General features: G+C 70.5%; 104 protein-coding genes, 3 tRNA genes and 1 pseudogene (2 of these 108 cut by a window edge). 48 read left to right on the top strand and 60 right to left on the bottom strand.

Features of this window, described 5'->3' with window-relative positions; genetic code table 11:
- The 5 genes in view from ACLQ28_RS05890 to ACLQ28_RS05870 are tightly spaced (at most 14 nt apart) and all read left to right on the top strand, a layout consistent with a single transcriptional unit that may run on beyond the window.
- Positions 1-151: the 3' portion of a hypothetical protein gene (locus ACLQ28_RS05890; protein WP_425685153.1), read on the top strand. The gene continues 56 nt to the left of window position 1, outside the view; 151 of the gene's 207 nt are visible here — the last part of the coding sequence; its start codon lies off the left edge, out of view; its stop codon occupies positions 149-151.
- Positions 152-159: 8 nt separating this feature from the next.
- Positions 160-603, top strand: a complete 444-nt coding sequence (locus tag ACLQ28_RS05885; protein ID WP_425685152.1) for a TadE family protein — start codon at positions 160-162, stop codon at positions 601-603.
- Complete coding sequence (locus ACLQ28_RS05880; protein ID WP_425685151.1) at positions 600-1,070, top strand: TadE/TadG family type IV pilus assembly protein; 471 nt, start codon at positions 600-602, stop codon at positions 1,068-1,070. Before ACLQ28_RS05885 ends, ACLQ28_RS05880 begins: the two co-directional genes overlap by 4 nt.
- Positions 1,067-1,531 (top strand): pilus assembly protein TadG-related protein, encoded by a 465-nt coding sequence (locus ACLQ28_RS05875; protein WP_425685150.1) that lies wholly within the window; start codon positions 1,067-1,069, stop codon positions 1,529-1,531. The genes ACLQ28_RS05880 and ACLQ28_RS05875 overlap by 4 nt, the downstream gene beginning before the upstream one ends.
- A 14-nt stretch (positions 1,532-1,545) precedes the next feature.
- Positions 1,546-2,907 (top strand): LysM peptidoglycan-binding domain-containing protein, encoded by a 1,362-nt coding sequence (locus ACLQ28_RS05870; RefSeq protein ID WP_425685149.1) that lies wholly within the window; start codon positions 1,546-1,548, stop codon positions 2,905-2,907.
- A gap of 261 nt (positions 2,908-3,168) precedes the next feature.
- Here ACLQ28_RS05870 and ACLQ28_RS05865 read toward each other — a convergent pair whose 3' ends face one another.
- Entirely contained in the window at positions 3,169-4,023 is an 855-nt protein-coding gene (locus ACLQ28_RS05865) for a Rieske 2Fe-2S domain-containing protein (RefSeq protein WP_425685148.1), read from the bottom strand.
- Positions 4,024-4,195: 172 nt separating this feature from the next.
- Here ACLQ28_RS05865 and ACLQ28_RS05860 point away from each other — a divergent pair.
- Positions 4,196-4,513: pseudogene (locus ACLQ28_RS05860) on the top strand (crotonase/enoyl-CoA hydratase family protein); the annotation flags it as partial.
- Position 4,514: 1 nt separating this feature from the next.
- Here the strand turns inward: ACLQ28_RS05860 and ACLQ28_RS05855 are convergent.
- The 10 genes from ACLQ28_RS05855 to ACLQ28_RS05810 all read right to left on the bottom strand — a co-directional run bounded on the left by ACLQ28_RS05855 (position 4,515) and on the right by ACLQ28_RS05810 (position 21,712).
- Complete coding sequence (locus ACLQ28_RS05855) at positions 4,515-8,216, bottom strand: discoidin domain-containing protein (protein ID WP_425685147.1); 3,702 nt, start codon at positions 8,214-8,216, stop codon at positions 4,515-4,517.
- A 138-nt stretch (positions 8,217-8,354) separates the two neighbouring features.
- Positions 8,355-11,267 carry a discoidin domain-containing protein gene (locus ACLQ28_RS05850; RefSeq protein ID WP_425685146.1) on the bottom strand — a complete coding sequence of 971 codons (2,913 nt, stop codon included), beginning with the start codon at positions 11,265-11,267 and terminating at the stop codon, positions 8,355-8,357.
- 138 nt (positions 11,268-11,405) lie between these two features.
- Positions 11,406-13,046, bottom strand: a complete 1,641-nt coding sequence (locus ACLQ28_RS05845; RefSeq protein WP_425685145.1) for a glycoside hydrolase family 13 protein — start codon at positions 13,044-13,046, stop codon at positions 11,406-11,408.
- 99 nt (positions 13,047-13,145) lie between these two features.
- Positions 13,146-14,033 (bottom strand): carbohydrate ABC transporter permease, encoded by an 888-nt coding sequence (locus ACLQ28_RS05840; RefSeq protein WP_425685144.1) that lies wholly within the window; start codon positions 14,031-14,033, stop codon positions 13,146-13,148.
- An 11-nt stretch (positions 14,034-14,044) separates the two neighbouring features.
- Positions 14,045-15,001 carry a carbohydrate ABC transporter permease gene (locus tag ACLQ28_RS05835; protein ID WP_425685143.1) on the bottom strand — a complete coding sequence of 319 codons (957 nt, stop codon included), beginning with the start codon at positions 14,999-15,001 and terminating at the stop codon, positions 14,045-14,047.
- 87 nt (positions 15,002-15,088) lie between these two features.
- Positions 15,089-16,468 carry an ABC transporter substrate-binding protein gene (locus tag ACLQ28_RS05830; protein WP_425685142.1) on the bottom strand — a complete coding sequence of 460 codons (1,380 nt, stop codon included), beginning with the start codon at positions 16,466-16,468 and terminating at the stop codon, positions 15,089-15,091.
- A 332-nt stretch (positions 16,469-16,800) separates the two neighbouring features.
- A complete protein-coding gene (locus ACLQ28_RS05825) occupies positions 16,801-17,805 on the bottom strand; it encodes a LacI family DNA-binding transcriptional regulator (RefSeq protein WP_425685141.1) in 1,005 nt (334 codons plus the stop codon).
- A 92-nt stretch (positions 17,806-17,897) separates the two neighbouring features.
- Entirely contained in the window at positions 17,898-19,373 is a 1,476-nt protein-coding gene (locus ACLQ28_RS05820) for a dihydrolipoyl dehydrogenase family protein (protein WP_425685140.1), read from the bottom strand.
- Between the two features lie 93 nt (positions 19,374-19,466).
- A complete protein-coding gene (locus ACLQ28_RS05815; protein ID WP_425685139.1) occupies positions 19,467-20,792 on the bottom strand; it encodes a cryptochrome/photolyase family protein in 1,326 nt (441 codons plus the stop codon).
- A complete protein-coding gene (locus ACLQ28_RS05810) occupies positions 20,789-21,712 on the bottom strand; it encodes a phytoene/squalene synthase family protein (protein WP_425685138.1) in 924 nt (307 codons plus the stop codon). Before ACLQ28_RS05810 ends, ACLQ28_RS05815 begins: the two co-directional genes overlap by 4 nt.
- A 64-nt stretch (positions 21,713-21,776) precedes the next feature.
- Between ACLQ28_RS05810 and ACLQ28_RS05805 the strand changes: the two genes are divergently transcribed.
- The 8 genes from ACLQ28_RS05805 to ACLQ28_RS05770 all read left to right on the top strand — a co-directional run bounded on the left by ACLQ28_RS05805 (position 21,777) and on the right by ACLQ28_RS05770 (position 27,363).
- Positions 21,777-22,919 (top strand): polyprenyl synthetase family protein, encoded by a 1,143-nt coding sequence (locus ACLQ28_RS05805; protein WP_425685137.1) that lies wholly within the window; start codon positions 21,777-21,779, stop codon positions 22,917-22,919.
- Positions 22,920-22,947: 28 nt separating this feature from the next.
- The gene (gene crtI, locus ACLQ28_RS05800) at positions 22,948-24,429 is read left to right on the top strand and encodes a phytoene desaturase family protein (RefSeq protein ID WP_425685136.1); all 1,482 of its coding nucleotides are present in this window, start codon (positions 22,948-22,950) and stop codon (positions 24,427-24,429) included.
- On the top strand, positions 24,426-25,010 hold the full coding sequence (idi, locus tag ACLQ28_RS05795) for an isopentenyl-diphosphate Delta-isomerase (protein WP_425685135.1): 585 nt from the start codon (positions 24,426-24,428) through the stop codon (positions 25,008-25,010). The genes crtI and idi overlap by 4 nt, the downstream gene beginning before the upstream one ends.
- A 17-nt stretch (positions 25,011-25,027) precedes the next feature.
- Entirely contained in the window at positions 25,028-25,957 is a 930-nt protein-coding gene (locus ACLQ28_RS05790) for a MerR family transcriptional regulator (RefSeq protein ID WP_425685134.1), read from the top strand.
- A gap of 89 nt (positions 25,958-26,046) precedes the next feature.
- Entirely contained in the window at positions 26,047-26,838 is a 792-nt protein-coding gene (locus ACLQ28_RS05785; RefSeq protein ID WP_425685133.1) for a polysaccharide deacetylase family protein, read from the top strand.
- Between the two features lie 153 nt (positions 26,839-26,991).
- Positions 26,992-27,064 (top strand) — tRNA-Glu (locus ACLQ28_RS05780).
- A gap of 52 nt (positions 27,065-27,116) precedes the next feature.
- Positions 27,117-27,190 (top strand) — tRNA-Asp (locus ACLQ28_RS05775).
- A 99-nt stretch (positions 27,191-27,289) separates the two neighbouring features.
- A tRNA-Phe gene (locus tag ACLQ28_RS05770) sits at positions 27,290-27,363 on the top strand.
- A 259-nt stretch (positions 27,364-27,622) separates the two neighbouring features.
- Here ACLQ28_RS05770 and ACLQ28_RS05765 read toward each other — a convergent pair.
- On the bottom strand, positions 27,623-28,720 hold the full coding sequence (locus ACLQ28_RS05765) for a hypothetical protein (RefSeq protein WP_425685132.1): 1,098 nt from the start codon (positions 28,718-28,720) through the stop codon (positions 27,623-27,625).
- A gap of 274 nt (positions 28,721-28,994) precedes the next feature.
- Here ACLQ28_RS05765 and ACLQ28_RS05760 point away from each other — a divergent pair, with 274 nt between their 5' ends.
- A complete protein-coding gene (locus tag ACLQ28_RS05760) occupies positions 28,995-29,519 on the top strand; it encodes an SRPBCC family protein (protein ID WP_425685131.1) in 525 nt (174 codons plus the stop codon).
- Positions 29,520-29,579: 60 nt separating this feature from the next.
- Here the strand turns inward: ACLQ28_RS05760 and ACLQ28_RS05755 are convergent, their stop codons facing one another.
- Positions 29,580-30,287, bottom strand: coding sequence for a DUF2786 domain-containing protein (locus tag ACLQ28_RS05755; RefSeq protein ID WP_425685130.1), 708 nt, complete (start codon positions 30,285-30,287; stop codon positions 29,580-29,582).
- Positions 30,288-30,415: 128 nt separating this feature from the next.
- On the opposite strand from ACLQ28_RS05755, the gene ACLQ28_RS05750 reads away from it, so the two are divergent.
- Positions 30,416-30,856, top strand: coding sequence for a hypothetical protein (locus ACLQ28_RS05750; protein WP_425685129.1), 441 nt, complete (start codon positions 30,416-30,418; stop codon positions 30,854-30,856).
- Between the two features lie 58 nt (positions 30,857-30,914).
- On the opposite strand, the gene ACLQ28_RS05745 is transcribed toward ACLQ28_RS05750, so the two are convergent.
- Complete coding sequence (locus ACLQ28_RS05745) at positions 30,915-31,304, bottom strand: hypothetical protein (RefSeq protein ID WP_425685128.1); 390 nt, start codon at positions 31,302-31,304, stop codon at positions 30,915-30,917.
- Positions 31,305-31,459: 155 nt separating this feature from the next.
- Here ACLQ28_RS05745 and ACLQ28_RS05740 point away from each other — a divergent pair, with 155 nt between their 5' ends.
- Complete coding sequence (locus tag ACLQ28_RS05740; protein WP_425685127.1) at positions 31,460-32,803, top strand: ABC transporter substrate-binding protein; 1,344 nt, start codon at positions 31,460-31,462, stop codon at positions 32,801-32,803.
- Between the two features lie 58 nt (positions 32,804-32,861).
- Here ACLQ28_RS05740 and ACLQ28_RS05735 read toward each other — a convergent pair whose 3' ends face one another.
- Together ACLQ28_RS05735 and ACLQ28_RS05730 are read right to left on the bottom strand one after the other, a co-directional pair.
- Entirely contained in the window at positions 32,862-33,614 is a 753-nt protein-coding gene (locus ACLQ28_RS05735; protein WP_425685126.1) for an enoyl-CoA hydratase/isomerase family protein, read from the bottom strand.
- The gene (locus ACLQ28_RS05730) at positions 33,611-34,468 is read right to left on the bottom strand and encodes a 3-hydroxyacyl-CoA dehydrogenase family protein (protein WP_425685125.1); all 858 of its coding nucleotides are present in this window, start codon (positions 34,466-34,468) and stop codon (positions 33,611-33,613) included. Before ACLQ28_RS05730 ends, ACLQ28_RS05735 begins: the two co-directional genes overlap by 4 nt.
- 177 nt (positions 34,469-34,645) lie before the next feature.
- Here ACLQ28_RS05730 and ACLQ28_RS05725 point away from each other — a divergent pair, with 177 nt between their 5' ends.
- Entirely contained in the window at positions 34,646-34,948 is a 303-nt protein-coding gene (locus ACLQ28_RS05725) for a hypothetical protein (RefSeq protein ID WP_425685124.1), read from the top strand.
- A gap of 49 nt (positions 34,949-34,997) precedes the next feature.
- Here ACLQ28_RS05725 and ACLQ28_RS05720 read toward each other — a convergent pair whose 3' ends face one another.
- Complete coding sequence (locus tag ACLQ28_RS05720) at positions 34,998-35,777, bottom strand: class I SAM-dependent methyltransferase (protein WP_425685123.1); 780 nt, start codon at positions 35,775-35,777, stop codon at positions 34,998-35,000.
- 53 nt (positions 35,778-35,830) lie between these two features.
- Between ACLQ28_RS05720 and ACLQ28_RS05715 the strand changes: the two genes are divergently transcribed.
- A complete protein-coding gene (locus tag ACLQ28_RS05715; RefSeq protein WP_425685122.1) occupies positions 35,831-36,220 on the top strand; it encodes a PPOX class F420-dependent oxidoreductase in 390 nt (129 codons plus the stop codon).
- 241 nt (positions 36,221-36,461) lie between these two features.
- Here the strand turns inward: ACLQ28_RS05715 and ACLQ28_RS05710 are convergent, their stop codons facing one another.
- Both ACLQ28_RS05710 and ACLQ28_RS05705 read right to left on the bottom strand, forming a co-directional pair.
- Positions 36,462-36,671 (bottom strand): BldC family transcriptional regulator, encoded by a 210-nt coding sequence (locus tag ACLQ28_RS05710; RefSeq protein WP_007073996.1) that lies wholly within the window; start codon positions 36,669-36,671, stop codon positions 36,462-36,464.
- Positions 36,672-36,921: 250 nt separating this feature from the next.
- Positions 36,922-37,761, bottom strand: a complete 840-nt coding sequence (locus ACLQ28_RS05705; protein ID WP_425685347.1) for a hypothetical protein — start codon at positions 37,759-37,761, stop codon at positions 36,922-36,924.
- Between the two features lie 192 nt (positions 37,762-37,953).
- On the opposite strand from ACLQ28_RS05705, the gene ACLQ28_RS05700 reads away from it, so the two are divergent.
- Positions 37,954-39,036, top strand: coding sequence for a Glu/Leu/Phe/Val family dehydrogenase (locus ACLQ28_RS05700; protein WP_425685121.1), 1,083 nt, complete (start codon positions 37,954-37,956; stop codon positions 39,034-39,036).
- Between the two features lie 298 nt (positions 39,037-39,334).
- Entirely contained in the window at positions 39,335-39,550 is a 216-nt protein-coding gene (locus ACLQ28_RS05695) for a DUF3073 domain-containing protein (protein ID WP_030332207.1), read from the top strand.
- Positions 39,551-39,687: 137 nt separating this feature from the next.
- Here ACLQ28_RS05695 and amcA read toward each other — a convergent pair whose 3' ends face one another.
- The 5 genes from amcA to ACLQ28_RS05670 all read right to left on the bottom strand — a co-directional run bounded on the left by amcA (position 39,688) and on the right by ACLQ28_RS05670 (position 44,386).
- Positions 39,688-39,915 (bottom strand): multiple cyclophane-containing RiPP AmcA, encoded by a 228-nt coding sequence (gene amcA / locus ACLQ28_RS05690; RefSeq protein WP_425685120.1) that lies wholly within the window; start codon positions 39,913-39,915, stop codon positions 39,688-39,690.
- The gene (gene amcB / locus ACLQ28_RS05685; protein ID WP_425685346.1) at positions 39,884-40,987 is read right to left on the bottom strand and encodes a cyclophane-forming radical SAM peptide maturase AmcB; all 1,104 of its coding nucleotides are present in this window, start codon (positions 40,985-40,987) and stop codon (positions 39,884-39,886) included. Before amcB ends, amcA begins: the two co-directional genes overlap by 32 nt.
- A 127-nt stretch (positions 40,988-41,114) precedes the next feature.
- Entirely contained in the window at positions 41,115-42,269 is a 1,155-nt protein-coding gene (gene purM / locus ACLQ28_RS05680) for a phosphoribosylformylglycinamidine cyclo-ligase (RefSeq protein ID WP_184180412.1), read from the bottom strand.
- A 57-nt stretch (positions 42,270-42,326) separates the two neighbouring features.
- Complete coding sequence (gene purF / locus ACLQ28_RS05675; RefSeq protein WP_425685119.1) at positions 42,327-43,865, bottom strand: amidophosphoribosyltransferase; 1,539 nt, start codon at positions 43,863-43,865, stop codon at positions 42,327-42,329.
- 167 nt (positions 43,866-44,032) lie between these two features.
- Entirely contained in the window at positions 44,033-44,386 is a 354-nt protein-coding gene (locus tag ACLQ28_RS05670; protein ID WP_425685118.1) for a sterol carrier family protein, read from the bottom strand.
- A 161-nt stretch (positions 44,387-44,547) separates the two neighbouring features.
- Between ACLQ28_RS05670 and ACLQ28_RS05665 the strand changes: the two genes are divergently transcribed.
- Positions 44,548-46,599, top strand: a complete 2,052-nt coding sequence (locus ACLQ28_RS05665; RefSeq protein ID WP_425685117.1) for a carboxypeptidase regulatory-like domain-containing protein — start codon at positions 44,548-44,550, stop codon at positions 46,597-46,599.
- A 137-nt stretch (positions 46,600-46,736) separates the two neighbouring features.
- Here the strand turns inward: ACLQ28_RS05665 and ACLQ28_RS05660 are convergent, their stop codons facing one another.
- The 4 genes from ACLQ28_RS05660 to purS are packed head-to-tail and all read right to left on the bottom strand — an operon-like array spanning position 46,737 to position 51,171.
- On the bottom strand, positions 46,737-47,492 hold the full coding sequence (locus ACLQ28_RS05660; protein ID WP_425685345.1) for a 2-phosphosulfolactate phosphatase: 756 nt from the start codon (positions 47,490-47,492) through the stop codon (positions 46,737-46,739).
- A gap of 4 nt (positions 47,493-47,496) precedes the next feature.
- Positions 47,497-50,169 carry a phosphoribosylformylglycinamidine synthase subunit PurL gene (gene purL / locus ACLQ28_RS05655; RefSeq protein ID WP_425685116.1) on the bottom strand — a complete coding sequence of 891 codons (2,673 nt, stop codon included), beginning with the start codon at positions 50,167-50,169 and terminating at the stop codon, positions 47,497-47,499.
- A gap of 58 nt (positions 50,170-50,227) precedes the next feature.
- Complete coding sequence (purQ, locus tag ACLQ28_RS05650; RefSeq protein ID WP_425685115.1) at positions 50,228-50,911, bottom strand: phosphoribosylformylglycinamidine synthase subunit PurQ; 684 nt, start codon at positions 50,909-50,911, stop codon at positions 50,228-50,230.
- The gene (gene purS, locus ACLQ28_RS05645; RefSeq protein ID WP_350854676.1) at positions 50,908-51,171 is read right to left on the bottom strand and encodes a phosphoribosylformylglycinamidine synthase subunit PurS; all 264 of its coding nucleotides are present in this window, start codon (positions 51,169-51,171) and stop codon (positions 50,908-50,910) included. The genes purQ and purS overlap by 4 nt, the downstream gene beginning before the upstream one ends.
- 357 nt (positions 51,172-51,528) lie before the next feature.
- Between purS and ACLQ28_RS05640 the strand changes: the two genes are divergently transcribed.
- Positions 51,529-52,212, top strand: coding sequence for a S1 family peptidase (locus ACLQ28_RS05640; RefSeq protein WP_425685114.1), 684 nt, complete (start codon positions 51,529-51,531; stop codon positions 52,210-52,212).
- Positions 52,213-52,236: 24 nt separating this feature from the next.
- Positions 52,237-52,800, top strand: coding sequence for a YbjQ family protein (locus ACLQ28_RS05635; protein ID WP_425685344.1), 564 nt, complete (start codon positions 52,237-52,239; stop codon positions 52,798-52,800).
- Positions 52,801-52,984: 184 nt separating this feature from the next.
- On the opposite strand, the gene purB is transcribed toward ACLQ28_RS05635, so the two are convergent.
- The 4 genes from purB to ACLQ28_RS05615 form a co-directional block, all read right to left on the bottom strand.
- Complete coding sequence (gene purB / locus ACLQ28_RS05630; RefSeq protein ID WP_425685113.1) at positions 52,985-54,409, bottom strand: adenylosuccinate lyase; 1,425 nt, start codon at positions 54,407-54,409, stop codon at positions 52,985-52,987.
- 61 nt (positions 54,410-54,470) lie between these two features.
- Entirely contained in the window at positions 54,471-56,846 is a 2,376-nt protein-coding gene (locus ACLQ28_RS05625) for a hypothetical protein (RefSeq protein ID WP_425685112.1), read from the bottom strand.
- Positions 56,839-57,861 (bottom strand): glycosyltransferase family 2 protein, encoded by a 1,023-nt coding sequence (locus ACLQ28_RS05620; protein WP_425685111.1) that lies wholly within the window; start codon positions 57,859-57,861, stop codon positions 56,839-56,841. Before ACLQ28_RS05620 ends, ACLQ28_RS05625 begins: the two co-directional genes overlap by 8 nt.
- Positions 57,862-58,020: 159 nt before the next feature.
- A complete protein-coding gene (locus ACLQ28_RS05615; protein ID WP_425685110.1) occupies positions 58,021-59,313 on the bottom strand; it encodes an acetyl-CoA C-acetyltransferase in 1,293 nt (430 codons plus the stop codon).
- A 55-nt stretch (positions 59,314-59,368) separates the two neighbouring features.
- Here ACLQ28_RS05615 and ACLQ28_RS05610 point away from each other — a divergent pair, with 55 nt between their 5' ends.
- From ACLQ28_RS05610 to ACLQ28_RS05585, 6 genes are all read left to right on the top strand, one after another.
- Complete coding sequence (locus ACLQ28_RS05610; RefSeq protein ID WP_425685109.1) at positions 59,369-60,763, top strand: 3-oxoacyl-ACP reductase; 1,395 nt, start codon at positions 59,369-59,371, stop codon at positions 60,761-60,763.
- Entirely contained in the window at positions 60,763-61,602 is an 840-nt protein-coding gene (locus ACLQ28_RS05605; protein WP_425685108.1) for a MaoC family dehydratase, read from the top strand. Before ACLQ28_RS05610 ends, ACLQ28_RS05605 begins: the two co-directional genes overlap by 1 nt.
- A gap of 79 nt (positions 61,603-61,681) precedes the next feature.
- Positions 61,682-62,437: an NUDIX hydrolase gene (locus tag ACLQ28_RS05600; protein ID WP_425685107.1), complete on the top strand. Its 756-nt coding sequence runs from the start codon at positions 61,682-61,684 to the stop codon at positions 62,435-62,437.
- A gap of 131 nt (positions 62,438-62,568) precedes the next feature.
- On the top strand, positions 62,569-63,522 hold the full coding sequence (locus tag ACLQ28_RS05595) for a hypothetical protein (protein ID WP_425685106.1): 954 nt from the start codon (positions 62,569-62,571) through the stop codon (positions 63,520-63,522).
- Positions 63,519-64,781 carry an adenylosuccinate synthetase gene (locus ACLQ28_RS05590; RefSeq protein WP_425685105.1) on the top strand — a complete coding sequence of 421 codons (1,263 nt, stop codon included), beginning with the start codon at positions 63,519-63,521 and terminating at the stop codon, positions 64,779-64,781. Before ACLQ28_RS05595 ends, ACLQ28_RS05590 begins: the two co-directional genes overlap by 4 nt.
- Before the next feature lie 222 nt (positions 64,782-65,003).
- A complete protein-coding gene (locus tag ACLQ28_RS05585; RefSeq protein ID WP_425685104.1) occupies positions 65,004-65,636 on the top strand; it encodes a DedA family protein in 633 nt (210 codons plus the stop codon).
- Positions 65,637-65,642: 6 nt separating this feature from the next.
- Here ACLQ28_RS05585 and ACLQ28_RS05580 read toward each other — a convergent pair whose 3' ends face one another.
- Both ACLQ28_RS05580 and ACLQ28_RS05575 read right to left on the bottom strand, forming a co-directional pair.
- Positions 65,643-66,284: a response regulator gene (locus tag ACLQ28_RS05580; protein ID WP_425685103.1), complete on the bottom strand. Its 642-nt coding sequence runs from the start codon at positions 66,282-66,284 to the stop codon at positions 65,643-65,645.
- Positions 66,281-67,441 carry a sensor histidine kinase gene (locus tag ACLQ28_RS05575; protein WP_425685102.1) on the bottom strand — a complete coding sequence of 387 codons (1,161 nt, stop codon included), beginning with the start codon at positions 67,439-67,441 and terminating at the stop codon, positions 66,281-66,283. Before ACLQ28_RS05575 ends, ACLQ28_RS05580 begins: the two co-directional genes overlap by 4 nt.
- A 170-nt stretch (positions 67,442-67,611) precedes the next feature.
- On the opposite strand from ACLQ28_RS05575, the gene ACLQ28_RS05570 reads away from it, so the two are divergent.
- Positions 67,612-68,280, top strand: a complete 669-nt coding sequence (locus ACLQ28_RS05570) for a DedA family protein (protein WP_425685101.1) — start codon at positions 67,612-67,614, stop codon at positions 68,278-68,280.
- On the opposite strand, the gene ACLQ28_RS05565 is transcribed toward ACLQ28_RS05570, so the two are convergent.
- A complete protein-coding gene (locus tag ACLQ28_RS05565) occupies positions 68,255-68,893 on the bottom strand; it encodes a TetR/AcrR family transcriptional regulator (RefSeq protein WP_425685100.1) in 639 nt (212 codons plus the stop codon). The genes ACLQ28_RS05570 and ACLQ28_RS05565 overlap by 26 nt on opposite strands.
- 67 nt (positions 68,894-68,960) lie before the next feature.
- Here ACLQ28_RS05565 and ACLQ28_RS05560 point away from each other — a divergent pair, with 67 nt between their 5' ends.
- The 6 genes from ACLQ28_RS05560 to ACLQ28_RS05535 all read left to right on the top strand — a co-directional run bounded on the left by ACLQ28_RS05560 (position 68,961) and on the right by ACLQ28_RS05535 (position 75,081).
- Complete coding sequence (locus tag ACLQ28_RS05560; RefSeq protein ID WP_425685099.1) at positions 68,961-69,413, top strand: SCP2 sterol-binding domain-containing protein; 453 nt, start codon at positions 68,961-68,963, stop codon at positions 69,411-69,413.
- A gap of 1 nt (position 69,414) precedes the next feature.
- Positions 69,415-70,626 carry an acyl-CoA dehydrogenase family protein gene (locus tag ACLQ28_RS05555; RefSeq protein ID WP_425685098.1) on the top strand — a complete coding sequence of 404 codons (1,212 nt, stop codon included), beginning with the start codon at positions 69,415-69,417 and terminating at the stop codon, positions 70,624-70,626.
- A 186-nt stretch (positions 70,627-70,812) separates the two neighbouring features.
- Positions 70,813-70,995 (top strand): hypothetical protein, encoded by a 183-nt coding sequence (locus ACLQ28_RS05550; protein WP_110562818.1) that lies wholly within the window; start codon positions 70,813-70,815, stop codon positions 70,993-70,995.
- Between the two features lie 143 nt (positions 70,996-71,138).
- Positions 71,139-72,362, top strand: a complete 1,224-nt coding sequence (locus ACLQ28_RS05545; protein WP_425685097.1) for a tetratricopeptide repeat protein — start codon at positions 71,139-71,141, stop codon at positions 72,360-72,362.
- A gap of 14 nt (positions 72,363-72,376) precedes the next feature.
- Positions 72,377-73,279, top strand: coding sequence for a JmjC domain-containing protein (locus ACLQ28_RS05540; protein ID WP_425685096.1), 903 nt, complete (start codon positions 72,377-72,379; stop codon positions 73,277-73,279).
- A 239-nt stretch (positions 73,280-73,518) separates the two neighbouring features.
- Positions 73,519-75,081, top strand: coding sequence for an AMP-binding protein (locus ACLQ28_RS05535; RefSeq protein WP_425685095.1), 1,563 nt, complete (start codon positions 73,519-73,521; stop codon positions 75,079-75,081).
- Between the two features lie 55 nt (positions 75,082-75,136).
- Here ACLQ28_RS05535 and ACLQ28_RS05530 read toward each other — a convergent pair whose 3' ends face one another.
- From ACLQ28_RS05530 to ACLQ28_RS05505, 6 genes are all read right to left on the bottom strand, one after another.
- Positions 75,137-76,333 (bottom strand): hypothetical protein, encoded by a 1,197-nt coding sequence (locus ACLQ28_RS05530; protein WP_425685094.1) that lies wholly within the window; start codon positions 76,331-76,333, stop codon positions 75,137-75,139.
- A gap of 2 nt (positions 76,334-76,335) precedes the next feature.
- Positions 76,336-76,920 (bottom strand): SigE family RNA polymerase sigma factor, encoded by a 585-nt coding sequence (locus ACLQ28_RS05525; protein ID WP_425685093.1) that lies wholly within the window; start codon positions 76,918-76,920, stop codon positions 76,336-76,338.
- Positions 76,921-77,227: 307 nt separating this feature from the next.
- Entirely contained in the window at positions 77,228-78,289 is a 1,062-nt protein-coding gene (locus tag ACLQ28_RS05520; protein ID WP_425685092.1) for an amidohydrolase family protein, read from the bottom strand.
- Between the two features lie 154 nt (positions 78,290-78,443).
- Positions 78,444-79,694 carry a phosphoribosylamine--glycine ligase gene (gene purD, locus ACLQ28_RS05515; RefSeq protein ID WP_425685091.1) on the bottom strand — a complete coding sequence of 417 codons (1,251 nt, stop codon included), beginning with the start codon at positions 79,692-79,694 and terminating at the stop codon, positions 78,444-78,446.
- Positions 79,695-79,779: 85 nt separating this feature from the next.
- The gene (locus ACLQ28_RS05510) at positions 79,780-80,715 is read right to left on the bottom strand and encodes a hypothetical protein (protein ID WP_425685090.1); all 936 of its coding nucleotides are present in this window, start codon (positions 80,713-80,715) and stop codon (positions 79,780-79,782) included.
- Positions 80,716-80,928: 213 nt separating this feature from the next.
- The gene (locus ACLQ28_RS05505; protein ID WP_425685089.1) at positions 80,929-82,218 is read right to left on the bottom strand and encodes an adenylosuccinate synthase; all 1,290 of its coding nucleotides are present in this window, start codon (positions 82,216-82,218) and stop codon (positions 80,929-80,931) included.
- Between the two features lie 124 nt (positions 82,219-82,342).
- On the opposite strand from ACLQ28_RS05505, the gene ACLQ28_RS05500 reads away from it, so the two are divergent.
- Positions 82,343-83,455 (top strand): hypothetical protein, encoded by a 1,113-nt coding sequence (locus tag ACLQ28_RS05500; protein WP_425685088.1) that lies wholly within the window; start codon positions 82,343-82,345, stop codon positions 83,453-83,455.
- Positions 83,456-83,553: 98 nt separating this feature from the next.
- Positions 83,554-85,857 carry a chromosome partitioning protein gene (locus ACLQ28_RS05495; protein ID WP_425685087.1) on the top strand — a complete coding sequence of 768 codons (2,304 nt, stop codon included), beginning with the start codon at positions 83,554-83,556 and terminating at the stop codon, positions 85,855-85,857.
- Positions 85,858-85,902: 45 nt separating this feature from the next.
- On the opposite strand, the gene ACLQ28_RS05490 is transcribed toward ACLQ28_RS05495, so the two are convergent.
- Positions 85,903-86,331, bottom strand: a complete 429-nt coding sequence (locus ACLQ28_RS05490; RefSeq protein ID WP_425685086.1) for a DUF3151 domain-containing protein — start codon at positions 86,329-86,331, stop codon at positions 85,903-85,905.
- Between the two features lie 249 nt (positions 86,332-86,580).
- On the opposite strand from ACLQ28_RS05490, the gene ACLQ28_RS05485 reads away from it, so the two are divergent.
- The gene (locus tag ACLQ28_RS05485; RefSeq protein WP_425685085.1) at positions 86,581-87,774 is read left to right on the top strand and encodes an LOG family protein; all 1,194 of its coding nucleotides are present in this window, start codon (positions 86,581-86,583) and stop codon (positions 87,772-87,774) included.
- Between the two features lie 52 nt (positions 87,775-87,826).
- Here the strand turns inward: ACLQ28_RS05485 and fbaA are convergent, their stop codons facing one another.
- Both fbaA and ACLQ28_RS05475 read right to left on the bottom strand, forming a co-directional pair.
- Positions 87,827-88,852, bottom strand: coding sequence for a class II fructose-bisphosphate aldolase (gene fbaA, locus ACLQ28_RS05480; protein WP_354992861.1), 1,026 nt, complete (start codon positions 88,850-88,852; stop codon positions 87,827-87,829).
- A 140-nt stretch (positions 88,853-88,992) separates the two neighbouring features.
- Positions 88,993-89,367 (bottom strand): phage holin family protein, encoded by a 375-nt coding sequence (locus tag ACLQ28_RS05475; protein ID WP_425685084.1) that lies wholly within the window; start codon positions 89,365-89,367, stop codon positions 88,993-88,995.
- A 124-nt stretch (positions 89,368-89,491) separates the two neighbouring features.
- Here ACLQ28_RS05475 and ACLQ28_RS05470 point away from each other — a divergent pair, with 124 nt between their 5' ends.
- Positions 89,492-89,704 carry a hypothetical protein gene (locus ACLQ28_RS05470; RefSeq protein WP_425685083.1) on the top strand — a complete coding sequence of 71 codons (213 nt, stop codon included), beginning with the start codon at positions 89,492-89,494 and terminating at the stop codon, positions 89,702-89,704.
- A 33-nt stretch (positions 89,705-89,737) separates the two neighbouring features.
- Here the strand turns inward: ACLQ28_RS05470 and ACLQ28_RS05465 are convergent, their stop codons facing one another.
- Positions 89,738-90,787 (bottom strand): LCP family protein, encoded by a 1,050-nt coding sequence (locus ACLQ28_RS05465; RefSeq protein ID WP_425685082.1) that lies wholly within the window; start codon positions 90,785-90,787, stop codon positions 89,738-89,740.
- 2 nt (positions 90,788-90,789) lie between these two features.
- Positions 90,790-91,269, bottom strand: a complete 480-nt coding sequence (locus ACLQ28_RS05460; protein WP_425685081.1) for a SigE family RNA polymerase sigma factor — start codon at positions 91,267-91,269, stop codon at positions 90,790-90,792.
- A gap of 182 nt (positions 91,270-91,451) precedes the next feature.
- On the opposite strand from ACLQ28_RS05460, the gene ACLQ28_RS05455 reads away from it, so the two are divergent.
- Entirely contained in the window at positions 91,452-93,080 is a 1,629-nt protein-coding gene (locus tag ACLQ28_RS05455) for an LPXTG cell wall anchor domain-containing protein (protein WP_425685080.1), read from the top strand.
- Positions 93,081-93,209: 129 nt separating this feature from the next.
- Entirely contained in the window at positions 93,210-94,031 is an 822-nt protein-coding gene (locus tag ACLQ28_RS05450; protein WP_425685079.1) for a DedA family protein, read from the top strand.
- A 168-nt stretch (positions 94,032-94,199) separates the two neighbouring features.
- Here ACLQ28_RS05450 and ACLQ28_RS05445 read toward each other — a convergent pair whose 3' ends face one another.
- From ACLQ28_RS05445 to ACLQ28_RS05405, 9 genes are all read right to left on the bottom strand, one after another.
- Positions 94,200-94,577 carry an ArsR/SmtB family transcription factor gene (locus ACLQ28_RS05445; RefSeq protein ID WP_030332125.1) on the bottom strand — a complete coding sequence of 126 codons (378 nt, stop codon included), beginning with the start codon at positions 94,575-94,577 and terminating at the stop codon, positions 94,200-94,202.
- A gap of 57 nt (positions 94,578-94,634) precedes the next feature.
- Entirely contained in the window at positions 94,635-95,174 is a 540-nt protein-coding gene (gene pyrE / locus ACLQ28_RS05440) for an orotate phosphoribosyltransferase (RefSeq protein ID WP_425685078.1), read from the bottom strand.
- A 169-nt stretch (positions 95,175-95,343) separates the two neighbouring features.
- The gene (locus ACLQ28_RS05435; RefSeq protein ID WP_425685077.1) at positions 95,344-96,153 is read right to left on the bottom strand and encodes an SDR family NAD(P)-dependent oxidoreductase; all 810 of its coding nucleotides are present in this window, start codon (positions 96,151-96,153) and stop codon (positions 95,344-95,346) included.
- Positions 96,154-96,164: 11 nt separating this feature from the next.
- Complete coding sequence (locus ACLQ28_RS05430; RefSeq protein ID WP_425685076.1) at positions 96,165-96,830, bottom strand: hypothetical protein; 666 nt, start codon at positions 96,828-96,830, stop codon at positions 96,165-96,167.
- A 72-nt stretch (positions 96,831-96,902) separates the two neighbouring features.
- Positions 96,903-97,697: a DUF3824 domain-containing protein gene (locus tag ACLQ28_RS05425; RefSeq protein ID WP_425685075.1), complete on the bottom strand. Its 795-nt coding sequence runs from the start codon at positions 97,695-97,697 to the stop codon at positions 96,903-96,905.
- 93 nt (positions 97,698-97,790) lie between these two features.
- Entirely contained in the window at positions 97,791-98,396 is a 606-nt protein-coding gene (locus ACLQ28_RS05420; protein WP_425685074.1) for a DUF4178 domain-containing protein, read from the bottom strand.
- Positions 98,397-98,566: 170 nt separating this feature from the next.
- A complete protein-coding gene (locus ACLQ28_RS05415; protein WP_425685073.1) occupies positions 98,567-98,947 on the bottom strand; it encodes a hypothetical protein in 381 nt (126 codons plus the stop codon).
- A gap of 181 nt (positions 98,948-99,128) precedes the next feature.
- Entirely contained in the window at positions 99,129-101,720 is a 2,592-nt protein-coding gene (gene clpB / locus ACLQ28_RS05410) for an ATP-dependent chaperone ClpB (RefSeq protein WP_425685072.1), read from the bottom strand.
- Positions 101,721-101,806: 86 nt separating this feature from the next.
- Positions 101,807-102,451, bottom strand: a complete 645-nt coding sequence (locus ACLQ28_RS05405; RefSeq protein ID WP_425685071.1) for a TetR/AcrR family transcriptional regulator — start codon at positions 102,449-102,451, stop codon at positions 101,807-101,809.
- A 219-nt stretch (positions 102,452-102,670) separates the two neighbouring features.
- Here ACLQ28_RS05405 and ACLQ28_RS05400 point away from each other — a divergent pair, with 219 nt between their 5' ends.
- The 3 genes from ACLQ28_RS05400 (at position 102,671) to ACLQ28_RS05390 (ending at position 104,954) form a co-directional block, all read left to right on the top strand.
- Positions 102,671-103,171: a cation:proton antiporter regulatory subunit gene (locus tag ACLQ28_RS05400; protein WP_124815967.1), complete on the top strand. Its 501-nt coding sequence runs from the start codon at positions 102,671-102,673 to the stop codon at positions 103,169-103,171.
- A gap of 5 nt (positions 103,172-103,176) precedes the next feature.
- Complete coding sequence (locus ACLQ28_RS05395) at positions 103,177-104,382, top strand: cation:proton antiporter (protein ID WP_425685070.1); 1,206 nt, start codon at positions 103,177-103,179, stop codon at positions 104,380-104,382.
- A gap of 140 nt (positions 104,383-104,522) precedes the next feature.
- The gene (locus ACLQ28_RS05390) at positions 104,523-104,954 is read left to right on the top strand and encodes a hypothetical protein (RefSeq protein WP_425685069.1); all 432 of its coding nucleotides are present in this window, start codon (positions 104,523-104,525) and stop codon (positions 104,952-104,954) included.
- A gap of 81 nt (positions 104,955-105,035) precedes the next feature.
- Here the strand turns inward: ACLQ28_RS05390 and ACLQ28_RS05385 are convergent, their stop codons facing one another.
- The 5 genes from ACLQ28_RS05385 to dnaK all read right to left on the bottom strand — a co-directional run bounded on the left by ACLQ28_RS05385 (position 105,036) and on the right by dnaK (position 109,784).
- Positions 105,036-105,230: a hypothetical protein gene (locus ACLQ28_RS05385; RefSeq protein ID WP_425685068.1), complete on the bottom strand. Its 195-nt coding sequence runs from the start codon at positions 105,228-105,230 to the stop codon at positions 105,036-105,038.
- 137 nt (positions 105,231-105,367) lie between these two features.
- Positions 105,368-105,808, bottom strand: coding sequence for a heat shock protein transcriptional repressor HspR (locus ACLQ28_RS05380; protein ID WP_030332087.1), 441 nt, complete (start codon positions 105,806-105,808; stop codon positions 105,368-105,370).
- 30 nt (positions 105,809-105,838) lie between these two features.
- On the bottom strand, positions 105,839-107,020 hold the full coding sequence (gene dnaJ / locus ACLQ28_RS05375) for a molecular chaperone DnaJ (protein ID WP_425685067.1): 1,182 nt from the start codon (positions 107,018-107,020) through the stop codon (positions 105,839-105,841).
- Between the two features lie 85 nt (positions 107,021-107,105).
- Positions 107,106-107,864, bottom strand: a complete 759-nt coding sequence (gene grpE, locus ACLQ28_RS05370; protein WP_425685066.1) for a nucleotide exchange factor GrpE — start codon at positions 107,862-107,864, stop codon at positions 107,106-107,108.
- A gap of 48 nt (positions 107,865-107,912) precedes the next feature.
- Positions 107,913-109,784 carry a molecular chaperone DnaK gene (dnaK, locus tag ACLQ28_RS05365; protein WP_425685065.1) on the bottom strand — a complete coding sequence of 624 codons (1,872 nt, stop codon included), beginning with the start codon at positions 109,782-109,784 and terminating at the stop codon, positions 107,913-107,915.
- Between the two features lie 220 nt (positions 109,785-110,004).
- Between dnaK and ACLQ28_RS05360 the strand changes: the two genes are divergently transcribed.
- Complete coding sequence (locus tag ACLQ28_RS05360; RefSeq protein ID WP_425685064.1) at positions 110,005-111,846, top strand: ABC transporter; 1,842 nt, start codon at positions 110,005-110,007, stop codon at positions 111,844-111,846.
- Positions 111,843-113,148: the 5' portion of a GTPase gene (locus tag ACLQ28_RS05355; protein ID WP_425685063.1), read on the top strand. It continues 380 nt past the right edge of the window; 1,306 of the gene's 1,686 nt are visible here — the first part of the coding sequence; the start codon lies at positions 111,843-111,845; its stop codon lies off the right edge, out of view. The genes ACLQ28_RS05360 and ACLQ28_RS05355 overlap by 4 nt, the downstream gene beginning before the upstream one ends.

Genomic DNA, 113,148 nt, shown 5'->3' with positions numbered 1-113,148 from the left:
CCGCGACGGTGAACGCGGCGACAGCCCGGTGCCCACCGCAGTGATCATCGCCGGTCTGGTTTTCGTTGCGGCCGCCGTCACCGCAGCGGCCCTGACCAAGGCCAACAACTGGATGACCGGCATCCCGAACCACACGAACCCGGGCCCGTAGTAGCCGGCATGGGCCGAGCCGCTTACCCGACGTGGCACCGGGCGGTCAGCGCCGCCCGGCGTCGCCTCGCGGCCAGCGATCGGGAGCGAGGCGCCAACCCGGTCGAGCTGGCCGTGATGATGCCGCTGATCCTGGTGCTGCTCTTCGCCTCCATCCAGGTCGCGGCCGTCTTCCTCGCCCGCTCGACCGCGTTGAACGCCGCGCAGAGCGGCGTCAATGCCCAGCGGCCGTACCAGGCGGGAGGCGGTGCCGGGGTGGACAGCGCCACCCGCTTCCTGAAGGCCTCCGGCGGCTGGCTGGTGGGCTGGGACAAGACCGGCCCGACCTGCGTGACCACCGAAACTGACGTGACCTGCACGGTGAGTGGGCGATCCGTGTCGGTGGTGCCGGGTGTGGACTTCGCGGTGCAGCAGACCGCCCACGGGACGGTGGAAAGGTTGACCCAGCCATGACCCGTACCACCGAGCGGGGCTCGGTCTCCATCGAGGTGGCGGTGCTCGCGCCCGCGTTCATCGCGCTGATGGTGCTGGCCGGCGTGGTCGGGCGCTCTGCGGTGGCGGCGGAGGCGATCGATGCCGCAGCGCACGACGCTGCCCGCGCGGCCTCGATCTCCCGGGAGTCGGGCGCTGCCCGGAGAGAGGCGTTGGAGGCCGCCCAGAATCAGTTGGACTGGCGTGGGTTGGCCTGCACCAACGACCTGGCCCCGGTGTTCAGCGGCTCGGTGGTCGGCGAGACTGACACCAGCTTCGACAACGCGTTCAAGAGCAAGGTCGGCGAGGACGCCACCGTGACGGTGGAGATCACCTGCCTGGTGTCGTTCAGGGACATCACGCTCGACATCCTGCCCGGGATGCCGAGCGAGAGGCAGATCAGCGCAAAATTCACCTCACCGCTGGACCGCTACCGGGGCCGGCAATGACCGCCACCACTCCGACTGCCCGGCACCCCGCCACCGGCGATCACGGCCGGGTGAGCATCTTCCTGGCGGTGGCGATGATCGGCGTACTGGCCATCGTTGGCCTCACCTTCGACGGCGCCGGGCAGCTACGCACCCTGCAACGCGCCGAAAATCTGGCCGCCGAGGCTGCCCGCGCCGGTGGTCAGGCCATCAACCGGGCCACCGCGATCGAGGGCGGACCAACGCGGATCGACCAGCCTCAGGCCCGCGTCGCGGTCGACAAATACCTGGACGTCGCCGCTGGCACTACCGGCCACAGCGTGAGTTTCCCCGAGGTCGCCGGGGAAACCCTGATCCGGGTCACCGTCACGATCACCTACAACCGCTCGATGCTCGGGCTGTTCTTCAGGGACAACACGGTCACCGTCACCGGCGAGGCGACCGCGCGAGCCATCATCGCCGTAGCACCAGCAGCACCGTAGGAGGGAAGGCAGCCATGCCCGTATCGGGTGGGTCCGTCGTACGGCGGATCGGACGGATCCTCACCGGCTTCGGCGCGCTGGCCGTGCTGTGCGCGCTGCTGGTCGGCGCGCCGATCGCGCTGCTGGCCTTCGCTGGCAATCCGCTGCCTGATCACCTGCCCACGATCAGCGAGGTGGGCACCACGCTGACCAGCCGGGACGACGGCCAACTCTTCCTGCGGGCACTGGCTGTGGCCGGCTGGTTCGGCTGGGCCACGTTCGCCTTCTCAGTCCTCGTCGAGTTGGGGGCACAGGGCCTGCGCCGGCCGGCGCCGAAGCTGCCCGGGATGAGCCGCCAACAGAAGGCCGCCGCCGCGCTGGTCGGCTCGGTCGCGCTGATCCTCGTCGCCAGCCCGGCCGCCGCCAGCGCCGCGGCGGTCTACGGCGCTCCGGCGTACGCGAATCCGAACGCACCGGTCGTCGCCACCCTGGCCGCGCCGACCCGCGTGAGCACGGCACCCGACACGGCGGCCCCGCTCGCCCGCAGCGGGCCAGTCGGCTTGGCCGGGACAGGGTTGGCCGAGACAGGGTTGGCCGCACCCGGTGGCTCAGCGGTGAACGACGAGGCCGCGCCGGTGTACCGGGTCGCGCGGGGTGACTATCTCGGCGAGGTGGCCGAGCGCTATCTCGACGAGTTCGGCGACTACCGTCAGCTCGCCAAGCTGAACCAGCTCGACGACCCGGACCGGATCCGCCCCGGGCAACTGCTCCGACTGCCCACGGAGGCTGCCGACCAGGGGGCCCGGCAACACGCCACAGGCCGGCTGGTCGGCAGGCCCGCCGCACCGAAGCCGCCGCCGCCCCGGCCGGCGCCCGAACGCGCCGCACCGGAGCGGGTGGACCCGACACCCCCCAGCGGTACGGAGTCAGCAGGCCAACCACCGGCGATGACTGTCGGCGCAGCCCGAGCCGGCACTGAGGACCGGGTCAACCGACCGCTGGCGGTCTCCGCCGTACTGGCAGTGGCGAGCATTGTCGGCGCCCAGATCGGCGCGGTACTGGGGCTGCGCCGCCGCCCCGCCACCGCCGGGGCGGGTCCCCGGTTGGCCACGCCCTCCCGCACGCCTCGGGGCGGTGCGGCTGGGAGCGGTGCTGCGTGGGCCGCCAGCCGGGCGGCCGCCGCCATCGAAGCACCAGCAACGCCCAACAACGGCACGGCGCACGGTGGCGGGATGACGCCGCCCGGCGGTGGCGGGATGACGCCCGCCGGGGCCTCGGGCTGGGGTGTTGACGACAGTTGGGCTGGCGACAGTGCCGAAGGCGGGCTGCTCGACGGCGGACACGGTCTGGATTCCGTACCGGACGGGCCTCCGGTCGGCCGACACCGACGCAGCTGATCCGTGCCGCCCGGCTCGATCTGCTCTCCGCCGTCTACGGCCGGACTCGACTGACCGCAGCGGCACCGGACGCGGCGGAAGCGATCCGAGGCGAGGTGTCCGGAGAGCGATATGACTCTGAGGTATAAATATGCCTCAGAGTCATATCGCTCATCAGCAACATCGCCTCCGAACGCCAGGCAATCGGCGTCAGGCGCAGGTCGCGACGCCGAAGGCACCCGGCGCGGGGGCCGCTTGAGCGCGGACGTCAGAGCGCGGACGTCAGGGCAGGCGGGTCTGGAGCACGCCGTTCTGGATCCGGGTGGGCAGGATCTGTTGGTCGTTGCCGGACGGCCCCTGCATGACCTCGCCGCCGTTGAGCCGGAACGCACTGCCGTGCCACGGGCAGACCACACAGGCATGCCCGTCGATCTCCTGCACCTCGCCCTCGCCGAGCGGCCCGCTCTGATGCGGACAACGCTCCAACATGACTGTGACTTCCTCGCCGTGCCGGTAGAGGATCACCGAGATGTCGTCGTCCACCTCTCGGGTGATCAGCGTGCGTTGCGGCAGCGTCGCCATGTCGGCGAGCGAGTGCCAGCCGTCGGTCATCCGATGCAGCTCGGAGACGCTCTGGTTGACCTGCGCCCCCTGCTTGTACGCGAGGTGACCCCCGATGTAGGCCCCGAGGCTCACGGTGGAGAGCCCGAGGAAGCCGAGGGCACGGCCGACGCTGTGCCGGCCGGACAGGCGAGCGGCCAACGAGCCGGCGTAGAGCCCGATGCCGACGGTGTTCGCGGCGGCGTGCACCAGGCCGACCCGGCGCTGGTCCCGGGCGAGTGCCGCCCAGTCGTTCAGCCCGGCGACCGCCGCCGGCAGCGCGCTCGCGGTGCCCAGACCGACAAGCATGGTGGCGGGTCGGCGTTGCCCGGGCATGAGGTCCAGCACGGCGGCGCTGATCCACGCGCCGACCGGCACCTGCACCATCGCCGGGTGCAGGGGATGCCCGAGGGTCACCCCGTGCAGCAGGTCTCGCAACCGCCGCGGACGCAGCGTACTCAGGACCACCCGCTGCAACCGGTCACCTGCCCGGTCCAGCCGGGATGCCTGCTCAACTTTCGTCAAAAGTGCTCGCACGAGGACCGACTTCCCGTCGAAAGCCGTCGCAAACCGGTCGGCGGTGACAAACCTGCCGCAGGGAGGGCATGCTGGGTTGATGGGTGTGCGGGTGGAGCGTGCTGGGCTGGTGACCACGGTTGTGCTGGACCGGCCGGCAGCTCGCAACGCCGTCGACGGGCCCACGGCCCGGGTGCCGGCGGATGAGGCGTACTCGATGGGGTTGGTCAATCGGTTGGTGCCGCCCGGCCAGGCGCGGGCCGCGGCCGAGGAGTTGGCGGCGGCGATCGCCCGGCACCCGCAGACCTGCCTGCGAAACGACCGGGCGGCGGTGCTGGCCGGCGGCGGACTGCCCGAGCCGGAGGCGCTGGCGACCGAGTTGGCGTACGGGATGAACTCCCTGGCCACGGACGCGCTCGCTGGCGCGGCCCGGTTCGCGGCGGGCGAGGGCCGACATGGCACGACGCCGCCGGGAGGGGTGAACCTCCCGGCGGCGTCCGGTGCTGGCTAGATCAGTTGCGGTTGATGGCGAAGGTCGACGTGGTGTTGCGGATGTCCACCTCGTTGTTTGTCAGTCGCAGGTTGTTGAAGGTGACCGAGCCGACCGCCGGGCCCTGACCTGGTTCCGGCATCTCGTTGGCCCAGACCGCGAAGCCGGACTTCGCGTCGAACGCGTCACCGCTCTTGCGGGCACCGCTGATCGAGATATTGGTGAAGACCGTGTCGGTGATCGGGTTCTCCGGCTGCGATCCGTTGTACTTGGTCTGGAACATGATTCCCGAGTACGTGGGATCGACGATGTCCACGTCGGACACCCGGATGCCGCGGAACTCCTTCGACGCGGAGAAGACCCAGATCGCAGGGAATGTCTGGGAGCCCCAGAAATGCCCGCCCGCCCTGATCAGCGAGATGTTCTGGAACTGGGTCGGCGGGCTGGCCCCGAACCCGATGAACGGGTAGCCGAAGTCCAGCGAGCTGATGGTGATCCCGGAGTACGTCAACATGTCCGCGATGTACAGGTTGCGGAAGATGTTGTTGTAACCGCCGTAGACCGCCAGCCCAGCTGCCCGCCAGGTCAGCGTGGCCGAGAGGTTCTCGAACACGTTGCCGTTGTTGGAGGTCGACGCACCCTGGTCGGTGGCGGAGAAGAGGGCGAACGCGTCATCGCCGTTCGACCTCCCCTCGGTGTTGGTGACCAGGTTGTTGGTGCTGCCGTTGGTGAGGTTCACACCGTCGGCGAAGGTGTTCCGGAAGCGGCTGTTGCGGATGGTCAACCCGCTGACGCTCACTCCCCAGTACGCACAGACGGTGTGCTCGACCCAGACGCTGTCCAGGGTCATGTTGTCGACGTCCTTCAGCTCACCCCAGACCTTGCCCGGCCCGTCGATGCGGTTCGTGTAGTTGCCGAAGAAGGCCAGGTGCGAGAAGGACGACCCGCTGGCCGAGGACTCCACCCGGAAGCCCGCGTCGGTGTTCTGTTGGCCGGTCGGCGTCTGGAAACGGGTGTACCACATGCCCGCGCCGACCACCGTGATCGGCTTGCCGTACACCTGGAACTTCTGCGCGGTCTCGTACGTGCCGGCCGGGAGGTAGACGCCGATCAGGTTTCCGGTGGTGTCCATCCGAACCGCGTCCAGCGCGTTCTGGACATCCTGGTGGCTGAAGCCGGACGGCACCCGGTAGCGGGACGGGTCCGGGTTGGCCCGAGGCGCGACCAACTCCAGGTTGATGAAGTCGATCGCGTACGTGGTGGTGTTGGCCGGGTCCTTCTGCAGCCGGATCTTGCTGCCGGCCGGGATTGTCGAGTTCAACATCACGTTGGCCTCGTCGTACAGGTGGCGAGGCGGGCCGGCGCTCGGCGAGTCACTCGGGCTGGCCTCCGCACCGTAGAGCCAGATGTGCTTGGAGGTCAGGTTGATCGGCTTGTGCAGGGTGCCGTTGACGTAGATGTTCAACGTCGAGTCGATGCCTCCGCCGCCCGACGAGTCGGGGATGGAGAAGCGGGTGACCAGGGTGTTGGTCGCCGCCCGGGTGGTCCACTCGACGTACGAGCCGGTGCTGTTCAAGGTCACCGCCCGACGTCCGGACGCCTCACCGCCGAGGTTGCCGATGTCCCGGTTCGGCCCGACCTGCCCAGCGCCGCCGCCGGTCGTGCCGTCCTCGGCCTCGTACATGTCGTAGCCGAGGTTGGCGCCGCGCCCCACGAAGAGCGGACGGTCACTTGTGTTGTTGGTCTGCTTGACCGGCAGCTCGTTGCCGTCGACGGCGAGCACCACCCGAACGGTGTACTTGCCGTTCGCGGCGGTCCAGGTGCCCAGGCTGATCGGGCCGACCGTCGCGCCAGCGTTGATCACGCCGGAGTACGAGCCGGTGAGCGTACGGACGACGGTGCCGGACTCGTTGAGCACGGTCAGGGTGATGCCGTGCGAGCCGGACGCGGACGCCTGGTTACCGGCGTTGCGGATCGACACGGAGAAGGTGACAGTGCTGCCGGGCGGCGGATTGCTCGGTGACCAGTCGACGGCGGAGGCGACCAGGTCGGAGCTGGCGATCGCACCGACCACAAGCGGGCTGGGGTTGGTGTAGCTGTTGTTGGTGTCGTCGGACTCGACGACGGTGTTCGACTCGTCGACCTTCGCGCTGAGCGGGTAGCTGCCCGAGTCACGGGTGCCGATGCTGGCGCTGACCGTCGTCGACGCACCGGCCGCGAGGCCACCGACCGAGGCGGTGCCGACCCGGGTGGAGCCCAGGTAGAAGTTGACGTTCGTCGCGCCGGAGGCGGCCGAGCCCGCGTTACGCACGGTCGCGGAAAGCGTGATGGTGCTGGTCTCCACGGGCGCCGACGGGCTGAACGACATGCCGGTCACGGTCAGGTCCGGGTTCGGTGCCGGGGTGCCGAAGACCTGGAACTCGGCCACCTGCCCGGCCGGGGCGCCGGTGTTGGAGGCGATCGAGAGCCGCACGTCGGCTGCGGCGCCGGAGACCGGGATGGTCACCGTGTTGCCGCTGCCCGGGTTGAAGCTGTAGTTCGCCGCGCCGACCAGCGTGGTGAAGGTCGACGAGCCCTGGTCCCGGCCGAGCACTGCGATGTTCTGCGTACGCGCACCCCAGGCCGAGTCCGGGTTCAGCTTCAGCACGACCTGGCTGAGGCTGGCGTTCGCGCCGAGCTGCACGGTCAACGTGCTCGGGTTGCCGTTGCCCTCCCAGTAGGTGGCCACGTTGTTGTCGTTGGCGTTGGTGGCCACGAACGTGTGTACGAACCCGGAGGCGCTGATCGGCTTGCCGATCGCCAGGTTGCTCCCGGTGGGCGGGTTGCCGGTGCCGGTCCGGGTCACGGTGTTGCTGTTCGCCGACTGGTTGCCGGCCGCGTCCTTGGCCCGGACGTAGTACGACACCGTGGCGCTGTCCGCCTGGCTGTCGGTGTAGGTGAGCGTGGAGCCGTTGACACTGCCGCGCAGCGCGCCGCCCGCGTACACGTCGTACCCGGTCACCCCGACGTTGTCGCTGGACGCCGACCAGGTGAGCCGGATCTGCCCGCTGGCCGGTTGGGTGTAGGCCAGGTTGCCGGGGACGCTGGGCGCCTGGGTGTCGGTGCTGCCCGTGGCGCCGTACACCTCGACCTCGGAGAACTGCGCCGCCGGCCAGCCGGTGTTGCCGGTGACCTGCACGCGGACGTAGCGGGTGCTGGCGGCGGTGAAGCTGACGGTGACGGTGTTGCCGCTGCTCGGGTTGAAGGTGTAGCCGGCGGACGCCTTCAGGGTGCTGAAAGACGAGCCATTGGTGGAGCCGAGCACCGACAGTGTCTGGGTGCGGGTCTGCCAGTCCGACGAGGGCGGCAGTTTGAGCACCACCCGGTCGACGCTGACCGTGGCGCCCAGGTCGGCCTGGATCCACTGCGGGAACGCGTTGTTGGCGCTCTCCCAGTAGGTCGACGCGTTGCCGTCGTTGGCGTTGCCCGCCACGTAGTTCTGGTTGTAGCTGCTGGCGGTCATCGTGGCGGAGAGCCCGGCGAGCATGGCCACGCGGGCAGCGGCCTTGGACGCGTCGACCGACGGTGCCGCGCTGGCCGCGGGGATGACGACCGGGGCGGTGGCGAGGAGCACTCCGGCGAGCGCGCCGGCGAGGAGCCGTGGGCCGCGCTTACGGGTGGTTCGGGGGACGGGGTTGGGCGCGCCGGTCGGCGGCGTGCCTCGTCTGGTGCCGTTGCTGGACATGGGGTCGCTACACCTCTTTCGGGGGTGGGTGCGGGTGCGTTGCCCGGCGACGGGTTCAGGGGTACGCCCGTCGTTCCGCGACAGGTGGGGGACGGTGCGGGTTGGTGCCCCCGCCCGGGGCGGGCGGGGGCACCCGATCTAGCTGGAATACACCTCGAACTCGCTGATCTGACCGGCCGGCCAGCCGGTGTTACCGGTGATGGTCAGCCGCAGATACCGCTGGCTGGTCGCCGTGAAGGTCACGGTGACCGTGTTGCCGCTGCCCGGATTGAAGGTGTAGCCGGCGTACGCCTTCAGGGTGGTGAACGTTGATCCGTTGGTGGACCCGAGCACTGAGAGCGTCTGCGTGCGCGTCTGCCAGGCCGATGATGGTGGGAGTTTCAGCACGATCCGGGACACCGTCCGGTTGGCGCCCAGGTCCACCGTCAGCGACTGCGGGAACGCGTTGTTGGCGCTCTCCCAGTACGTGTTCGGGTTGCCGTCCACCGTGTTGGGCGCGGCGTACACGTCGGAGTGGCTGGTCTCGGTGACGGACCGGCCGGCCGCCAGGTTGCCGCTGGGCGGGGGCGTGGTCGGCGGCGGGGTGGTCGGGGGTGGCGTGGTTGGCGGTGGGGTGGTCGGGGGTGGTGTGGTGGGCGATGGCGTGCTGGACGTGCTGCCGTACACCTCGACCTCGGACAGTTGGGCGGCCGGCCAGCCGGTGTTGCCGGCGACGGTGACCCGGAGGTAGCGGCGGTCACCGGAGGGCAGCCCGATCGACACGGCGTTGCCCGTGCCGGGGTCGAAGACCCGACCTGCGGACGCTGCCAGGGTGGCGTACGACGAACCGTCGGTGGAGCCGAGCACCGACAACGTCTGGGTACGCCGTTCCCAGCCGGCGGGCAGCTTGAGTACCACCCGGTCGACCGGCCGGGCCGAGCCCAGGTCGACGGTGAGCGACTGTGGGAAGGCGTTGTTGGCGCTCTCCCAGTAGCTGGCGGCGTTGCCATCCACCGCGTTGGACGACGTGTAGCTCTGGTTGGTGCTGGTCGCCGTCGTCGACCGGTTCAGCGCCAGGTTCCCGCTGCTCGGGGGCGGAGTTGTCGGGGGCGGCGTGGTGGGTGCCGGAGTGGTGGGTGCCGGGGTGGTCGGGGGCGGGGTGGTGGGTCCGCCGCCCCACTGCGGATTCGGCCACGGGCCGCAGTACGGGGTCGGGGTGTACCAGCCGGAGTTGCCGGAACCCTGGGTGATCTGGAAACCAGCACCGACGCAGTTGTGGATCGGGTTGCTCTGCGCGATGTTCGTGGCCCGCACGTTCGTGAACGAGACCTGGCTGTTCGCCTGCACCTGGAGCGCGTACGTGCCGGCGCCGTCGATCCGCACGTTGTTGAGGTTGATCCCGTTGGTCTGGCCCTCGATCCAGTGCAGCGCCGCGTACGAGCTGTCCAGAATGTCGGTGTCGGTGATGTTGATGGTGGGGTTCTGGAACGCCTCGTTCAGTGCCGAGAACCAGATCGCACCGACGCCGAAGTTCCAGTTGTAGTCCGAGTTGCCGTTGCGGATCAGCGTGTTCCGGGCGATCGTCCAGGTGCCCTGGACCCCGGTGGCGCCCTGCACACCCGGGTAGCGGTTCGCGACGTGGATGCCGCCGCCGTTGGTGAGCGAGTCGGCCGTCACGTTGTCGGTGATCTTGATGTCCCGGCCGCCGTAGCTGACCAGGTGGTTCGCCAGCAGGGTCACGCCGATGGTGTTGTAGGTGAAGGAGTTGTTGACGTTCGGCACGCTCTGCGCCCACATCGCCAACGCGTCGTCGCCGGTGTTGCGGACGAACGTGTTCGTCACCGTCGAGTTGGTCACGCCGGTGTGGAAGTTCACCCCGTCCGCGGTCTGGTCCAGGATTCGACTGTTGCGGATGGTGAAGTTGTCCATCGGGCCGTCCATCCACGCCCCGACCTTGGTGTTCTCCAGCCACAGGTTGTCGACCACCGAGTTGGTCATCGCCCCGCCCAGGGCGTTTACCTGGTCGTCGTCGACCCGTTCGCGGATGTCGCCGATGATGGCGAAGTCTCGCAGTGTGACGTTGCGGCTCGGCCCGTTCGCCTCGTGCGAGCGGACCGGCCCGGTGTAGCCGCCACCGGGGACGTACTTGCCGTAGATGCCGACGGACCTGTTCCGCTCGGTGGGGTGCCGGCCGCCGAGCACCGAATACCAGGGGCCGGCACCGCGCAGGGTCACCCCGTCGACCACCACGTGATCCCAGAGGGTGAAGGTGCCGGTCGGGATCCAGACCGCCCTGCCCTGGGCCTTTCCGGCGTCGACCGCCGCCTGGAACTTCGCCGTCGAGTCGGTCGCGCCGCTCGGGTCGGCGCCGAAATCGGTGACCACGTCGAGCACACCGCTGGGCTTGGTGATCGCCGGGGCGACCAGCTCGAAGTCGGCCAAGTCGATGGTGAACGTGGGCGACTGGGCGGTCGAGGAGACCTGGAACCGGATCTTCGTGCCAGCGGGCTGAGTGCCGCCGAACATCGCCCGGGTCTCGTCATAGAAGTGGTGCGGGTTGGTGTCGCCCGGGTTGTTGTTGAACGGATAGCCGCCGTAGTACCAGCCGTACTTCGACGTTACCGGGACCGACTTCAGCAGTGTCCCGTTGGCCCGCAGATCGATGGCGGCGTCCCGGCCGGTGCCCGTCGTGTTGTCCGGCAGGCTGTAGCGGAAGGTGACCGCGTTGGCCGGAGCGGTGAGAGTGAACTCGACGTACTCGCCGACGGCGTCGAGGGTGACCGCCTCCCGGCCGGACGCCTCGGACGGCAACGTGCCGTAGCGCCGGTCCGGGCCGATCTTCGTGCCGTTGTGGGCGGCCTCCTCCGCCTCCTGCTCGACGAACGGGACGGTGGCGCCCCGGCCGGCGATGTCGAAGGGGGACAGCCCGGCCGCCGCGGCCGGAGTTGCGGTGCCGGTGACCGCGAGGGCGGTCAACGATGTGGCGGCGAGCAGGGTGGCGGCGATGGCGGCCAACCCTGCCCGGGTTGGGTGTCGAAGGTGGTGCGGGGTGCCGGTGGTGTGGTTGGCCATGAGCTGCGCTCTCCCTTTCGTCAGGCAGGCCAGATCCCCCCGTGTCGGTGCGGCTTCGCGCGTCCCCCTCGTTCCTCCTTTCGTGGGTGGCGTGGTGCCGACGGCCGGGACGGGCCGCCGGCACCACGGCGATCAGCGTCAGGTCAGGCCGGATCCGCCCCCCGCGGTACGCAGCCAGACCGCGGTGTCCGACGGCAGCAACCCGTCGTCGAGTGGCCCGCTGGCCAGCAGTACCGCACCTTCGGCCGGCATCGGAACCGGGGCGTCGGAGAGGTTGACCAGGCAGCTGAAGCCACCGCCGCGACTGAACGCGAGCACCCCGTCCGGCGCGGGCAGCCAGGTCAGCTCGCCGTCGCCGAGTGCCGGGTCGGCCCGCCGGGCCTGGATCGCCGCCCGGTACAGCTCCAGCATCGACGCCGAGTCTCCGGTCTGCGCAAGGGCTGTCCGGCCCTTCCAGTCCGCCGGCTGAGGCAGCCAGGGCGCCGCGGCACCGGCGGGGCTGAACTCGAACGGCGGCTCGTCACCAGCCCAGGGCAGCGGTACGCGGCAGCCGTCCCGCCCGGGGTCGATCCGGCCGGAACGTTCCCACATCGGGTCCTGACGCAGCGCGTACGGAATGTCCTCGACCTCGTAGAGGCCCAACTCCTCGCCCTGATAGATGTAGGCGGCGCCGGGCAGCGACAGCGACAGCAGCGCGGCGGCCCGGGCCCGGCGGGTGCCCAGCTCCAGATCGGTGGGGGTCCCCTCCCGCTTGGCGGCGAAGCTGAACCTGGTGTCCGCCCGCCCGTAGCGGGTGACGTGCCGGGTGACGTCGTGGTTGGAGAGCACCCAGGTGGCCGGCGCGTTGACCGGCGCATGCGCGCTCAGCGTCCCGTCGATGCTCTCGCGCAGCGCCGAGGCGTCCCACGCGCAGCCGAGAAAGTCGAAGTTGAACGCGGCGTGCAGCTCGTCCGGGCGCAGGTAGTTGGCGAACCGCTGCCGGTCCGGCAGCCACACCTCACCGATCAGCGCGCGGTCGGTGTACTCGTCGGCGACCCGGCGCCAGCCCCGGTAGATGTCGTGCACCCCGTCGAGGTCGTGGAACGGGTGCGGCTGGTCGGGCTGAACCTCGGGCAGTGTGCCGTCCTTGACCAGCAGCCCGGCCGAGTCGATCCGGATGCCGTCCACGCCCCGGTCGAACCAGAACCGCAGGATGTCCTCGAATTCCGCCCGTACCCGGGGGTGGTCCCAGTTGAAGTCCGGCTGCTGCGGTGCGAACAGGTGCAGGTACCAGTCGCCGGGAGTGCCGTCCGGGTTGGTGGTGCGGGTCCAGGTCTCGCCACCGAACTCACCGATCCAGTCGGTGGGCCGCTGGTCGCCGTTGGGGCCCCGGCCGGGCCGGAACCAGAACAGGTCCCGCTCGGGCGCGTCGGGCCCACCGGCGAGCGCGGCCTGGAACCAGGGGTGCGCGTCGGAGCAGTGGTTGGGCACCACGTCGACGATGGTCCGGATGCCCAGCGCGTGCGCCTCGGCGATCAGCGCCTCCGCCTCGACGAGGCTGCCGAAGACCGGGTCGATGTCGCGGTAGTCGGACACGTCGTAGCCGGCGTCGGCCATCGGGGAGGGGTACCAGGGGCTGAACCAGATCGCGTCGATGCCGAGCGCGGACAGGTGATTCAGCCGCGACCGGATGCCAGCGATGTCGCCGATGCCGTCGCCGTTGCCATCCGCGAAACTCCGGGGATACACCTGGTAGATCACCGCTCCACGCCACCACGGACTTCTGTCAGCTGTGGACACGAGCACCTGCTTTCTGGGTCAGTACGTCGGCGGGTTCGCCGGACCTGGTTATGTGTCGGGCGAACGGTCGTTGTTCGCCGCGGGAGGTTACGCTGCCGGCTATCCCTTGAGGCTGCCTGCCGTCAGGCCGGACATGATGTTCCGCTGGAAGATCAGGAAGATGATGACGGTCGGGATCGCGGCGATGACCGACGCGGCGATGACCACGTTCATGGGCGTACCGCCCGCGAAGGTGTAGATGCCGACGCTGACCGTCCGGGTCTCGGGCGACGGCATGACCAGCTTCGGCCAGAGGAAGTCCTTCCAGACCGCCGTCACCGCGAAGATCGAGACGACGCCGAGGATGGGGCGCGACAGCGGCAGGATGATCGACCAGAGCGTACGCAGCGGCGTCGCCCCGTCCATGAGGGCCGCCGCCATCAACTCCTCGGGAATCGAGTCGAAGAACCGTTTCAACAGGAAGATGTTGAACGCGTTCGCGACCATCGGCAGCCAGATCGCGAACGGTGAGTCGAGCAGGTTGATGTGCAGGATCGGCAGGTCGAGCACGGTCACGTACTGCGGAACGATGAGGACCATCGCCGGGATCATCAGGGTTCCCAGCATCAGGCCGAGGATCACGTTGCCGAACATCGGTCGAAGCTTGGACAGGGAGTACGCGGCGGCGCTGTCGAAGACCAGTTGGAACAGCACCGCGCCAACCGCGTAGTAGAAGGTGTTGAACAGCAGCTTGGCGAGGGCCAGGTTGTTCCAGGCGTCGATGTAGTTCTGCGGCTGGGGATCCTTCGGGAACAGCGTGGGTGGGGTCTGCGCGATCTCCTGGCCGGACTTGAGCGCGCCGGTGACCATCCAGTAGAGCGGCCCGAGGAAGACGAGTGTGAAGCCCGCGACGACGACGGCGAGCACCGTCCAGTAGATGACCCTGCCGCGCCCTCGGCTGAGCTGGGCATGAGAGATGAGGGTCCGGGTTCCGGAGTCCTGTGCCATTCCTCGCCGTCCTAGTCCTGTTTCGCAGTCAGCCGCACGTACACGGCGGAGAAGCCGGCCAGCACCACGAGCATGATCACGCCCAGCGCGGCGGCGCCGTTGAGGTCGTTCTGGAAGAACCCGTGCTGGTAGATGAGGTACGCCACCGAGGTCGCGGAGTCCTCCGCGCCCGCACCGTTGGCGAGGATCAGTGGCTCGATGAAGAGCTGCATCGTGGCGACGATCTGCAGCATCGCCAGGAGCGCGAGGATCAGCCGGGTCTGCGGGATCGTCACGTGGCGAATGCGCCGCCAGATCCCGGCGCCGTCGAGCTCGGCCGCCTCGTAGAGTTCGCCGGGGATGTTCTGCAACGACGCCAGGTAGATCAGCACCGCGCCGCCCATGTTCATCCAGGTGGATGCGACCACCATCGCCGGCATCGTCATCTCGGGCGACTGCATCCACTGCGAGGTGGGCAGGTGCAGCGCCTTCAGGATCGCGTTGAAGAGCCCGGCCTCGCTGGGGTCGTAGGCGTAGAACTTGAAGAGGAACAGCGCGGACGCCGGGGGCAGCATCACCGGCAGGTAGACCAGGATGCGCAGGTAACCCTTGGCGTGCCGAAACTCGTTGAGCAGGATCGCCACGAAGAACGGCACCGCGTACCCGAGGACGAGGGCGAGCACCGTGAAGTAGAACGTGTTCTTCCAGGCGGGCCAGAAGCTGGGGTCGGCGATGATGCGGGTGTAGTTGTCCCAGCCCACCCAGGTGGTCTCGCCGCGCCGGGTGCGCTGGAAGCTCATCAGGATGCCGCGGATCATCGGGTACCAGGAGAAGACGACGAAGCAGAGCACCGCGCCGATCAGGAACGCGTGACCGGTGAGGTTGTCCCGTACCTTGCGGCCGGGGCTGGTTCGCTGCGGCCTCGCCGAGTACGGCGACGGCGGGCGGCCCGGTTTCCTGGGGGTCTCCGGGACGGTGGTGATCGCCAAGGCAACTCCTGGGTGAGTCGGTGACGTCGACGATGTTCGGCGGATGGTGTGGGGGCCGGGTCGGCGTCCCGGCCCCCACACGATCGGTCAGCTCTCGGCGGCGAGGAGTTGGTTGACCTTCTCCTCGGCGGTCTTGAGCAGCGCGTCGATGTTCGAGTTCGGGTTGGTCAGCACACCGGACATCGCTGCGTCGAGCACCGCGTAGACCGCCTGCGCGTTGCGCGGCTCGCCCTTGATCGGGACCGGGGTCGCCTCGAAGAGCGCGAAGTTCGCCGTGTCGACGTTGGCGTTCGCCTTACGCAGTTCGAGCTCCTGCTTCTGCGCGTCACTTCCGTTGGCGAAGAGCAGCGGCTGGGGCAGACCAACCGGGTAGTTCTGCGGCTTGGCCCGGACGTAGTCGAACTGGCCCTTGCCCGGCGTCAACTTCTGGTACGCGATCCACTTCAGGCCGGCCTTCACCTGCTCGGGAGTGAGGTCCTTCTTGAAGAAGTAGCCCTCGCCACCACCGAGCGTCCCCTTTGCCGCGCCGTCCTGGCCGGGCAGCGGGCTCATCGCCCAGTCCTGGAACTTGCCCTGGAACTGGCTGACGATCGCCTGGGTGGCGTCCGGTGCGCCGATGAACATGCCGACCTTGCCCGCGCCGGCGTTCGTCAGCAGGTCGCCCCACTGCAGCAGCTGGCGGGAGCCCATGCTGTTGTCGCCGTACCGCATGTCCTTGATGTTCTGCAGGACCTGCTTGCCCATGGCGTTGTTGAAGTCGGCCTTCTTGCCGTCCTCGGTCAGCACCTGGCCGCCCTGCGAGTAGAGCAGGGAGGTGAAGTGCCAACCACCGGTGTTGCCGGCGCTGTACTCCGAGTAACCGGCGATGCCGTTGCCGAGGGCGGAGATCTTCTTGGCGGCGGCCCGGACGTCGGCCCAGGTCTTGGGCGGGTTGTTCGCGTCGAGCCCGGCCTTCTGGAACAGGACCTTGTTGTAGACCAGGCCCATCGAGTAGTTCTTCACCGGAACGGCGTAGAGCTTGCCGCCGTCGGTGAAGACCCCCTTGAGCGCCGGGTCGACGCTGTCCCAGGTGGAGATTGTGTCCTTGTTGGCGTACTGGGTGATGTCCATCGCCTGACCGGAGTCGAGCACCTGCGCCAGGTCGGTCATGTACCCGTAGAACACGTCGGTCACGGTGCCGCCGGCGAGCCGAGCGGTGAAGTCCGGCGGGTTGTTGCACTGCTCGCCGACGCTGACGCTCTTGATGGTGATGTCCGGGTTCTGCTTCTGGAACTCGGCGACGTCGTCGTTCCAGTTCTTCAACAGCTCTTTCTGGGCACCGACCGGCTGGCAGTCGACCGTGATGGTGACCTTGCCGCCGGCGGTCGTGTCCTTGTCGTCGCCCTTTGTGGAGCATGCCGTGAGGCTGAGCCCCAGGCCGGCCACGAGCGCAACCGCCGCAGCCTTTCGGTATTGCGGTACGGACATCTGTCCATCCCTTCGGGAACGGGTGTCTCCAATGACCTTCGCTGATCTGCGGTGATGCGACCTGACGCCCAGTAGCTGCGTCGGAGCCAGGTGTGAGTGGAGTCACTGTAACGAGGCCGACTCATTTCGGCAAGGTATCGACCCTGCCCCGAAAAGACACGACGTGATTACGACAGATGTTGGCAAGGCCGTGAAAGTGGCCCGAGTTGTTGGCTTTTGCTCGCTTATGGAGGGCCATCCGGCTCGGTCGATCCCGCTCATGGCCAGCAACGACGAAAGCGGCCGCCGACCGCGCGAGCGGTCGACGGCCGAAGCGTCGTGCGGTGCGGTCCCTAGCGACCAGGGGCCGGCGCGGTCGAGCCGCGCACCACCAGCTCGGGCTCGAACAGCAACTCGTCGTGCAGCACGCCGGCGCCTTCGATCTGGGTGACCAGCAGGTCCACGGCAGCCTGCCCCATCGTCTCGATCGGCTGCCGCACCGTGGTCAACGGCGGGTCGGTGCACGTCATGAACGCGGAGTCGTCGAAGCCCACCACCGACACATCGGTCGGCACCGAGCGACCCAGCCGCCGGGCCGCACGGATCGTGCCCAACGCCAGTACGTCGCTGGCGCAGATGATGCCGGTCACGCCACGCTCGACCAGTTTGGTCGCGGCGACCCGCGCGCCTTCCATGGAGAAGCTGGAACGCTCGACGCACTCAGCCACGTCGTCACCCCAGCCCGCGGCCTGGATCATCGCGTTCAGTTTGCGCCGGGACGGCACATGCCCCTCCGGGCCGAGCACCATGCCGATCCGTTCGTGCCCGAGTGAGCGCAGATGCCCGTACGCCTGCTCCACCGCCACCGCGTCGTCCGTGGAGACTCGCGGGAAGCCCAACTCGTCCACACCTGCGTTGACAAGCACGACCGGGAGGCCCCGGTCGGTCAGCCGACGGTAGTGGTCGTGCCGGGCGTCGGCGAGTGCGTACGAGCCACCGGCGAAGATCACCCCGGAGACCTGGTGGTCGAGGAGCATCTCGACGTAGTCCATTTCGGACACACCACCGATGGTCCGGGCACAGAGGGCCGGGGTGTAGCCGCGTTGGGCGAGAGTCCCGGTGACCACCTCGGCCAGCGCCGGGAAGATCGGGTTCTGCAACTCGGGCAGCACCAGCCCGACGAGCCGGGCGCGTTCGCCACGCAGTTTCGTCGGCCGCTCGTAACCGAGCACGTCCAGCGCGGTCAGCACGGCGGTCCGGGTCGCCTCGGAGACTCCGTCACGGCCGTTGAGCACCCGGCTGACGGTGGCCTCGCTGACGCCCGCCTTCTTGGCAACTTCAGTCAACCGCTTGGTCACGGTCGCAATCGTACGTCACGGTGATGAAAGAAATGAACAGCAAAGTGCGCGGCAGTTGCGCGCTCGTTGCCGCATCTTGCCTGACGCCGCCGTCAGGACAGGTCGTGCAGCGCCGCCTCGATGGTTCGGTGGAAGGTCGGGTAGGCGTAGATCATGTGGCGGAGCTGGCTCAGCGGCACCGCCGCGTGCACCGCCACCACCAGCCCGGAGAGCACCTCACCGCCGGCCGGGCCGACCGAGGTCGCGCCGATCAGCACGCCCTGGTCGGCGTCCGCGACGAGCTTGATGAAACCGTCGTCGCCGACCTGGTGGATCCAACCCCGCGTCGAGCTGCCGAGCTTGGTGAAACCGACCTGCACGTTGATCCCGCGCTCCCGGGCCTGCCGCTCGGTGAGCCCGACCGCGCCAACCTCGGGATCGGTGAAGGTCACCCGGGGCAGCGCGCGGTAGTCGGCCCGCGGGACGGTGCCGGCCGACCCGCTCGACCCGCTGGCGGCCAGCGAACTGGACGCGCCCATCGCACCGCCGACCACACTGGAGGTCCCGCTGGCGTCCGCCCCTGCCTCCGCCTGCCGGGCGCGGGCCAGCACGTCGGAGATCACGATCCCCGCCTGATACATGGCGATGTGGGTGAAGGCGCCCTCGCCGGTCACGTCGCCAACTGCCCAGACCTGGTCGGTGACGTGCAGACGGTCGTCGACCGGCAGGTAACGCTGGCTGGCGTCCACGCCGATCGTGTCCAACCCGAGCTCCTCCAGGTGGGCCTTGCGTCCGGTGACCACCAGCAGCCGGTCGGCGGTGAACTCCGTACCGCCGCCACCGCGCAGGGTGAACCGGGTGCCGTCGTGCTCGACCCGCTCGGCGCGTACCCCGGTGTGGATCTCCACGCCGTCGGCGCGCAGCGCCGCGGCGGCGACGTCGGACGCCTCCGGCTCCTCGACGGCCAACACCCGGTCGAGGGCCTCCACCACGGTGACCCGCACCCCGAACCGGGCGAAGACCTGCGCCAACTCCAAGCCGATCGCGCCGCCGCCGAGCACCAGCAGCGACTCCGGCAGTTGGTCGGCCTCGATCGCCTGGTGGTTGGTCCAGTACGGGGTGTCGGCGAGGCCGTCGATCGGCGGCACCGACGGACGGGAGCCGGTGCCCAGCACGACCCCATGCCGAGCCTCGAACACCTGGTCACCGACTCGGACCCGACCGGGGCCGTCGAACCGGCCGCTGCCGCGGACGAGCCGGCCGCCCTTGCCGATGAATCGCTGCGCCGCAACCGTGTCGTCCCAGGTGTCGGTGGCCTCCTCGCGGATCCGCTTCGCCACCGGCGCCCAGTCCGGCTGGACCTGCGCCGTCCCGGCCAGCCCATCGACCCGCCGGGCCTCGGCGAGCGCGTTGGCGGCCCTGATCATCATCTTGCTCGGGATACAGCCCCAGTACGGGCACTCCCCGCCAACCAGGTCCCGCTCGATACCGACGACGCTCAGGCCGGCCTCGGCGAGTCGCCCGGCCACCTCCTCGCCGCCGACCCCGAGCCCCACCACGACCACATCCACCAGCTCCGGATCCGCCACTGGAACAGCATCCCCCAGCGACACCAGCGCAACCACCGGGGTCGGAGGAAAAGTCGGTACGCGCACCCGGCCGGCCGCCTACGGTGCGGCAGGTCAGCGCAGCCAGACGGGGTCGGTGCCGGGCACAGTGAGCGGCGGTGGGTAGTCCAGTGCACCGCGGAGCTGGTCGGGCAGCTTCCACGGTTGGTGGATGGCCTTGCCCTGCACCCCCGCCAACTCGGGCACCCACCGACGCACGTAGTCGCCGGCCGGGTCATACCGTTCGGCCTGCCGGACCGGGTTGAACCCCCGGTAGGGCTTGGTGTCGTTGCCGGTGCCGGCGACCCACTGCCAGTTGCCGGAGTTGTTCGCCACGTCCCCGTCCAGCAGCCACCGGAAGAACACCGCCACCCCCGCACGCCAGTCCTGCCCGAGGTGCTTGGTCAGGTAGCCGGCCGTGATCAACCGGGCTCGGTTGTGCATCCAGCCCTGCGTCCGCATCTGCCGCATCCCGGCGTCGACGATCGGCATCCCCGTCCGCCCCTCGGCCCAGGCCGCCAACGCGTCGTCGTCGTAGCGCCACTGCTCGGTGGCACCCCGCCGGTATGCGGCGGTCGAGATTTCTGGGAAGGCGGCGGTGACCTGGTAGTAGAAGTCCCGCCAGCAGAGTTGCCGGACGAACGGCCCGGTCCGGTCCCCGGCGCGGTTGGCCACCGCCAGCGGGGACATGCAGCCGAAGCGCAGGTACGGGCTGAGCCGGGAGGTGTCGTCACCGGCCATGTCGTCGTGCTGATCCGCGTACTGGTTCAGGTCGGGCAGCCAGTCGGTGAGCCGCTGCCGGGCGACCCGCTCACCGCCGATCGCCGCGTCGGGCGAGTCCCCGACCGGCGGCGTCGGGAGGTTGCCCACGCGCACACCGTCGGGCAGCGCCACCCGACGCGGCGCGGCCAACTCCTCGCGCCACTGTTTGGCCACCCAGGCCCGGTGGTAGGGGCTGAACACCCGGTAGTGGTCGCCGCCTCCACCGGGCCGCAACGCGCCCGGCTCCACCACGGTCAGCCCGGGAAACAGGCGCAGGTGCAGCCCGCGCTGCTCGCACCCGTCTCGCAGTCGCCCCTCCCTGCGGCGGGCGTAGTGGCTGACGTCGGCGGAGAGCGCCACTGCGGTGGCCCCGACCTCGCCGGCCAGCCGGATCGTCTCGACTACCGCGTCACCGTGTCGCACCACCAGGTCACCACCACACTCGCGCAGCTGGGTGCGCAGGTCGGCGAGGGCCTGGTGCAGAAACCGGGTGCGGTTGGCCGACAGACCGGCCAGCTCGGGGTCGAGCACGTAGAGCGGCACCACCCGGTCGAAGGCCGCACAGGTGGTGGCCAGCGCCGGGTGATCGTGCACCCGCAGGTCGCGGGTGAGGAGCACGATCGCGGTGCTTTCGGTCACCGGGCCGCCGGATCGACCGTCGGACCCGGGACGGCGACCGGCGTACCGGCCGCAGTGAGCAGAGCCCGGGCGGCCACCGCCATCCGTCGCCGCTGCGGCACCACGGCCCGCCGGACGAAGACGTCGTAATCCTTCGCGGCTACCTCGTCGAGGATGCCCCCGTAGAGGGCGTAGGCGGTGCGCATGCAGGCCTGCGAAGCCGGTGCCAGCATGGTGATGCCCGGCGCGGCAGCGGCGTAGTGCGCCTGGGCGCGGGTCACCTCGTACTCGATCAGCTCGCGGATCCGGGACGTGCCGCGACCCCGGGCGCGGGCCTCGACCAACTCGTCGCGGGTGACCCCGAACTTCGCCAGGTCCTCATCCGGCAGGTAGGTGCGGCCCCGGCCAAGGTCCTCCGCGACGTCCCGGATGAAATTGGTGAGTTGGAAGGCGAAGCCGAGCTGCCGCGCCGGCTCCCGTGCCGCGGCCGGGTCGGAGCTGCCCAGGATCGGCAGCATCATGGTGCCGATGACCGCCGCCGAGCCCTCCATGTAGTCGAGCAGATGGTCGTAGGTCGGGTACGCGGTGACGGTCAGGTCCATCGCCATGCTCTTCAGAAACGACGCAAAATCGTCCCGGTCGAGATCGAAGACGGCGATCGTGTGCAACACCGCCGGCAGCAGCGGGTCGTCAACCGACGCACCGTGCAGGCCGGCCATGAACTGGCTGGCCCAGTCGTCTAGGCGGGCAGCCCGCTCGGCCGCCGGCAGGTCCTCGGTGCGGTCGACGATCTCGTCCGCGAACCGGGTGAACCCGTAGAGGGCGTGCACGTGTCGTCGTTTCCAAGCGGGGAGCAGTCGGGTGGCGAGATAGTAGGTGCGGCCGTGACGTTTGTGCAGCTCACGACACCGGTCATAGGCAGCGGTGAGATCAGTGTCCACCGGCCCTCCTCATTTATCGACGCACCAATCGACGCAACTCGCAGTCTAGGGTACGCTCGGCCGCATGGCCAACGACGCAGTTGCGGGCAATGCGACTCGTGTGGCGGCGGCAGTGCCGGGCGACGGGGACGACCCGGTCCGTGCCGTTCTGGCCGCGTACACCCATGATCTGGTCACTGCGGTCCACGAGACCCTGAGCACCTTCCTCACCGCCGAGGTCAACTCCCTCACCGAGATCGACACATCGATGGGCGGCTTCGCCGCCGCCGCGCGAGAGGCCGTCCTCACCGGAGGCAAGCGGATCCGGTCCACGTTCGCCTACTGGGGTTGGCGCGGAGCGGTCGGCAGCACCGAGGCACTGCCGCCCGTGCTGCCCGCGCTGGCCGCGCTGGAGTTGCTGCACACCTTCGCGCTTGTGCACGACGACGTGATGGACGCGTCCACCACCCGTCGCGGCCGTCCCACCGCGCACATCGCGCTCGCCGAGCAGCACATCGCCGCCGGCCACCGGGGTGATCCCGGGCGCTTCGGCGAGGCCGTCGCCGTGCTCATCGGCGACCTCTGCCTGGTCTGGGCCGATCGGCTGCTCGCCCAGGCCACCGTTGCACCGGCCCACCTGTTCGAAGTTCGCCGCTGCTACGACCAGATGCGGGTGGAGACGGTCGCCGGGCAATATCTCGACGTGCTCGGCGAAAACGACCCGGTCAGCTGGTCCGTCGACCGGGCACTGCGGGTCGCCCGCTACAAGACCGCCAGCTACACCGTCCAGCGGCCGCTGCTCTTCGGTGCCTGCCTGGCCGGGGTGCCCGCCGACGATCCGCTGGCCTCCGCGTACACCCGCTATGGCCTGGCCGTCGGCGAAGCGTTCCAGCTCCGCGACGACCTGCTCGGCGTCTACGGCGACCCGGCCGCCACCGGCAAGCCGGCCGGTGACGACCTTCGCACCGGCAAGCCGACCACACTGCTCATGCTGGCTCAGGAACTGGCCACACCAGCACAGTTCAGGGCGTTGGAGCGGGCCAGCGACGGACCGGTCGACCGGCTCGCCGAACTGCTCGCCGAGACCGGCGCGGTGACCCGGGTGGAGCGGATGATCGCCGAGCGGGTGAGCGACGCGCTGGTCGCGCTCGATGCCGCACCCATAGACCGGACGGCGCGGACCGCGCTGACCGGGCTGGCCACCGCCGTTACCAACCGGCGGGCCTGATGAGCGACTTTTTCGAGGAGGTGGTCACGTGCGGACGGTGACAGGACGGACGGACCGGGTGGTGGTCGTCGGGGCCGGGCTGGGCGGGCTCGCCTGCGCGCTGCACCTGGCGGGCAGCGGCCGACAGGTGACCGTGCTGGAGCGCGAGCCGGTGCCCGGCGGGCGAGCCGGCCGACTCGCCGTGGACGGCTACGAGTTCGACACCGGCCCGACCGTGCTCACCATGCCCGACCTGATCGCCGAGGCGCTCGCCGCAGTCGGTGAGGAGATGCACGACTGGCTCGACCTGACCCCGCTCGACCCTGCCTACCGGGCGTACTACCCGGACGGCTCGACCCTGGACGTGCTCACCGACACCACCCGGATGGCGGCCGAGATCTCCCGGGTCTGCGGCCCACGCGAGGCAGACGGCTACCTGCGCTTCGTCGACTACGCACGGGAGCTGTGGCGCCTGGAGCGGGCCGACTTCATCGAACGCAACCTGGACGCGCCGACCGACCTGATCACCGGCAACCTACTCAAGCTGCTCAGCGGCGGAGCCTTCCGGCGCCTCCAGACGAAGATCAATCAGTTCTTCCGGGACCCGCGTACCCAGCGGATCTTCTCCTTCCAGGCGATGTACGCCGGCCTCGCGCCGCACGACGCGCTCGCCATCTACGCGGTCATCGCGTACCTCGACTCGGTGGCCGGGGTCTACTTCCCGCGCGGCGGCATCCACGCGGTCTCCAAGGCGATGGCCGGCGCCGCCGAGAAACACGGCGTGCAGATCCGGTACGACACGACGGTGACCCGGGTGGAGACGGCGAACGGCCGCGCCACCGGCGTTCTCACCGCCGATGGCGAACTGGTTCCGGCCGACGTGGTCGTGCTCAACCCCGACCTGCCGGTCGCCTACCGGGACCTACTCCCCGCCGCTCGGCAGCGCCGGCTCACCTACTCCCCGTCCTGCGTCGTTCTGCACGTCGGCTCCCGACAGGCCTATGCAAAGATCGCCCATCACAACATCCATTTCGGACGCGCGTGGAAGGGCACCTTCGATGAGGTCATCCGGCGGGGCGAACTCATGACCGACCCATCGCTGCTGCTGACCAACCCGAGCCGGACCGACCCCACGGTGGCCCCACCGGACCGGCACACCTATTACGTGCTCGCCCCGGTGCCCAACCTGCACCGGGCCCCGTTCGAGTGGCGCGGTGACCTGACCCAGCGCTACAGCGACCAACTGATCGGCACCCTGGAGGAGCGCGGCTACGTCGGCTTCGGTGCTGGGGTCGAGGTGCTGCGGGCGATCACCCCTGCCGAGTGGGAGGAGCAGGGGATGGCTGCCGGCACCCCGTTCGCCGCCGCCCACACTCTCTTCCAGACCGGCCCGTTCCGCCCGTCGAACCTGCACCGCGATCTGTCGAACGTGGTCTTCGTCGGCTCCGGGACCCAGCCCGGGGTCGGCGTACCGATGGTGCTCATCTCCGGCAAGCTCGCCGCCGGCCGAATCACTGGAGAAGGCCGATGAGCAGCCGCGAGGAGCACCTGGTCGAGCTTGTCGACGAGACCGGCAAGGCCCACGGCGAGTTGACCGTCGCAGCCGCACACCAGCCCCCGGGGCAGTTGCACCGGGCCTTCTCGGTGCTGCTGGTGGACCCGGACGGCCAGGTGCTGCTCCAGCGCAGGGCCGCCGTCAAGACCCGGTTCCCGCTGCGCTGGGCCAACTCCTGCTGCGGCCACCCCCGGCCAGGCGAATCACTCGCCGAGGCGGCCAACCGGCGGCTGCGCGAGGAGTTGGGCGCGGGCCCGGTCGAACTGACCGAGGTCGGCGTCTACGTCTACTACGCCGAGGACCCGGCGACCGGTCGGGTCGAATTCGAGTACGACCACGTACTGCGGGGCAACTTCCTGCCCGCAGCCCCGCTCCTGCCGAGCCCGGACGAGGTGGCCGAGTTGCGTTGGGCCGACCCCGTCGCGCTGCAGGCCGAGTTGGACCTCGACCCCCGGTCGTACGCACCCTGGCTGGGCGGGGTGGTGAACCGTCTGCTGCACCCTTCGGGGTCCACGCCGGAAGCACCCGGCTCGGCCGTGACCCCGCCCGGCGGATGACACGGCGGAGCGGCCGGGTGGTCGATGAGGCGCTGAGCGCGGGCGCGGTCGCACGCCGGCTGGGGGTCGCGGTGACGACCCTGCGCACCTGGCACCAGCGCTACGGGCTCGGGCCCAGCGAGCACATCCCCGGCCACCACCGTCGGTACACGCCCAGCGACCTGGCCCGTCTCGAGATCATGAGACGGCTCACCGCCGAGGGGGTGAGCCCCGCCGAGGCGGCCCGCTGGGCCCGCCAGGCACCCGATCCGACGCCCAACGGCACTGCCGCCCCCAGCCGGATCCACCGACCCGGTCGGGACGGCGGCGGAACCATCCCGGTGGGCCGTGCCGGCCCGGCCGCCCGCGGGTTGGCCCGGGCCGCCATGCGGCTGGACGCGGCAGCGATCAGCGAGACGATCGCGCACGCCCTGACCGCTGGCGGGGTCGTCGCCACCTGGGAGGGACTGCTGCGCCCGGTGCTCGCCGGCATTGGCGAACGCCACGCCGCCACTGCCGGCCTGATCGAGGTGGAACACCTGGTGTCCCGCTGCGTCTCCGAGGCCCTCGCAGCCGCCAGTCGGGCCAAGGTGCCCACCGGGCCGGCCCGGATCCTGCTCTCCTGCGCCGACGAGGAGCAGCACACCCTGCCGCTGGAGGCCTTGGCCGCCGCTCTCGCGGAGGCCGGGGTCAGCTGCCGGGCGCTCGGGGCCCGGGTGCCGGTGGCCGCCCTCATCGAGGCGGTCAACCGGACCGGACCGGCCGCTGTGGTGCTCTGGTCGCACACCCGGGCCACTGCCGACCCAGCTCAGCTCAGCGCGCTGCTCGCGGCTCCCCGCCGTCCGTTGTTGGTGCTCGCCGCCGGTCCCGGCTGGCGAGCCGACGCGCTGCCCGCAGGGGTGGTGCGGCCGGTCGACCTGGCCGAGGCGGTCTCGCTCGCCGTCGCGGTCCGCGACTCGCTGGACTAGTCGAGGCATGACTGATCGCATTGTCGCCCGCTGACGGTGTGAACTACCGTCGGGTGGTCCGCCTACCCCGACCCCCCGGGAGCGAGCAGATGCAAGTCCGCGCCGTCCTGGCGTCCGTCCTCGCCGTGGCGCTGGTCTTGTCCGGCTGTGCCCAGCCGGACCGGGCCATCGCGCCCGGCGGCGCACCGCAGCCGGTGCAATCGAGCACGCCCCCGCCCGCCCCCACCCCGTCGCCGCACCCCACCCTCGCCAAGCCGCCCAAGCCTCCGCTGCGACCGCTGCCGGCCAAGCTCCCAACCGGCCTGCGGCGCAACACCGGCGTACGCCCAGTGGTCTTGACCTTCGACGACGGACCCAGCCCAGCCTGGACACCCAAGGTGCTCGACCAACTGCGGGCCGCCAAGGTGACCGCCACCTTCTGCGTAGTCGGTAGCGAGGTGCAGCGCCACCCGGAACTGGTTCGCCGGATCGTCCGCGAGGGCCACCAGCTCTGCAACCACAGCTGGCGACACGACCTCGACCTGGCTCGGCGACCTGTCGCCGAGATCAAGGCCGACCTGGCCCGCACCAACAAGGCCATCCAGACGGCCGCGCCCGGCGCGAAGGTCTCCTTCTACCGGCAGCCGGGGGGCCGGTGGACGTCGGAGGTGCTGGCGGTGGCGAAGGACCTCGGCATGCGCCCCCTGCACTGGTCGGTCGACCCGCAGGACTGGGACAAGCCGACGGCCGCCACGATCGGCAAGCGCGTCCACTCCGCCGCCCGCCCCGGTTCCATCGTGCTGCTGCACGACGGGGGCGGTAATCGGGCCGCGACGCTCGCCGCCTGCCCCCACCTGATCGCCGACCTGAAGCAACGCTTCGGCATTACCCGGCTCCGCTAGACCGGCCTTGACCTGCAGTTATGCCCCGCTCAAAGCCCTTGCCGACACCGATTTTGTCGACCGACCGGGGATCACGTATGCTTTCTAAGCCTCCGGCGGGGCCGGATGGGAGCAAGTCCGCTTGAAGTTGCAATGTGCAATGATGGCGGGGCCGCCCTCATCGTCTAGCGGCCCAGGACGCCGCCCTTTCAAGGCGGTAGCACGGGTTCGAATCCCGTTGGGGGCACGACCGGCGTAAGCCGGAGCACGACCGGCGTAAGCCGGAGCAACACAAGCTAGGTCCTGTGGAGCAGTTGGAGTGCTCGCCGCCCTGTCAAGGCGGAGGTCGCGGGTTCAAGTCCCGTCAGGACCGCAGCGCTGACGCCGCGCCTCGCGCGGCGTTCTGCGTATCGGAGCAGGTCACCCTGCCACCGGTTCGTCCGGTTGCCGGGTAGCATGACCCGAGCGATACGGCCAGGTAGCTCAGTTGGTACGAGCGTCCGACTGAAAATCGGAAGGTCGGCGGTTCGACCCCGCCCCTGGCCACATAGCCTTTCGCCGGGCTACAGAGGTCCCCACCAGCGGAAACGTAGGTGGGGATCTTGCTGTTGTGGCCGGGCACGGCACGTCAGCGTGCGCGGCTAGCAACGGAGCAGCGCACCCAGGTTCCGACCTGGTGTGATCGACTCCACTTCGGCGACATGGCGCTATCCAGGCGCTCTGATACCCCCACATCGCCGACATTGAGTCGATCACGCGGCGGTGGTGACGCGACTCCCTGCGCGGGACGCGGCTGCGCGGGACGTCAGTTGTCGCGGCGCCCCTGCTGGCGGTGCTGCGCCATGCCTTCCTGGATCGCCGCCCAGACGCTGCGCCCCGCCTGCCGCAGCGTCTCCCCCGCCTGCTCGGCGAGCTGAGCCGCGCTCTGCGCCGCAGCGTGCGCCCCGCCCGCCACTCCGCCGCCGTCACCATCCTTCGCCGGGCTCGGACCAGGGGCGGGCGACTGATCGGGCCGGTTGCCGGGTTGCCCGGCCCGCGACCCCGCCGGCCCTTCTGCACCCCAGCCCGCCCCGGCGGGCCGTTGCGCCGCACCAGAGCCAGCGGGCCGCTGCGCCGCACCAGAGCCAGCGGGCCGTTGCCCCTCGGGGTGATGCCGCTCCCCGTGCCGCCGGCTTCCCTGGTGGCGGTCCTGCGTTCCGCCGGACTCCGGATGCGTCTGGTCGCCCGACGCAGGGCCACCGGCTCGAAATCCGGGTCCCCCAGCACTCGGTCCCGGACCCCCAGCACTCGGTCCCGGACCTCCGGCATGAGGCCCGGGCCCCCCGGCAGGCGGTCCCCCGCTACCAGGACTCGACGCTGGCCGACCCGGGCCAGGTCCCTGGCGACCGGAACCCGAATGGGCACCGTCGCCCGGACCCGGTCCCTGGCGACTGGAACCCGATCGGGCACTGTCGGCGAAGGCGCCGGCCGCGCCCACAGGCTGGCCCGGTTGGTCGAGCGCCCCAGCCGATGCCCTGACCCCCGTGGCCCCTGCGGCCAACTGCTGCGCGCCGTGATGCACTTCATCGACGTCGGTGGCGGCCGTCCGAGCGAGCGCCTCGATGATCTGTGGGTTGTTGTCGAGCGTGTCGAGCGCTCGCCCCAGGATGGTGGCCAGCTGATCCAACCGCACCCGCAGCTGCGCCTCGGCGTGCGCGCCGTTGACGTCCAGCTCGCCACCACTCAGGTGCACCCGCACGCCGGCGTCGACCTGCAGCAGGTTGGCCACCCGGGCCCGCAGCGAGAGGTCGGCCTCCAGGCCGTCGACGGCCAGCCGGATCGCGTCGACGGAGACCTTCGGAATGTCGAGCAGGACGTCCGGGTCCACCTGGCCCGGCTCCCGCTGCTGCGCGCTCTCGCTCATGCTCTCCCGCCCCGCTGCACACGGCGCCCGGTCATCCGGGCCGCTCGGCGCGGTTACCCGCTTTCCGGCATCGCATCCCGTCCGTGACCGCTCGGCATCGCATCCCGTCCGTGACGGCCCGGCATCGCATCCCGTCCGTGACGGCCCGGCAACCCATCCCGTCCGTGACGGCTCGGCAACCCATCCCGTACGTGACGGCTCGGCAACCCATTGTCTGGAAACGGGCACCGAGCGAAGCTGCGCACCCAGGCATCAGCCGGTATGGTCCGGGCCTATGGGACAGGAGATGACTGATCCGACCGACATCCGCCAGGACGCCGACCGGTTCTCCCTACGGTGCAGCTTCCTCGTCCCGGCCTCCGCAGAGCACGCGTTCGGAGTCTTCACCGATGAGCTGACCGACTGGTGGGTCACCGAATACACCTGGTCCGGTCCCGATGCCCTCGTGGAGCTGGGCATGGAGCCGCGGGCTGGCGGCATGCTCTACGAGCTTGGCCCACACGGCTTCCGCGCCGACTGGGGCCGAGTGCTCACCTGGGACCCGCCGCGCCGCCTGGTCTTCGTCTGGCAGATTGGCCCGGACCGGGCACCAGTGCCGGACCCGGCCCGAGCCAGCGAGGTCGAGGTGCTGTTTGTGCCCGAGGGGCCCGAGCGCACCCGGATCGAGCTGGAGCACCGGCATTTCGACCGGCACGGCGAGGCTGCCGAGGGATACCGCAAGGCGCTCACCGCCGGCTGGCACGAGCTGCTCACTCGCTACGTGACCGCGGCGTCGCGCCACCGCCCCACCCCCGCCTGACCGGCGCCGCTACGCGGTCGTCAAAGGCCGAGCTCCCCGACCGTCGCCGTCTCGCGTTCGTCAGCGGCCGAGCTGCCGTTCTCGGGTGGCGTTGCCGCGGAGGTCCCGACCACCCAGGTCCGCGTGGCGACCGGCCTCGGCTCCCGAGCCGAAGCCGGTGCCGCCCAGCCTGCGTGGCGCAGCGGTGCGCAGCCGCGGGTATTCCTCGGCGAGCCGTCGCTGCACCCGGTCGGACCGGTCGGCCAGCACCAGCGCCACCGATGGTGTGCCCGACTCGCTTGCCGCCGCCGTCTCCGCCGCCCAGAGCCGGCCCCCGATCACCTGCGCGAACCCGGCCAGCCAGGACCGGCGGAAGGCGGCGGGATGGTCGTCCGCAGGCACCGCAGTAGCGGCCAGGCCGTGCGCCGCCTGCACGAGCAGTGAGGTGAAGAGCAGGTCGACCCGTTCCAGGTCGCTGGCGAAGCCGAACAGGTGCAGCGCGAAGCCGTTGCCCTGCCGGCGGCGTACGCAGCGGCAGCGCAGTGGTTCGGCGACCGCGGCGAGCAGGCCGACCTTGTCCCGGGCGTACGGGGCGACGATGTCCAGGACCCGGTCGCCGACCGGGTCGGTGGTCGGGTCACGGGCTGCGAGCAGTGCCCGGTCGACGCCGTAGCGGGCGATCAGCTCGGTCGCCTTGGCGGTGAACGCGGCCGACTCAGCGGGCGTACAGGCCGGGTCCTCGGCCTGGGCCAGCAGCTTACGGACCTTGCTGAGCATGGCCTCGGACATGCCTAAAGAGCTACCACATGGGCCGGACAAGACCGGGGACCACGCCACCATCGATCGATACGTATCATCGTCACGATCCGATGATCAGTCCTATACGGACGGTCTACCACCCGCTTTCGGAGGCACACATGTCATCCCCAACGGCTCGCCTGCTCGCCGTCGCCACGGCCACCGCACTGCTCTTCGCCGGCACGCCGGCGCAAGCCGAACCCGCCGCATCGGTCACACCGGTGAGCACCGGCACGAACGCCTTCGCCCCGCTCGCCACCTGCTACGGCGGCGCTGTCCGCACGTACTTCCAGACCGGCCGGTACGGGGGCGAGGCCGGCCAATACCGCACCACGACCCGCTGTCGCGACATCAACGTCCGCAACGCGAGCGTGTACGCCACCGAGGCGTGCGTGATCTTCGTCGACAAGACGAACGCCTGCAACTACTGGACCTACCTGCCGGCCAACTCGGGCTGGATCACGGTGGCGACCGACGTCCGGGACGGGGTCAACTTCCGGGTCCGCTTCGCGAACCTGCGCTACGAGTACGAGCCGCTGATCGCGTACCACGCCTTCTGAGTGGTTCGCGCGGTCGCGGCGTCCGCCCCCCCGACGGACGCCGCGACCCGGCAGCCTGTCACCCGGCGCGGCTGCGCAGGGTGGCGATCGTCGAGCCGGCGAGCATGAGCAGGCAGTCGGGCAGCAGCCCATCAGCCGCCGCAGCGCCGAAGAGCGCCTCGCCGGTCGGTTCGTCCCGATTGGCGTACGCGCTGACGAAGCGGGCCACCCAGCGGGTGTCGTACTCCGCCTGGTCGATCCCCGGGAAGTCCAGCGCTGCTCCGCTGGCCTCTGGCGCGTCACCGAGCATCGTCGCAGCCAGGCACCAGGCGACCCCGTACGCGCCGCTCAGACCGGCCCGGTCGACGACCGCGTCGAATGCTCCCACCACCGCCTCTCCATCCCCGGTCAGCGCCGAGCGAAGCACGGCGGCCGCATCGTCGAACGTCTGCTGTGGTAGGTCCGTCACGCAGCGCACAGTAGGACGGACGGTCAAGGACCCTGACGGCCGTCACTGTCTGTGTCCAACGCGAGCTACCTGCGCTTTACGCCACCTCCACGGTCCCGCAGCAGGCTCCGGCACGCTAATGTGCGCAGCGGACCTTCGCCGGAGGAAGGACGACCATGCTCGTATCACGCCGCTCGCGGGTGGCCTCACTGGCCGCCTGCGCGACGATCCTGCTCGCCACAAGCGCTTGCGGGGATGACAAGGCCAAGGAGACCAGCGCCCAACAGGTGCGCCTCTACGGCACGGACGGCAACATGCTCAACACGTATCCTGCGGAGTTGAAGGAACGTGCGAGTCTCGTCGACGGCATGAAGGGCACCACGCCACTCGTCCCGCTGCCTGACGACTTCAAGAGCCGACTAGGGGTCGTCAATCCGGCATTGACGGACTACGTGTACTCCGCTGAGACGTACGACGCGGTGGTGGTCGCAGTGCTCGCCGCTCAGTTGGCCGGAAGCACCGACCCGGCGGCCATCGCGAAGCAGATCGTCGCCGTGACCAACGACGGGCAGCGATGCGAGGACCCGGCGAGCTGCCTCACGCTGGCCCGTAACGGGCAGGACATCGAGTACCGCGGCGTCTCGCTGAGCCGGGCGGGCTTCACCGACAAGGGTGAGCCGGCCACCGCGAGCTACGCCACGCTGACCTTCGACGGGCAGCAGATCAACGACGGCAAGACGGAGTTCGTCGGCGCGGGCATCGAGTCGGCGGCGAGCACCAAGACGCCGCCGAAGCCGAAGAAGCAGCGCCCCGGCACGAACCCCGCCCAAAAGCCGCTGATCCTGGGCGGCCTGCTGCCGAAGACCGGTGACCTGGCCATCGCGTACCCGCCCATGGCCGCCGGCGCCGCGCTGGCGATCAGGGAGATCAACGCCGCTGGTGGCGCACTGGGCAAGCCCGTGACCTGGCTGGATGGCGATGACGGCACCAGCCCGGCGGTGGCCAAGGCGACAGTGGCCAAGCACGTGACGGACGGCGTCAGCGTGATCATCGGCGCGGGTGGTTCGGGCATCTCCCGGGCGGTGCTGCCGGACGTGGTGCGGGCCGGAAAGATCCTCTTCTCCCCGTCCAACACCGACAGCAGCCTGACCGACGTGGAGGACGGCGGCCTCTACTTCCGCACCGCCCCGCCGGACAGCCTCCAGGGCCGGGCGCTTGCCGACGTCATCCTCCGCGACGGGTCGCAGAAAATCGTGATCGTCGCCCGCAAGGACTCCTACGGTGAGGGCCTGCAGGGCACCGTCCGTGACGAGCTGGAGAAGGCCGGCATCGCCAGCGACCGGCTCAAGCTGCTGACGTACGAGCCGCCGGCCGACGCCAAGGCACCCCCGGTCGACTTCAGCGGCGGTGCGCAGGAGATCGAGGACTTCGGTGCGGACGCTGTACTGATCATCGGCTTCGGCGAGTCCGCCCAGGTGATCCGCGGGTTGGCCGACTCCGGGGTGCAGATCCGGCACTGAGCACGACGGCAGACCCACGACGGCCGCACCGGCATCTCGCCGGTGCGGCCGTTTCGTCTCACCTCGTCCGGCGGCGCTCCAGGAACTCGGTCATCCGCCGGTGCTTCTCCTCGTCCTCGAACAGCACGGCCTGGCTGACCAGATCGAGCTGTGGGTGCGCGGCGGCGGGTGCGTCCACCGCCAGCTTGGTCAACCGCAGCGCCAGCGACGAGCCTAGGGCGATCTCGTCCAGCAACGCGTGCGCCACCGTCAGCAGCTCATCGGGCTCGTCCACCACCCGGTTCACCAGGCCGATCCGCAGCGCCTCCGCCGCGTCCACCCGCCGGCCCGTGAAAAGCAACTCCTTGGCCCGGCCCTCACCGATCAACGCGGGCAGCCGGTGGGTCGCGCCAGCGCCAGCCAGGATGCCCAACCGCACCTCCGGCTGACCGAAGACCGCCCGCGCCGTGCACACCCGCAGATCGCAGGCGTACGCCAGCTCCGCGCCACCGCCCAGCGCCGGGCCGTCGACAGCGGCCACGGTGGGCAACGGCAGCGCCCGGATCCGGGCGAAGGCGGCAGAGTTGATCGCGGCCAGCGCGTCGATGCGGCCCCGCTCTCGAAGCTGAGCGATGTCGGCGCCACCGGCGAAGATTCCGGCCGCGCCACCGGTGAGCAGCAGTAGCCGCGGGCGCGCCTCCAATTCGGCGCAGACCTGGTGCAACTCGGCGATCAGGTCAGCGTCGATCGCGTTGCGCTTCTCCGGTCGGTCCAGGGTGACCACCAACCGGTCCGGCCGCTCCTCGATCCGCAACCCATTCCTCGCGCTCACTGCTTGACCCCGCCGCTCCAGTTGTAGAAACCGTGCCCCGACTTCTTTCCCAGCCGGCCCTCGGCCACCATCTTCAGGAGCAGCGGCGGCGGTGCGAAGCGGTCCCCGTACGCGGCCTGGAGGGTGCGGGCGATGTCCAGCCGCACGTCGAGGCCGACCAGGTCGGTGAGCTCCAACGGGCCGATCGGGTGCCGGTAACCCAGCACCATCGCCTTGTCGATGTCGGCCGGGCTGGCCACCCCGTCGGCGACCATCCGGATCGCCTCCAGCCCGAGAGTGACCCCCAGCCGGGAGGTCGCGAAACCGGGCAGGTCGCGTACGACGACGGGGTCCTTGCCCAACCGGCCGGCGAGCGCGACGGCCGCGGCGGTGGTCTCCTCGGCGGTGGCCGGGCCGACCACGATCTCAAGAAGCGCCATCGCCCAGACCGGGTTGAAGAAGTGCAGGCCGACGAAACGCTCGGGCGCATCCAGCTCGGCGGCCAGCTCACTGATGGCGATGCTGGAGGTGTTGCTGCCCAGCAGCGCCGGGTGCAGCGCGGCGGCGTCACGCAGCACCGCCCGTTTCAGGTCGAGCCGCTCCGGCACCGCCTCCACGATCACCTCGGGCGCGGGGGCGACCTCGGCGAGCGTGGGGCGCAGCACGACCCGCTGCCGGTTCGCGGCGGCCTCGTCGGCGCTCAGCTTCCCGCGCTGCACAGCCCGCTCCCACAGCTCGGCGAGCCGGTTCAGCGCGGTTGCACCCCGCTCCGGGTCCACCTCGACCAACTCGACGGCGTGTCCGGCCCCGGCCGCCACGTACGCGATGCCGAGCCCCATCGTGCCGGCACCGACGACCACGAAACGATCGCTCATCACGCCTCCCTGTCCCGCCTGCCGGCGCGCGGGGTCCCCGCCACACCAGCCCGGGTCTTTCGCCCGCTCGGCTCGCTCATGGTGCGACCCTAGACAGCTCGACGACCCCGCCCATGCTTGGGGGAGCGCGGGACCGGGTACTGACGGCCCGTCAACCGAGGGAAGGACCGCATCGACATGAGCCAGGCACCGGAGAGCGTCACCACCCCGGACAGCGACGACTCCGAGATCGTGGAGACCCGTGGCGACGAGCGGGTCGACCTGCTGCGCGCCGACACCAACAACGACGGCAAGACCGACGTGTGGGTGGTGGACACCGACGGCGACGGCAAGGCCGACCTGTTCCAGTTCGACACCGACGGTGACGGCAAGGTCGACATCACCATGGTCGACCTCGACGAGGATGGCACCCCGGACGAGGTGGTGGACGGCGACGGTGGCCTCCCGCCCGAGCAGTTGCCCCCGACCGTCCAGGTCTGAGTCGCGTCTGACGGCCCCCGCGCTCCAAGCGGAGTGCGGGGGCCGTCGCTCAGTCAGCGAGGCGCAGGGTGGCCAGGTAGTAGGGGGCGTCGCGGTCATCCACATCGGTCAGCTGCCAGCCGGAGCCGTGCACCAGTGTGGCGAACTCGTCCGCGGAGCAGACCAGGTAGTCGAACCACTCGGTGCCCAGCTCCCGGTAGCGCAGCCGGAGCCGTAGCTGACCGCCGAGCCGGCCCCGACGGCGATTCCGCTCGTGGTAACCGGTGTGCAGCGGGTCGCGGGTGCCGTACGGGTCCGTGCCGTGCGCGATGATCTGTGCCCCTGGCCGGGCCAGCGCGGCGAGCGCGGCCAGGAACCCGGGGGCACGCTCCCGACCTTCGAACAAGCCGAGGTTGTTGCCGAGCAGCAGGAACGTGTCGTACCGCTGACCGTCGGCGATGTGCGTGTCGACGGTGCCGTGCACCAACCTCCGGACACCGCGACGCCGGCTCACCGCAAGCGCACCAGCGGAGGTGTCCAGCCCGGTGACCGGCACGCCACGTTCCTGGAGCAGCAGCGCGATCCGGCCGGCGCCGGTGCCGATGTCCAGCGTCTCGCCGCGGACCCGGTCCACCGCCCGGTGGTCGTACGGCTGCCAATCCTGCGGCCCGTCCAGGTAGTGCGCGGCCGGCGCACCATTGATCAGACCGTCATCCCGTTCGATGATCTCGATGACCGGCCGGGGTAGTCGGCCGCCGACCAGTGGTCGAGGGCCCACCCCGGTGGCCACGGCCAGCGTGTCCCGTAGCAGCTCGCCGATCACGTCACCGATTTGAGGCTCACCCGTCACGACGTTCACGCTATCCGGCAATGGGTGGCCCGCAGCGGTCGTATCCTTTCGGCGTGACCACGTTGGACCGCCTGTCCGCCGAGAAATACCTCCTGCTCACGACCTTCCGCAAGGACGGTCGAGCGGTGCCGACCCCGGTCTGGGCGGTCCGCGACGGCGAGGCGCTGGCGGTCTGGACGCGGGCCGACTCGGGCAAGGTCAAGCGGATCCGCAACAACGGCGAGGTGACCCTGGCGCCGTGCGACGTACGGGGCCGGCCGCACGGCGCAGAGGTGCCGGCTCGCGCGACGATCTGTGGCGGCGGTGAAACCGGTCGCATTCGCGACCTGCTCAAGCACAAGTACCGGGTGATCGGCCGGTTGAGCCTGCTCGGCAGCCGGCTGCGCCACGGCGAGGGCGGCACGGTCGGCATCCGGGTGACGTTGGCCGAGGGCCGGCGCTGAGGTCGGTCTGACGTCGCCAGACAGAACAAACCAGCGGCCTGGCGATCCCGCATGGTGGGCGTCCGGGCGGTGATCCACTCCATGTCGGCGATATTGCGGTATCCGCGAGACGGGATGCCGCCACATCGGCGACATGGAGTCGCTCACCGCCCGAATTGCCCCGTAGGCGGCGCTGACGGCGGGCACGGAAAGGGGCGGCGGATCGAGATCCACCGCCCCTGACCGGAAAAACTCGTGCCGCTCAGTCGCCCTGCCGCTGCTGCGGGATCTGACCCTGCAGCAGCGCCCTGACCTCCGACTCGCGGTATCGACGGTGGCCACCCAGGGTGCGGATGGCGCTGAGCTTGCCCGCCTTGGCCCACCGGGTCACCGTCTTCGGGTCGACACGGAACATCGACGCCACCTCGGCCGGCGTGAGTAGCGGCTCTGGTTCGTGCGTTCGCGATGCCATCGGTCACTCCTCCACATGTATAGACATCGGCCGGGGTCCCGCCGGCCGACGCGTCTCCCATGGTCCGGCTAGTCCCCGATGTCCGACATGGGCCGAACGGATGAAGGTCCCTAGACGGACGGATGAACCATGCCCGATTTTTACGACTTTTACACCGTAGAAACTACCTTATTCGGACTCATGATCACGGTTCGTGATGCGTCAACTACGAGCACAACTCACCTTGGGAGCGCTCCTTGGGCGAAATGCCCTAGTTGCACCGCTCCAACAACTGCACCGCGCGCCACCGGGCCACCAACTTGTCGTACGCGGCGGACGCCTCCTCGGCCTCACCGCGCGACAGCCCCGCGAGGCCGCCGGCGACCAACTCAGGCGAGTCGTCCGCAGCGAGGGTCTCGTCGGAGAGCAGGTCGACCAGGCCCCCGTAGTCCAATTCGACCACCGACCGTGGATGGAACTCCTCCAGCCAGCGAGCCGCCTCCTCCACCGCCTCGGTGATCGGCGCCTCGCCCACCGACTTGCGCAGCACGGACAGCGCCCGCGACGAGCGACGGCGGGCCTTGGAGATCTCGGTGCGGTAGCGCAGCGCCCGCCGGCCCGGCTGGGTTACCAGGTCCCGCTCGGCCGGATCGAAGAGCACGAACCAACGCAGCGGCACTCCCCACGTGGCGATCTGCTCGTGCACCCTGGGCACCCCGTGCTCCAGCACCCGGGCACCGCTGCGCCAGTCGTCGACGACCGCCCTGGCCTGCCCAGCGAGCACCGGCGGCACGAAGGCGTCGGCGAGCACCGAGGGCACCCCGTCCCGGGCGCTGAGCGCCGCCTCAGCGACCCGGATCCGCAGGTTCCATGGGCAGACCAGCAGGCTGTCGTCCGTCTCCAGGACGTACGCCTCCTCCGGCAGGTCCGGCAGCCGGGTCCAACCAGCGCCCAGCGCCTCGATCACCGCCGTCCGCTGCCGGCCTGGGCCCTCGACCGGGGCCACCGCCCGCCCCTCCGAGACATAGCGGCGCCAGTAGCTCTGCCGGTCTCGGTCGAAGGCGGTCAGCGGCTCGTACACGCGCAGGTAAGAAGCGAAGAGCGACGGCACGGCGCGATCCTCCCACGAACCGCACCCGTACGCGGTCAGCGGCAGGACCACGCGCGCCGCAACGTGGGATGGCGGCGGCGCGTCGAGCGCCCTCACGGCGGCCGATACTAGGCTCGATCAGACCGGCAGCATCCCCGCCGGGCCCACCAGGTCCGCGTCCCACGAGGACGCACACCACTCCAGGAGCCAACCATGGGTGTATTCGCGAGCACCGACGAACCGGTCTCCACCGGTCACGAACAGGTCGTGTTCTGCCAGGACAAGCAGAGCGGCCTGAAGGCGATCATCGGGATCTACTCCACCGCGCTGGGGCCGGCGCTCGGCGGGACCCGCTTCTACCCGTACGCCAGCGAGGAGGACGCCCTCGCCGACGTGCTCGACCTGTCGCGCGGGATGGCGTACAAGAACGCGCTCGCCGGGCTGGACCTGGGCGGCGGCAAGGCCGTCATCTGGGGCGACCCTGAGCAGATCAAGAGCGAGGCGCTGCTCCGCGCGTACGGTCGCTTCGTGGAGTCGCTGGGCGGTCGCTACTACACCGCCTGCGACGTCGGCACGTACGTGGCGGACATGGACGTCGTGGCCCGGGAGACCCGCTACGTGACCGGGCGCAGCGTCGAGCACGGCGGCGCCGGTGACTCCTCGATCCTCACCGCCTGGGGCGTCTTCCAGGGCATGCGGGCCGCCGCCGAGCACGTCTGGGGCACCCCGAGCCTGCGGGGCCGGCGGATCGGTGTGGCCGGGCTGGGCAAGGTTGGCAAATACCTGACCGGGCACCTGCTCGAAGATGGTGCCGAGGTGGTCGCCACCGACGTCAACCCGAAGGCGCTGGAGTGGGTGCGTACCAACCACCCGCAGGTCACCCTGGTGGACGACGCAAGCGCGCTTGTCGCTGCGGACATCGACGTCTACGCGCCGTGCGCGCTGGGTGGCGCCCTGAACGACGACACCGTGCCGGCGCTGCGCGCCAAGGTGGTGGCCGGGGCAGCGAACAACCAGCTCGCCCACCCGGGCATCGAGAAGCTGCTGGCCGACCGGGGCATCCTCTACGCCCCGGACTACGTGGTCAACGCGGGCGGCGTCATCCAGGTGGCCGACGAGATCGAGGGCTTCAACTTCGACCGGGCGAAGCTGCGGGCGACCCGGATCTACGAGACCACCCGCGAGATCCTGCGCCTGGCTGACGCCGAGGGCGTGCCGCCGGCGGTGGCTGCGGACCGGCTGGCGGAGCGGCGGATGGCGGAGATCGGCCGGTTGCGCGCGATCCACCTGCGCTGAGCGTTCCCGGAGGCGGATCGCGGGATCCGCCTCCGGGCCCCCTTTGTCGGCGCAGGCAGTAAGCTGAAGCCGGGTCGATTTTGATACGGTTTGTCCGGTGTCACGGGTGCTAAACGTTCCGCTCCTTACCCGGTACACTGGGTAGCGGCCGGATCGACGCGACGCGCAGAGCCGGCTGACGGTAACCCGAGGTGCCGAACGGTGGCATCCCCATGTACCGTAAGAGCCACGAGAGATGCCTGACGTCATCGGGGCCCGCCTTCGGGCTGCCCCGCATTCTGTGCGAGGGGGTCGAGCCATGGGGCGCGGCCGTGCTAAGGCCAAGCAGACAAAGGTGGCCCGGGAGTTGAAGTATCACTCCCCGAACACCGACCTCACCGCCTTGCAGCGCGAACTGGCGGGTGCTGGTAAGTCTGAGCACCACTTCGACGACGACTCTAAAGAGTTCGTCGACGACGATGATGAGGATCACGCGGACGACGATCCGGATCCCTGGGTCCGTCCGACCCGCTGACCTCTCGACGCAACTGAGCACGCGGTGACTCCCGCGTGCTCACGCACGTCCCGTGCAGGTGCAGTTGCCGACGATCAGGGGCCTGACCCGACCGGAGCTACTCCGGTCGCTCGACAGGCCCCCGATCGTGGCTTCCGTCAGCGCGGGCGATTGTTCCAGTTGTAGAACGTCGGGATATTTTCAAAGTGGTTCCAGGCGCAGACTGCGCTGGAGCCGTCGCCTCCCGAAACCTCGGAGCGCAACCGCCGCGCGTCTTCGGCCTCCTGTAGCAACGCGACGAGCGCGGGACCTGCCTCCCGCACCCGCTCGGTGACGCCGTCGTCCGCTTCGCGCTCAGGCCGTCGGTGACTGGTGGTCTCGGGCATGCTCCAACACTCCCTCAAATAGGCGGATCTTGCTGTTGCGGCAGTGCTCGGTCTCCGTGCCGTCGAAACGCCCCAGCTCGAAGTAGCGGTTGGCAGCATGGCCACCGCCACAGAAGCCGAAGTACGGGCAGGACTCCCGGCACGCCTCCACCCCAGCCAGGAACTCGCCCACCCACGGCGTCGCCGCCGCACCGCTGAGAATCTCCGCAAGCGGGGTCGTCAGCACGTTGCCGCTGCTGAAGTCGCCGTAGCGGGGGTCGGTGAAGCCGGCCAACTCCGGGGAGAGCACGATCACCGAACCGTCGTGACCGATCGTCGGGATCGGGTCCAGTCGGCGGGGCAGCACCCCGTCCGCCGAGTCGTCGAGCACCGCCGCGGCGTACCGCAGCGACCACTCGATCTCGCGTAGGTGGATCCGGGGCTCCCGACGCCAGGCCGCGACCAACTCGGCCCAGAAGCCGGTCACCGCCGCCGGGTCGTGGCTGTTGTCGCGGGTGTTGACCCCTTCGGTCTCCTCGATGTTGATGCCCAACACGTCGCAGCCCAGCTCGAGGAAGTAGTCGTACAGCTCGGTGGCGAGCCCTGGCTCCGGCCGGGACACCACGGCCAGCGCCGAGAAGGGCAGGCCGTGCCGACGCAGCGTGGCGACACCGCGCAAAATCCGGTCGTACGCCGGCTGGCCGCCCCGGTTGACCCGGTCGCCGTTGCGCGCCCGGGGCCCGTCGACGCTCACGCTCACCCGCATCTCGTGCCGGGCGAAGAAGTCGCACCAGTCGTCGTCGATCAGGGTGGCGTTGGTCTGCACGTGGTGCTCGACCTCGGGCCCGAACGGCGCCATCAGGTCGGCCAGATGCTCCCGACCGGCCGCCAGCGGCTCACCGCCGTGCCACACCACGGAGAACCGGCTGGCCGCCGCCCAGGGGTTGACCGACGCCGCGACCGCCTCGGCCACCGACACCGGCATCCGCCGGTCGGCGGCACGAAACGGCAGATAGCAGTACGCACAGTCAAGGTTGCAGAGGGTGGTCGGCTGCATGACGACGTACGACGGGACGACGGCCAGACCGCGCATCCCGCTGAACGAGCGTCCCCGAGCAGCCATCGCCCTCCTCCGCCTAGCCCTGAGCCCTTCAGGCTAGGCGGCATTGGCCACTCGGGTGAAGCCCTGATCAGGTGCCCGTACGATCACCAGAGTGTGATCAACCCCGGGTGTGCTGACCGACCATCTGCACGTTGCCCGTGCCCTCGATGATTTCGCCGGCCTGCCACGCCTCGACCCCACGGCCGGTCAGGGTGGCCAGCGCCCGGTCAGCGTCCTCGGCCGACACGATCGCGAACATGCCGACGCCCATGTTGAAGGTCGACTCCATGTCCTGGTCGTCGATCCGACCCTTCGACTGGATCAGGTCGAAGATCGGCTGCGGCTTCCAGGTGGACCGGTTCACCACCGCGTCGACGTGCTCCGGCAGCACCCGAACCAGGTTGCCGGGGATGCCGCCGCCCGTGATGTGGGACAGCGCCCGCACCTCGGCCTCGGCGATCAGCTTGAGGCAGTCCTTGGCGTAGATCTTGGTCGGGGTGAGCAGCTCCTCACCGAGGGTCCGCTGCCGACCGAAGTCGTCGATCACGATGTCCAGCCGCATCCGGGCCGCGCCGAGCAGCACGTGCCGGACCAGCGAGTAGCCGTTGGAGTGCAGGCCGGACGAACGCATGGCGATCACCACGTCGCCCACCTCGACCCGGTCCGGGCTGAGGATGTCGGCTTCCTCGACCACGCCCACACCGGTCGCGGAGATGTCGTACTCGTCCGGACGGAGCACGCCGGGGTGCTCAGCGGTCTCCCCGCCCAGCAGCGCGCAGCCCGCGTAGCGGCAGCCGTCGGCGATGCCCGCGCCGATCTCGGCGACCTTGTCCGGAACGACCTCGCCGGTGGCGATGTAGTCGAGCAGGAAGAGCGGCTCGGCACCGCAGGCCACCAGGTCGTCGACGACCATCGCGACCAGGTCGATGCCGACCGTGTCGTGGATGTCCATCTGCTGGGCGATCACCAGCTTGGTGCCCACCCCGTCGGTCGAGGACGCCAGGATCGGGCTCTTGTACTTCTTCGTGTCGAGCCGGAACAGGCCGGCGAAGCCACCGAGGTCACCGAGCACCTCGGGGCGGCGGGTCTGGCGCACCTTCGACTTGAGCAGCTCCACCGCGCGGTCGCCCGCGTCGATGGAGACGCCGGCGTCGGCGTACGAGACCGAGCGTTTGCGCGCCTGGCGGCCGGCACCGCCCGTCCAGGGCTGGCGGTCGCCGCCGGCGCCGGTCGGGCTGCTTCCTGCGCCGCTGCGCTCGGACACGTGCGTCACGGTTCTCCCCTTTGGTTCTCGGTGCCGCCGGCGGTGGCCGGGCCGCGCCGGTTGGTGCTACGGGCGGTTTGCGGTAACGCCACCCGGAGTGGCGACGGACGAGCCGTTGGTGTGCGGGGCCTCCAGCGCCGAGTTGGCGACGCGTCGGCCCACCCCTTCGAGCACGTGCTTGCCGATCAGGTCGCCGGCCGGCAGCTCGATCGGGTACTCCCCATCGAAACACGCCCGACACAACCGGGTCTTCGGCTGCTCGGTCGCGGCGATCAGGCCAGGAAGCGAAACGTAGCCCAGCGTGTCGGCGCCGATGGACCGCCGGATGCCGTCGTTGTCCAACCCGTTGGCCAGCAGTTCCGCCCGGGTGGCGAAGTCGATGCCGTAGAAGCACGGCCAGCTGACCGGAGGGGAGGAGATCCGGACGTGGACCTCCAGCGCCCCCGCCTCACGTAGCATCCGGACGATGGCGCGCTGGGTGTTGCCACGCACGATCGAGTCGTCCACGACCACCAGACGCTTGCCCCGGACGTTCTCCCGCAGCGGGTTGAGCTTGAGCCGGATGCCGAGCTGACGCAGGGTCTGCGACGGCTGGATGAAGGTGCGACCCACGTAGGGGTTCTTCATGAGGCCGGCACCGTAGGTGATGCCGGACGCCTCCGCGTAGCCGATCGCGGCTGGAATGCCGGATTCCGGTACGCCGATGACGAGGTCCGCCTCGACCGGGTGCTCCTTGGCCAACTGCCGGCCGATCTGCACCCGAGTCGCGTGCACGTTACGCCCGGCGATCGTGGCATCCGGGCGGGCGATGTAGACGTACTCGAAGAGGCAGCCCTTCGGCTCCGGCGCGGCGAACCGGGTGGAACGCAGCCCGTTCTCGTCGATCGCGATCAGCTCGCCCGGCTCGACCTCGCGGACCACACTGGCACCGACGATGTCCAGTGCGGCCGTCTCACTGGCCACCACCCAGCCGCGCTCTAGGCGGCCGAGCACCAGCGGACGGACGCCGTGCGGGTCGCGGGCCGCGTAGAGGGTCGACTCGTCCATGAAGACGAAACTGAACGCGCCGCGCAGCTGCGGCAGCACCTCCAGTGCGGCTGCCTCGACCGACAGATCCGGTCGGCCGGCCAGCAGCATCGTCACCAGGGAGGTGTCGTTTGTCGAACCGTCCGCGACGAGGCCGCGCTCGGCGACCTCCTTCTCCAACTCGGCCGTGTTTACCAGGTTGCCGTTGTGGGCCAGCGCGATGGTCGTGCCGGAGGTGGTCGACCGGATCGTCGGCTGGGCGTTTTCCCAGTTCGACGCGCCAGTGGTGGAGTAGCGGGCGTGCCCGATCGCCAGGTGGCCGCGCAGGCTCGCCAGGGTGGGCTCGTCGAAGACCTGGGCCACCAGGCCAAGATCCTTGTAGACCACCACACCGGAGCCATCGCTCACCGCGATGCCCGCCGCCTCCTGGCCGCGGTGCTGCAGGGCATAGAGGCCAAAGTAGGTCAGATTGGCAACCTCTTCGCCGGGCGCCCAGACGCCGAAGACGCCACAGGCGTCTTGCGGGCCGGGTCGTTGGGGGTCAAGGTCGTGGCTCAGCCGGCCGTCGCCTCGGGGCACCTACCGCTCCCTCATGCTGGTCTGGATCGGCCGGGCGGGATCACGGGCGGATCCACACTCCCCTGCCGGGACCACTCTCGTCGCCTGACAGTGTACGCGAAACGCCGTCAATACAGATAGTCACGGAGCCCACGCTGAGCGTCACCCCGAGTAGGGCACCGAGGCAGCTAGAGGGGCAGATAGGCAGAGAGGTCCGCCCGGACACCGCTCATCTGGACGCGACCCTCGGCGACCGCCTCCGCCCACCCGATCCTCCCGGTTGCCAGCTCCAACCAGGTGTCGGCGGCCATCTCGACCACGTTTGGCGGGTTTCCTCTGGTGTGTCGAGGCCCCGGTACGCACTGGATCGCACCGTATGGTGGGACACGCACCTCAACCGATCGGCCGGGGGCACGCTCCGCGAGGACGGCCAACAACGACCGGACCGCTTCCCGGAACACCGGCCGTTCGGGCGTACGACCCTCGTCGAGAGCCGACAAAGCCGCCGCAACGGCAGCGGACTTACTGTGCGGAGAGGACACGACGGGACGATACGACCCGCAGGCCGGACACCCGACGCTGGCCCTGGGTCGCGCCGATCCAGTCGGACAAGGCATAGTTGCCGACGGCGTATTCGAACCGTGATGATCCCCGGCCCGGCGCCCCGCCGGTCAGAGGGAAGTCAGCCCGGAAGGCGGTGGACGTGTCAACACACCGACGTGCCTGGAAGCAGCGGGCCGGTGTGGTCGTAGCGCTGGTTGCCGGCGCTCTGCTCGCCGTCCCCGCCACACCAGCTTTGGCCGCTCCCGACGTCACAGATGTCTCGGCATCCCCGAGCAGCGTCGAGGCCGGCAAGACCACGAAGATCAGCTACAAACTCGCCTTCGAAGACGGCGCGGAGCCGGCTGACATCAGTTTCAGCTCGAGCAACCCGAAGCTGACCTGCGTCGACGGGTGCTCCCGCGGCCGAGTGACGTCGAGTGGCACCTACGACGCCACCTTCAAGCTCGCCGATGACGCGGCCAACGGCAGCGCCAACATCACCGTGAAGGCCACGGACTCCAACGGCGCGATCAAGCAGAGCCAGGAGGCGTCGACCAGCGTCACGTTGGTTGGCAAGCCCGCTGCGCCACCGCAGAAGCAGACCGTGCAGTCGATCTCCGGCAAGGTGGTCGCTCAGGCCGACAGCAAGGCAGTGCCGAACGCGGTGGTCATGCTGCTGGACAGCACCGGCAAGACCTTCGACACCACCAGCGACCGTAGCGGCAACTTCCGCTTCACCGGCAGCACGGCCAACCCGATCGCACCAGGTCGGATCGACCTGGGTGCCACCTTCGACAACGTGGTGACCCGGAAGACCATCAACGCCAGCGCCGGGCAGTCCGTCACCGGGCAGCGGATCAGCCTCGCGCTCAAGGTCGAGGTGACGCCCAGCGTCACGCCGTCCGCCACCGCCGAGGCGACTCCCACCGAGGAGGCGACCGAGGAGGGCACGGAGGACGAGGCCGCCGATGAGGCCAGCGAAGGTCCCCCGGCGGACGCCGCGGCCAACAAGGACAGCGACGACGGCTCAGGCTCTTCGTACCTGATCATCTTGCTCGGTGGCCTCCTGGTCGCCGCCGGTGTGGGCACGATCGTGCTGCTCTGGATGAAGCGCAAGGAGAACGGCGACGACGACGACGCTCCGGCGACGGCTGGTGGCGCTGTGGTGCCGCCGGCGCGGGGCGGATACCGCGGCTCCGATGACCAGACCCGGATGGCCGGCGGTCGGCCCGGCGCCGGGGCGGACCCGACCATGGTCGGCGGTGCGGCGCTGAGCGAGGCGCCGACGATGATGCACCGCCCGGTCGTCGACGACGTCCCGCCGGACCCGTACGGTGCACCGGCGCAGGCGTACGGCGGTGCGAGCCAGCAGGGCTGGGGCGGCGCCGGCTACGGCGACGAGCCAGCACCCGGCGGTTATGGCGCCGGCGGCTACGGCAACGCGCCCGCCTCCGGTGGCGGCTACGGCAACGCGCCTGCCTCGGGCGGCGGCTACGGCAATCCGGCAGGCCCCGAGGGCGGCTACGGTGACGGCTATGGTGCCGCCCCCGGTTCCGGCGCGGGCTACGGCGGCGCACCGGCCTCCGGTGGCTATGGCAACGCACCGGCCTCCGGTGGCGGTTACGGCAGCCGTGACTACACCGCCTCAGGCGGCACGGCGGCCTACCCGCCGGCTCCCGCTGGCGGAGCTGCCTACGGCGAACGGTACGACGAGCCAACCGGCCGGTACACCGGCGACAGCACCCAGTACCCGGCTCCGGCCGACCCGTACGCCACCGGCGTCTACCAGCCGGAGCAGGGGCAGGGGTACGGCCAGCCCGACCCGGCCCCGTACGGCGGCCGGGCTGCCGAGCCGACCGCAGGGTATGGCGGCCAGCAGGCCGGCGGCTACGACCAGGGCGGCTACGGCCAACCGGCCAGCGGCGGCGGGTACGACCAGGGCAACGCCTACGGCCAGGAGCCCCCGCAGCAGCGCAGCGGTTACGACGAGCGAGGCTACGACCAGGGCGGCTACGGCCAACCGGCCAGCGGCGGCGGCTACGACCAGGGCAACGCCTACGGCCAGGAGCCCCCGCAGCAGCGCAGCGGTTACGACGAGCGAGGCTACGACCAGGGCGGCTACGGCCAGCCGCCCGCCGGCCGGACCCGACCGGACACCCCCCCGCCGCCGACCGAGCGGGGCGGCCGACGCCTCGACTGGTTGGACGACTGACCGACCACAGCGCACGGAAACGGTCACCCGGAGATCCGGGTGACCGTTTCGCTGTATCAGGATCTAGTCGCGGTAAGGCGTCCGGCGTCGATCAGAAGGCTGGCAAGGTGCTGGCGACGGGCTCCCGCCCGCGTTGCTCAAGCGGCGGAGAAGACACCCTGGTGGAGCACCGGCACGACGTCCGACACGCCGATCCGGACGGCGACGTCCACGTCCTCGGCAAAGCCGCCCTCGGTCAACTCCCGCCCGGAAACGCTGCCGCGCACTGCTGCGGGCACATCCGGAGTGCTCGCCAGCGCGGCAAGCGCCATGGCCGCCTCCACGGACAGCCCGCCCGGCACGCCGGAGAGAGCATCCAGCACCGAGGCAGCGCCGAGCTGGTCCTCCACCGATGGGCGCAGCGACCCGTCCGGCCACCGTTCCCCCGAGGCGATCACACCGATCGGAGCCTCCACCGTGCCGTACCCCTGGCGGCGCAGCCAACGCCCGACGGCGCGGGCGTTACGCAGGCACGCCGCGACCACCGGCAGACCGGTAGCGCTGGCGGCGGCGCTGATGGCGGAGCCGTTCGGTGAGGGCAGCACCAGGTCCGCCACCACCGGCGCTCTGCTCAGCGCGGCAGGTGAGAGCGACCACGGATGCTCCGCGGTCGTCCGCCGACGACCCACCGCGGCGACCGCGCCGACCCGCAGCGCGTAGTCGGCGGCCTGCTCACCCCAGGGGAACGGGTGCACCCGCATGCCACGGGCGACCGCCACCTCCACGGCGGTGGTGAACGACAGAACGTCCACCACCACCAGCGCCGCGCAGACCCGGCCGAGCTCGGCCGCCCCGGTCAGCCCCCAATCGAACCGGGCACCGGAACCGGGTTGGCCGTAGACGGCGGCCGCCAACGCCTCAGCGCTCGTCAGGCGACGGCGCGTTGGCACCGGCGTCAGACCCGCCCTGGTCGGTGGTCGGCTGCTCCGACTCGACCGGCTCGACCGCACCGGTCTGCGGGACCGGGCCGCTCGATGCGATCGGCTCGGAGACCACCTCCGCCACGGCGACGGGCTCGGCGTGGGCGACCGGCAGTGGGACGGCCTCGACCGCACCCGCCACGCCAGCGGCCGGCGCGGGCACCTCGACAGCCGCCGAGCCCCCGAAGAGACGCGGCAACGTCTCGGTGTGCGCGGCGCGCAGCTCGTCCAGGCCGATCCTGAACTGACCGTGCACCTCGAGTGCGCCGCCGGACGGGTCGGTGACGCCGATCAGCTCGAACGGCACGCCCCGCTCGGCGCAGAGCGCCGCGAACGCCTTCTCGTGGCCCCGCGGCACCGACACCAGCGCCCGCGTGGCGGACTCGCTGAACAGGTAGACGAACGGCATCGAGCCCTCGCTGAACTGCTCCGGCACCGCGACCCGGGCACCGACGCCGCGACGCAGGCAGGACTCGACGAGGCTCTGTGCGAGGCCGCCGTCGGAGAGGTCGTGCGCCGAGCTGAGGTGGCCGACGCGGGCCGCCTCGGACAGCAGGTCGGCGAGCGTCTTCTCCCGCGCGAGGTCGACCTGCGGCGGGATGCCGCCGAGGTGCTCGTGCGTCACCCAGGCCCACTCCGAGCCGGACAGCTCCACGTTCGTCTCGCCGAGCAGGAAGAGCTGGTCGTGGTCGCCACCAGCACGCGGGACGAAGCCCATCGGCACCCGGTCGGCGACGTTGTCCAGCACGCCCAGCACACCGACCACCGGGGTCGGGTGGATGGCCGCCGCGCCGGTCTGGTTGTAGAAGCTGACGTTGCCGCCGGTCACCGGGATGCCCAGCTCCAGGCAGCCGTCCGCCAGGCCACGCACGGCCTCGGCGAACTGCCACATCACGCCCGGGTCCTCCGGGGAGCCGAAGTTGAGGCAGTTGGTCACGGCGATCGGCTTCGCGCCGGTCACCGCCACGTTCCGGTACGCCTCAGCCAGGGCCAGCTTGGTGCCGTTGTACGGGTCCAGTCGGGCGTACCGACCGTTGCCGTCCAACGACAGCGCCACGCCGAGACCGGTCCGCTCGTCGATCCGGATCACGCCGCCGTCCTCCGGCTGGGCGAGCACGGTGTTGCCCAGCACGTAGCGGTCGTACTGCTCGGTGACCCAGGTCTTGTCGGCCAGGTTGGGCGACGCGATCATGCGCAGCACGGTCTCCCGCAGCGCCTCCGGGTCGGCCGGGCGGGGCAGCGTCTCGGCCCGGTCGGCCTGGAGCAGGATCAGGTCGGCCGGCTCGCGCATCGGCCGGGCGTAGACCGGGCCGTCGTCGACGAGCGAACCCGGCGGCACGTCGACGACCAGGTGGTCCTGCCAGGTGATCGCCAGTCGACCGGGGCGGCCGTCCGGCTCCGGTGCGGTGACCTCACCGATCGCGGTGGCCAGCACGCCCCACTTCTCGCAGGTCTTGAGCACCGCGTCGAGCTTGTCCGGCTCGACGACCAGCAGCATCCGCTCCTGCGACTCGCTGGCCAGGATCTCGTGCGGGTCCATCGAAGGCTCGCGCAGCGGCACCCGCTCCAGCCAGACCCGCATGCCGGTGCCGGCAGCGGCGGCGGTCTCGGTGAGCGCGCAGGTCAGACCGGCGCCGCCGAGGTCCTGGATGCCGACCACCAGTTGGCCGTCGTACAGCTCGAGGCACGCCTCGATCAGCAGCTTCTCGGTGAACGGGTCACCGACCTGCACGGCGGGGCGGCGCGCCTCGCTGCCCTCGTCGAAGGTGGCGCTGGCCAGCACCGAGACACCGCCGATGCCGTCCCGGCCGGTCTTGGCACCCATCAGCACGACAACGTTGCCCGGGCCGGCGGCGGCCTTGTTCTGGAGCCGGCTGACCGGCAGCACGCCCAGGCAGAGCGCGTTGAGCAGCGGGTTGCCCTGGTAGGAGGGGTCGAAGACCAGCTCACCACCGATGTTGGGCAGGCCGAGGCAGTTGCCGTAGCCGCCGACACCGGCAACCACGCCGGTGAGCACCCGGGCGGTGTCCGGGTGGTCCGCGGCACCGAAGCGCAGCGGGTCCATCACCGCGACCGGGCGGGCGCCCATGGCGAGGATGTCGCGGACGATGCCGCCGACACCGGTCGCCGCACCCTGGTACGGCTCGACGAAGCTCGGGTGGTTGTGCGACTCGACCTTGAAGGTGACCGCCAGCTCGTCGGAGACCTGCACGACACCGGCGTTCTCGCCGATGCCGGCGAGCATCCGGTCGCTGTGCGGGGCCTTCTCACCGAACTGACGCAGGTGCACCTTGCTCGACTTGTAGGAGCAGTGCTCGCTCCACATGATCGAGTACATCGCGAGCTCGGACTGCGTGGGCCGGCGGCCGAGGATCTGCCGGATCCGGTCGTACTCGTCGTCGCGCAAACCCAGCTCGGTGTACGGCTGAAGCTCGCCCGGGGTGCCACCGGCGCGCGGCACGGTGTCCACGCCCTCGGTCCAGGCGGTGGTGGCCGGTGCAGCGGGAGCGGTCGCCGGTGCGACGGGCTGCGCCAGGCTCGGCTCGGCCGGCTGCGCCGGGGCGGAGTACGCCTCCGGCGTGTCGCGTACCGGGTCCGGATGGGTGGTCATGACCTCTCCTCGCTGCGCTCGCGCCCGCCAAGCCGGCGGTTGAGCTGACCGATCACGCTCACGCTGGTGCCCCCACCAGGTGCTTGAGGACCGACGTGAAGAAGCCGAGGCCGTCCAACGACGGGCCGGTGAGCGCCTCCACCGCGTGCTCGGGGTGCGGCATGATGCCGACCACGTTGCCTGCGGCGTTGGTGATCGCGGCGATGTCGCGCTGCGACCCGTTGGGGTTGCCGCCGATGTAGCGGGCGACCACTCGGCCTTCGGCTTCGAGCTGGTCCAGCGTCGCGGTGTCCGCGACGTAGCAGCCCTCGCCGTTCTTGACCGGGATGAGCACCTCCTGGCCAGGCTGGAACGCGTTGGTCCACGCGGTGCCGGCCGACTCGATGCGCAGGACCTGGTCCCGGTTGCGGAAGTGCAGGTGCTGGTTGCGGGTGAGTGCCCCGGGCAGCAGGTGCGCCTCGCACAGGATCTGGAAGCCGTTGCAGATGCCGAGCACCGGCAGGCCGCCCTGGGCGGCGTCCACGATCGTCTCCATCACGGGGGCAAACCGCGCGATGGCGCCGCAACGCAGGTAGTCACCGTAGGAGAAACCGCCGGGAAGGACGACCGCGTCCACCCCGTGCAGATCCGGGTCACCGTGCCAGAGCCGGACCGGCTCAGCGCCGGCGATCCGGACGGCCCGGGCCGCGTCCCCGTCGTCGAGCGAGCCAGGGAAGGTGACCACACCGACCCGGGCGGTCACGAGCGGGCGTCCGCAGTCTCGTCGGCCTCGACCACGCGGACGGTGAAGTCCTCGATGACCGGGTTGGCGAGCAGTTTGTCGGCAATTTCCCGAGCACGGTCCAGGTCCGGTTCACCGGTGAACTCGATCTCGATCCGCCTGCCGATCCGAACCGAGGCGACGTCACCGACGCCGAGCCGGGGCAGCGCGTTTGCGACGGCCTGGCCCTGAGGATCAAGGATCTCGGGCTTGAGCATGACGTCGACGACGACGCGAGGCACTGGGGCACTCCTGACTGTGTACGCAGTTGGGTGCCGACCCACAACGGGCGAGCGCAGCCAGCGTACCTGGCAGTTATCGCCCCGGACGCACCGGCCGGGTGCAGTTCAGGCAGTGATCGACACTACCGACGCTCAGGGTGACCCAACAAGCGCGACAGGTGGCCTCAGCAGGACATATACGGCGCTGCGGGTGGCCGAATCGTTACATTCGGCGATCTCGATCGACATCTTGATAACGATGACCTCGGGCCCTATCGTACATCGATGTAGGTCGATTTGAAGCGTTGGCGGGGATCCCCGCTGCCACCCTCCCGCACCCGGCGACCCCGGGTCCGCCCCGCCCAAGGAGTCCACCCGATGCGCATCCGCCCCCTGCTCATCGCCGTCAGCACCGCGTTGGTCGGCATCCTCGGCGCCGCTTCCGGCGCGTCCGCCGCCCCGCCCGGCCCGCAACCCATCATCGGCGGCACCACCGTCTCGTCCGCCCCCTGGGCCGCCGCGGTGCTGAGCAACGGCTCGTTCACCTGCTCCGGCAGCGTCATCGCCCCGCAGTGGGTGCTCACCGCCCGGCACTGCATCAGCGGCACCATGTCGGTCCGGGTCGGCAGCGTCTACCGCGCCTCGGGCGGGGTCACCCGCACGATCAGCGCCACCTACACCCGCAACGATCTCGCCCTCATGCGGCTCTCCAGCACCGTCAGCACCTCGACGGTGACCCTTGCCAGCAGCAACCCACCCATCAACTCGACGAACTCGATCTACGGCTGGGGCATGACCTGCTACAGCGGCTGCTCCGCGTCCAGCCAGTTGAAGACCGCCACCGTGCGGGTGACCAGCAACAGCGTCACCGACGCGTACGGCGGGCAGGCGATCCGCAGCACCGAGATCAGCGGTAACGCATGGCGGGGCGACTCGGGTGGCCCACAGTTCTACAACGGCCAACAGGTCGGCGTCGCCTCCACGGCCGACGGCTACAGCATCCAGAATTACGGCAGCGTTGCGTACAACCGGGCCTGGATCACCTCGGTGGCCGGTGTCTGACGGTTAACACCCCGGGCGGTGCGGATGGTCGACTGCGTGCCGGCCGTCCGCGCCGCGTCGTTTTGCAGCATCCGATCAGGTGAACAATCCACCCGATCGGGTCGCGCCACTCCTGACAGCATCGGAAACGTGCTGGTCGTGACGACAGAGCAACTGCCCGGCTATGAGATCCGCCAAATTCTCGGTGAGGTGGTGTCATCGATGGCCAGGACACGCAACCCGTACCGCGAGGGAGTCAAGAACCTGCGCGGTGGCGCGTACGACCCGTTGGCCCCGGACAACCTGACCCGTTGGCGCACCGACTCGGTGTCCCGGCTCGGCGAGGAGGCCCTGCGGCTCGGCGCGAACGCGGTGATCGGCATGCGCTTCGACAGCCGGGACTGCGGTGAGATGTGGATGGAGATCTGCGCGTACGGAACGGCAGTGGTCGCCGTACCCAAGATGCCCGAGGTCATGCCGGCGGACCAGCCGGCCGTCGCGGCGGGGACCGCGGAGGTCGCGGGCTTCACCGGGTCTCCCGGCGGCATCGCCGAACCAGCCAGCGCCCCCAACCTCAGAACCGCCGCAGAAACCCCAACCGGCGACTAACCACCCACCCACTGCTCCCGCCCGGCCCGGCCCCACCCCCGTCGGGGCTGATCAACTCCATTTCGCCGACATGGGGGCATCCGAGGCGAGGGATACCCCAATGTCGGCGATGTGGTGTCGATCATGTCCGGGGTAGGTGACGTGGGGTCCGGCAGTGACGTAAGGCGCCGAAAGTCGCCGGGGGTTAGAGGATGGGGGGTGGGGAGTAGGTTGCGGCATTTGGGTGGCTTTGGACCACCTTGGTGATTCGGCTTGTTACCGCTTCCACCTGGGTTCGGGCGGCACCGACGAAGGCGGTGCGATCGGCGACCAGGGTGTCGATATCGGCGCGGGACAGGCCGAGCCGGCCGTCCGCCGCCAACCGGTCGAACAGGTCGTTCTCCGGCGAGCCCTTCTCGCGCATCGCCAGGGCCACCGCGACCGAGTGCTCCTTGATCACCTCGTGGGCGACCTCCCGGCCGACACCACGCCGGACCGCCGCCACCAGGATCTTCGTGGTGGCCAGGAACGGCAGGAACCGCTCCAGCTCCCGGTTGATCACCGCTGGGTACGCGCCGAACTCGTCAAGCACCGTGAGGAACGTCTGGAACAGCCCGTCCGCCGCGAAGAACGCGTCCGGCAGAGCCACCCGACGGACCACCGAGCAGGACACGTCCCCCTCGTTCCACTGGTCACCGGCCAGCTCGCCGATCATCGACAGGTAACCCCGGATGATCACGGCGAAGCCGTTCACCCGCTCCGACGAGCGGGTGTTCATCTTGTGTGGCATCGCGCTGGAGCCGACCTGACCAGGCTTGAAGCCCTCGGTCGCCAACTCCTGCCCGACCATCAGCCGGATCGTGGTGGCCAGCGACGACGGCGCGGCGGCGGTCTGCGCCAGCGCGGCCAGCACGTCGAAGTCCAACGAACGCGGGTAGACCTGCCCGACGCTGTCCAGCACACGGGAGAAGCCCAGGTGCTCGGCGACCCGCCGCTCCAACTCGGCCACCTTGTCCGCGTCGCCGTCGAAGAGGTCCAACTGGTCGGCGGCCGTGCCGACCGGCCCCTTGATCCCGCGCAGCGGGTAGCGGGCGATCAACTCCTCCAACCGCTCGTACGCGATCAGCAGCTCCTCGGCCGCCGACGCGAAGCGCTTGCCGAGCGTGGTGGCCTGCGCCGCCACATTGTGCGAACGGCCGGTCATGACCAGCTCGGAGTGCTCGTGTGCCAGCCAGGCCAGTCGGGCGAGGGTGGCCACCACCCGGTCCCGGATCAGCTCCAGCGAGGCGCGCACCTGAAGCTGCTCGACGTTCTCGGTGAGGTCCCGTGAGGTCATCCCCTTGTGCACGTGCTCGTGCCCGGCGAGGGCGCTGAACTCCTCGATCCGGGCCTTCACGTCATGCCGGGTGACCCGCTCACGCTCCGCGATCGAGGCAAGGTCCACCTGGTCGAGCACCCGCTCGTACGCCTCGACCACGCCGTCCGGCACCGGCACGCCCAGGTCGCGCTGAGCGCGGAGCACGGCGAGCCAGAGCCGCCGCTCCATCCGGATCTTCTCCTCCGGAGACCAGAGGGCGACCAATTCGGGCGAGGCGTACCGGTTGGCCAGCACGTTGGGGATCGTCGTCACGTACCTCATTGTCCCGTACCCGCAGGCCTTCACCTGAACCGGGCCGGGGTTGCCGAGGCCGTCAGGGGCGGCTGAGCTCGTAGACCGTGACCGAGCCGGCGACCAGCCGAACCTGGGTCAGCCGGGCCAGCTCCGGCGACACCGCGCCCGCCCGGCTGTCGGCGAACAACCACCGGACCCCGTGCTGCGTCCGGAGCCGATCCAGGTCGGCCACGGTCGGGGCGGTGAACACCCCGTCGTTGAACGCGAGCAACTCCTGATCGGGGAAGTTCTGCCGGGCGTACCCCAGGTTGTCGACGCCGTGCGCGGCCACGACCGCATCGGTGTAACCCCAGCTCTCCACCACCGTCCGGTGCCCGCCCAGACCGGTCACCCAGAACGCCCGGGCATCGCAGTGCTGCGTGGTCTGCACCGGTCGGCAGTGCACGTTGGTGGCGACCACGTCGTCGGCGGCGGCGTGCTCGTCCAGCCACAGAGCCGCGCGCATCTCGTCGACGGTCAGCGCGTACGACTGTGGCCCGGTCGCCGGCACCGGCTCGCTCAGCACCGACCGGACGACCCCACCCACGGCGACGGCGAGGCTGGCACCGAGCATCGCGGCGGTGACCCCGGCCATCGCGACCGTTGCCATCCGCCGACGACCCCCGGGTGACGGGACGCGCCGCCGCCACAGGGCGGCCACCCCGACGGCGAGCGCGGCGGCCACCGCCACGAACAGCACGTACCGAACGGCCGAGACACCCAGCACCCGCAGCCATCCCTCGATGGTCGAGGTGTAGGGGGTGCCGGGACGGGCGATCCGCGGCAGGGCGAAACCCGTCACCGTGCCGGCCGTGGCCATCGCCGCCAGCGCGCCGGCTACGGCGGGCACCACCAGCACCGGCCAGGGTGCCCGGGCTGCGGCGAGCGACCAGACGGTCAGTACGGCGCCGACCGGGATGACACCCATCCAGAAGTAGATCTGGCTGATCGACGGGTGCTGGAACACCCAGGTGGTGGCAGCGCCGGCAAGCACCGTGCCGGCGAGCAGCCAAACGGCCGGATCGGCCCGGTGCCCCCGCTCGACGAGCAGGCTCATGCCCACCCACCGTGGCGCTTGGCCCAGCACCCACCAGACGACAACTGAGAACGCCAGCAGCCAGCCGAGGGCCCCGCCGTCGTTGATGCCCGGCGGCAGTGGCGCGTCCGGCCAGATTCCGTCGCCCCCACCAAGCGTCTCGGAGTACGGGCCGATGAAGTGCAGCAACGCCAACGCCTGCACGCGCAGCGTGGATGCCCCGCCACCGGCGAACAGCCGGAAGCCGAGCCCCATCGCCGCCACGAGACAGGCCAGTGCCACCAGGGCAGGCCGCGGAGGCCGCCGCTCCCGCCACCAGAACACGGCCGCGGTGAGACCCAGGGCGGCGATCAGCGGTGGCAGCGCACTGGACTTCGCCCCCGCACAGATCAGGCCGAGCACCGGGACCAGTGCCCAGGCCAGGCCAAGCGAACGCCCCCGCGCCACGTCGACGCAGAGCCCGACGAGCAGCAGTAACGGCACCAGCACGTACGTCTGCGACGGGCTGGCGTACGACAGCGGCATCTCACCGGACGCGCCCACGGCCGAGCCGAGCGTGACAGTCGTCCCGACGAAGCCCGCGACGGCGACCACCGGGCCGACCCAGACGGCGCCACTCAGGTCGCGGGCGAGCCCGCCCGCGAGCACCACCGCCGTGCCGATCACCGGCACCAGCCAGAGTCGCAGCAGCACCACCGCCGGTGGGATGTCGGTGATCATGCTGGCGCTGGCGATGTGCGCGTCCGAGAGGTAGTGGTAGCGCAGCCCTTCCCCCGCGACGTGCGGCAACTCGAACGGCATCGCCCGGGTCAGCTCCTGCACCAGCCCCAGGTGGTAGAGCAGGTCCTGGTAATAGCCGCCGTACACCGGAGGCAGCGGGACCATCCGCCACTGGATGTACCCCCAGGCCACCACCACCAACAGCGCCACGCCCATCGCCCAGTGCCACACGACCGGCAGCGGTCGGCGCTCGCCGACCCGCCAGTGCCGGCGCAGCCGGGGGACGGCGGCGAAGGCGACAATTACCGGCAGCGGCCACCAGCGCAGCAGGGCCTGCTGGCCGGTCGCCGCGGCCAACGCCCAGGCGACGATTTCGAGTAGCAGGCCGGTGGCCGCGCCGAAGGCGAGGTCTTCCGGAAGGTTGCCCCGGCTGCCGCGCAGTGCGCGGTGCACCAGGGTCCCGGGAAGCACCAGCGCGAACACCCAGTACGCGGAGAACCGGGCGAGGTCAGGGACCGGCACGTCGCCGCGTGACCAGACCACGAGCAGGGCGGCGATGACGAGCGCCCACGGGAGCGTGGTGAGTACCGGCAGGAGGACGTTTCGGCGTGCCGCCGGGGCCGGGGTGTCGATCCGCTCGGCCAGCAGGGTGTCAGCCACGGGCGTTGACCACCGGTCCGAAGTTCGGCGTACGCGCGCCGTCGTCGACGGTCTCGGCGCCGGGCAACTTGTCGAGGGAGTCGAACCCGACGTGGAAGGCTGGCCGGTTCTGCACGGTGGCGTAGATCCGGCCGACGTACTCGCCCAGAAGGCCGAGGCAGACCAGCTGTACCCCACTGAGCAGCAGCACCGCGACGAACATCGAGGTCCAGCCGGGGATCGTGGTGCCGGAAACGTGGGCGACCATGCCGAACACGATCAGCGCGAGGCAGAGCAGGAAGCTCGACATCCCCAGCCAGGTGGCAATTCGCAGTGGTGCGGCCGAGAAGTTGGCCGTGCTCTCCCAGGCCAGGGCCACCATCCGGCGCAGCGGATACTTCGTCTCCCCGGCGGCCCGTGCCGCGCGGTCATAGCGCACCTCGGCACTGGGGAAGCCGAGCGACGGCACCAGCAGCCGGTAGACCGGGGCGCGTTCGGGCAGCCGGCGCAGCACCTCGATCACGTCCCGGCTGAGCAGCCGGAAGTCGCCGGCCTGCGCGGGCAGGTCGGCGCCGACGAGCCGGCGCATCACCCAGTAGTAGCCCCGGGCGGTGTTGCGCTTGAAGATCGTGTCGGTGCTGCGGTCGGCGCGCACGCCGTAGACGACGTCCACACCGTCTTCGCGGGCCACTCGGAGCATCTCGGCGATGGTCTCCGGCGGGTCCTGGAGGTCGGCGTCGAGGCTGACCACCCACTGGCCGACGGCACGGTGGAGGCCTGCGGTCAGCGCCGCCTGGTGGCCACTGTTGCGCCGCAGTCGGAGCACCCGCAGCTGCGGCCAGTCCCGCCCGTGGTCGAAGAGCACCGACACGGTGTCGTCCCGGCTGCCGTCGTCGACGGCGACCACCTCGTAGTCGACGCCGAGTGCGTCAAGCACCGGCCGCAGCCGGGCGACCAGGGCCGGGATGACCGCAGTCTCATTGAACATTGGGATGACCACCGAAAGGGTGGTCGTCCGTGGGACGACGGACTCCATCGTGTTACGGCCCCGTTCCGCACGCAGGAGCGATCGATGCCGCGCCGAGGGCGCGGCAGCGATCACCATCGCGTGGTAAACCCTCCACCAGCGGGCCGGTTCCTGAACGGACCGTTAACGCCTGCTGGCGGGTCCGTCCGTAAGGGACGTTCGGCGCGGTCAGCGTTCCAGGATCGCGGTCACACCCTGGCCACCCGCGGCGCAGATCGAGATCAGCCCCTTTCCGCTGCCCCGCTCGGCCAACAGCTTGGCCAGGGTCGCCACGATCCGCCCGCCGGTGGCGGCGAACGGGTGCCCGGCGGCCAGCGACGAGCCGTTGACGTTGAGCCGGTCGCGGTCGATGGCACCCAGCGGTGCGTCCAGGCCGAGGCGGTCCTTGCAGAACTCCGGCGACTCCCAGGCGGCGAGGGTGGCCAGCACCTGCGACGCGAACGCCTCGTGGATCTCGTAGTAGTCGAAATCCTGCAGCGTCAGCCCGGCCCGGGCCAGCATCCGTGGCACCGCGTACGCGGGGGCCATCAACAGCCCTTCGTCGCCGTGCACGAAGTCCACCGCCGCGGTCTCCGACCAGCTGAACCAGGCCAGCACCGGCAGGTTGTGCGCGGCAGCCCACTCCTCGCTGGCCAGTAACACGGTGGACGCGCCGTCGGTGAGCGGCGACGAGTTGCCGGCGGTCATGGTGGCGTGTTCGGCGCCCGGGCCGCGGGTGCCGAAGACCGGCTTGAGGGAGCCGAGCTTCTCCAGGCTGGTGTCGGGGCGGAGGTTCGCATCGCGGGTCAGCCCCAGGTACGGCGTCATCAGGTCGTCGAAGAAGTTCCGGTCGTACGCGGCGGCCAGCCGCTGGTGCGAGCGCAGCGCCAACTCGTCCTGGGAGCGCCGGTCGATCTGCCAGTGCAGGGCGGTGCGGGCGGCGTGGTCACCCATGGACAGCCCGGTACGCGGTTCGGCGTTGCGTGGGATCTCCGGCTTGAACGGCTGGAGCGGGCGCAGTTTCGCCGCGACCTTGAGTCGGTCGCCCAGCGTGCGGGCGGAGTTGAGCTTGAGCAGCGTGCGCCGCATTTCCTCGTTGACCGCGAGCGGCGCGTCGGAGGTCGTGTCGACACCTCCGGCGATGCCCACGTCGAGCTGACCGAGGGCGATCTTGTTGGCGACCAGGATCGCCGCCTCCAGGCCGGTGCCGCACGCCTGCTGGATGTCGTACGCCGGGGTGTGCGGGTCGAGCCGGGAGCCGAGGACCACCTCGCGGGTGAGGTTGAAGTCCCGGGAGTGCTTGAGCACCGCCCCGGTCACGACCTCGCCGACCCGTTGCCCGGCCAGCCCGTACCGGGCGATCAGGCCGTCCAGTGCGGCACCGAGCAGGTCCGCGTTGGACGCGTCCGCATAGCGGGAGTTGGAACGGGCGAAGGGGATTCGGTTGCCCCCGATGACCGCGACCCGCCGGATGCTCTGCACGATCCGCCTCCTCGACACGTGTTGCTCGAACCCTACTCGCCAGTAGGCTACGCCCATGACCGACAGGTACGCGAGCTTCGTCCAATCGGCCGCCGGCCGCGCGCTGGTCAAGCGCCTCGGGCTGCCCGACCCGCCCCGACTGCGCCGGCACCACCCCGGCGACCCGCTGCTGCCCGGGCCAGCCCTGCTCGGCGCTGCCACCGGCGGCCGGCTTGCCGAACCAATCACCAAGATCCTGACCAGCGCCGGGGTCCAGCTGGCCGACCCGGCCGCCAACACCGCCGCCGCCGGCACCCCGCAGCGGTACGCCGCACTGCTCTTCGACGCCACCGGGATCACCGACTCGACCGGCCTGCGCCAGCTCTACGACTTCTTTCACCCGCAGGCCCGTGCAGTGCTGCCCAGCGGCCGGGTGATCGTGCTGGGCACCCCGCCGCAGGAGTGCGCGACGCCCCGCGAGGCGACCGCTCAGCGCGCTCTCGAAGGGCTGGTCCGCAGCATCGGCAAGGAGTTCGGCCGGGGCACCACCGCGCAACTCGTCTACGTGACCCGCGCCGACAGCACCGCAACGGGCGGTCCGGCCCACTCGGCCGGCCCACTCACGAGCCTCGAATCGACCCTCCGGTTCCTCCTCTCCGGCCGCTCCGCGTACGTCTCGGGGCAGGTCATCCGGGTCGGTGCAGGCGCGGCGAGTGCCCCGGACGACTGGGATCGCCCACTCGACGGACAGGTCGTGCTGGTGACCGGTGCCGCCCGGGGTATCGGTGCGGCGCTGGCGAAGGTGCTCGCCCGTGACGGCGCGAGGGTCGTGGCGCTGGACATCCCGGCCGCCGGGGATGCACTCGCGGCAGTGGCGAACGACATCGGCGGCACGGCCGTGCAGCTCGACCTGACCGCGCCGGACGCGCCGACCCGGCTCGCCGACCACCTGGCCGGTCGGCACGGCCGGGTCGACGTGGTGGTGCACAACGCCGGCATCACCAGGGACAAGACGCTCGGCCGGATGGACGCCGAGCGGTGGGACCAGGTGATCGACGTCAACCTCTCCAGCCAGGAGCGGATCAACGACGTGCTGCTGGAACGGGAGCTGATCCCGACGGGCGGGCGGATCGTGTCGGTCTCCTCGATCGCCGGGATCGCCGGCAACCGGGGGCAGACCAACTACGCCACCAGCAAGGCCGGCGTGATCGGGCTGGTCGACTCGCTCGCCCCGGCCCTGCGTGAGCGGGGCATCAGCGTCAACGCGGTGGCCCCCGGTTTCATCGAGACGCGGCTGACCGCGCGCATCCCGCTTGTGGTTCGCGAGGCAGGGCGGCGGATGAACAGCCTGGCCCAGGGCGGGTTGCCGGTGGACGTGGCCGAGACGATCGGTTGGCTGGCCTGGCCGGCCAGCGGCGCGGTCAGCGGAAACGTGGTCCGGGTCTGCGGCCAGAGCCTCCTGGGGGCGTGATGGTCACGCCGAAGGGGCCATCGGCCGGGGCGCTCTACCGGCGGGCGTTGCTCGGTGCGCTGCCGGGCCTCGGCGGCCGGCGGCGTGGGCCCGACCTGCCGGCGGTCGAGTTGGCCGCGCGGGGGGTGACCGTCGACCGGGCTCAGCTGGCCGACTACGACCGGGTCTGCGGATTCCGGCTCACCGACCGGCTGCCCGCGACGTTCCCGCACGTCATGGGCTTTCCACTGGCCCTCCGGCTGATGACCGCCGCGGAGTTCCCGATCCCGCTGACCGGCTTGGTGCACGTCGGCAACCGGATCACCGTGCGCCGCCCGATCACCGCCGACGAGACCCTCGACTTCACGACGTACGCGGAGAACCTGCGCCCACACGACCGAGGCCGGCAGGTGGACGTGGTGCTGGTCGGCTCGGTCGACGGTGCGGAGGTCTGGCGCGGTGTCTCGACGTACCTCGGTCGGGAGCGCAGGCCCGGCGGCGGTGAGCGGCGCGACCGGGGTGAACGCCCCGATGCACCGGCTGCCACGGCCCGCTGGCGGGTGGAACCCCGGGTCGGCACGCAGTACGCGCGGGTCTCCGGCGACCGCAACCCGATCCACACGTCCCTGCTCGGGGCGCGGCTGTTCGGCTTCCGTCGGCCGATCGCGCACGGCATGTGGAGCAAGGCTCGCTGCCTGGCCGCGTTGGAGAACCGGTTGCCGGACGCCTACGCCGTCGAGGTCGCGTTCAAGCTGCCCGTACAACTGCCGAGCACGGTGAGCTTCGCCCTTCTGCCGGACGGCGGGTTCGCCCTGCACGACTCGCGCGGCCGACCCCACCTGGCGGGTCTCGTGCGCTGAGACCGGATTGGGGCTTGGCGGGGGCGTTCTCATGCGCTAGGTTCTTCTCACATCGAGATGTTCTCAGATTGAGAGAGACATGGTCAACGAGCAGGAGTTCCTAGCGGCGTACGACCCCGGGGCCTACCCGTCGGTCGCCGTGACCGTCGACGTGGTGGCGTTGACCATCCGCGACGGCGCACTGCACCTGCTGCTGATCCAGCGCGGCCAGCCGCCCTTCGCCGGCCACTGGGCGCTGCCCGGCGGCTTCGTCCACCCAGACGAGGACCTGACCGCCGGCGCCCGACGGGAGCTGGCCGAGGAGGCCGGGCTCGGGGGCGTTCGGCTGCGCCGCGTACACCTGGAGCAGTTGGGCAGCTATGGCTCCCCCGATCGTGACCCGCGGATGCGCGTCGTCTCCGTCGCCCACCTAGCGTTCGCCCCCGACCTGCCGGACCCGGCCGCCGGCACCGACGCCGACGCGGCGATCTGGCTGCCGGTGACCGCGCTGACCAGCCGGCAGCTCGCCTTCGACCACGGCCGGATCATCGACGACGGGCTGGAGCGGGCGCGGTCCAAGCTGGAATACAGCCCACTCGCCACGCGCTTCCTCGCCGCCGAGTTCACGATCAGCGAGCTGCGCGCGGTCTACGAGACGGTCTGGGGCCACCCGCTGCACGCCGGAAACTTTCACCGCAAGGTGCTCTCCGTGCCGGGCTTCGTGGAGAGCACGGGCGCCAACACCGAGCGTGGTGGTGCCCGGGGCGGCCCCCGCGCCCGGCTCTACCGGGCCGGCGACGCCCGACTGCTGCACCCGGCGCTGCTACGCCCCGCCCGCGAGGAGACGGTGCGATGAGGACCACAGCCCCTGGTCTCCGGGCCTGACGACGCCTGGCGACTGCTCCGCGAACTCGACCAGGTGCTGGACCGGCTCTACGGGCCACGCACCTTCCGACCCTTCACCCCGCACCCCCTGGAGGAGCTGTCATGGGCAGTGGAATCTGGTCCACCGACGTGTACGACGCCGCCGACCGCTACCGGCGCTCCACCGGCCGCAGCGCGTTCTCCTACAGCGACAGCGGCGCGCGCACCGTGCACCCGGCGCTCGACCCCCGAGACGCGATGCGCGAGAGCCGCGACTCCGACGAGCACCCGCGCTCAACCGCCATCGCAGTGCTCTTCGACGTGACCGGCTCGATGCGCAACGTGCCACGCGTCCTGCAGACCAAGCTGCCGCAACTGCTCGGGCTGCTGCAACGGCAGGGCTACGCCAGCGACCCGCAGATCATGTTCGGTGCGATCGGCGACGCCACCTGTGACCGGGTGCCATTGCAGGTCGGCCAGTTCGAATCGGACAACCGGATGGACGACGACCTCGGCCGGATCGTGCTGGAGGGCGGTGGCGGTGGGCAGATGACCGAGTCGTACGAGCTGGCCATGTACTTCATGGCCCGGCACACCCGCACCGACGGTTGGGAGAAGCGCGGCCGGCGCGGCTACCTGTTCATCATCGGCGACGAGCTGGCGTACCCGCAGGCAAAGGCCCGGGAGGTGGCCGGTCTGATCGGCGACGACCTGGCCGAGAACGTACCGCTACGGCAGGTTGTCGACGAGGTGACCCGCTGCTGGGACACCTACTATCTGCTCCCCGCCGGCAGCCACTACGCCGGCAACGCCAAGGTGCTCGACTTCTGGCGGGACCTGCTCGGGCAGAACGCCGTCGTGCTCGACGACCTCGACGCGGTCTGCGAGACCATCGCGCTCACCATCGGCCTCGGCGAGCAGGCCATCGACCTGGACGAGGGCCTACGCGACCTGGACCGCGCCGGCTCCGGTGCCACCGGCACCGTGTCGAAGGCACTGGCCCGCCTCGGGCGACGGGCCGAGGTGCCGACGCTGCCGGTCTTCCGCGACACCACCAGCGGGGTGACCCGGCTGTGAGACATGTGGCGGTGGTCGACCTCGGCTACGGCGACGCCGGCAAGGGCACGGTGGTGGACTGGCTCTGTGCCACCCGCCCGGTGCACACGGTGGTCCGCTTCAACGGGGGCGCGCAGGCGGCGCACAACGTCGTGCTGCGCGATGGGCGGCATCACACGTTCGCGCAGTTCGGCGCCGGCACGTTCCATCCCGGGGTCCGTACGCACCTGTCGCGGCACGTGGTGGTGGACCCGCTGGCGCTGGCCGCCGAGGCCGACCACCTCGCCACGGTCGGGGTGCCCGACGCGCTCGACCGGTTGACCGTCGACGGGGCGGCGCTGCTCGCCACCCCGTACCACCGGGCAGCCAACCGAGCCCGGGAGATCGCCCGGGGAGCCGACCGGCACGGCTCCTGCGGGCTGGGGGTGGGCGAGGCCGTCGCGTACGGGCTCGCCCACCCCGACGACGCGCCCCGCGTCGCCGACTGCGGCAGCCCGGCGCTGCTACGCCGCCGTCTGACCGCCCTGCGGGACCGGCTGACCGCCGAGCTTGGGCCGCTGGACGCGCCACCGGTCGAGGACTGCATGCCCGCGTTCACCGGGTTCGCCGGGCGGGTCGCGATCGTCGACCACACCTGGCTCGCCGGGGCGCTGCGCGCTGGGACCTGCGTCTTCGAGGGCGCGCAGGGGGTGCTGCTCGACGAATGGCACGGCTTCCACCCGTACACCACGTGGAGCACCACCACGTTCGCCAACGTCGACAACCTGCTCGCCGAGGCGGGCCAGCCCGGCGGCGCGACCCGGATCGGGGTGCTCCGGCTGGTCACCACCCGGCACGGGCCCGGCCCGCTGGTCACGGAGGACGCCGACCTGCCGCTGGCCGACCCGCACAACCCGACGAACCGGTGGCAGGGCCGGTTCCGGTTCGGCCACTTCGACGCGGTCGCCCACCGGTACGCGCTCGCCGCCGCCGGCGGGGTCGACGGCCTGGCGCTCACCCACCTCGACCTCGCCGGCCCCCGCCTGCGGATCTGCCGCCGTTACGACACCACCGACCGGCTCACTCCGGGTCCGCCCGGCGACCTGGACCGGCAGGCCGCGCTCACCGCTCACCTGCTGCGCTCCCGCCCGCTGTACGACGACCCACCACTGGACTGGGCGGAGGCGGTGCACGCGGAGTTGGCCACGCCGGTAGTGCTGACCTCGCACGGCCCCACCGCCAGCGACAAGACCCCGCACGGCCCGCTGCTAGCCCCACCAGCCCTGGCCCGCACGACTTGACCCACCCCGCAGGCCCCCCACCCCAACCCCACCCCAACCCCACCCCGCCCCGCCCCGCCCCACCCCCACCCCCACCCCGTCGATCTTGCACTTTCGGTTGTTGTTATGCGGCTTTTGCAGGGGTTGGTTCGGACAGAAAGTGCAAGATCGGCGGGGGGGAGAGGTGGGGGTTATCCAGCGTCTTCGGCCACCGGGCGGGTCGCATCCGGCGAGCATGGGGGCATGGACTCCGCGCTCGACCTGCTTCGACAGCTGGTCACCTCACCGTGGGTGTACCTGCTGATCTTCGGGCTCACGGCGGTCGACGCGTTCTTCCCAGCCGTACCCGGCGAGGCGGCCGTCATCACCGCCGCCGTGCTCTCCACCAGCGGAAATCCCAAGCTGGCGGCAGTGATCGTCGCCGCCGCGCTGGGCGCCTGCGCCGGTGACCACGTCTCGTACGCCATCGGGCGCGGTGGCGGCGCGAGACGACTCGCCGGGTTTCCCGATGGCAGCCGCCGACGAGCCAGCTCGGAGTGGGCCCGGCGCGCGCTGAACCGTCGCGGCGGGCTGATCCTGACCACCTCCCGGTATCTGCCGGGTGGGCGGACCGCCGTCACCCTCACCATGGGTGCGGTGCGCTATCCCCGCCGGTCGTTCCTGCTGTACGACGCGATCGCGACGGTCACCTGGGCCCTGTACTGCGGGCTGCTCGGCTACTTCGGTGGGCTGGCCTTCGAACGGCACCCCGTCAAGGGCGTCCTCGCCGGGATCGGCCTGTCGGTGATCGTGACGCTGGGCATCGAGGGCATCCGTTGGCTGCGCCACCGGGCCCGCTGCCGCGCCGCCACCACCGACCGGGCCGGACCGACCTGACACCCGTCAGAGCAGGTCGGCGTCGTGCACCAGGATGGCCAACTGCACCCGGTTGCCCGCCTGGAGTTTCGCCAGCGCCCGACTGACGTGTGCTTTCACGGTGGCCTCGCTCATCGTCAACCGCCGGGCGATCTCCGCGTTGCCAAGCCCGCGCGCCACCTCGCGGACGATCTCCAACTCGCGCGCGGTGAGCGGGGCAAGCCGCTGACGAGCGGCGTCCCGACGGGCCGGACCACGTTCGGCGAACGAGCTGATCATGCGCCGGGTCACCGTCGGGGCGAGCATCGCGTTCCCGGCGGCCACGGTGCGAACGGCGGCGGCCAGTTCGCGGGGCGGAGTGTCCTTGAGCAGGAATCCCACCGCCCCGGCCCGGAGCGCCCGGTGCACGTACTCGTCGAGGTCGAAGGTGGTCAACATGATCACCTTCGCGCCGGCGGCGATCACCTCCGGCGCGACGGTCAGCCCGTCGACACCCGGCATCCGCACGTCGAGCAGCACGACATCGGGGCGTAACCGCTGGGCCTGCTCCAGCGCGCCGGCGCCGTCCGCCGCCTCACCGACGACGGTGATGTCCTCCGCCGCCTCCAGGATCAGCCGCAACCCGGCGCGGACCAGGTGCTCGTCGTCGACCACCACCACCCGAATCACGCCGCACCCGCCATCGGGATCAGGGCCCGGACCAGGAAGCCGCCGTCCACGGGCCTGGCCTCCAGTCGGCCGCCGAGCAACTCCACCCGCTCGCGCAACCCGAGCAACCCCTGGCCGGCACCGGGCAGCGTCGTCCCGCCCTCGGACGGACCGTTTCGGACCAGCACCTCCAGGCCATCGGACAGATAGCGCAGGCAGACGATCGTCTCGGCGTCGGCGGCGTGCTTGCGCACGTTCGTCAACGCCTCCTGGACCACCCGGTACGCCGTGCGCCCCAGCGTCGCCGGTAATGCCGTCGGCACGCCCTCGTCCCGGCGGGACACCCGCAGCCCGGCGGCGCGGGACTCCCCGATCAACTCGTCCAGCGCGTCCAGCGCGTCCAGCCCGCGCTCCGGCGCCATGCCCGGGCCGGCCTGTCGCAGCACACCCAGCACCTCGCGCAGGTCGGTGAGCGCCTGCCGACCGGTCGTCCGGATCAGCGCGGCAGCCTCGACGGTCGTCGGGTCTGCGGCGGTCACCTCCAGCGCCCCGGCATGCACCACCATCAACGAGACCCGGTGCGCGACCACGTCGTGCATCTCCCGGGCGATCCGGGTTCGTTCCTCGGCACGGACCCGGTCGGCGCGGGCCTCCTGCTCGCGTTCCAGTCGCTCGGCCCGGTCCCGCAGGGCGGCAAGCGTCTCCTGGCGCGCACGCACCCAGAGGCCGAAGACCAGCGGAAGTCCGACCAGACAAACGGCGAGCATCAGCACGTTGCCGCTGGCTGCGGTGGTCATGCGGCGTACGCCACCCACCGCCAGCCCGATCAGCACCCCGCCGGCCAGCACCACGGCCGCACCGGCAAGGAAGCCGGCGAGCCGCCGACCATGCAGCCGCAGACCCGCCTGGTACGAGGCGACCACTCCGGCCGCCGCGGCGGCGAGCACCAGCCAACCGACCGCCGCGGCCAGGAACAACGGCCAGCGGCGGGTCCGGACCATGGCGACAGCCCAGCCGGAGAGCAGCGCGAGTGCCAGTGGGACGGCACCCGGGAGCGACGAGCGGACCCCGATGTCACCGGTCGCGCTGGCCCAGACCGCCGCCGCGACCGTCACGGCGAGCAGCAGCGGGGCGTACCGCTGGACGACTCGCCGCAGGGCGACGGCGCTGGAGGCCACGCAGCGAGCGTAGGGCCACACGGCCGGATCGGCCCGCCCCGCGCCGCCAGACCCGGGTGAGCTGGGGGAAAACCCCTACCCGTCGTCCGGGCCGGACGCTACCTAAGTAGTGCCGTCCGACTGACCAGTGGCCGATGGCAGGAGCCGCCGCCCAGACCAGCATCGGGACCATGGATCTACTCGACCTGCTGCACGAGACGATGTCCTCGCCCTGGGTGTACCTGGCGATCTTCGCGATCGCGGTGCTCGACGGTTTCTTTCCCGTGGTGCCGAGCGAGACGGCGGTGATCACGGCAGGGGTGTTCGCGGCTTCCGGTGCGCCGTACCTGCCTGCGGTGATCCTGGTGGCCGCCGCCGGGGCGCTGGTCGGCGACCACGTCTCGTACGCCATCGGGCGGGCCGGTGGCGCGCGGCTGCTCGACCGGCTGCCGCCCGACGGTCGTCGCCGGGCCGCCGCCGACTGGGCTCGGCGGGGGATCGCGACGCGCGGTGGGCTGATCCTCACCGTGGCCCGGTACGTGCCGGGCGGCCGCACCGCGGTCACCCTCACCATGGGCGCGGTGCACTATCCCCGGCGACGCTTCCTGGCCTTCGACGCGCTCGCCGCCGGCTCGTGGGCGCTCTACTCGGCGCTGGTCGGCTACGTCGGCGGGCTGGCCTTCGAGCAGGACCCGCTCCGCGGCCTGCTGCTGGGTCTGGGCCTCGCCCTGACGGTGACGTTGATCGTCGAGGTGGTTCGTTGGCTCCGCGGTCGCCGCCGCCATGCGGCGCGGGTCGGCGAGCCGGGCACCGACGCTGTCTCCGCCGGGGGCGTCAGTCGGCCGGCGGACGCCAGGTGACGCCGTGCAGGAGTTGGGCGGCGCCGAGCCAGGCCACGTTCATCATCCGGGTGGCGGTCTTCTCCGGGTCGGCGTCCGGGTGGTCCGCGAGCCAGTCGGCCAGCGACTCGGTCGCGCCGACCAGGGCGTACGCGACGACCTCCAGGTCGATGGCGGCGATCTCGCGGCCCTCGGCGCGCAGCGCGTGGTCGAGCATCCCGGCGACCACCTCGACCAGCCGGGATCGCATGGTGGCCAACTCCCGGGCGAACGGCTGCTCGCCGCGGGCCTGCCGGTAGAGCACCGCCCACCCGTCGCGGTGCGCGCCCACGAAGCCGAAGAACGCCCTCAACCCTCGCCAGAGCCGAACGTCCGCCGGGAGGTCGGGTGCGGCGGCGCCGGCGATGGCCTGCATCATCCGGGTGCCCTCCCGGTGCAGGCAGGCGACGAAGAGCTCTTCCTTGGTGCCGAGGTACGCGTACACCATGGGCTTGGAAATGCCGGCATCCTCCGCGATTTCGTCCATGCTGGCCCCGTGGAAGCCGCGCCGGGAGAAGACCTTGACGGCCGCGTCGAGCATCTGTTGCTCACGAACGGCACGTGGCAGGCGCTTGAAGGCGGGAACGGTGGACACCTTGCGAGCATACCTACTCGTACGTAGGGTTACGCACGAGTAGCCAATCCTCCGGAAGGCGCACCTGATGACTGACTTCGACCCGGCCAGCTTCTCCAACGTTGGCCCCAAGGAGTTCGCCCAGCTGGTCAAGTCCACCCCGGACGACAAGATCGCCCAGGTGATGGCCGGTGACCTGCGCGGCAAGATCCTGGGCGAGGTGTTCGGCCGGATGCCGTCGCTGTTCCGCGCGGACCGGGCCGGCTCCACGAACGCGGTCATCCACTGGGTCATCACCGGTCGCCAGGACGGCGGCAGCGACACCTACGAGGTGGTCATCGCCGACGGCAAGTGCGACGTGAACGAAGCCCCGCAGCACGACCCGAAGCTGAGCCTGACCATGGGTCCCGTCGAGTTCCTGAAGATCGTCTCCGGTGGCGCCAACCCGGTGATGATGTTCATGACCGGCAAGCTGAAGGCGAAGGGCGACCTCGGCCTCGCCGCCAACATCGCCAACCTGTTCGACATCCCCAAGGCCTGACATGGCTGAGTTCTCGCTCGACCTGAACGAGGAACAGCGAGATCTACGCGACTGGGTGCACGGCTTCGCCGCCGAGGTCGTGCGCCCGGCCGCCGCCGAGTGGGACGAACGCGAGGACACCCCGTGGCCGGTCATCCAGGAAGCCGCCAAGGTCGGCCTCTACGGCTTCGAATTCCTCGCCACCTGCTGGGCCGACCCGACCGGGCTCTCCCTGCCGATCGCCAGCGAGGAACTCTTCTGGGGTGACGCCGGCATCGGGCTGAGCATCTTCGGCACCTCACTCGCCGTCGCCGCCATCTACGGCGCCGGCACCCCTGACCAGATGGTCGAGTGGGTGCCGCAGTGCTTCGGCGACGTCGACTCGCCGACCGTCGCCGCGTTCTGCAGCAGCGAGCCGGAATCGGGCTCGGACGTCAGCGCGATGCGCACCCGGGCCGTCTACGAAGAGGCCACCGACGAGTGGGTGCTGACCGGGCAGAAGGCGTACGCCACCAACGGCGGAATCGCCGGAGTGCACGTGGTCATCGCCTCGGTCGACCCCACGCTCGGCTCCCGGGGCCAGGCGGCGTTCGTCGTACCACCGGGCACCCCCGGCCTGGCCGCCACCCGCAAGCTACGCAAACTTGGCCTGCGCGCGTCCCACACCGCCGATGTCTTCCTCGACGAAGTACGCGTGCCCGGCCGCTGCCTGCTCGGCGGGCGGGACGCCTTGCTGGAACGCCTCGACCGGGCCCGCTCGGGTCAACGGGCCACCGGGCAGGCCGCGATGCGTACCTTCGAGCTGTCCCGACCCACGGTCGGTGCACAGGCACTCGGCGTAGCCCGAGCCGCCTACGAGTACGCCCTGGACTACGCGAAGGACCGAGTCCAGTTCGGCCGGCCGATCATCGAAAACCAGGCGGTCGCGTTCGCGCTTGCCGACATGCGGATGGAGATCGACGCGGCTCGACTGCTCGTCTGGCGAGCCTCCTGGATGGGCCGCAACAACCGCCCGTTCACCGCGGGCGAGGGGTCGATGTCCAAGCTCAAGGCCGGCGAGGTGGCGGTGTCGGTCACCGAGAAGGCGGTGCAGTTGCTCGGCGGCGCCGGCTTCCTGCGCGACCACCCGGTCGAGCGCTGGTACCGCGACGCCAAGATCTACACCATCTTCGAGGGCACCTCGGAAATCCAGCGGCTGGTCATCTCCCGGGCCATCTCCGGCCACCGAATCTGAGCCGGGCAGACTCCCTGGCGTCGTCCTCATGCCACTGGCCCCGTCAAACTTCCGTCAGGAAAGCAGGGTTGCGTGTCAAGGAAGCGTGAAGGTTGGCGCCCGTCTGCTCTTTCCTCAGCAATCATCTTCTAGCGGCAAAAAAGTCGACAACGCATCGATCGACTGCCGAATCTAGAAGGAGTTGAAATGGAACAGTCCGAGTCCGTCAAGAAGATTCAGGCCAAGCGGATCGCCCTCGGTGTGGTCGCCGCGGCCGCGCTCGGTGGCGCAATCGCCGCCCCCGCCGTCGCCGCGACCCAGTCGCACGACAGCACCACCCAGCAGGTGGCGTGGGACAAGGACATGCACGGCGAGCCTTACTACATCTGACGATCGACGTGGTAACCGCAGGCCCGCTCATCGAGGGTCCTGGTCTCCACGGGCCCGGCGGGCCTGCGGCTACCGCCGCCCCCCGACTGATCCAAACAACGGCGCTGGCCGCGATCCGGCCATGCCGAAGGAATCTCACGACGATGGAATTGCCGAAATACCAATCGGTGCCCGGCGCACAGGCGCTGACCGAGCGGCTGATGTCGCTCACCACCGCCGGCCAGCCGGCTGCCTGCCCTGTCTACGTTGGTCTGGGCGCGCCGGTCACCCGTTCCACAAACCTCGCGCTCATTACCTACGGCATCGCCCGTCACCTGGTCGATGGGGCAGCGCACCTGGTCCCCGCCTTCAACACCTTCCCGCAACCTGAACGGCGCATCCTCGACGCGGCCAGCTGGGATCGGGTCGACGCCACGAGCAGCGACTTCGCCGCGATGCCGGTAGACCTCGCCAGTGAGCTGTGGTGGCTGGTGGACGAGGCCTGTCGAGACCCCGGATCCCTGACGGCTCAGGAGCGCTGCGTGGCGAGTGACCTCATGCTGCGCCTGGGATACCCGTGGCGGGCCGGTGAGATCCTCGGCCTCCTCGACGCACGGATCGCCGATCACCCCGTCAACCCCGAGACGGCCCGCGCCGAGATGGCCACCCTGGTGCGGCTGCACCCTGGTGCGTACCCGCTGCTCGAAGAATGGGCATTGCGGGCCGCGTCCGACCCATCCGTCCCACCCGAGACCCGGGTCCGGCTCGCCAACTACGTCGTCGTCGCCAACGGCAAGCGCGGAACCGATGTGCCAGCGCTGCACCGGGCCGTCAAGCTCGGACGGCGGGCGATGACGGAGGTGACCCTGGTCGGGATGGATCGCCACCTCACCGAGCACACGTTCTACCGGGCCATCGCGTACGAACCGTACTTGCGCGGAGACATCCCAAAGACGATGGAGTTGCTCGACCGAGCCGCTGCCGCCCTGGCAAGGGCCGAGCCGGCGACCGGGCCGCTGGAGCTCCTCTCGTGGAAGGACCACGCCTTCCCGATGTACGAAACACGCGCCAAGACCCTGCTCGGCCAGGGCCGGATCGGCGAGGCGCTGAAGGCTACGAGCACGCTGACCACCATCAGCCCGTACGACCATCGGGTGTGGGAAGCGCATGCCAAAGCGCTCGTCGCCGCCGACGACCTCATCGGCGCCATCAACGCGTGGAAGCAGGTCCTCCCACAGGGAGGACTCCCGGTCGCGCCGGCCGCCTTCTACCTCGGCTGGGCATACCAGCAGCTCGGCGACGTCGGACTAGCCCGCGAGTACCTCACCCTCTCCCGAGCCATCGACCCCACCCCCCGGGTATTGGCCGAACAGATGGCAGGCATGTGACGGATATGAATGCGATGAACGACAGTGTGATCCTCCGTAATCTGGTCGGAGACGTCCCGGCATTCCTCGCGGAGTCGTGGCGGCGAGTCCCGACAGTCCTGCACCCGGCACAGCCCCCGGTGGGCGTCTTTACCGTGCGGGACCTGGAGCTGTCACTCGCCGGGGGCCTGCTCCGAGCCCCCTACGTCGCGGTCCTCGGGGCAGGTGAGAACCCGCTGGACGGCATCGTGGCACCCCGCACCGTTGCCGACCGGCACCTGCCCGACTATGTGGACCCGGAGAAGGTCTCCCGGCGGGTGGCCGAGGGCGCGAGCGTGCTGCTGCGCAACATCGAGCACTGGCACGCTCCCACCGCAGCGCTGGCATACGAGCTGGGCACCGGCCTGGGGCGCCCCGTCGAAGCGTTCTTCTTCCTCACACCTGCCGAGCGTCAGGCCCTCCCGCCGCACCGCGACGACGCCGACGTGTTCGTCGTCCAGGTGCAGGGGCAGAAGGAATGGACGATCCACTCCACGCCGACGGACGGGCGGTGGGACCGCGGCCGAGCCGAGCAGCCCGGACAGGTCGTGCTGCGGACCAGGCTAACGCCAGGAGAGGTGCTCTACCTGCCCCGGGGTGCAGCGCACAGCGCGGTGGCGGCCGACGGATCCACCAGCGCCCACCTGTCGCTGACCGTACGAGACATCGGGGTCGCTCACCTGGGCGCGGTCGTGCAGCGGTACCTCGCGGCGGAGCTGGAGCTGCCTCCCCGCCCAGTCGAGGAGACCGGGCTGCTCGACGCGGCAGCCCGGCTGCTGGAGCATCAGCGCGCCCGACTGGCCGAGCTGACCCCGCAGGAGCTGCTCGACGCTGCTCGCGCGGCGGCCCTCGCGCTTCGCCACCAGCCGCCGACGACGCCCCGCCTCGGCGAGGCGTGAGGATGACAGGCTCGCGCTGACCGCTGGGCTGCCTCCTGGCCCGGCCCGTTCCGACCAGGGCCGGACGGCACACTCCTACCGCGCCGCCCGAGGAATCCACGATCCGTGCCGTCTTCGTCACCCCACGCCGACGCTGGCTGGGCCTGGCGCGACGTCGGGTGCATGATCAGGGAAGACGCCCCGACGGACGGGGGAGCGACGCCGCCCTGTCCGCGCACCACCCCTAGGAGGTCTGCGGCATGGACCTGCCGTTCATCGTTGCCACGCTGACTCGTCGCGGGCTGCTCATGCCGGGCAGCCCGGTCCGGATCGCCTCGCAGCTCAACGCGTTGCGCACGTGGGGGTGGAGCCTCGCCGGCGAGCTACGCCAGGCAGCTGGCCGGGACCCCGGCCGGCTGGCGGTCATCGACGAGGACGGCACCGAGCTGACCTACCAGGACCTCCTCGACCGAGCCGAACGGATGGCCCGGTCGATGCGTTCCGGGCTCGGCGTACAGGCCGGCGACCGGATCGGCATCCTCTGCCGCAACCACCACGGGCTGATCGAGACGATCGTCGCAGCCACCCTGCTGGGTGTGGACGCGGTCCTGGTCAACACTGGGCTCTCCGCAGCCCAACTGGTCACCGTCGCCGAGGAGCAGCAGCTCCGGGTGCTCGTGCACGACGACGAGTTCGCCGAGCGGGTTCTCGGTCTCCCCGCCGAACTGCCCCGCCTCGACGAGCGTGCCCGCGAGGAACTGGTCGCCGGGGCACTCCCGGGCGAGTTGCACCCGCCGGAACGCGCCGGGGAGATCATCGTGCTCACCTCGGGCACCACCGGGGCACCCAAGGGCGCCCGACGGCCCACACCCAGCGGTTTCGGCCCACTGGTGTCCATCATCGACCGCATCCCCCTGCACACCCGGGACCGGGTGATGATCGCCGCACCGATCTTCCACACCTGGGGATTCGCCGCACTCCAGGTCTGCTTCGCGCTACGGGCCACCATCGTGTTGCAGCGCCGCTTCGACCCGGCCGCCACGCTCGCCGCCCTCGCCGACCACCGGTGCGACGCGCTGTTCGCCGTACCGGTGATGGTGCAACGACTGCTGGACGTCCCCCCGCCGGAGCCCCACCCCAAGCTCAAGGTCGTCGCGGTCAGCGGCTCGACCCTGCCCGGCGGGTTGGCACCGATGTTCATGGACGTCTACGGGGACGTGCTGTACAACCTCTACGGCTCCACCGAGGTCTCCTGGGCCTCCATCGCCGGTCCCCAGGATCTGCGCGCGGCACCCACGACGGCTGGCCGGCCACCGTACGGGACCCGGCTGGAGCTGCTCGACGACAACGGTCAGCAGGTGGCGAACGGACAGGTCGGGCGGATCTTCGTCGGCAACGAGATGCTCTTCGAGGGCTACACCTCCGGTGCCAGCCGGGAGACCCGCGACGGGCTGCTCGACACCGGCGACCTCGGCAGGCTCAACCCCGACGGCCTGCTCTTCGTCGACGGCCGGGCCGACGACATGATCGTCTCCGGTGGCGAGAACGTCTTCCCGTCCGAGGTGGAGGACCTGCTCGCCCAACTGCCACAGGTCCGCGAAGCGGCAGTGATCGGCGTGCCCGACGCCGAGTACGGCCAGCGCCTGTCCGCGTTCCTCGCCCTGCACCCGGGCGAGACGCTCGACCCCCAGGCGGTACGCGAGTACGTCCGGCACTACCTGGCCCGATTCTCCGTCCCCCGGGACGTGATCCTGGTGAAATACCTGCCCCGCAACGCCACCGGCAAGGTGCTCAGCCGAGAATTGCGCCGCTACTACGGCTGACCGCCCCGGAACCGTCGGCGAAAACCGGCGAGTTCCGGGGCGGTGACCGCGCCCGTCAGTCGACCATCAGCGAAGGCCGCCAGTCCGTCTTGGCCCCGGCGAGGTCGAGGTGCTGGAACAGGCCCTTCGTGCCCTGCTCATCGAGCGTGCCGCGGTGCGCGTCGATGCCGACCGTCATCCCCCGCACGTCGTACACGGTCAGCGACTCAAGCCCGTTCGGATCACCGCCAGCGACGAAATACGCCTGATGACCGTCGAAGGTGGTGTTCGGAAGCGGGGGCTCCTTACCGTCCAGCTCGGCCCGGATCTTGTCGGTCATCTCGAAGTACGGGGAGAAGCTGACGTCCAGCGTCTTCGACCACTGCGTGCCGGTGTTCGCGGTGGGGGGTAAGGCGCTGTACGAGACGCTGGCGTACCACCGCCAGCCGTCCGGGGTCAGTGGCCCGTTGACGTCGGTGTAAATCGGCCGCAGGCTCTGCGGCACCCCCATGACCTGGGCCGGCATCCGCACCCGCTCGGTCGTACTGAACCTGAGCTTCTGCGCCACGTGCAGGGCGATCTCGCGGGCATCCTGCCCCGCCGCCCAGGGTGAGACATCGACTGCGGCCCAGCCGTCCGGGGCGTACTGCCAGCGGAGGGAGAGCCGGTCAGTGCCGTCGACGTCGTACTGAGTGAAGGTCGCCGCCGCGCCCCGCACATCGGGCGCGGGCGCCGTACTCACGACGGGTGCCCGTTGGTCAATGCCCATGACCTGCGGCGCGGGCGGCGTCACCCCCTTCGGGTAGAGGTCGACCGAAACCCCCGCCCAGTTCTGCTTATCGCCGGAACTCCCGTTCAGAAAGACACCCGGGCCGGTATGCGTCAGACCCGCCCCGTACTGCAGACTGGCCAGGCCCGACGGCAACCAGCCGAACCGAACGTACTGAACGGTTGGATCGATCGTCTCCAACGCGGCCGGGATCCGGGACGCGTCGGGCGACGTCACCTCCCCGGTGTACGGCTCCAGCGGAGCCAGGGCGCCGACCATCTCCAGCGCTGGCGCCGACGACCCGTCCGGCGCGACCAAGCCCGGCACCGTGACAGCGCCGACGGCCACCGCGACCACCGCCAGTGCGGCACCCGCGCCCCTCGCGTACCAGCGCTGCCGCCTCCCGGCGATCATCGCCCGTTCGATGTTCACAACGGCCGACGGCGTCTCGGCCGACTCGACCTCGGCGCGCATCAACCGCGCCACATCCATGTCTTCGATCATTGTCAACTCCCGTGGGCAAACACGTTGGTCGGCGTGCCACTCGCCTTGCCTGCCTGCGCGGTGTTCGGCACGTCATTTCGAACGGGGGCGAGCAGTCCTCGCAGCGTCGCCAGCCCCTTGGCGGTCTGGCTCTTGACGGTGCCCGGCGCACAGCCCAACGCCTGCGCCGTCTCTTCCACCGTCAGGTCCTGAAAGAACCGCAGCACCAGAACGGCCCGCTGCCGCGGCGCGACCTGACGCAGCGCCGCCACCAGATCGAGCCGTTCCGTGGCATCCGGGGCGGTCGGTGCGGCCCGCTCCGGAAGCAGATCGGTGAGCAGCACCCGAGCCCAGCGGCGTCGCCGCTCGTCGATCAACCGCCGCATCAACATCGTCCGGACCAGTGCGTTCAGGCTGTCGGCCCGCCGGGCCCGGGACCAGTTGCGGTACAGCTCGGTGAGCACCCGCTGCACGATGTCGTCGCCCTGATGCCAGTCACCGCACATCAGGTACGCCGTCCGGCGCCACTGCGGCAGACCAGCGCGAACGCACTCGGTGTACTCGGCGTCGGCCGCGGACCGCTCGACCGATCTCCGGCTCAGCGGCATCCTCGGACCTGTCCTCCCACCGGCCACCAACAGCACGGTGATCGTCCGCAAACCCGCATCTCCACTCCTCCCGTCGTTGTGCCTCCGACACCGCTAAGTCGTGGCCGGACCAACGCCGGGTTGCCCCTCGGGGGCGACAACCTCACCAGACTGGCTCATCTCCTGCACACACAGCGCCTCACCTCGTTCGGCCGGCACACTTGATCAGCACGACGGATGGCCTGTCGGCGGGGTCAGCGAAGTGGCCCCCGCAGGCCGTGGCGGTGGCAGATCGTGCACGGGTGCGGCTACGACGACCGTTTCAGAGTCATTGGCTACCCACACGCCGGTGAACACGCTTTCCACGGACGATCACGGCTCGCGGCTTGTCGAGTTGGCCGAGGTCAGTTCTGGGATCGCCGTCGAACACGGCCGCGTCCGCCGGGGCTCCGTCCACCAGGCCGGGCAGGCCGAGATAGGACCTGGCGGTCCAAGAAGCGGCGGCGATCGCCTGGTGTGGTGATACACCGGCTGCCACCAGAGCACGAATCTCATGAGCGATGCCACCGTGCGGCCGCGAGTCCGTACCGGCCAGCACGGTGACCCCGGCCTCGACGGCGGCGGCGGTGAGCCGAGCGTGCGCGCTTGCTCCCGGTACGTACCAGCTTTTGCGAGCACGTTCCGGATCCGCGTTAATCGTTGCCAGGGAAGCGGTGATCACCGATAGTGTCGGAGTCAGCGCGGTGCCCTGCGCGGCCATGCGAGATAGCAGCTCCGGGTCCAGGCCCATGCCGTGCTCCACGGAGTCCACGCCCGCCTCGACCGCGACCACACCCCCTGCCGCGTGTTGGGAATGCACCGCAAGGCGCCCACCGACCGCATGCACCCGTGTGACAGCCTCACGTAACACTTCCACCGGCATAACATCGTCGCCGAGCTGCCAGTCGATCACCACTTTCGCCCAACCGGTGCGAGCTGCCTGCTCGGCTGCGACGGCAGGCAAGTCGGCTGGCTTTGGGCGGCGACCCCAGCCTTCCATGAACTGTCCGTGCTGAGCGAGCCATGGGCCGGCGTGGAAGGCTCGCGGGCTTTCGTCAGCTCGGCCGAACCAATCGGGCGGATCACCAGCGAGTCCGGGCGCACGGATGAGCGTTACTCCCGATTCCAAATGCGCCCGGAGATCCTCCCGCAAGATGCCGTCGTCCAGTGGCTGGCCTGGCGTCTCGGCTCCCGGATGAGTGTGTGCATCGACCAGCCCGGGCAGTATCCAGCCCTCGGCGACGAGTTCCGCACCGGCCACCGGATCCGAGGTCCACCGGTCACCGTCGGCATAGAGATCGACCGGCTCGCCTTCGGGAAGACCGAAACCGCGGACTCGCAACACTGCCACCACGCCACCCCCGCACCGCAATCCACCCACACCTGGACAGGCAGTCAGCAGCCATCTCGTCGGCTGACCGATCCGGGCCACCGCGGACGTTCACGGTCGTCGTTCCGTCCCCACGGCGAGGCCACCGCAGGCACTGGTCCGCCGCTGCGCGGGCTCAGCTCGGGATCGTGATCCGGTCCTCGATCGCGGCGACGGCGATGTCGGTACGGTGCTGCGAGCCCGCCAGGCCCACCCCATCCACCAGCGCGTACGCGGCATCCCGCGCAGAGGCCAGGTCGGGGCCGGTGGCCGTACCGCAAAGGACCCGGCCGCCGGCGGACAGCAACGCGCCGTCGCTGGCCCGACGGGCAGTGCCGGCGTGGATGATGCCCGGGCGGTCCGCGCCGGTGATGACGTCACCGGTGCGCGGTGCCGCCGGGTAGCCCTGGGAGGCGAGCACCACGGTCACGGCGCTGTCGTCGCGCCACCGCAGCGGCGGATGCTCGGCCAGCGTGCCGGTGGCAGCCGCGTGCAACAACCCGCCCAGCGGGGTCTCCAGCAACGCGAGCACCACCTGGGTCTCCGGGTCACCGAAGCGCGCGTTGAACTCGATGACCCGGGGGCCGGCTGCGGTGATCGCGAGCCCGACGTAGAGCAGGCCGGCGAACGGAGTGCCCCGACGGCGCATCTCCGCGAGCGTCGGGTGGACCACGTCACGCATGACGTCGTCGACCAGGCCGGAGGAGATCCAGGCCAGCGGCGCGTACGCGCCCATGCCACCGGTGTTCGGCCCGGTGTCGCCGTCGCCGAGCCGCTTGAAGTCCTGTGCCGGCAGCAGCGGCAGCGCCGCCTCACCGTCGGTGACCACGAAGAGGCTGACCTCCGGGCCGTCGAGGAACTCCTCGACCACGACTCGTCCACAGTCGGCGGCGTGCGCGAGGGCGGCGGACCGGTCGTCGGTCACCACCACACCCTTGCCGGCGGCGAGGGCGTCGTCCTTCACCACGTACGGGGCACCGAACTCGTCCAGCGCCCGAGCGGTGCTCTCCTCGTCCGTGCAGACGTACGCGCGGGCGGTCGGCACACCGGCGGCGGTCATCACGTCCTTGGCGAACGCCTTGGAACCCTCCAGCTGAGCGGCCGCACCGGAGGGGCCGAACACGGCGATCCCCTTGGCGCGTACGGCGTCGGCGACCCCGGCGACCAGCGGCGCCTCAGGCCCGATCACCACCAGGTCGGCAGATGTCTCCACAGCCAACGCCGCCACCGCAGCCGGATCGGTAGCGTTCACGGCCCGCAGTTCGGCAAGCTCGGCGATCCCCGGATTACCAGGCGCAGCAACAAGCGCGGTAACAGCCGGATCGCTTACCAACCCGAGCGCAAGAGCATGCTCCCGCCCGCCACCACCCACCAAAAGAACCCGCACGACCCAGATCCTACTGTCCCCCTCCCGAGCGCTGTTGATCATGAGGTTGGCGCGGGCCTTTTGGTGATCCACTAACCCGTCAACCTCATGATCGACGGGAATGAGCTGCTGTGATCGCCTGGCGGACCGTGTGGGGGATGTAATCGGGGTGGAGGGTGTCCTGCCAGGTGAAGCGGAGGATGGTCCAGCCGGCGTTGACCAGACGGTTCTGGCGGCGGCGGTCGGTGAAGATAGCCTCAGGTGTGCCGTGTGCGTCTCGTCCGTCGGCTTCGGCGATCACCCGTGGACCGCGCCAGCCCAGGTCACCGATGCCGAGCAGATATCCGTCGCCGTCGCGCACTTCCAATTGGAGAGTGTCTGGCGGAACCCGCCCGTCAACGCAACGCAGCCGAGAGCGAGTCTCCAATGGAGACTGTGCCCGACCATCGGCCTCGGCCAGATAGACGCGTGCTGCGACCGCGCCTCGCCGACCTCGGATCAGCGCTGGGATGGCTGCCAGGCATTCGGTCGTGAGTAGCCCCTGGTTGAGCGCGGAGTCGAGCACCGAGACCGCCGCGTAGCGACGTTCCCGCAAGATGATCTCGGCAACGGTCAGCCGGGGCTCCGTAGCCGCAATCCCGTTCACCCGCATCACCACACCTGGAGCGCGTTCGAGCTGATGCAGCACGATCGCGGGATCCGACACCCGCGCCAGCTTTGCCGCCCGGCCCGGCAGCCCCACATGGATCTCGTCCCGACGCGGCAGTCCGGCGATGCCGTGCAGCTCAGCCGCAGTGCCGAACACCGCGTGAGCGTGCGTGCCCAGCGAGAGCAATGCGGCACGAATACGACACCGGCGAGCAGGTGGTGCACCGTACCGGCCATGCGTCAGATAGACCGCTCGAGCGAGCGGCCACCAACGGCCCGCGGCCACCAGATGATCTATGTCGTGCCGGGTGAACCCGGCTTTCTGTGCCTGCGCTCGCGTGATCAAGCCATCCTGAGCGGCCGCAATCGAGCGAACAAGTTCTGCGCGATCCACAAGTAACCACGCTGGCCGTCCATCCAGCCAGCCACCACCCCTGTGGATAACCCTGTGGAAAACAGCACCCACCAGCTGTGCGTGATCATGAGGTTGACGGGACCTTTGAAGATCGAATATTCCGTCAACCTCATGATCACCGGGGCGGGCGACCGGCGGGAGCCGGGGGTTGGGGGTTGGGGTGGGGTGGGGTGGGTTGGGTTGGGTGGGGGGTTAGGGGAGGAGGGGGTGGAGGACTACGTTTTCTTCTCGGCCTGGGCCTACGCCTACCACGCTGATCTTGGTGTTGCAGAGTTCCTCCACGCGCGCGATGTAGCGGCGGGCGTTTTCCGGGAGGTCGTCGACGGTTCTTGCCTTGGTGATGTCCTCCCACCAGCCGTCGAGCTCCTCGTAGACGGGCTTGGCGTGGTGGAAGTCCGTCTGGCTCATCGGCATGTCGTCGACCCGGACACCGTTGATCTCGTAGCCAACGCAGATCGGCACCTTGGGCAGACCGGTGAGCACGTCCAGCTTGGTGATGACCAGGTCGGTGACGCCGTTGAGGCGGCAGGCGTACCGGGCGACGACCGCGTCGAACCACCCGCACCGGCGCTCCCGGCCGGTCGTGGTGCCGTACTCCGCACCGATCTTGCGCAGGTGCTCACCGCTGGCGTCGAACAACTCGGTGGGGAACGGCCCCGCACCGACCCGGGTCGTGTACGCCTTACTCACCGCGATCACCTTGTTGATCGCGGTTGGCGGGATGCCGGCACCCACGCAGGCGCCGCCTGCTGTCGGGTTGGACGAGGTCACGAAGGGGTACGTGCCGTGGTCCATGTCGAGCATGGTGGCCTGGGCGCCCTCCAGCAGCACCGTGTCGCCCCGGTCCAGGGCGTCCCAGAGCATCGCCCGGGTCTCCGCGATGTACGGCTTGAGCCGCTCCGCGTACTCCAGGTATTCCTCGACGGTCGCCTCAAGGTCGATCGCCTTGCGGTTGTAGACCTTGAACAGGATCTGGTTCTTCTCGCGCAGCGCGAGTTCCAGCTTCTTGCGCAGGATGCCCGGGTCGAGCAGGTCCTGGAGCCGGATGCCGATCCGAGCGACCTTGTCGCCGTACGCCGGGCCGATGCCCCGGCCGGTCGTGCCGATCCGGGACGAGCCGAGATAGCGCTCGATCACCCGGTCCAACGCCCGGTGGTGCGGCATGATCAGGTGCGCGTCACCGGAGATCCGTAGCCGCGACACGTCGACACCGCGCTCGGCCAGGCCGTCGATCTCGGCGAGCAGCACCTTCGGGTCGACCACCACACCGTTGCCGATGACGATCATCGCGTTCGGTGAGAGGGCACCGGAAGGCATCAGGTGCAGCGCGTACTTCTGGCCGTCTGGGGTGATCACCGTGTGGCCGGCGTTGTTGCCGCCGGAGTAGCGCACGACGTAGTCGACCCGCTCACCCAGCAGGTCGGTAACCTTGCCCTTGCCCTCGTCGCCCCACTGAGCGCCGATGAGCACGATCGCTGGCATCTTTTCCGCCTCCAGAAGGCTCGGGTGCCAGGTGGCGACCGGTTGGCGAGCCCGGGGTGTCAGGTTAACAAGTAATGACGGCGTGGCCGGCAGGGGTCGCGTCGAGAGGCAGGAGGCTCCTTCCGTGTACGACGTGGTGCTGCTCACCCTCGCTTCGGAGCGCAGCGCTCCCGGGGGTTGTGGCAGCGGCGGGGCCTGCTGTGGCGGTGCGACCAAGGCCGAAACCGACCCGACAAGCCAGACCGACCCGACGGGCCAGACCGACCCGACGGGCCAGACCGACTCCGGTCAGGCTGACTCGACAGGCCGGACCGGCAGCGGCCAGACGACCCAGGCGAGCGGTGACACCGAGCAGTGCGCCACCGAACGGCCACGCGTGCCGGTGCTGGCCTGCGCCGACGCGCTGATCGCCCGCGGCGCCCGAGTGGAGACGGTCACCGCCCGCTCCGACGCGGAGATCGACGCGGTGCTGGCCCGGCTCGACGGTCCGGCCCGCCCGGACGGCCTCACCTGGCCGGACCTGGACGGCAAGACCCGGCTGGTCGTCGCCACGGCCAGCGACGGGCAGTTGCGCGCCGTGCTGCGCCGGCTGGTCCGGCGGTACGCACCAGCGCCGAGCCGCCGCCCGGCGGACCTGCCCGGCAACCGGACGCTGCCCGATCTGCCGCCGGTGGCCGTACTCCCGCTCGATCCGGCCCGTGGCGGCACCCATCGGGACTTGGCCGCGCAGTTGGGGCTGCCGCGCGACCCGGCGGCGGTGGCCGCCGCGGTGTTGGATGGCACGGCACGCCGACTGGACCTGCTGCGCAACGACGGCGGCTCGGTGACCCTGGACGGCGCGCTGCTCGGCGCAGCCGACGACGCCGGCCGGCCGCTGCACTGGCGGGCCCGGGTGGAGGTGGACGACACCATCCTCACCAACGGTGACGAACCGCTGCTGGCCTGCGCGGTCGGCAACGGCGGCGGGTACGCGACGCTTGACGACGTGACGCTGCTGACCGCGCCGGACCCGACCGACGGCCAGATCGAGGTCGCGGTGGCGGTTCCGGTGGTCGTCCGTTCGGCGCTGGGCCGCAAGCGGGTACGCCTCGAAGTACGGCGGGCTCGTGGGCGGGCCGTGTCGGTGTTGCCGAGGGAGGGAAAGGTGCCATACCTCGACGATGGTGTCGAGGGCGAGCTGACCCGGAAGCGTTCATGGTGGATCGAGCCGGGCGCCTGGGCGGTCTGGTCGATCTGACCGCTGGGCTGCGCCGAGCGGGGCGGCCTCGGCTGCGCCGGCGGCCCCTCGAAGGCGGATGGGGCCTATCCTCGCAGGAGGACTGGGGGAGGGCCGTAATGGACGAGAACGCCGACCGGGCGCAGGTGCACGGCCAGCAGCCGGTGCCAGAGCGGGACGTTGAACCACTCTGGCCACCGGATCCGGCCGACCGGGGCGCGGGTGGTGCGGCGCCGCCCTGGGCGGCGGTCGCCCAGCAGCAGCAGGCTCCGCCGCCGTCGGCCGCGCCGGGGCCGGTGACACCGCCGGTGGCCGCTCCACCGATTGGCCGACCGCCGGTTCCCGGGCAACCCGGGGCCCCGGCCCAGCCGCCGCCTTCCCCGTCCGACTACCCGTCACTCACCGGTGCCGTCCCGGCACCTGGGGGCTGGGGAGTCAGCGGCCCGGGCGGTGCCGGGTCGGCCTGGACGCCACAGCAGCCGAGTTGGCCACCGCCGGCCGCTCCGGCCGCGCCAGCAGCCGCGTCGACACCGTCTGCGCCACCCGCAGCGGGCACGCCGTCCGTGCCACCCGCAGCGGGCACGCCGTCTGCGCCACCGGTAGCGGGCACGCCGTCCGTGCCACCGGCAGCGGGCACGCCGGCCGCGCCACCGGCAGCGGGCGCTGCCACGAGCGGCGGCGGCCCGGGCGGTACCGGGGCCCCCGTCCCTTCTGCTAGCGCGGCGAAATCGGACACCGCCCCCGCGCCGACGGACCACCAGCAGGAGGCGGCTCGCACCGCAGCCGGCACCACAAGCACCGCAGCCGGGAATGACCGGGGTCGGGCCGCCGTCCCGCCGATGCCGCCGGGTGGCGTCGACCTGGACCTGCCGTTCACCCTGGACCGTCCCACCGCAGCCGCCACGCCCACCGACCGCCCGACCGGAGCAGGCCCCGCGACGGCCGGACCGACAGCGGCCGGACCGACAGCGGCCGGACCGACAGCGGCCGGACCGACAGCGGCCGGACCGACGCCGCAGACTGACGGGACCGGGGAGGACGGGTCCGCCGGCGGAGCAGCGCGGCCGGGCACCGAGTCGCCGTGGGCGTATCCCCCGCAACGCCCGGCTGGGCTACCCACACCGGCGCACGAGCCGGCCGCACCCGTAACGCCCCCGCTCCCCGCCCCGCCCGGGCCGCAGCCGCCGCACTCCGGTCAGTCCTACACCCCGATGATCCCTGGTCAGGCCGGCCCCGCGCCCATCCCACCACCACCAGACCTGACGCAGTTCAACAATCTGTCGCAGCAGGCTCCCCCGCAGGCCACCCCTGCCACCCCACCACCCGGGCCGTTCCCGCCGTCGCCTGGGTGGTATCCGCCGCCGTGGCAGCAGGGCGTGCCCGGTGGCCCGACTGCTCAGCCGTACCAGGAGGCCGAGGGGGTGACCCGGGTGCCCACCACCGGGTATCCGGATGCCGTCGCATATCCGGACGCGAGCTGGACGCCGGAGGCTACGGCGGCACCGACCGCCGAGGACTTCAGCCGGCGCCGGCAGGTCCGGCCCGCCGATCCGGTGGCCACCACGGGTGTCCGCGCGGTGGTCAACAAGATGGGCCTGCTCCGGCTCGCACCCGGCCGGCACGAGCAGGAACGCAAGCGGGACATCGAGATGGTGCGCCGCAACTTCGGCGGACTGCGGCAGGTGACCGTGGTCAACCCGAAGGGCGGGGCGGGTAAGACGGTGGCCATCCTGCTGCTGGCGATGACGTTCGGCCAGAAGCGCGGTGGCTACGTGCTGGCCTGGGACAACAACGAAACCCAGGGCACCCTCGGGATGCGTGCCCAGCAGGATTTCCACTCCCGCACGGTGCGGGACATGCTGCGTGACCTCGGCCAGTTCCAGGGCGCGCACGGGCGGGTCGGCGACCTGTCGCAGTACGTCCGCTCGCAGGGCGAGGGAATGTTCGACGTGCTGGCCTCGGACGAATCGGCCACCGGTGGCGAGATGCTGACCGCAGCCGCGTTCGCCGAGATCCGCGAGGTGGTCAGCCGGTTCTACAAGTTGATCTTTGTGGACACCGGCAACAACGTCCGGGCGCAAAACTGGCAGGCCTCCATGGACGCCACCGATCAGTTGTTGGTCACCATGTCGGCCCGTAACGACTCAGCGGAGACGGCCGCCCGGATGCTCGACCACCTGGAGCAGAGCGGCCGGCAACGGCTGGTCCGCCAGGCCGTGACTGTGGTATCGATGCCACCGTCCCGCAAGGAGATCGACCTGCCGGCCATCCAGGAGCACTTCGCAGCACGTACGCGCGCGGTGCTGCTGGCCCCGTACGAGCGGCTCATCGACACCGGCGAGCCGATCCGGTACGGCGGACTCTCCTCGGCCACCCGCGACGCCTGGTTGAAGATCGCCGCGGCAGTCGCCGAAGGCCTGTAACCCGCCGACGGCCGGCCCGGAGTCGGGCCGGCCGTCGGAGCGAGGTCAGTTGCTCGCCAGCGCGTCCGCCGCTTCCGGGTCGCAGTCGCGCAGGAACTGGGCGCAGCGGGCCGCCTCGTCGGCCTCGCCGATCTCGTCGGCAGCTCGGGTCAGCACGTAGAGGCAGCGGAGGAAGCCCCGGTTGGGCTCGTGCGACCACGGCACCGGGCCGTGCCCCTTCCAACCGCTGCGGCGCAACTGGTCGAGGCCACGGTGGTAGCCGGTGCGTGCGTAGGCGTACGCCGTCACGACCTGGCCCTGCGCGAACGACCGGGCCGCGAGCTCGGCCCAGCCTGCACTGTAGGTCGGGAAGCCGGCCGCCACGCTGGCGAACGCCTCATCGGTGCCGGCCTCCTCGGCGGCGGCCAGGGCGGCGTCGGCCTCGTCGTTCACGGGCAGGCGGGTGGCCGGTGGCTCTGGCAAAAGGTTCTGCATCGCCCCATTCAACCCGCTGGACAGGGCGACACGCGAGCGGGTCGGCCGACGCGTTCGGCTGAACGGCTGAGGAGTTGGTCACGCCTGCGGCCTATGCCGCCGCCAGGTGTTTTCCATTACAACTAATGGTCCGGAGCCTCCCCAGGAACCGGTAACGCAGGAGCCCGGTGGCCACGGCCACCGGGCTCCTGTCGGTTGCACCCCAAGCCCGAGGTGTGGGCGGCCCGCGCGGACGGGCAGGATGGCCTGGTGCCGACCCCACCTCCTGCGGACGTCATCGAGCCGAACCTGCACGCCGACGAGATCCAGACCCGCGACGAGTTCGATCGACAGTTGCTCACCGGCCGACTGACCGGGCTGACCGTGCAGGGCCTGCGCCTCGACCTGGCGCCGGTGCCCGACCTGACCGGCATCGAGGTCGCCGGCACCCTCTTCGTGGGCTGCCGGTTCGCCTCCCGTGACGTCGGGGCCGACCTGGTCCGACGCGGCGCGAACGTGGTGCCACCATTCTCGGGGCTGCCGTACCCGACCCAGCCCGCACACCTCTACACCCCCGAGGACCTGGCCGCCGGGTTCGCCGAGGGCGGGTTCACCGGGATGTACGACACCCGGGTGTACGACCACTACCGGGCACACGGAGGTGCGCTTCCAGACGTCAAGGAGGCGCTGGGTCAGCGGCTGCACGACCACGGCGTGGACAACGCGCTGGCCGACGCCACCCGGGTCTGGCTGGCCCGACACGGGCCGCAGTCGGTGGTGGGCATCATGGGTGGGCACGCGGTGCGACGTGGCAGTCCCGCGTACCGGATGGCGGCCGTGCTGGGTTGGGAGCTGGCGCGGGCCGACCGGCTGGTGGTGACCGGCGGCGGTCCCGGGGTGATGGAGGCGGCGAACCTCGGCGCCTACCTGGCGGACCGCACGGCGACCGAGTTGACCGAGGCGATCGACCTGCTGGCCACCGCGCCCGACTTCACCGACCACCACCGCTACACGGCCACGGCCTTGACGGTGCGCCAGCGGTACGCGGGCGTCCCCCGGCAGCGTGGTGACGACCTCGCTTGGGCGCGGGCCGGCGGGCTGGCCATCCCGACCTGGCTGTACGGGCACGAACCGGCGAACCTGTTCGCCGGGCGGATCGCCAAGTACTTCTCAAACGCGATCCGGGAGGACACCATCCTGCGGCTCGCCCGGGGTGGCATCGTCTTCGCCCCGGGGCGGGCGGGCACGGTGCAGGAGGTGTTCCAGGCGGCCACCAAGACCTACTACGGCACCGACGGCGCCAGCGGCGCGTACATCTTCCTGGACCACGACTACTGGACCCGGGAGCTACCGGTGGAGGCGTTGCTGCGTCCACTGCTGGCCGCGTCCCCGTTCGGTGACCTGTCGTCGACGATCCACCTCACCGACGACGTACGCGAAGCCGTCCGGCTGCTGACGACCTGACAGACGACGACGGCCGGCTCCCCGAGGAGAGCCGGCCGTCGGTGGGACGTCGTTACTTGGACATCGTGGTGCCGGTGGAGCGCAGGTGCTCGCACGCCTCGACGACCCGGGCGGCCAGGCCAGCCTCGGCGGCCTTGCCCCAGGCACGCGGGTCGTACTGCTTCTTGTTGCCGACCTCGCCGTCGATCTTCAGCACGCCGTCGTAGTTGCGGAGCATGTGGTCCGCGACGGGCCGGGTGAAGGCGTACTGGGTGTCGGTGTCGATGTTCATCTTCACCACGCCGTAGTCCAGAGCCTCGCGGATCTCGCTCAGCAGGGAGCCCGACCCGCCGTGGAAGACCAGGCTGAGCGGCTTGTCCTTGCCGTACTTGGCGCCGACGGCGTCCTGGATCTGCTTGAGGATCTCCGGACGCAGCTTGACGTTGCCCGGCTTGTAGACGCCGTGCACGTTGCCGAAGGTCAGCGCCGCCATGTAGCGGCCCTTCTCGCCGAGGCCGAGCGCCTCGACCATGGCCAGGCCGTCCTCGGTGGTGGTGTAGAGCTTGTCGTTGATGGCGTTCTCGACGCCATCCTCCTCGCCACCGACGACGCCGACCTCGATCTCAAGGACGATCTTGCCCTTGGCGGCCTCGTCGAGAAGCTGGGAGGCGATCTGCAGGTTCTCTGCGACCGGCACGGCCGAGCCGTCCCACATGTGCGACTGGTACAGCGGCGCCTCGCCGCGCTTCACGCGCTCCTGCGAGATGGCCATCAGCGGACGGACGAACCCGTCCAGCTTGTCCTTCGGGCAGTGGTCGGTGTGCAGTGCGATGTTGACCGAGTACTTCTTGGCCACCTCGTGCGCGTACGCGGCGAACGCCACCGCGCCGGTGACCATGTCCTTGATCGAGGGGCCGGAAAGGTACTCGGCACCACCGGTAGAAACCTGGACGATGCCGTCGCTCTCCGCATCGGCAAAGCCCTTGAGCGCCGCGTTCAGCGTCTGCGAGGAGGTCACGTTGATCGCGGGGTACGCGTACCGGCCAGCCTTGGCGCGATCCAGCATCTCCGCGTAGGCCTCGGGGGAAGCGATGGGCATGTTGCGCTCCTTACTTACCACTCTCGGCCGTGCTGGCCGCTGTTGTTCATTTGTGCGCCGGACCGCGCTGTCCTCCGCCCGGAAGTATCCCGTAGGTGAGGTGCGCCGGAAAAACCGACCCGGGTGCTGGCCGGGATCGGTCACCTATCGTCCGGCACGATGACGCTGATCAGCCAGGTGACCACGGTCATCACGATGGCTCCCCAGAACGCCGCCCAGAAACCGTCCACCTGGAACGGCAGGTCGAGCCCGCGGGCGATCCGGTCGGTGAGCAGGAACAGCAAAGCATTGACCACCAGCGCGAACAGGCCCAGGGTCAGCAGGTAGAACACGCAGCCGACGACCTTGATCACCGGCTTGAGCACCGCGTTGACCACGCCGAAGATCAGTGCCACCACGATCAGGGTGAGGATCGTGTTGCCACCCGAGCGGCCGTGCACGTCGACGCCGGGCACGATCAGCGTGGTTATCCACAGAGCGACTGCGGTGATCGCCAGTCGAATGAGGAAGCCCACGGCACCATCCTGGCATCGGGTTGCGTCGCCGAGGGCTGATTCCGCCCACTCCGCTTCCGGGCGCGGCGCCGGCCCAGCCCGTACGGTGGGTGGGAACCGTGCCCCGAGACCCCCGGGAGGGACGATGGGTCAGCCCGATGAGGACTTCACCCCTGGCGACCACCTCGCTCCGGACGAACGCGACCCCGAGGCCGAACCGGCCGACGCGGTCGAGCAGGCGGCGATGGCCGGCCCGGCCGACACCGACAGTGAGCCGCACCGTGGCCTGGAGGTCGACGACTGGGACGCGATGGAGCAGGCCCGGGTGGTCACCGTGGACGAGGACGACTACCGCTGACCCCGTCGCACTGTCGACTGCCCGCCTCGTGCCTCACCGGACGGCGTTGGCCTGCTCCGGGTGCTGCGCCACCCACTGCGCCAATCGATCCTCGCCCAGCGCGGCGAAGAACGCCGGGCCCTGCTTCGGGTCCAGTCGTACCCGCTGAACGTTGCCGGTCAGCGGCCCGACCGGGAGGCTGAGCCCCACCGGGTCGACGCTCTTGAGCTCGGGTAGCACCCGCAGCAGCTTGGTCAGTGGCACGCCATCGTCGTCGACCGTCAGGTCCTTGCCGGCGGCCGACAAGAGCGCGGTGAGCCGGACCGGGTTGCTCAGCACGTCCTGCGCGACAGCCCGCCGGATCAGCCCGGCGGCATAGCGCTGGGCGTTACGGTCCCGGTCGAACGCACCGTCAGGCAGGTACCGTCGTTGCCGCAGCAGTTCGACGGAGGCAGCTCCGTCGAGCCGCTGACAACCGGCTGGAAAGGTCCGACGGCTGTGCCAGGACCGGACCTCATTCGGTAGGCAGACCTCCACCCCGTCGACGGCGTCGGTGATCCGGCGCAGCCCCGCAAAGGTCAGCACCGCGCCCGCATCGACGCGTACCCCGGTCAGGCCGGCGACCACCTGGCGGGTCAGGTCGTAGCCGGCGTCCAGGTCGGGCCGGGGTTGGCCGGCACCGTCGAAGAACGCGGTGTTGATCTTGTCGATCCCCCGGCCGGGGACCGACACCTCCAGGTCGCGCGGCAACGAGATGAGGTACGGCCGGCTCCGGTCCGCCGGAATGTGCACCAGAAGGATGGAGTCCGCCAACCGGTACTGCGGCTCCTCGCCGAAGCCGTCCACGCCGACCAGCAGGACGTTCAGCGAGTCAGCCGGCTGACCGGACGGCAACGGGTCCTCTGCCGGCTGCTCGGGACGCAGTTGCGGCACGCCGACTCCGAGCGCGGCGAGCAGGGCGAGCGTGACGCCAGCGGCCTGGAACCTCTGCCGGCGGCGGCGACGGCGGGCGGCGAGCCGGTCGATCGCGGCCCGCAGCGGGCCGGTCGACGGGGTCAGCGGTTCGTGCCGGGCGAAGGCGGCACGCAGGTCGTCCTCAATCATGTTCACGCCTCCACGTATTCGGCCCGGAGCGTGGCCAGGGCCCGGGAGATGGACGAACGTACGGTCCCGACGGCACAGCCGAGGATGTCGGCGATCTCGACGTCGGGCAGGTCTTCGTAGTAGCGCAGCACCAGGGCGGCCCGCTGCCGCCGCGGCAGCCGGGACAGCCAGGACCAGATCTGGTCCCGGTCCACCGCGGACTGGGCGTGGTCGGTGGGCACCGGCACCGTCGCGTCGGGCTCCCCGCGCAACAGCACCCGGCGTACCCACGAGCCGCGCCGCCAGTCGACGTACTGGTTGGTGAGCATCCGGCGTACGTAACGCTCGGGTGAGTCCGCCCGGGCGACCCGCCGCCAGTTGAGCTGGACTCGGACCATGGTCTCCTGGACCAGATCCTGAGCCTGGTGCGGATCGCCGGTGAGCATCACCGCATACCGCAGTAGCGGGGCCAGCCGCGTGTCCGCGAACTCCTCGTACGTCACTGCACCTCCCGGGGGCTCCTGCCACAGATGACGGGAGCGGACCGCCCGAACATTGCGGTGATCCTTGATCAACCTTTCGGTTCGTCTTGCTCGTTGGGCGACTCTCGGGGCCCCCGCCAGCCTTAAGGGCTCCTTAAGATCCACGGGCTCCACCTGAACCCCCAACTGGAGGAACACCCCTCATGCTCACCCACTCCACCCGGCGTTGGCTCGCCGGACTGGGCGTAGCAGGCGCGTTCGTCGCAGCCTCCGCCAACCCGGCCGCCGCCGCCGAGGAGGCACCCATTGAACTGGGCGCCTACTTCAACGACACCACGCTTGCCGCAGGGTCCGAGGGCAAGATCGACTCACCTCTCCTGTTCGCCTCCGAGCCGGTGGTGGTCGAAGGCCTCACCGTCACCTACGACTACCGGGACCTCGACGGTGTCGTTCAGCTCAAGCCCGACTCGGCGAGCCCCGAGTGCAGTTCAGCGGAGGCTGGCGTCCTGGTCTGCACCGACCCCTTCGAGGTCGACCTCTACGACTGGGCCTACGGCGGCCTCTTCAACGTGGTCATGACGCCGACCACGAAGGCTACGGACGGTGACACCGGTGACCTTAAGGTCACGGTCAGCGCCGAGGGTCTCGCTCCGGCCAGCCACACGGCCAAGCTGCGGATTGGCGAGGGCGTCGACCTGGCCGCCCCGGGCGAGGAGACCAAGATCTCGTCCACTCCCGGCGGCAAGTTCAGCGCTCCGCTGACGCTCAGCAACGCTGGCAAGACCGACGCCAAGGGAGCGGTCGCGGTCTTCGACCTGGACTACTCGATCCGTCCCGACAAGCAGTACAGCAACTGCACCTACGCGGACGGCCACCTGCGGACCTGCACCTTCTCCGAGGTGACCGCCGCCGGAGATGCCCGCTCGGTGTCGATGCCCTACGTCCTCGGCAAGGACACCTACGCGCCGGGCAATGACTACGGCAACTACAACTGGATGACCATCGCCGAGTTCGAGGACTTCAGCGCTTACCTCCAGGCCGGGGGCCTCTCGGCAGGGCAGCCCGGCAACGGTCCGGTCCTGAGCCTTCCGAAGGCTCCGGGCAAGATGGCGGCGCGCAGCTTCCAGGCCGACACCGACCCGATGAACAACTGGTCCAGCATGACCGTCAAGGTCAACGGCAAGAACGGCGCGGACCTGGTGGCGGTCGGCGACCAGGTGACTGGCAAGGCCGGCGACGTGGTCACGGCCACCGTCGGAGTCCGCAACGACGGTCCGGCCGCGCTGGACTTCGGCCGCTCGGGCTCGCCGGTCACCAAGATCGACATTGCCGTTCCGGAGGGCACCACCGCGGTCGAGGTTCCCGAGGTCTGCGCGCCGCTGAACGGCGACGAGCAGGACTGGGAGAACGCCGGCAAGCCGGGCGCGAAGCTCTACCGCTGCTACCCGGACATCTTCATCGGCGTCGGTGAGGAGCAGACGGTCGACATCGGCCTGCGGATCGACAAGGTGATCGCCAACGCGGCGGGCACCGTCACCATCAACGCCAAGTGCGAATGCGACGGCTTCACCGAGGACCTGAGGCCGGCCAACGACGTCGCCAAGATCCTGGTGAACGCGGCCGGCGGCACGGATGGCAACGGCAGCACTGGGGGTAACGGCGGCACTGGGGGCAACGGCGGCACGGGCGGCAACGGCGGCGGTGACGGCGGCGGCCTGCCGGTCACCGGTCAGTCCACCGGCTTGATCGCCGGCCTCGGCGCGCTGCTGCTCGCGGCGGGCGTCGGCGGCTACCTGGTGGCCAAGCGCCGCCGGACCCGCTTCGTCGCCTGATCCACCCCGCACCACCGGTGCCCCGTCGACCACCCCGGTCGGCGGGGCACCGTCGTTGGTCCACGCTGCGCGGGTGGGTGGCGAGGGGCCAGTCCGGCGCGGCCGGGGCCCCGGGCTTCGGTACCCTTTGTGGCCGTGGACACAGCTGAGCAGACCCGCGCTCTCGTGGAGAGCGTCGCCCTGAACCCGCTCGATCCCAAGGATCTGTTGCAGACCTTCGGGCTGATCGGCGTGTGGGTGATCCTCTTCGCCGAAACCGGCCTGCTGGTGGGCTTCTTCTTCCCTGGCGACTCGCTGCTGTTCCTCGCCGGTGTGGCCTCGTCACCGGTGGCGGACGCAATCTTCGGAGACGGCACTCGCCTCGCCTTGGCCGGCCTGCTGATCGGCGGGCCGATCTGCGCGATCGCCGGCGCCCAGTTGGGGCATTGGCTCGGCGCTCGATATGGCCGGCCGATGTTCGAGCGGCCGAACTCCCGGCTCTTCAAAAAGGAGTACGTGGAGAAGGCCGAGTACTACTTCGACAAGTTCGGCCCGGCGAAGGCCGTGGTGTTGGCGCGCTTCATTCCGATCGTCCGGACGTTCCTCAACCCGGTCGCGGGCGCGCTCGGCATGCCGGCCCGGAAGTTCCTGCTCTGGAACATCGTCGGTGCGGTGCTCTGGGTGGACGGCATCCTGCTGATCGGCTACCTGCTGGCCGAGCAGATCTACAACGCCATCGGCGACAAGATCGACCACTACATCCTGCCGGTGGTGGCCCTGATCATCGTGATCTCAGTGTTGCCGATCTTCTTCGAGTTCCTTCGCGACCGGCGGGCTCGTAAGCGCGGCGAGGCGGTCACGGTGGTCGCGGCGGCCAGCGCCGCTGGCGCGGTGGAGGCAGCCCGCGAGGCGTTCGACCACGACACGCGCCAGCACGGCCGCCACCGCCCGGAGCGCGGCCAGGACCACTGAGCCCAGGTACGACGGCGGCCGGCCCCCTGGTGCGGGGGTCGGCCGTCGGCATGTCGGACCCGACCTCGGCGGTGCGGCCGGGGACGAGCAGGTATTACCCACCGGTGGCGCCACCCCTGGCTCGCCACCGGACGTCGTCCCGGCGCGGGACGACGTGCAGTGCCTACGTCAGCGAGCCTTCTTGGTGGCCCGCTTACGCGGCGGGGTCAGCAGGTCGGCGATCGTCGCGATCGCACTCGGGACCAGGCTGTAGTACGCCCAGACACCGCGCTTCTCCCGCTGCAGCAAGCCAGCCTCGGTGAGGATGCGCAGGTGATGACTGACCGTCGGCTGAGAGAGGCCGAGCGGTGCCGTCAGGTCACAGACGCACGCCTCGCCCTCGGGGGCCGACTGGATCAGGCTGAGCAGCCGCAGCCGAGCAGGATCCGCAAGGGCCTTGAGGACCCCGGCGAGACGCTCGGCATCGGCACGTTCGATCGGCTCGCCGTTAAGCGGCGAGATCTGAGGCATAGTCATTTCGGCCAACGCAGTTCCCACGTATTCCATCCTTCCACCAGCAGCATCGATCCGCCTGCATGTCAGCAGATCCGAATCGGCAAACTTTTACGCCACAAGGCCGAGGTCAGCCAACGTATAGGCCGCCCGGTAAGGCAATCCGGCGGCTCGCACCGCGTCGCCGGCTCCTCGATCAACAATAACCGCCACGCCCACGACTTCTGCCCCGGCCTCACGAAGCGCCTCGACAGCGGTCAACACACTCCCGCCTGTCGTGGACGTATCCTCCACCGCCAACACCCGACGGCCGGCCACCTCCGGTCCCTCGATCCGACGCTGCAGACCGTGCGCCTTGCCCGCCTTGCGCACCACAAAGGCGTCCAGGGCCCGGCCGGTCGGAGCGGCAGCGTGCAGCATCGAGAGCGCGACAGGATCCGCGCCCAGGGTTAGGCCGCCGACAGCCTCGTACTCCCAGTCGGCGGTGAGGTCGAGCAACACCCGGCCGACCAAAGGAGCGGCCTGGTGATGGAGCGTGACGCGCCGCAGATCCACGTACCAATCTGCCTCACGCCCCGAGGCGAGCACGACCCGCCCGTGGACTACAGCCAGGTCGGTAATGAATTTACGCAGGTCGTCGTGGTCCCCCATGGCGATAGAGGTTACTGCGCAAGTCTGAACGCCGTGTGTGGGGTCCACCCTGATCAGCCCAGCGAGGGACCGATGGTTGGCGATGTTCGACTACGCTCAGCGACTGGCTTGATAGCGGCGCGCCAACGCCACCCCAGAGGCCCGCGGCAACCGGCGGGCCTGTCGAGGCTCAGCGCTCGTCGCGACCGATCCGGCCGCGGGTGTCTCGTGCGACCGCCTGAAGCAGCCGGCGAGGCGCATGCCGCATGCCGGCGACGACTACCTTGTACTTCCATGCCGGGACGCTGACCATTTTTCCTTTTCGCAGGTCACGCAGGGCCTCGTCGACCACATCCTCGGCCCGCAGCCACAGCCATTCCGGCGTCTTGGACATGTTGATGCCGGCCCGCTGGTGGAACTCGGTGCGGGTGTAGCCGGGGCAGAGGGCCATCACCCGGACATCGAACGGGCGCGCCGACAGACCAACGGACTCGCTGAAATTGGTGACCCACGCCTTGCTGGCCGAGTACGTCGATCCGGGCATCGTCGTGCCGAACCCAGCGACCGAAGAGACATTTATCACTGCCCCATTTCGCCGTTCGGTCATCGGTCGCAGCGCCGCCAGGGTCAGGCGCATGACCGCGTGCACGTTGAGCCGCAGCAGACGCGCCTCGTCCTCCGCGGTGGAGCGCAGGAATGGTTTGTTCAGGCTGATCCCGGCGTTGTTCACCAACAGGTGCACGGGGCTGCCATCGGTGAACCGCTGCTCCACAAGGGCGCAGCCGTCGTCGGTGGACAGATCCGCGGGAATCGTCTCCACCTCGCGGCCGTACGTGGAACCCAGCTCGCCTGCCATCTCGGTCAGCCGGGCCGCGTCGCGGGCAACCAGCACCAGATGCCAACCGTCGGCGGCCAGTCGCCGGGTGAACGCCGCGCCGATGCCGGCGGTGGCCCCGGTGATCAGGGCTCGGCGCTCGGCAGTCGTGGAGTCGAGCGGCACGGGGCGGGTCCTCACCTGGGCGGGTACGGGGGCGCGGGTGGCGGCGACGGGGGCTGGTGCGGGGCGGGCGTGAACGCGGGTGGTGCGGGTGGCATGGGCGGCGCGATCGAGCGACGGTGACCGAACCAGGTGTTAGCCGCCGGCAGGGCCAGCAGCGTAGCTACTACAAGGTAACCGAGCCCCTGCCCGACGGAAAGCCCGGCGTTGAGCGGAATCCACCACGACGGGTACGCGTCGCCGATCAGGCCCAGCAACTCGCCGAGAGCCTGCTCGTCAGCGCCCAGTTGCAGTGGCGCGGCCCGTTCACCGATGAGCACCGCGACGCTGCAGCAACCGCCGAGCAGACCGAGCCCGCTGACCACCCAGGTGGCAACCCGGACACCGTTGCGACCGGCCAGCAGCCCGAGGGCCAGGCCGGCGAGCACCGGCGCGGAGAGCGCAGCCACCACCGCCGACAGGACGGCGGACACGCGGAGCAGGGTCACCACCTCGTCGATCTGCTCCGGACTCGCCGAGGTGTCGCGGGCTGCCGAGCGGAACGCGTCGACCGTCCCGCCCAGCACCACCAGGTCGACCACGGCGTACGCGAGCGCGCCGGCCGCCATCACCAACAGCACGGATACAGCCGACAGGACGACGGCAGGCCGGCGGGCCGGTGCCGATTCTGGGTTCGACACGACGAATCCCTCCGGTAGGCGTCGGGTTGCAACCTACTCGGAGGGATCGTCGGCGTCGTGCTTATCCTGCGGTCAACTCGTCGACGGCGGGGTTGACCCGGGCTGGTCCGCAGGCGGCGTGTCGTCCGGCCGGTTCGCGGGCGGCGGCGGGTAGCTCGGCTCCCCACTCGACGGATAGCCCGGCTCACCGGACGACTGGGGATAGCCAGGCGCACCGGACGACTGCGGGTAGCCGGGCTGACCCGGGGCCTGCGGGTGTCCCGGGTAGCTGGCGCCCGGGGTCGGCGGCTCCCAGGCTGCGGTCGCCTTGCGGAAGAACGGGTTGGCCTTCGGCAGGGCCAGCAGGATCAGCGCCGTGACCAGCGCGATCAGGCCGATCACGGTCAGCAGGATGCTGACCGGGTTGACCCAGGAGGGCAGGGCCTCCTCCACTCGGCGCTGGATTTCCTCGGTGCTCGGCCCGTTGCCGCCCGTCTCGCCACCGGTGGTCATGCCGCCGGCCGCCCCGCTGAGCAGGCTGCCACCCAGGCAGCAGACCATGATGCCGCCGACGATCCAGGTGGTGATCCGGGCGCCGTTGCGGCCCTGGTTGTTGAACATGGCCAGGACGGCCAGGACGGCCGCGAGCACCAGCATCAGCACGCTGCTGGCGAGGCCGATGGCGAAGAAGACATCCGCCACCTGGTCGGCGTTGTCAACGGTGCTGCTCGCGTACGCGTCGCGGATCGCGTCACGCGACTTACCGATGGTGCTGAGCGTGATGATCAGGCTGATGACCTGAACTGCCAGGAACAGGTAGAGCAGGTAGCTGGAAATCGACACAATGGATGGCCGCTGGCGAGCCGGCGTGTTCTGGGAGTCGACCACGATTCTCCTTCCCTAGAGCGCGGCCCACACCGTATCGACAACCGGCCACTTCGGCACACCGTGGCGAGCCCGGCACGCTCAGCCGATTCGGGCTCAGCGCTCCCCGGGGATCGGGGGAATCGTCAGGTCAGGGGGTTCGAGCAGGTCGCCACGGGCCACCCGCCAGCCCTCTTCGCCGTACGCTTCGAAGGAGAGCCGCGCGGTGCCACCGGACTGGTAGTCGTGGTAGCGCACCGTGCCGGCCGCCGTCAGCCCGGTCTCCCCGGTGGCGGTGTAGCGCGCCTGCCCGCTCTCGGCCCAGGTGTAGCGCAGCCCGTCGAGGTCGATGGTCGGGGCGCCGGGGGTGACGGTCGCGCCAGGTTCGGCCGTCCAGAGCACCAGCTCCAGTTCGGGGCCGTCCTCCACGGAGAGCCGGTGGGGGGTGCCCGAGCCGTCGTCGAGCAGGTGCTGCACCCAACTCCAGTCGCCCTCGACCAGGCGGATCGTGCCGCTCACCGCGTACTCCCGCTCGCGGATCCGCACGCGGTCGCCCGGGGTCAGTCGCAGTGGGTCGCCGCGCAGCGACTCCGCCGTGCGGGCAACCGACGATCGTCCGCCGGGTCGGGTCGTCGCCCGCCGCGAGGCCCGCACGACGATCACGACCACAACCACCGCGAGTACGGCAAGCGCCACCACCAGGTACGTCACTGACCCGCCCACCCGACCATCTCCCCAGGTACCTCGGCGCAGACGGTAACAACCTTCGGCACCTGCGGGACCCATACCGTGATCGACAGCTCAACTACCGACGGCATCCGTGGCGTCGCCTGCTGTGCGTGATCGCGCCGTTAACGGCTGGGTGGGCGCTGGTGACCGTGTCTGCGAGTTGATCAGGCTGCGGTGAGCCGCTGGCTGGCGTAGTTGCCAAGGGTTTCGCGGTCCATCACGCAGCCGACGAAGGTGGTGAACTCGCTCGGGTCGTCCCGCAGCGACGTCCAGGCCGCCCGGGCCGCCGCCGGGTCGACCCGCTCCAGCAGCGTGGCCGCGTACGCCCGGCCGGCGGGTGTGCCGTCGGCCAGCACCCGGTCGAGCTGCCGGCGCACCTCCTCGGGGTGGTCGTCGAGGGCTGCGGCAACGCGCTCGTACGCCTCGGTCACCGGCAGAGTCGTGCCAGCGATGCCAACCCCACCGAAGGCGAGCGTGTCAGCCGACACCAACTCGTCGACGGCCGCGTCCAGTTCCCGCTCCCAAGCCTTCCGCATCCCAAACATGCCTCCACCCTTTCCCCGCCCGCCCCCACTCCACCCTGTTGATCAAGAGGTTTGCACCATGAGCGGACATTCCCCTGACGTAAAACGCCTGGCTCAGGCGCCAGGTGGTGGGGGTCAGTACCCGCGCCACTCCGTGCGGGCGTAGTCGAGGACCCTCGGGGATCGGCCCGGGTGCGACGGATCAGGCGGCGGTGACGGCCAACCCTTCCTGCGCGTCGACCAGGTCGACCTTGACGGTGTCACCGTCTCGGATCGTGCCGGACAGCAATGCCCTGGCCAACTGGTCACCGATCGCGGTCTGGACCAGGCGGCGTAGCGGACGGGCGCCGTAGATCGGGTCGTAGCCGTGCTCGGCCAGCCAACCCCGAGCGGCATCGGTGATTTCCAGGCCGAGCCTGCGGTCGGCCAGCCGCCGCCGCATCCGGTCCAGCTGGATGTCGACGATGGAACGCAGATCGTCCCCCCTCAGCGAGGCGAAGACCACGATGTCGTCCAGCCGGTTGAGGAACTCCGGCTTGAAGTGCGACCGGACCACGGCGAGGACACCCTCCCGGCGCTGCTCATCGGCCAGTGTCAGATCACTGATCACCGACGACCCGAGGTTTGACGTGAGGATCAGGATCGCGTTCCGGAAATCCACCGTGCGGCCCTGACCGTCGGTGAGCCGACCGTCGTCGAGCACCTGGAGCAGCACGTCGAAGACGTCCGGGTGCGCCTTTTCGACCTCGTCCAGCAGGATCACCGAGTACGGCCGGCGGCGCACCGCCTCGGTGAGCTGGCCACCCTCGGTGTAGCCGACGTAACCGGGCGGGGCACCCACCAGGCGAGCGACCGAGTGCTTCTCGCCGTACTCGCTCATGTCGATGCGGACCATCGCCCGCTCGTCGTCGAAGAGGAACTCGGCGAGGGCCTTGGCCAGCTCCGTCTTGCCGACACCGGTGGGGCCGAGGAAGAGGAAGCTCCCGGTCGGGCGATCCGGGTCGGCGATGCCGGCCCGGGCGCGGCGTACCGCGTCGGAGACCGCGCCGACCGCCTCGGCCTGGCCGACGACCCGGCCGCCCAGCGACTCCTCCATCCGCAGCAGCTTGGCCGTCTCGCCTTCAAGGAGGCGGCCGGCGGGGATGCCGGTCCAGGAGGCGACCACGGCGGCGATGTCGTCGGCGCCGACCTCTTCCTTGAGCATCGCCCCATCGGCCTGGAGCTGGGCCAGCTCCTCCTCGGCCTGCTTCAGCTCGACCCTGAGGGCGGGGATCCGGCCGTATCGCAGCTCGGCGGCGCGCTCCAACTCTCCGTCGCGCTCGGCCCGCTCGGCCTCACCGCCAAGGCGCTCCAGCTCCTCCTTGGCAGTGGAGAGCTTGGTGATGTGGCTCTTCTCGGTCTGCCAGCGCGCGGAGAGCACGGTGAGCTGCTCGTGCTTGTCGGCCAACTCCTTACGAAGTCGCTCCAACCGCTCGGCGGAGGCAGCGTCCGGCTCCTTGGCCAGCGCCATCTCCTCGATCTCCAGTCGGCGAACCGCCCGCTCGATCTCGTCCACCTCGACCGGCCGTGAGTCGATCTCCATCCGGAGTCGGGACGCGGACTCGTCGACCAGGTCGATCGCCTTGTCCGGCAGGAACCGGTCGGTGATGTAGCGGTCCGACAACGTCGCGGCGGCGACCAGCGCGGCGTCGGTGATGCGTACGCCGTGGTGCACCTCGTAGCGCTCCTTGAGCCCACGCAGAATGCCGATGGTGTCCTCGATCGTCGGCTCGCCGACCAGCACCGGCTGGAAACGACGCTCCAGCGCCGGGTCCTTCTCGATGTGCTCGCGGTACTCGTCCAGCGTGGTGGCACCCACCATCCGCAGCTCACCGCGGGCCAGCATCGGCTTGAGCATGTTGCCGGCGTCCATCGAGCCCTCGCCCTTGCCGGCGCCGACGACGGTGTGCAGCTCGTCGAGGAACGTGATGACCTGCCCGTTGGAGTTCTTGATCTCCTCCAGGACGGACTTCAGCCGCTCCTCGAACTGGCCGCGGTACTGCGCGCCGGCGACCATCGCGCCGAGATCCAGCGAGATCAGCTTCTTGTCGCGCAGCGACTCGGGCACATCGCCGGTGACGATCCGCTGGGCCAGACCCTCGACGATCGCGGTCTTTCCGACGCCGGGCTCGCCGATCAGCACCGGATTGTTCTTGGTACGCCGGGAGAGCACCTGGATGACGCGGCGGATCTCCGAGTCGCGGCCGATGACCGGGTCGATCTTGCCGTCCCGGGCGCTGGCGGTGAGGTCGACGCCGTACTTGGTCAGGGCCTGATAGGTCTGTTCCGGGTCGGCGGTGGTGACCCGGCGGTCCCCACCACGGACGGTCGGGAAGGCGGCGACCAGGGCCTCCTCCGTGGCACCGGCTGCCTTCAGCGCGCCGGACACCGCGCCGCCCACCCGGGCGAGGCCGGCGAGCAGGTGCTCGGTGGAGGTGTATTCGTCGCCCAACGGCCGGGCGATCTGCTCGGCGGCTCCGATGGCGTTGACGAACTCCCGAGCCAACGTCGGCTCGGCGATGCTCGAACCGCGGGCGGCCGGTAGGGCGTCGACCGCGCGCTGGGCGGCCCGGCGCAGCTCGGCGGGGTCGGCCCCGACGGCGCGCAGCAGACCGCTGGCGGTCGAGCCATCGGTGTCCAGGAGTGACAGCAGCAGGTGCCAGGGCTCCACGGTGGCGTGACCCCGCTGGTTGGCGAGTGCGACGGCGCCCGTGATGGTTTCGCGGCTCTTGGTGGTGAGTTTTTCCGTGTTCATGGGCTCCCCCGGATCGGCGTTGTCCATTGGGTTGGACACAACCAGAGTTGAGCGTATTCCGCTCAACATTAGCGCTGTGACACCCATCACTGCCGAGGGCGCCACCGCCAGTCGAACTCACCGGCGGCCGGCGGCGGGCCGGGCAGCGGGTCGGTGCCCGACACCGTCGAAAGGCCCGCCAGCAGCACCGCGAGCTGGCGACGGCGCAGCTCCCCGGTCCGCTTCGAATCGGGTACGCGCACTGCGGCGCACGCCTCCAGCAACAACCCCAGATCCTGGACGACCGCGTCGGGGCGCAGCCGCCCGCTGGCACGGGCCCGGTCGAACAGGATGGTCGCCAGCTCGTTGGCGCGCATCGCGTCCCGGCCCATCTCCTCGGTCGGCGTGAAGGTGCCGGCCAGGTGGACGGTGAGCGAGTGCACGTCGGCGTCGACCACCCCTCCCAGGAACCCGGTGAACGCGGCCCAGTCGTCCGGCTCGGTGAGGGCCGCCTCGGCCTCGGCGACGTACCGACGCAACCCGTCGTGGCAGAGCTGGCGCAACAGGTCCTCCTTGCCCGCGTACCGCCGATAGAGCGCGCTGATGCCGACGCCCGCGCGTTCGGCGACGGCGGCGATCGGCGCCTTCGGGTCGTCGAGGAAGACCGCGCGGGCGGCCTCGAGGATGACCTCGTCGTTGCGGGCGGCCTGGGCGCGGCGGCCGGCCAGCGCCTTTCCAGGAGTCGTTGACATGACCCCAGCCTAACAGTGGAACGGACCGTTCCGATCTGCTACTGGCGTTCGCGCTGACGCAGAGCCATGATCGACACGACGTCGCCGACATTGCGGCATCCGGGGTGATGGATGTCGCAATGTCGGCGATCTGGCGTGGATCAAGCCTGGACGGGGCCAACCCGAGGGGTGCCTCCATCCAAGATCCTGCCTCCGTTCAGCAAGCGCTAACCTTGATGAGTGCGAGTACGTGTTGAACAGACTGCCTTGCCGGGCATCGGGGTGCGTCACGATCTGGTGACCGAGTCCGGACGCCGTCTGGGCGTCGTTTCCCACCGCAATGGCCGCCGTGATCTCGTCCTCTACGACCCCGACGACCCCGACGCCTGCCAGGCCGACATTCCGCTGACCGACGACGAGGCCGAGGCTCTGGCCGACATCCTCGGCGCGTCGCTGATGCTCGGCCAGCTCTCCGGGCTGCGCGAGCAGGCCGCCGGTCTGCTCACCGAGCAGATCGCCATCACGGCCGGATCCCCGTACGTCAACCGCAAGCTCGGCGACACCAAGGCGCGTACCCGCACCAGCGCCTCCATCGTGGCAGTGCTGCGTGAAGGCGAAGTGATCGTTTCGCCACTCCCCTCCTTCCGCTTCGCAGCCGGCGACGTGGTGGTCGTCGTCGGGACCCGCAGGGGTCTCGACGGCGTGTCCGCCATCCTCGCCGACAGTGACCCGGACGGCTGAGGCGGATGCACGATTCCACCACCCTGCTCGTCGAAGTCGGCGCGCTGCTGCTGCTGCTTGGCGTCCTCGGTCGGCTCAGCCGCCGGGTAGGCCTGTCACCCATTCCCCTCTACCTGCTCGCCGGGCTGGCGTTCGGGCACGGTGGGCTACTTCCGCTCGCCGCCAGCGAGGAGTTCTTCGCGGTGGGCGCCGAGATCGGCGTCATCCTGCTGCTGGTGATGCTCGGCCTGGAGTACTCGGCCAACGAGCTGGTCGGCAACCTCCGGTCGGCGGCCCCGGCAGGGCTGATCGACGGCGTGTTCAACGCGCTGCCCGGCGCGGCCTTCGCCCTGCTGCTCGGCTGGGACTGGGTCGCCGCCCTGGTGCTCGGCGGCATCACCTGGGTCTCCTCCTCCGGCGTGATCGCCAAGGTCCTCGCCGACCTGGGACGACTCGGTAACCGGGAAACCCCGGTGATCCTCTCGGTGCTGGTCATCGAGGACCTGGCGATGGCGCTCTACCTGCCGCTGGTCACCGCCGTGCTGGCCGGCACCGGCCTGCTCGGTGGCGGCATCGCACTCGCCGTTGCGGTGGGCACGGTGCTGCTCGTGCTGGTCGTCGCCATCCGGTACGGCCATCTCATCTCCTCTGCCCTGTCGGCGAGGGACCCGGAGGCGCTGCTGCTCGGCGTACTCGGTCTGACCCTGCTGATCGCCGGGCTCGCGGCGAAGCTACAGGTGTCGGCGGCGGTCGGCGCGTTCCTGGTCGGCATCGCGCTCTCCGGCCCGGTGGCGCACCACGCGACCGAGTTGCTCTCGCCGCTGCGGGACCTGTTCGCGGCAGTGTTCTTCGTCTTCTTCGGCCTGGTCACCGACCCACGGGACATCCCGCCGGTGCTGCTGCCGGCGCTCGCGTTGGCCGTGGTCACCATGGCGACGAAGACGCTCACCGGTTACCTCGCCGCCCGCCGGGTCGGCATCGCGGAACCCGGTCGGTGGCGTGCCGGCCTGGCACTCGTGCCCCGAGGTGAGTTCTCCATCGTCATCGCCGGGCTCGCGGTGGCCGCCGGGAGCGTCGAGCCGCGGTTGGCGGCGCTGGCCGCGACGTACGTCCTGATCACCGTGGTGACCGGACCGATCCTGGCTCGGCTGCCGGACTTCCCGTGGTTCAAGCGGTGGCTGCGCAACCGAGCGGCGGCCCAGCGGCCGGCGCCGGTGCCGATCCACGACTGACGATCAAGCCCGACCAACGGTTGTTGAATTGCTCCGCACAGGTACTACCGCAGCACCCGACGGCGGGTTACCGTTTCGCCCCAGCAGCCAGGGTCCGCAGGCAGCGTTGCCAAACGCGGGCGAGAGCGGAAGGTTGGCCGGTGAGCGTGCAGGAGTCGACGTTCCACGGCTTCGCCAACCCCGTCGATCCGACTCCGGCGGAGTTGCGGGCGTGGGCGTACCAGCCCGATTCGGTGCCGTTGGCTTCCATGCCACCCGACTGGGACCTGCTGGTCTCCGGCGACCAACTGGTGCTGACGCTCTTCGCGTTGGCGATGGATCCGACCTGCCCGGCCCGGCGTTTCGCGCTGCACTGTCTCTACATCTACGCGGCCGACGGCATCCGGACGAACTTCCGCGCACACCCCAAGCGCCGCTTCCGCAAGATCGTCGAGCAGGCCGAGCGTAACGGCGACGAGCTGATGAAGATCTGGGCACACAACGGGCGGGTGCTGCTGGCCCGACCGGATCTGTTCGTCTACCGGGACTGGTGCGAGGGCGGCCTGGTCCGCGAGAACCGCCGCCTCGGCTGAACTGCTGGCTTCGCTTCACCACTCCTGACGGCGAACGAGCCGGGACCCCCCGTGAGTCCCGGCCCGCACGTCGGTCACCGATCAGTCCTGCTTGCCTTCACTCTCGGCTCGGGCCCTGTCGCCGCCGCGGTCGCCCTGTTCGGCGAACCGACCCGCGACGACCCGGTCCCGGTAGGTCCCCTCGGTCACCTTGTCGAACTTCTTGCGGACGGTTTCGGCCAGGTCTTCCAGCCGGTCCTCCGTCTGCTGTGCAACCTTCTTCGCCGGCTCCGCCATCGCTCCCCCTCGCCATGCCGGTAGGTCCGTATTAAGCCGGTTGGACCCGTAATGAAAGGCTAACTGAAGCGGCCCGAACCGCGCCGGGGAATCCGGTGCGATCCGGGCCGAGGAAACAGATCCGAGAAAGCGGCAGGTCAACGATCGGGCGTACGGCGCGGTCGCCAGACCACCAGCGCGGTGGACGTGCGATTGGTCGGCACCAGATCCCGGCCCGGGAAGCGGGCGAGTGATTCCAGCTCGGCCACCCGGCGGTACGCGGCGTCCAACTCCGCCTCCAGCCGGGCCACCCGCTGCTGCGCCTGCTCCAGCAGCCGCTCCAGCCCGATGATCCGCTTGACGCCGGCCAGGTTGATCCCGTCGTCCTGGCTGAGCCGCTGCACCTCGCGCAGCAGCACCACGTCGCGGACGCTGTACCGACGACCACCGCCAGCGGCCCGGCCAGGCTGCACCAGCCCCAGCCGGTCGTACTGGCGCAGGGTCTGTGGGTGCATTCCCGCCATCCGAGCCGCGACCGAGATCATCAGCACTTTGGCCTCGTAGGCAGGGTCACCCGAACCGAGGAACTCGCCCGACATCCCGCTCACCTCCGCGTCCATTTCACCGGACTAACCGACCCGACGCACCCGCGCGTCGAGATGTTCCCGGGCCGCCGGCGGACTCTGCTCGGCGAACGCCTCCAACGCCGTGCGCGCCTCGTCGGACAACCGAGCGGGCACCACCACATCCAACGTGACAAGCAGGTCGCCCGCCTGCCCGTCGCGGCGAACCACACCCTTGCCCCGGGCGCGGAGCACTCGCCCGCTCGGCGTCCCCGGCGGAACCCGCAGGGTCACCGCGCCGTCGAGCGTGGGCACCCGCAGGTCCGTGCCGAGCACGGCCTCCGCGAAGGTGACCGGCACGCTCAGCGTCAGGTCGTCGCCGGTACGCCCGAACAGCTCATCCGGCCGAACCTTGACCTGCACGAACAGGTCGCCAGCAGGGCCGCCGCGTTCGCCTGGCTCACCGCGCCCGGCCAGCCGGATCCGCTGACCGTCGGCCACCCCGGCCGGGAAGCGCACGTTCATGGTGCGGGTCTTGGTGACACCGCCACTGCCGTGGCACTCCGGGCACTTCTCCTCGACCACGGTGCCGACGCCCTGACAATTGCGGCACGGCTCGGAGAAGCTGAACGACCCCTGGTTGCGGGTCGTCACGCCGGCACCATGGCAAACCGTGCAGGTACGCGGCTGGGTGCCGGGCTTGGCTCCGTTGCCATGACAGGTTTCGCAGACCCCCGGCGCGCGCAGCGTCAGGGGCACCGTCACCCCTCGCACCGCGTCACCGAAGTCCAGCGCCACTTCGGTCTCCACGTCCCGACCACGGCCCGGACCGCGCGGCGCCGCCTGCCCACCGGCCTGATTGCCGGTGAAGATCGAGCTGAACAGGTCCTGGAAGCCGCCGCCTCCGAAGCGACGGTCACCGCCCCCGCCGCCGCCGAACATGTCGGAGACGTCGAACGGCATGCCGCCCGGCTGGCCCTCGCCTCGGGCGTTGCGTCGGAACGCACCCGAGCCGAACAGGGAGCGCATCTCGTCGTACTCGCGACGGCGGCCGGAGTCCGACAGCACGTTGTACGCCTCGGACGCGGCCTTGAACCGCTCCTCGGCCTTGGGGTCGCCCGGGTTGTGGTCCGGGTGCGACTCCCGGGCCAGCTTGCGGTACGCCTTCTTGATGTCATCCGCGGAGGCGGCCTTGTCCACGCCGAGCACGGCGTAGAAGTCCTTCTCGATCCAGTCCTTTGAACTCACCGGTCCACCCCCTTTCGACAGTTGCGGCCCGGCCGTCCCGCCCACCGCTGCGCGGTGGGCGGGACGGCCCGGTCACTGTCTCGCACTATTCCGGGTCCGCGACCGCGACCAGCGCAGGGCGCAGCAGCCGCTCACCGAGCTGGTAGCCGCGCCGCATGACCTGTACGCAGGTCGACTCGCTGACCTCGGCCGAGGTCTGGTGCGCGACCGCCTCGTGTCGGGTCGGGTCGAACGGATCGCCCTGTTCGCCGAAGGCGTTCAGGCCGAACTTGCCCAGCGCGGTGGTGAGCTGTTCCGCCACCGTGCCGAACGGCCCGACCAGGTCGCCATGTTCCCGTGCCCGGTCCAGGTCGTCCAGGATCGGCAGCAGCGCGGCCAGAACCGAACCGGTCGCCTGCTCCTGCACCAGGTTGCGGTCCCGGTCGACCCGCTTGCGGTAGTTGGCGTACTCCGCCGACACCCGCTGCAGATCCCTGGTCCGCTCGTCCAACTCGGCCCGGAGCGCCTCCAGCTCAGCGCCGAGCGAGTTGCCCGCGCCGCCGCCGTCCACCGGCTGCGCCGGGGCGTCCACCACCGCCGGACCGGACGGCTCCGGACCGTCGGTCGAGTTGACCTCGACCTCGATCTCGTCGACCACGACCTCGGCGTCCTCAACCAGGCCCTCGGCTGGTACGCCGGTCTCCGCGTCGGCTGCGGTCCCCTCCGGCTCGGAGGTGTCGACGAGCTTGCGGTTGTTGCGGATGACGACCCGCTCCCCGTCGCCGTTGGTCGGCTCCGTGGGCGCGGAGCCACCCGGCGTCGACCCGGTGTCGCCCGGGTCGGCGGCTCGTGGCTTCTGCGTCATGCGGCTACCTCATCCCCTTCGCCGTAAATACGTGTCGGAGGCCGACGGTCACTTCTTGCCGTCCTCGTCCACGATTTCCGCGTCGACCACGTCGTCGGCGCCGCCGGCCTGCGCGCCAGCCTGTGGGCCGGTCGCCCCGGTCGCACCCGGTCCGGCCTCGCCACCCGGCTGCTGACCCTGCTCGGCCTGCTGGGAGTAGAGCAGCGAACCGGCCTGCTGGGAGACCTGCGCCAGCTTCTCGTGCGCGGACTTGATCTTCTCGATGTCCTGACCGCCGAGGGCACCACGCAGCTCGCCGAGCGCCTCGGTGAGCTGCTCCCGGTTCTCACTGGGCAGCTTGTCGCCGCTCTCGGCGAGGAACTTCTCGGTCTGCCACTGGAGCGCCTCGGCCACGTTGCGGGTCTCGGCGTCGTCGCGGCGGCGCTTGTCCTCCTCCGCGTGCTCCTCGGCGTCCCGGCGCATCCGCTCGATGTCGTCCTTCGGCAGCGAAGAGCCGCCGGTGATCGTCATCTTCTGTTCCTTGCCGGTGCCCAGGTCCTTGGCGTGCACGTTGACGATGCCGTTGGCGTCGATGTCGAAGGCGACCTCGATCTGCGGCACACCGCGCGGCGCCGGCGGGAGGCCGGTCAGCTCGAAGGTGCCGAGCTTCTTGTTGTAGGCCGCGATCTCCCGCTCACCCTGGAAGACCTGGATCAGCACCGACGGCTGGTTGTCGTCCGCCGTGGTGAAGACCTCGGAGCGCTTGGTCGGGATTGTGGTGTTGCGCTCGATCAGCTTGGTGAAGATGCCGCCCTTGGTCTCGATGCCCAGGCTCAGCGGGGTCACGTCGAGCAGCAGGACGTCCTTGACCTCGCCCTTGAGCACACCGGCCTGGAGGGCGGCGCCGACGGCGACCACCTCGTCCGGGTTGACGCCCTTGTTGGGGTCGCGACCGGTGAGCTGCTTGACCAGGTCGGTCACGGCGGGCATCCGGGTCGAGCCGCCGACCAGGATGACGTGCTCGACGTCGGAGATCTTGATCCCGGCGTCCTTCACGGCCTGCTCGAACGGGCCCTTGCAACGGTCCAGCAGGTCCTGCGTCATCCGCTGGAACTCGGCGCGGCTGAGCGTCACGTCGAGGTGCAGCGGGCCGGCCGCGCCGGCCGTGATGTACGGCAGGTTGATGTTGGTGGTGGTGGCGGCGGACAGCTCGATCTTGGCCTTCTCGGCCGCCTCGCGGAGCCGCTGGAGGGCCATCTTGTCCTGACCCAGGTCGATGCCGTGCTCACCACGGAAGGTCTTCACCAGGTGGTCGATGATCCGCTGGTCCCAGTCGTCGCCACCGAGCTGGTTGTCACCGCTTGTCGACTTGACCTCGACGACGCCCTCGGCCAGCTCCAGCAGCGACACGTCGAAGGTGCCGCCGCCGAGGTCGAAGACCAGGACGGTCTGCTCCTTGGAGCCCTTGTCCAGCCCGTACGCCAGGGCGGCCGCGGTCGGCTCGTTGACGATCCGCAGCACGTTGAAGCCGGCGATCTCACCGGCCTCCTTGGTGGCCTGGCGCTGGCTGTCGTTGAAGTAGGCCGGGACGGTGATCACCGCGTCGGTGATCTGCTCGCCCAGGTACGCCTCGGCGTCCCGCTTGAGCTTCATCAGCGTCCGGGCCGAGATCTCCTGCGGGGTGTACTTCTTGCCGTCGATGTCGACGGACCAGTTCGTGCCGACCTCGCGCTTGACCGACCGGATCGTCCGGTCCGGGTTGGTCACCGCTTGGCGCTTGGCGACCTCACCGACGAGCACCTCGCCGTTGCGGGCGAACGCGACGATCGACGGAGTCGTCCGCGACCCCTCAGCGTTGGCGATGACGGTGGGTTCACCGCCCTCGAGAACGCTGACGCAGGAGTTCGTCGTGCCGAGGTCGATACCGACCGCACGTGCCATCTTCGCTTCCTCGCTTCGTAAGGTTGTGCAGGTGACGGGCATCGCCCGCGGGCTGCCTGGCGAGCACCGCCCGCAGCGGGCCCCACCACAAGTTGAGTGAACTTGACTCAATAGTGCCACGCGTTGGCGAATCGTCAAGTTGGGTTGAGTCAACCCGACGCAACCCAGCCGTTTTACCGTCCGGTTGTCTTCCCTTGCGTCGGTCGGGCACGCTTTAGCGGTGACGACGCACGGCGATTCCGCCACCCGTTCCGGCGCGCCCGCCGTCGCAGCCCGCACCGGCCCGCTGGACGCCGCGGAGGAGCCGCCCGCCACCACCGGGGACGACAGCCTCCCCGGCGCACTGTCGGGCCTCCGGGAGGCGATCGGTGCGACCCGGTATTCCCTCGCACTGCCCTCCGCCAGCTCCGCCCGGCACACCGCCACGGCCCTCACCGACCAACTCGACGACTACCTGCTGCCCCGGCTCGCCCGGCTGGACGCCCCCCTTCTCGTGGTGGTCGGCGGCTCCACCGGCGCGGGCAAGTCGACCCTGGTCAACAGCCTGGTCAAGGCCCGAGTCAGCGCCGCCGGCGTGCTCCGGCCCACCACCCGCTCCCCGGTGCTGGTCTGCAACCCCTCAGACGCGGCCTGGTTTCGGCAGGGTGACCTGCTCCCCGGGCTGACCCGCACCACCGAGCCGAGTGACGATCCGCGTGCCCTGCACCTCGTCACCGCCCCGGCCCTGCCCGCCGGGCTGGCCTTCCTCGACGCGCCCGACATCGACTCGGTGGTCGACGCCAACCGGGCCCTCGCCACCCAACTGCTGGCCGCCGCCGATCTCTGGCTCTTCGTCACCACCGCCTCCCGGTACGCCGACGCGGTGCCCTGGGAGCTGCTGCGCAGCGCCCGGGCGCGAGGCGCGGTGATCGCCATGGTGCTGGACCGGGTGCCCGCGGAAGCCACCGACGAGATCGCCGCGCACCTGACCGAGATGCTCGCCGAACAGGGCCTCGACCGGGCGCCGCTGTTCGTGTTGCCGGAGACCTGGGTCGACGGTCAGGGGCTGCTGCCCGAGGGCGTGACCGCCTCGCTGGCCGACTGGTTCGCCCGACTGGCCGGCGACGCGGACGCTCGAGCCGCGGTGGTCCGCCAGACGCTCGACGGCGCGCTGGCCGCGCTCCACCCCGCCGTCGAGGAGCTGGCCGACGCCGCCGACGAACAGGTCGCCGCCGCCGACGGGCTGGACGAACGGGTCCGGGCCGCGTACCGGGGTGCCGAGCGCACCGTCGAGCAGGGGCTTCAGGACGGCCGGCTGCTCCGGGGGGAGGTGCTCGCCCGCTGGCAGGAGTTCGTCGGCACCGGGGAGCTCTTCCGCACCCTGGAAGCACGGATCGGCCGCTTCCGGGACCGCGTCGTAGCCGCTGTCACCGGCCGGCCGGCACCCGCCGTCGAGCTGCGCAACGCCATCGAGTCGCAACTGGTCACACTGCTGCGCGGGGTGGCCTCCGAGGCCGCCGAATCCGCGTACACCGGGTGGAAGGCACACCCGGCGGGCGCCGGGCTGCTCGATCCGGCGCTCGCCCACCCGAGCGACGACCTGCCGGAACGCGCCGAACGAATGGTCCGGGACTGGCAGCGCGGGGTGCTGGAGCTGGTCCGGGTCGAGGGCGGCGACAAGCGGTTCGTGGCCCGCACCGCCGCGTACGCGGTCAACGCCACCGGGTTGGCCGTGATGATCGCCGTGTTCGCCTCGACCGCGTTCATCCCGACCGGGCTGGAGGTGGCCGCCGGGGCCGGCACCACAGTCGCCGCGCAGGCCGTACTCCAGGCGATCTTCGGCGACCAGGCGGTGCGTACCCTTGCCGCCAAGGCCCGCGCCGACCTGCTGGCCCGGGTGCGGACGCTGCTGGACGCGGAGGCCGACCGCTTCCTCAGCCGCACCGCCGACGCCCGCCCCGCCGCGGATGCCAGCGACAGGCTGCGCCGGGCCGCCGGCCGGGTCGAGCTGGCCCGGCACCGCAGCGGCCTGTCCGCCGGCGGGGACACCCAGCCGTCGGGCGACGAGGAGGAGACCCGGTGACCAACATCACCGGCCGGGTACGCGAGGCGTTCCGCGGCGACCAGCGGATCGACGCCGACGCGTTGATCGACCGACTGGATGCGGTACGCCGCTTCCTGACCGCAGTGGACGGCCTGCTGCCCGACTCCGACCTGGTGCCCGCACACACCCTGGTCGAGCGGGCCGGCACCCGGCTCGCGCTGTCCCGGGACCACACCGTGGTCGCACTGGCCGGGGCCACCGGCAGCGGCAAGTCCAGCCTCTTCAACGCGTTGGCCCAACTGGAACTCTCGCCGGTCGGGGTCCGCCGGCCAACCACCGGCGTCACCCACGCCTGCGTGTGGGGCCCGCTGGAGGGCGCCAGCCGTCTCCTCGACTGGATCGGCGTACTGCCACGACACCGCTTCGTCCGGGAGAGCGCCCTGGACGCGGACGACGAGACGGCGCTGCACGGGCTGATCCTGCTCGACCTGCCCGACTTCGACTCGGTGCAGCGGTCGCACCGGCTCGAGGTGGACCGGCTCCTCGGCCTGGTCGACCAGGTGATCTGGGTGGTCGACCCGCAGAAGTACGCCGATCGGGTCATTCACGACAGCTACCTGCGCGAGTTCCACAGGCACCGCGACGTCACCCTGGTCGTGCTCAACCAGGCCGATCGGCTGTCCCCGGCCGAGTTGCCCCGGGTCCTGGACGACCTGCGCCGCCTGCTCGACACCGACGGGCTGACCGGTGTGCCGCTGCTGTCCACCACCGCCATCGACCCGGCCGGAATGGTCGGGCTGCGCGGCGCGCTGGAGCGTACGGTCGCCGAGCGGCAGGCCGCGCTGCGGCGACTCGCCGGTGACGTCGACTCGGTCGTCGCCGGGTTGGACGAGCTGGTCGGTTCGGCCCGGCCGGCGGGTGGGCCGGACGACTCAGCGGTCGACGGGCTGAACCGGGCGTTGGCCGGGGCAGCCGGCGTGCCTGCGGTCACCGAGGCGGTGGAGCAGGCATACCGGCACCGCGCCGGTGCGGCCACCGGCTGGCCCGTGGTCCGGGGCTGGCGACGGTTGCGACCCGACCCGCTGCGTCGGCTGCACCTGCCCGGCCCGTCCGAAGACCGGGCCGACCCGGCGGAGAGTCTGGTCGCGGCCACCTCGGTCCCGGACCCGACGGCCGCCCAACGCTCGGCGCTTGGTCTCGCGATCCGCGCGGTGGCCGATCGGGCCGCCACCGACCTACCCGCCGCCTGGCCTGGCGCGGTGACCTCCGCCGCCCGGTCCCGCCTCGGCGACCTGCCGGACGCACTGGACCGCACGATCGCCGGCACCGACCTCGGCCTGG

This window comes from Micromonospora sp. DT201, from assembly GCF_049841575.1.
Lineage (GTDB): Bacteria > Actinomycetota > Actinomycetes > Mycobacteriales > Micromonosporaceae > Micromonospora.
This window is presented reverse-complemented; position numbering and strand designations above follow the sequence as displayed.

What these genes read in the sequence shown, in the direction of transcription:
- ACLQ28_RS05730 (WP_425685125.1), bottom strand. Translation starts at nt 34,468, where the DNA reads ATGAGCGATCGTTTCGTGGTCGTCGGTGCCGGCACGATGGGGCTCGGC.
- ACLQ28_RS05415 (WP_425685073.1), bottom strand. Translation starts at nt 98,947, where the DNA reads ATGTTTGGGATGCGGAAGGCTTGGGAGCGGGAACTGGACGCGGCCGTC.
- ACLQ28_RS05700 (WP_425685121.1), top strand. Translation starts at nt 37,954, where the DNA reads ATGGGTGTATTCGCGAGCACCGACGAACCGGTCTCCACCGGTCACGAA.
- ACLQ28_RS05455 (WP_425685080.1), top strand. Translation starts at nt 91,452, where the DNA reads ATGCTCACCCACTCCACCCGGCGTTGGCTCGCCGGACTGGGCGTAGCA.
- ACLQ28_RS05785 (WP_425685133.1), top strand. Translation starts at nt 26,047, where the DNA reads ATGCAAGTCCGCGCCGTCCTGGCGTCCGTCCTCGCCGTGGCGCTGGTC.
- ACLQ28_RS05850 (WP_425685146.1), bottom strand. Translation starts at nt 11,267, where the DNA reads ATGGCCAACCACACCACCGGCACCCCGCACCACCTTCGACACCCAACC.
- ACLQ28_RS05875 (WP_425685150.1), top strand. Translation starts at nt 1,067, where the DNA reads ATGACCGCCACCACTCCGACTGCCCGGCACCCCGCCACCGGCGATCAC.
- ACLQ28_RS05830 (WP_425685142.1), bottom strand. Translation starts at nt 16,468, where the DNA reads ATGTCCGTACCGCAATACCGAAAGGCTGCGGCGGTTGCGCTCGTGGCC.
- ACLQ28_RS05570 (WP_425685101.1), top strand. Translation starts at nt 67,612, where the DNA reads ATGGATCTACTCGACCTGCTGCACGAGACGATGTCCTCGCCCTGGGTG.
- ACLQ28_RS05555 (WP_425685098.1), top strand. Translation starts at nt 69,415, where the DNA reads ATGGCTGAGTTCTCGCTCGACCTGAACGAGGAACAGCGAGATCTACGC.
- clpB (WP_425685072.1), bottom strand. Translation starts at nt 101,720, where the DNA reads ATGAACACGGAAAAACTCACCACCAAGAGCCGCGAAACCATCACGGGC.
- grpE (WP_425685066.1), bottom strand. Translation starts at nt 107,864, where the DNA reads ATGACGCAGAAGCCACGAGCCGCCGACCCGGGCGACACCGGGTCGACG.
- amcA (WP_425685120.1), bottom strand. Translation starts at nt 39,915, where the DNA reads ATGCCCGAGACCACCAGTCACCGACGGCCTGAGCGCGAAGCGGACGAC.
- ACLQ28_RS05765 (WP_425685132.1), bottom strand. Translation starts at nt 28,720, where the DNA reads ATGAGCGAGAGCGCGCAGCAGCGGGAGCCGGGCCAGGTGGACCCGGAC.
- idi (WP_425685135.1), top strand. Translation starts at nt 24,426, where the DNA reads ATGAGCAGCCGCGAGGAGCACCTGGTCGAGCTTGTCGACGAGACCGGC.
- ACLQ28_RS05445 (WP_030332125.1), bottom strand. Translation starts at nt 94,577, where the DNA reads ATGGAATACGTGGGAACTGCGTTGGCCGAAATGACTATGCCTCAGATC.
- ACLQ28_RS05525 (WP_425685093.1), bottom strand. Translation starts at nt 76,920, where the DNA reads ATGCCGCTGAGCCGGAGATCGGTCGAGCGGTCCGCGGCCGACGCCGAG.
- ACLQ28_RS05880 (WP_425685151.1), top strand. Translation starts at nt 600, where the DNA reads ATGACCCGTACCACCGAGCGGGGCTCGGTCTCCATCGAGGTGGCGGTG.
- ACLQ28_RS05405 (WP_425685071.1), bottom strand. Translation starts at nt 102,451, where the DNA reads ATGTCAACGACTCCTGGAAAGGCGCTGGCCGGCCGCCGCGCCCAGGCC.
- ACLQ28_RS05635 (WP_425685344.1), top strand. Translation starts at nt 52,237, where the DNA reads ATGGTCGACTGCGTGCCGGCCGTCCGCGCCGCGTCGTTTTGCAGCATC.
- ACLQ28_RS05870 (WP_425685149.1), top strand. Translation starts at nt 1,546, where the DNA reads ATGCCCGTATCGGGTGGGTCCGTCGTACGGCGGATCGGACGGATCCTC.
- ACLQ28_RS05505 (WP_425685089.1), bottom strand. Translation starts at nt 82,218, where the DNA reads ATGCCAGCGATCGTGCTCATCGGCGCTCAGTGGGGCGACGAGGGCAAG.
- ACLQ28_RS05755 (WP_425685130.1), bottom strand. Translation starts at nt 30,287, where the DNA reads ATGTCCGAGGCCATGCTCAGCAAGGTCCGTAAGCTGCTGGCCCAGGCC.
- ACLQ28_RS05640 (WP_425685114.1), top strand. Translation starts at nt 51,529, where the DNA reads ATGCGCATCCGCCCCCTGCTCATCGCCGTCAGCACCGCGTTGGTCGGC.
- ACLQ28_RS05750 (WP_425685129.1), top strand. Translation starts at nt 30,416, where the DNA reads ATGTCATCCCCAACGGCTCGCCTGCTCGCCGTCGCCACGGCCACCGCA.
- ACLQ28_RS05695 (WP_030332207.1), top strand. Translation starts at nt 39,335, where the DNA reads ATGGGGCGCGGCCGTGCTAAGGCCAAGCAGACAAAGGTGGCCCGGGAG.
- ACLQ28_RS05840 (WP_425685144.1), bottom strand. Translation starts at nt 14,033, where the DNA reads ATGGCACAGGACTCCGGAACCCGGACCCTCATCTCTCATGCCCAGCTC.
- amcB (WP_425685346.1), bottom strand. Translation starts at nt 40,987, where the DNA reads ATGCGCGGTCTGGCCGTCGTCCCGTCGTACGTCGTCATGCAGCCGACC.
- ACLQ28_RS05740 (WP_425685127.1), top strand. Translation starts at nt 31,460, where the DNA reads ATGCTCGTATCACGCCGCTCGCGGGTGGCCTCACTGGCCGCCTGCGCG.
- dnaK (WP_425685065.1), bottom strand. Translation starts at nt 109,784, where the DNA reads ATGGCACGTGCGGTCGGTATCGACCTCGGCACGACGAACTCCTGCGTC.
- ACLQ28_RS05540 (WP_425685096.1), top strand. Translation starts at nt 72,377, where the DNA reads ATGAACGACAGTGTGATCCTCCGTAATCTGGTCGGAGACGTCCCGGCA.
- ACLQ28_RS05620 (WP_425685111.1), bottom strand. Translation starts at nt 57,861, where the DNA reads ATGGAGTCCGTCGTCCCACGGACGACCACCCTTTCGGTGGTCATCCCA.
- ACLQ28_RS05380 (WP_030332087.1), bottom strand. Translation starts at nt 105,808, where the DNA reads ATGTCGGGCGAGTTCCTCGGTTCGGGTGACCCTGCCTACGAGGCCAAA.
- ACLQ28_RS05585 (WP_425685104.1), top strand. Translation starts at nt 65,004, where the DNA reads ATGGACTCCGCGCTCGACCTGCTTCGACAGCTGGTCACCTCACCGTGG.
- pyrE (WP_425685078.1), bottom strand. Translation starts at nt 95,174, where the DNA reads ATGGGGGACCACGACGACCTGCGTAAATTCATTACCGACCTGGCTGTA.
- ACLQ28_RS05385 (WP_425685068.1), bottom strand. Translation starts at nt 105,230, where the DNA reads ATGGCGGAGCCGGCGAAGAAGGTTGCACAGCAGACGGAGGACCGGCTG.
- fbaA (WP_354992861.1), bottom strand. Translation starts at nt 88,852, where the DNA reads ATGCCCATCGCTTCCCCCGAGGCCTACGCGGAGATGCTGGATCGCGCC.
- ACLQ28_RS05530 (WP_425685094.1), bottom strand. Translation starts at nt 76,333, where the DNA reads ATGATCGAAGACATGGATGTGGCGCGGTTGATGCGCGCCGAGGTCGAG.
- ACLQ28_RS05470 (WP_425685083.1), top strand. Translation starts at nt 89,492, where the DNA reads ATGGGTCAGCCCGATGAGGACTTCACCCCTGGCGACCACCTCGCTCCG.
- ACLQ28_RS05605 (WP_425685108.1), top strand. Translation starts at nt 60,763, where the DNA reads ATGGTCACGCCGAAGGGGCCATCGGCCGGGGCGCTCTACCGGCGGGCG.
- ACLQ28_RS05535 (WP_425685095.1), top strand. Translation starts at nt 73,519, where the DNA reads ATGGACCTGCCGTTCATCGTTGCCACGCTGACTCGTCGCGGGCTGCTC.
- ACLQ28_RS05600 (WP_425685107.1), top strand. Translation starts at nt 61,682, where the DNA reads ATGGTCAACGAGCAGGAGTTCCTAGCGGCGTACGACCCCGGGGCCTAC.
- ACLQ28_RS05805 (WP_425685137.1), top strand. Translation starts at nt 21,777, where the DNA reads ATGGCCAACGACGCAGTTGCGGGCAATGCGACTCGTGTGGCGGCGGCA.
- ACLQ28_RS05560 (WP_425685099.1), top strand. Translation starts at nt 68,961, where the DNA reads ATGACTGACTTCGACCCGGCCAGCTTCTCCAACGTTGGCCCCAAGGAG.
- ACLQ28_RS05465 (WP_425685082.1), bottom strand. Translation starts at nt 90,787, where the DNA reads ATGATTGAGGACGACCTGCGTGCCGCCTTCGCCCGGCACGAACCGCTG.
- ACLQ28_RS05710 (WP_007073996.1), bottom strand. Translation starts at nt 36,671, where the DNA reads ATGGCATCGCGAACGCACGAACCAGAGCCGCTACTCACGCCGGCCGAG.
- ACLQ28_RS05855 (WP_425685147.1), bottom strand. Translation starts at nt 8,216, where the DNA reads ATGTCCAGCAACGGCACCAGACGAGGCACGCCGCCGACCGGCGCGCCC.
- ACLQ28_RS05395 (WP_425685070.1), top strand. Translation starts at nt 103,177, where the DNA reads ATGCACGATTCCACCACCCTGCTCGTCGAAGTCGGCGCGCTGCTGCTG.
- ACLQ28_RS05595 (WP_425685106.1), top strand. Translation starts at nt 62,569, where the DNA reads ATGGGCAGTGGAATCTGGTCCACCGACGTGTACGACGCCGCCGACCGC.
- ACLQ28_RS05545 (WP_425685097.1), top strand. Translation starts at nt 71,139, where the DNA reads ATGGAATTGCCGAAATACCAATCGGTGCCCGGCGCACAGGCGCTGACC.
- ACLQ28_RS05495 (WP_425685087.1), top strand. Translation starts at nt 83,554, where the DNA reads ATGGACGAGAACGCCGACCGGGCGCAGGTGCACGGCCAGCAGCCGGTG.
- ACLQ28_RS05885 (WP_425685152.1), top strand. Translation starts at nt 160, where the DNA reads ATGGGCCGAGCCGCTTACCCGACGTGGCACCGGGCGGTCAGCGCCGCC.
- ACLQ28_RS05550 (WP_110562818.1), top strand. Translation starts at nt 70,813, where the DNA reads ATGGAACAGTCCGAGTCCGTCAAGAAGATTCAGGCCAAGCGGATCGCC.
- ACLQ28_RS05610 (WP_425685109.1), top strand. Translation starts at nt 59,369, where the DNA reads ATGACCGACAGGTACGCGAGCTTCGTCCAATCGGCCGCCGGCCGCGCG.
- ACLQ28_RS05760 (WP_425685131.1), top strand. Translation starts at nt 28,995, where the DNA reads ATGGGACAGGAGATGACTGATCCGACCGACATCCGCCAGGACGCCGAC.
- ACLQ28_RS05490 (WP_425685086.1), bottom strand. Translation starts at nt 86,331, where the DNA reads ATGCAGAACCTTTTGCCAGAGCCACCGGCCACCCGCCTGCCCGTGAAC.
- ACLQ28_RS05725 (WP_425685124.1), top strand. Translation starts at nt 34,646, where the DNA reads ATGAGCCAGGCACCGGAGAGCGTCACCACCCCGGACAGCGACGACTCC.
- purL (WP_425685116.1), bottom strand. Translation starts at nt 50,169, where the DNA reads ATGACCACCCATCCGGACCCGGTACGCGACACGCCGGAGGCGTACTCC.